Origin of the sequence: Acetobacterium sp. MES1 (genome assembly GCF_002237635.1) — a bacterium.
Classification (GTDB): Bacteria; Bacillota; Clostridia; order Eubacteriales; family Eubacteriaceae; genus Acetobacterium; species Acetobacterium wieringae.
The window spans coordinates 1-115,343 of sequence record NZ_MJUY01000036.1 but is presented as its reverse complement, the minus strand read 5'-3'; the positions used below and the strand labels follow the sequence as shown (position 1 = coordinate 115,343).

The following is a 115,343-nucleotide window of genomic DNA, read 5'->3' as shown; positions in this document are numbered from 1 at the left end:
CTATTACGAATCAAACGGGGAGCAGGTGATTAATCATTTAGAAAGTGCTTTTTCGTTTTAAAGAATAAACAGGACTGGTGACAGAAAATTGATCACCAGTCCTGTTGCTTTTTTGAAATACTATTGACCGTCATCTACCGAAATCAGAAAGACTTTTTCAGAATAGGTACCTTTGTTTTCTTTATTCTGAATTTTTAAATAGTCAATATGAAGCGGCTCAAAATCAAAGCTTTCCACAATTGCATCCAGCAATTCGTAGATATCCGAAAGTTCATCTTCAGAGGGTCTTTTCAAAAAAATCTGAGCTTTTTCAAGAAGCTTCTCTTGTAGCGCTTCTCTAACTTCTGATTCACCTAAGATTTTGTACTCACAGGTACGTCCGCTGTCTCGAATGATTTCAGGAATTTTATCCCGAACAATTTTGTTGTACTCAACTTTCATAATCTATCACCTCAAGCCTATTATACCCAATGGTTAGGGTTCATAACAAGAGGCAACGTTATTTATTTAGAAAAAAACCTGACTGATTCCGAATTGATAGTATAATATAATAAAAACAACTGAAAATGGGAAATAAAATTGTAATTATTCGGATCGAGATCCAATCGCAGTCAACCCCTGAGTTTTTTGGGGAATATTGGGTATGTATTTCACAATGGAGTGCAGACTTCTCGAATAAAAAACAAAATTTGCTAAGTAGCAAGAAATTTTTAACTTGTGCTTGCGTTTTGGTTGGAGTAATACTATCATAGTTAGAACAGTTCTATTTTAAGATAGGGTTCAAGCTTAAAGATGCATATTATTTAATGAGATCGGATGGGTGCAGAAATTTCTGAATAAACATCGGAAGGAAGGTTTTGTTATGAGGAAGCTAACAATCTCAGTGTTCATATTGGCAGTGATCGGTGCAATTGTTTTTGCACTTAACTTTATGAGTCCCGCAGAATCGGACTCATCGGAAAAACTTTCTTCGAATCCGAGTCAAATAAAAAAAGTAATCGTACCGAAAGACAAAACAGTTAATGCAAAAGATTACGGAGTAAAGGGTGATGGTTTAACTGATGATACCGTTGCCCTGCAAAATGCAATTGATGAAGCGAGTAATAAAAATGCGCTATTGATCTTACCAGAGTCGGAAAAACCGTATTTAATTACAAAACAATTGATCATTAGCGATAACACCCACATTAGTGGCTATGGAGCTGTACTATTCATGGCCCCGCAAGAAGATACAATCAAGAACATGCTTTGGTCTAATCCAGATGAGACTGTTTCGAATATTTCAATCGAAGGACTAACTTTAAAGTCAGAAAATACGATTAAGGGTGTTGATTATTATGAGAACAGTCGTGTCAGCAATGTTCAGGGGATCTACTTTCAAGGCGTTGAAGCAATGACAATCAATGATGTTTTCATGGATAATGTCTATGTAGGCCTAAAATTAGCCCAAACAGGGAAGTTCAAAAATAAGGATATAACGATAAGTAGACTAGAAATTGATCATTCGGGGATGCCGATACAGATTTCTGGTACGAATGGTTTTAGCATGGTTGACAGTATCCTGAATTCAAGCGACGGCGGAACGAAATGGTTGCATTCCGCATACCTCCGAGGTGACAACAGTAATTTTTATTTTGAAAATGTTGAATTCAATAATGCATCGGGAGGTGGAATAGCAATTGCGGGAAATCCACAATATAATAAACCGCCTGAAAACATGATTTTCAAAGATTGCCGCATCAAAGATAGTGTTGTTGGTGTTCATATCAACAGCGGTGCCAAAAATATAACAATATCAGGCTTAGTGATTGAAGGGTGTAGTTTGGGTTTTAAAATCAACGAAGCATCCGAATTAAGTATTGATAAGGTGAGTATCAGTGGAGCAAAAGCAAATGAGAATGACCATGGCGGCTTTAGTATTGAGAATGTCGAGCAAGCTACAATTTCTAATGTTTCAATTGATGCCAGCGAAATAACAGAATCCCTGTGTTTGTTGATTGGAAATATTGAAAATTTGAGGTTATCTTCATTTGAAGATAACGACGTTAAGGATATTCCTTTATACAGTGTTAACAGCACCGCAATAATAAAGAATTTGATTATTGAATGATTTTTGTGAAGAATGAAAACAAATCAATAATTTTTTAGATAATCACATCTTAGAAATACGATCAAATCATAATGCTAAGGTGACATCAAGTAACGATTTTTTAGGAGGACGACAACAATGGCTGAGAAAATCTATCTGTCATCACCACATATGAGTGATGAAGGATTTGAAATGGAATATATCAAGGAAGCATTTGCCACCAATTGGATTGCACCACTGGGTCCAAACGTCAATGAATTTGAAAAAGAATTTGCAGTAAAAGTTGGCGCTAAATATGCAGCTGCAGTCAATACTGGGACAGCTGCAATTCACTTGGCATTACGGGCAGTTGGTGTTAGCGAAGGAGATATTGTCTTTTGTCCATCGCTCACTTTTTCAGCAACCGTTAACCCGATTATTTATGAAAAGGCAATTCCGGTATTTATTGATAGTGATGAAGAAACCTGGAATATGTGTCCAATTGCATTAGAAGCGGCTTTTTTAAAATATCCTCAGGTAAAAGCGGTGATTGTCGTTCATCTTTACGGTTTGTCGGCAGATATGGATAAAATCATGGCAATCTGTAATCATCATGGCGTTACTGTCATCGAAGATGCTGCGGAGTCCCTGGGTACTTTGTACAAAGGCAGACAAACTGGCACCTTCGGTGAATATGGCGTATTTAGTTTTAATGGAAACAAGATTATCACTACGTCTGGCGGTGGAATGTTGGTTTCTGATAATCAGGAACGAATTGAAAAAGTGCGATTCTGGTCGACTCAATCGAGAGATTCGGCACGGCACTATCAGCATAGCGAATTGGGTTTTAATTATCGCATGAGTAATATATCAGCGGGTATCGGTCGTGGTCAATTAAAAGTACTGGATCAAAGGATTGCCAAAAAAAAATATATCTTTGAATTTTACAAGCAAGAGCTGGAAAAATTACCAGGGATTGAATTTATGCCGATCAATCATTGGAATGAGCCAAATTATTGGTTGAGTTGCATAACCTTAGATGGATCAATAAAACCACTGGAAATAATCGAGGCTCTGGAAGGCGAAAATATTGAATCACGACCGCTTTGGAAACCCATGCATCAGCAGCCTTTTTTTGAATGGTGTGACTTTATTGGGGGAATCGTTTCAGAAAAGCTGTTTAATTCAGGTCTTTGTCTGCCCTCTGATACAAAAATGACAGACTCAGATCAGAAACGAATTTGTCAGATTATTAAAGGGTTGTGACTGTGATGATCTATAAAAGATTTATAAAAAGACCAATGGATTTTTGTTTATCTTTGGCAGCAATCATTGTCCTCTCACCGGTATTTTTTATTTTGGCTTTGTTGATCAGAAAAAAACTGGGCCATCCAGTGCTATTCAAACAACAAAGGCCGGGTTTAAATGAAAAGGTGTTTACACTCTATAAATTTAGAACCATGACTGATCAGCGGGATGAACAAGGCGCACTGTTACCTGATGATCAGCGACTGACCAAATTTGGTAATTTTTTACGATCCACCAGTCTGGATGAATTGCCGGAACTTGTAAATGTGGTTAAAGGTGATATGGCTGTTATTGGCCCGAGACCATTACTGGTACAATATTTACCCCTTTACAATGAAAAACAAAAAAGAAGACACGAGGTAAGGCCAGGGTTATCTGGCTTGGCTCAGGTAAATGGACGAAATGCCATTAGCTGGGAAGAGAAATTCGATCTCGATGTTAAGTATGTTGATGCTGTCAGTTTTGTGGAAGATTGGAAGATTATCTTATTAACGTTAAAAAAGGTCTTTAAACGCGAAGGAATCAATGCAAATGATTCGACAACAATGGAGTTATTTCAGGGAACAAGTGGAGACGATAAAAAAAACTATAAAAAGTGCTAAAAAATACACGGTACTAATCGAAGGAGGCGCTGCGTTGTGAAAAAAAAGCTATTGATCATCGGAGCAAGTGGGCACGGAAAAGTTGTCGTTGATATTGCAATGAAAATGAATAAATGGAAAAACATCGCTTTTCTTGATGATGATCCATCAATTACCGAGTGTATGGGATTCAGTGTTGTCGGAAATACAGGGGATGCCTTTAAATTTGCAGATAAAGCAGATGTTTTTGTTGCTGTTGGAAACAATAAAATTAGAGAAGCGGTTCAAAATAAGCTTGAGTCAGCTGGAATAGAGCCACCACTCTTAATTCATCCGTCAGCGATTGTTGGGTCATCGGTGGAAGTAGGAATTGGAACCGTGATTATGGCTGGGGTTGTAGTCAACAGTGCCACGCGAATCGGCAAAGGCTGTATTATCAATACAGCAGCAACAGTAGACCACGATAATCGTATTGCCGATTTTGTTCATGTTTCGCCCGGGGCACATCTGGCCGGGATGGTGGTGATTGGTCAAAAAACCTGGATTGGGATTGGCAGTACCATCAGTAATAATCTAACCATTACTGGTGACTGTAAAATTGGTGCCGGTGCGGTTGTAGTAAAAGACATAACTGAATCGGGAACCTATGTGGGCGTTCCGGCAAGGAGTATCCGTTGATGAAAAAAACTGTCTGGATTTGGAACCACTATGCTACCAATATGTATAAGGATCGTGCTGGTCGACATTACTCGTTTGCTCATTATCTGCTAAAACAGGGTTATAACCCCATCATTTTCTGTGCTTCAACCGATCACTTTTCGAATGAAAACATTGAAGTTATGAATAAAAGATATCGAGTGGACACAATTGATGGAATTACCTTTGTGATTATAAAAACCCCTGATTACGCTGGAAATGCAAAAAAAAGACTGGTCAACATGCTGACCTTTTATAAAAACCTGTTCCCGGTTGCTAAAGAATATGCACGCATAAATGGAAAACCGGATCTCATTCTGGCATCAAGTGTACATCCTCTCACTCTGATTGCAGGTATTCAGATAGCAAAAAAGTTTAAGATCTCATGTATTTGTGAAGTCCGGGATCTCTGGCCAGAAAGTATTGTCGCTTATAGTGGTTTAAAACGAACCAGCTTGGTTGCAAAAATTCTTTATCGCGGTGAAAAGTGGATTTATAAACGGGCTAACAAACTTATCTTTACCATGGAAGGTGGGTCCGATTACATCATTGAACGCGGTTGGAACAAAGAGCAAGGTGGTACGATTGATCTAAAAAAAGTTTATCATATAAATAATGGTGTTGATCTCGATGTCTTCAAGGAAAACCAAACGGTTTATAAATTTGAAGATCTGGATTTAGACAATGAGAAAACCTTTAAGGTAATTTATACCGGATCAATTCGACTTGTAAATAACGTTAAATCCATTGTTGAAGCAGCCCAAGTTGTCAAAAAAGAATCGCCCAATGCGATCATTTTCCTTATTTATGGCGATGGCAGTGATCGAAAAAACCTGGAAGACTTCTGTAAAGAGAATAATATTAATAATGTGGTGTTCAAAGGCTATGTCAATAAAAATAGGATTCCATATGTTCTGAGCAAGTCAAATCTCAATATCATTCACTTTGAGGACAATCAGATAAAAAAATACGGGGCCAGTCTCAATAAACTATTTGAGTACTTTGCCAGCGGTAAACCGACGGTTTCTGATTGTGAATTTGGTTATGACCTTATAAAAAGATACAATTGCGGAATGGTGGTTGATCAGGCTGACCCAGAACAATTGGCCCAAGCCATTATCGAGTTCAGCAATATGCCAAAAAAGCAATATGAAGAATACTGTAAAAATGCCCTAGCGGCTGCGTATGATTATGATTATCAACGACTAACAGAAAAACTTATTGAATTAATTTAAAGGGAGTTATAAAAATGACGATCAAAGACAAATTAATTTCTAAAACAGCGATATTAGGTGTGGTCGGTCTTGGTTATGTAGGGCTTCCTCTGGCAGTGGAGAAAGCGAAAGCTGGTTTTAAAACGATTGGCTTTGATGTGCAAAAAGAAAAAGTCGACATGGTAAATTCTGGCATCAACTATATTGGGGATGTGGTCAATGAAGATCTGGAGACAATTGTCAAGTCAGGTCTGCTTTCGGCGACGACGGATTTTTCCAAGGTTGCCGCCGCTGATTGTGTCTGTATTTGCGTGCCAACCCCCCTCGATGAGCATCAACAGCCGGATATCAGTTATGTCAAGTCTTCAGCAGAAAGCATTGTTCCATACATGCACAAAGAAATGTTGATTGTCCTTGAATCGACTACCTATCCCGGAACGACCGAAGAACTGCTTAAACCAATTTTTGAGTCATCGGGATTAAAATGCGGTGAAGATTTTTTTCTGGCCTTTTCACCTGAACGGGTTGATCCCGGAAATTTGATTTACAAAACGAAAAACACCCCTAAGGTGACCGGTGGTATCACCCCGCAGTGTACCGAAGTGGCAGCGGCGATGTATGAGAGCATTTTACAAGCCCCCATTTATCGGGTTTCTTCACCGGCCGTAGCCGAAATGGAAAAGATTCTTGAAAATACTTATCGCAATATTAATATTGGGCTGGTGAATGAGCTGGCGATGTTGTGTCATAAAATGGGAATCAGCATTTGGGAGGTTATTGATGCTGCCAAATCAAAACCCTATGGCTTTCAGGCTTTTTATCCGGGACCAGGAGTCGGCGGCCATTGTATTCCGCTGGATCCTTACTATCTGTCCTGGAAAGCCCGAGAATATGGATTTCACACATCAATGATTGAATCCTCAATGATGGTAAACGACCGGATGCCTGAGTATTGCGCTGAACGGGCCAGTAAAATCTTAAATCACCACAACAAAACCCTAAAAGATTCAAAAATTCTTTTTCTAGGGGTCGCTTACAAGCAGGACATTGGCGATTATCGAGAAAGTCCTGCCATAAAATTAATGGACGAAATCGAGAAAGAAGGTGCAAAAGTCGTTTACCATGATTCATTTGTACCAGAATTTCAGGAACATGGAAAAACACGAACCGGTGAGGTGGAACTAACCTGCGAACTCATTGAGTCAGCCGACCTGGTCATCGTCACAACCGCTCACACGAATGTTGATTACAGTACCATTCAAAGACATGCGAAACTTATTTTTGATACAAAAAATGCCATGAAAAACATTAAAAATAGAGAAAATATTGAACTGCTTTAAGGAGGTGTCACCTTGGGTCTTAAATATGCATTAATCGGATGCGGAAAAATTTCGGCCAATCATATTGCTGCCGCCCGGGCCAATGATCTTGATATTGTTGCACTGTGTGATGTTTATCCGGAAAGTATGAATGCACTGATCAACAAATTTGACTTACCGGAAACAATCCATCAATATACCGATCATCAAGCGTTAATTCAACATGAAGAGCTGGATCTGGCAGCGATCTGTACAGAGAATGGGAAGCATGGGTCGATCGCACTGGATTTTATTGAGGCCGGTTGCAATTTAATCATCGAAAAACCAATTGCCCTATCGCTTGAAGAAGCAGATGAAATTATTCGGCGATCCAAAGAAAAAAACGTCAAAGTTAGTGCCTGTCATCAGAATCGTTTTAATCAGTCGGTCATTGAAATTAGAAAAGCCCTGGACCTAAAACGTTTTGGGAAACTATTTTATGGAACCGCCCATATCCGCTGGAATCGAGGGTGTGAATACTATGTAGGTTCGAAATGGCGGGGAACCTGGGAACACGATGGCGGCGCCCTGATGAATCAATGCATTCACAACATTGATCTGCTGAGATGGATGTTGGGCGATGATATTATTGAAGTGGTGGGGATGACAGACAATCTTAATCACCCCTATATTGAAGCGGAAGATTTTGGGATCGCTCTGATCCGTTTTGCTAATGGCAGCTATGGCATTGTTGAAGGAACGACAACCATTTACCCCAAAAATCTGGAAGAAACACTCTACCTGTTTGGTGAAAAGGGGACGGTCAAAGCTACTGGTCAGTCGGTTAACATTATTGAAGAATGGCAATTTTCTGATGCCCTGGATGACTCCGGGGAAATTAAAGAACGGTTTAGCAAAAATCCGCCCAATGTCGCTGGTTACGGACATACACCCTATTATACCGATGTTATTGATGCGATAAAAAATGACCGGGAACCATCTATTACGGCGGAAGACGGTCGCAGAGCAGTGGAGCTTATTCTGGCAATCTACAAATCGGCCGCAGAAGGACAACGGATCCGATTGCCATTGGAAAAATGCAGTACGTCAGATTTTAAAGGGAGATTTGAAAAATGAGCTATTTCGTCCATGAAAGCAGTTATATCGATGAAGACGTTAAAATTGGAGCAGGTACAAAGGTTTGGCATTTTTGTCATATACAAGAGGGGGCTGAGATTGGCGAAAACTGTTCACTGGGTCAAAACGTCAATATTGGCAGTCGTGTAATAATCGGGAAAGGGGTAAAAATTCAAAACAACGTTTCGGTATATGAAGGGGTCGAGCTGGAAGATTATGCTTTTTGTGGGCCGTCAATGGTGTTTACCAACGACTTGACCCCACGCAGTAAATACCCCAAAGGCCCGGGTGGCTTTAAAAAGACCCTGGTGAGATACGGGGCATCAATCGGCGCCAATGCAACCATCGTTTGTGGTAACACCATCGGCCGCTGGGCAATGATTGCTTCTGGGGCCGTGGTAACCAAAGACGTCAATGACTATGCACTGATGGCCGGGGTACCGGCAAAACAAATCGGCTGGGTTTGCGAATGTGGAACACCATTAAAAGAAGGCCTTTCCTGTGAAGCTTGTGGCAGAGCATATCGTCTTTTGAATGATCAATTAATTGAAAAGTAAAAATCATGCGAATGGAGAGTGATTTTGATGGAGTTCAGAGATTTAAAAACCCAGTATCAAAAATATAAAGACGAAATTGATGGTGCCATTCAAAAAGTTCTGTTAAAGGCTGACTTTATAAACGGATCAGAAATTCAAATTCTAGAAGAACGGCTGGCAAAATATGTTGGCGTCAAACATGCTATTTCCTGTGCCAATGGCACTGAAGCCATGACATTGGTGTTAATGGTCTGGGGAATTAAAGCCGATGATGCCGTATTTGTACCGGACTTTACCTTCTTTTCAACGGGTGAAGTCGTGTCTTTAAGTGGTGCAACCCCGATATTTGTTGACGTCGATCCTCATACTTTTAATATCGACACGGAAAAATTAGAAAACGCTATTCAACGGGTCATAAAAAAAGGTGAACTCAATCCAAAAGCAATTATTCCGGTGGATCTATTTGGTTTGCCGGCAGACCATCATGAAATCGGTCGGATTGCCGAAAAATACCATCTGCTAATTTTGGAAGATGCCGCCCAGGGATTTGGCGGTAGTATTAACGGTCAGAAGGCCGGTAGTTTTGGTCATGCTGCCACAACATCATTTTTCCCGGCCAAGCCACTCGGTTGTTATGGTGATGGTGGTGCGATTTTTACAAATGATGATCACTTAGCCAGTCTGCTCAATTCATTAAAAGTTCATGGTAAAGGAAAAAATAAATATGATAACGTAAGGATTGGTCTTAATTCCCGGTTGGACACAATCCAGGCAGCGATTTTAAATGTCAAACTGACCGCATTTATTGAGCATGAACTTGAGGATGTCAATAAAATCGATTGTCTGTATAACCAAAAATTGGCTGGAGCTGTTGAGATTCCGATGATACCGGCGGGTTATTATTCCAGCTTTGCCCAATACACCATTAAACTTAAGAACAAATCCGAACGAGACGCACTAAAAATCAGATTAAGCGAGCATAAGATACCAAGTATGATTTATTATTCAAAACCAATGCACCGACAGGAAGCTTTTAACGATCAGGAATTTGATGATGCTGATTATATGGTTACTAATAAGTTATGCGAGACAGTATTATCGCTGCCAATGCATCCTTATTTGACAGAGAAAGAAATCGATGAAATATGCAATGTGATTATCGATGTTTAGAGGATCGCTATGATGAATGTTTTACATGTGAATTCCTATTACGCTCAAGGAACTTTTTATAAACATTTGTATGATCAACAGATAGAAACAGGAATGGCTATCGATGTATTTGTACCGACGCCAATTGCGGTCAATCGTGATCTGGGAAACTATACAACCATCAGTATTAATCATAATAATTATGATCGTTATTTATTTCATCTGAAACACACAAAAATTTATCGGGATATAAAGAGAACATACCGTCTTGAGGATTATACAGTCGTTCATGCCCATTCATTATTTTCCAACGGATACATTGCGATGCGAATAAAAAAGGACTTTGGTGTTCCCTATATCGTTGCAGTGCGGGACACCGATGCCAATGTCTTTTTTAAACGGATGGTCTGGCTTAGAAAACTTGGGATTAGTATTTTAAAAGAGGCCTCACAGGTAATCTTTCTGTCAACAACCTATCGCGATGCGGTAATAAAAAAATATCTGCCAGAACACCTGCAAGATGAGATTCTCGCCAAATGTGCAGTTATTCCCAATGGCATTGATCAATTCTGGCTGGATCATTTGGGGACTCCTAAACTAAGTCGAGACAATAACACGCTAAATCTTTTATTTGTGGGAATGATCAACAAAAGAAAGAATATTCCCGCAACCATCAAGGCAATCAGGCACTTGATCCGCCAGGGATATGAGGTGACCTTTACGGTTGTTGGCACAGTCAATGATACGTCAATTTTTGAGCAAATAAAAAAAGAAGCCTTTATCCGATATCTTCCACACTGCTCAAAAGAAAAGTTGATTGAGATTTACCGAAACAGTGACATTTTTGTGATGCCGTCGATCACTGAGACCTTTGGTCTGGTTTATCCCGAGGCAATGAGTCAGGGACTTCCTGTGATTTACACTAAAGGGCAGGGCTTTGATGGTCAATTTTCCGATGGGGAAGTTGGCTTTGCGGTAAATTGTTTTGATGTAGAAGATATTGCCAATAAGATCATCAAAATCAAAAATAACTACAATAATTTGTCGCAAAATGCAATAACCGATGCCCGAAAATTTTGCTGGACTGATATTTGTGAGGAATACAAAAATATATATGAGGCGATCGGGCAAAAGTAAGAGTGAAGAAGGGGGGAGGCCATCATGCAAAAAAAACACATCTGCTTTGTTGTACCGAACTATCCGACACAGAATGATCCGGTTTATACCTTTGTCAGAGAGCTGGTCTGCTCAATTGCCGAGCAGGGATACCCATGTTCAGTCATTGCGCCTCAAAGTGTCACAAAAAAGCTGTTAAAGAATAAATCATCCCGGCCTCAATTCTGGCAGGATTTTGTGAATGAAGAGGTATGGGTGGATGTTTATCAGCCCAAGGTTCTGTCGTTCTCAAATCTTAAAATTTTTGGAATGAACCTTTCGGCATACGTGTCACAAAAAGCAGTGATTCGTGTTTTTAGAAAAATAAGACCGCGGCCGGACATTATTTATGCTCATTTTTGGCATTCTGGGGTAACCGCTGGTTTAATCAGTAAAATGTATAAAATTCCCTTTTTCGTTGCAACCGGTGAAAGTAAGATTTGGGTGGAAAGCCTTTTTCCCCGTAAAACGATTCAAAAAGCTCTGGCTGATATAAGCGGTGTGATCTGCGTTTCAACCAAAAATTTGGATGAAAGTATTGAGCTTAAGCTTGCACCACGCAACAAGATGATTGTGATTCCAAACGCCGTTGATCCGAAAAAATTCTACAAAATGGACAAACGTGAAATCAGAAGCAAACTGGGATTTGGTCAGGATGATTTTATTGTTTCATTCATGGGGTCATTCGATCAACGAAAAGGTGTTTTGCGTTTGGCGGAGGCAGTGAAACAAGTGGAGCAGACGAAAGTCATTTTTATTGGTTCAGGCAATCTCAGACCAACCGGTGAAGAAATTGTGTTTCTCGGAAAACTCCCGCATAATCAGATCTGTGAATATTTAAACTGTTCCGATGTGTTTGTTTTGCCAACTTTGGCAGAAGGATGCAGCAATGCGATTCTTGAAGCGATGGCCTGTGGATTACCGATTATCTCTTCGGATCTCAGTTTTAATGATGATATACTAACCGATCGCTGGGCCATCCGGGTGGATAGTATGGATGTCACCGCTATTGCCAAAGCAATTAGATCTTTAAAAAACGATGATATTTGGTGTAAGAAAATGGCGGCAAACGCCTTGGAGCAGTCACAAGAATACCATATCGATATTCGGGCTAAAAAAATAGTGCGGTTTATTAACAATTCGATTAATGACGAAAAAGAGGTTCAAAATGATAACCAGGAAATCAACTAATTCCATTGCGATATTAGGTTTGGCGCTGCTACTTATTATTCTTGGTCTTTCAAACACTGTATTTTTGATTATTGGAATTATGATTGCCAGTAGCTATATCTTTCTTAGTGGAGCAGAAGGAATTTATGGTCTGTATTTTATGTTGCCATTTTCTCCCATCATGAAGTTTGCACCAGGGGGAAATACTTTTTTTAATGTCCTTATTGCAGTGTACATCCTCAGAATGATTTTTTTAAATCCGAAAACGAAGATTTCACTCTATCAAATCCTATCAATTCTTGCACTTATTATTTTTTCCTTACTTAATACAATGGATTCAAGTTTAATAAAACTGGTGGAGCTGGTTATTTATTTCGTATTGGCTTTTTTAGTAATGAACAATAAGGATGATATCGAGGTGCGAAAATTACTTATGTATTTTATTGCGGGTATCATCATAGCGTCAATCTTAGGGTCTTTTAGCGATTTAATTCCTGGCCTAAGCGGTTTTATGCAAGAAACCCGGATTAAACTCGAAGATGGCGATGTATTTGGAAGATTTTCTGGAATCCAGACAAATCCCAACTTCTATACCATGGACATAACAATTGCGATTGCGGCGCTGTTATACATGATTGGCATGAAAAAACATCGTTGGTACGATTATGTTCTAGTGATAATTTTACTCGGATTTGGGATATTATCGTTGAGTTTATCTTTTATGTTGGCGGTGGGTGTGATATTTATACTCTATTTAGCTTTTAAGATCGTTCAGTTGACCAAATTATCCTTTGACGTCAATGTTGTTTTAAGAGGCATCTTTTTTATCGCATTGACATTATTAATTATTTCAGAAATTAGCAGTTTACCTTATATGAATATTTATTTTCAACGATTGGGCGTTGGTAGTTTTCTTGATCAGAGTCTATCGGATCTTACTACGGGTCGTTCAGACATCTGGTCGGATTATTTAAGCCTGTATCTCAGTGATTGGCGGATTTTCCTTGTTGGCGTCGGTTACTCGGTGGAGGCTTATCATTTAAGGCAGGCACATAATTACTTTCTTGAACTCTTAGTCCATTTAGGGATCATCGGAACAATTTTATATTTCAATGTCTTAAACTCAATTTTTAAGCCTTTTTCGATGAAAGTCAAAGGCCGAATGCTCTGTCTTTTACCGTTGGTGGCATTAATTTTTCGGGGATTTGGGATAAATTTATTTTTCAGAGAAAATTTCATCTTTTATTTAATAATCTGCGCATTGATCATGGCTGACGATGACCGCATAGATGATTTGAAAACGCCTCGAAAGGAAGTTTCAGATGAAAAATAAAACAATATTTCTGGAATTTAACGGGATTCCAGGTTCGGGGAAAACGACGTTGTCAAATCGAGTGATTACGGATATGAAAAGCAAGAATTATCTGATTGAATCCTATCATCAGGTTATTAAGAAACCAACCAGAAAAAACTCAAAACATCTGTTGTTATACCTTTTTAGGATAAAGCCAGGCAGTGTTAAAATAGGCTATCTGGCAACGATGTATTTGATTACAAACAAGAAACTTAACCATGAAAACTGGTTAAGGGTGATTTCTTTAGTGGTTCTTTTTGATTTTTATCAAAAAAAAGGCCAGGATTGTGGTGATGAAGTTATTTTGGTTGATCAGGGAATTGTTCAACAAATTATTTCGATGCTTTACGAGTCAGAATTGATTGCTGATAAATATGTTAAAAAACTAATCTGTTTTGCAAAAAAAAAGAATGTGGGATTATACATTGTCAACGTTGATCTTGATATTAATATTTCGTTTGAGCGTCTTGTTAAACGAAAAGGGAATATGTCACGGATACAGAAGTTAAACGAGGCGGATGCCATCCATACACTAACGATTCAGCAAAATAATTTTAATAAAATCAGAAAAATTATCAAAGAACTGGAGCTGGAGAGCCTTGATGTAAATACCAAAGCGTGTATTGATGAAACTGTGCAGGTGATCGTAAATTATATAATGAGAATTAAAGATCACTAGATTTATAACAGATCCAGATTGTTCAGGATAAGTGATAGAAATACAGCTGAATCGCTTAAAAGGGAGCTTATTATGAAGAATAAAACAATGGTCAGTGTGAATTGTATCACCTATAATCACGAGAATTATATCGCTGAAGCATTAAATAGTTTTATTATGCAAAAAACCAGCTTTAACTATGAAATATTGATCCATGACGATGCATCTACGGATAGAACTGCAGAAATCATTCGTGATTATGAACAAAAATATCCAGATTTAATTAAGCCGATCTACCAAAAGGAGAATCTGTATTCAAAAGACGTTGATATTGACGATCTGAATACCGAAAGAGCAACAGGAAAGTATATTGCAGTGTGTGAAGGTGATGATTATTGGCTTGATCCGCTTAAACTTCAAAAACAAGTTGATTATATGGAGGGTCATCCGGAGTGTACGCTTTGTGTTCATGCCGCTTACATTGTCAACGTGATCGGCAGGAAAATAAAACCGGTGAGACCGAGTGTTGGGAACAAAATATTCACCATTGAAGAAGTCATTGAAGGTGGGGGCGGATTATTTGCAACAAATACGATGATGTATCCTCGCTACTTAGATCCAAACAAACCAGATTTTTATAAAAAGGCACCGGTAACGGATTATCCCTTAGCTATTTATCTTGCCTTAAACGGACAAGTATATTATATCGATGAATACATGGCGGCATACCGTAAAGGTGTGAGTGGTTCCTGGACCAATACAGAACAGTCAAGTCTGGAAAAAATAATTAAACACGTCGATAATACTGAAAAAATGTTGGCACATCTCAATCAATACACAAATTATCAGTATGATGAGGCGATCACGAACAAAAATAATATCAATCAATTTAAAATTATGATTGCTCAGGAACGGTTTGAAGCATTGAAGGAAGACCGATTCAAAGCAATATTTAAAAAGCTGGGAAAAAAAGAAAAAACTAAAATATTGATTAAACAATACTTTCCGCAGTCAGTCAGAACCTATAAAAAGCTGCGTAAAAAGTATCGCTTGATGAAGTAAACGGAGTCGAAATAGGTAGGATTAACCGGTTGCAAATACCTGAGCATGGAAATGGAGGAGCGATTGTGACACTAAAAAAATTCAAATCGGGGTTGTTGAGGTTCGATGACTTGATTTTTAAGGGAAAGCTTAAAGCCTTCTATATACATCGCATTAAATATCGGGGGAAAGCCTATGAGCTAACGGAAGATTTATATTTCCCTCCTCACACAGCATCAAACAAAAGTATTCGGATGGGTCCTGAGGGAGAATTATTGGCTGTTGGGGGTGACTGGAAACCGGAACGCATTATTCTCGCCTATAAAAATGGCATCTATCCCGTTGCATTTAAGAATCAGCCCATTCTTTGGTGGACATCAGAACGACATTGTGTCATGTATCCTAAAGATGTACATATTCCCAAAAATATGCGGGCGCTAATTCGCCAGAATAAGTACAAACTGACCGTTGATCAAGCTTTTTATGAGGTCGTCAGTGCTTGCTCGGAAACAAGAAAAGACTACACCTGGTTAACGCATGAACAGGTCAAAGCTTTTCATCAACTGCATAACTTGGGATTTGCCCATTCAGTCGAAGTCTGGCAAGGCGAAGAACTGGTAGGGGGATTATTTGGGGTTTCATTCGGAACATATTTTCATGGTGAATCGATGTTTGCACGGGTGAGTCATACCTCAAAATTAGCATACATTGGATTATCGGTTCGACTTGCAGAAATGAATTTTACGATTATGGATTGTGGAATTTGGCCAACGGATCATATGAAAAGTTTGGGTGCTGTTGTTATTTCACGAGATGAGTTTCTTGAGATTCTGGATAGAAGTAAGGATGCTCCTGAAGTGATTGCTGATTGGGGTGCATTGTTCGAAAATTGGGATTTAAAACAAGCAGTACAAAATCATCTGGATGGTTTGAAAACGAAGAGCGAAGGAGCCTTGATATGAAAGACCAAATCAACGTTACACGGTCATCGATGCCAGAATTTGAAGAGTACATGGCAGAAATAAAAGAGCTATGGGACACCCATTGGTTAACCAACATGGGTGTAAAGCACAAGAAATTCGCAAAATGCTTAAGAAATTATTTGAATGTGGAAATGGTAACCCTCTTAGCAAATGGTCACCTTGCCCTTGAATGTGCGATTGCTGCCTTTGATCTTCAGGGAGAGGTGATTACGACACCATTTACCTTTGCCTCAACCACCCACGCAATTGTCAGAAATGGTCTGGATCCAGTATTTTGTGATATCAATGAGGACGATTATACTATTGATGTAGAAAAAATTGAAAGCTTGATAACCGAAAAAACTTGTGCAATTGTTCCAGTTCACCTGTACGGAAACGTATGTGATGTGGAAACGATTGAAAAGATTGCAAAAAAATACAAACTGAGGGTGATTTATGATGCAGCGCATGCTTTTGGAGTAACGGTTAACAATATCGGCATCGGTAACTTTGGTGACGCGTCAACTTTCAGTTTTCATGCGACAAAGGTCTTTAATACCATCGAAGGTGGTGCAGTAACCTATAATAATGAGCAACTGAAAAAAACACTCTATTTTCTCAAAAACTTTGGGATTACTGGCCCGGAGTCAGTGGAGTTTGTCGGTGGTAACGCAAAGATGAATGAGTTTCAGGCAGCGATGGGAATTTGTAATCTCCGCCATATCGATGCAGAAATTGCCAGACGTCAGATTGTGTTTAATCGTTATTGTGAAAACTTGGACGGAATCAATGGGATAAAACTTTTGCAACCGCAACCAGCGGTTAAAAGTAATTATGCTTACTTTCCAGTTATTTTTTGTGGGAAAGCGAATTTAAGAAATGATGTCTTTGACGAACTGGAGAGAAATCAAATTATTCCGAGAAAGTACTTCTATCCGTTAACAACGGACTACAAATGCTATGCCAATCGTTTTGATTCAAACGAAACACCGGTGGCGAAGAATATTGCCGAACGGGTTATAACTTTGCCGCTGTATCCTGATTTGATGCTTGACGAGGTCGATCGGATTTGTAAAATTATATTAAATTGCTCTAGGAATTTATGTTGAGGGATCAAAAGAATGAGGCAAATCGTCTTACAAAGCCGTTTAAGATAGTGTGGGGAAGGGAACTGACAATGATTGATGTAAAAAAACAACTATTGGAGGATTTAAATCAGCTTAAGCTAGATAATTCAGTCCTTCAACCGAACACCACATATGACAATAGAAAATATCAACAACCTGAAATGATAATCATTGGTTTGGAGAAAGATTGTACTATTTATAAAAGAACGTTCATAAAGTACCAATTTATTCAACTAAAAAAACGATCAATCTCGAAAAAATTTGAATCGTGGATAGGGTATGATGATTTTAACGGCGACTTAATTCAGGTTCACTTATGTTTGTGCGGGAGGAAAGCAGATCAGTGCGATGCAATGGAGAATTTTATGAACAACCGTGCAAAAAAAGTATCCTCTAAAAACAGATTTTCGTTCAGATGTCCTTCAATAGCAGTGATTGGTTCTGATGGGTCAGGCAAAAGCACCGTTACCACTGATTTGGAGAAGTGGTTTTCAAAAAAACTTGACTGCCGTCGGTATTATCTGGGAAGCGGTGATCATTATAACCCCATATACAAACAAGGTCTTAGAACAATAGTCAGATGGTTTGGACGTTCACGATCATCGAATGAACAGCAGGCAGTTAATACAGGAAAAAGCCAATTGAAAAAAACGCCAGATCGCGTTTTAAAAAAGGGACTTAAGAAAGGGTATTGTCATCTCAATGCCTTTTATTTGTATCGCATTTCGGTTCACTCATTAAAGCAGTTAAAAAAGTCAAATGACTTTTCTAAGAACGGCGGAATTTCCCTGTTCGACAGATTTCCGCAAAATCAGTTTATGGGAATCAATGATGGTCCGAAAATCAGAAAAGCATATGGAACCATCAATAGCCCGATCATCAACTGTTTAATGCAAATGGAGGAAAAGAACATTGGTCGATGCGTTAAAATGAGCCCGGGTTTAGTCATTAAGTTGATTGTATCACCTGAAATAGCAGTTACGAGAAAGCCAGACCATAGTATCCTGGAATTAGAAAGAAAAGCAGACATTATTCATACACTGAGTTTTAGAGATGCTGTAATTCATAACGTTGATGCCAGTCAGCAGTACGATATAGAATTAAAAGCGATAAAGAAATTGATATGGAACTATCTATTTCAATGTTCGAAAACGAATGGATAAAATTTGGGCTGATATTCTGACTCGAGATGAATCTGAGATAAGGGCGGTTAAGACTGATGAAAGTATCAAATAAAGATAAGGCATTTTTAGGTGTTTACTGGATGACAATTATGGGGTTAGCCAGTGTTGTGATCAAGTTGTTAATCACGATGAGTTTGTCCAGATTATTGCTACCCCAAGAGTTTGGTCAGGTTGCAACGATTCAGATCATCATCAGCTTTGCTGAAATATTCTGGATGATGGGTGTGGGAAGTGCCATTGTTCAAAAAAAGCAATTGTCAGACGACTACATTGCAACCGGAAATACCTTAAATTTAATACTGGGGCTCATTATTTATTTGACCATCTTTATTTTTGCATCCGCAATTGCCAGCCTGGTTGGATCAAATGATATCACGATGTTGCGGGTTCTTTCGATCGTATTCGTAATTCATAGTATCTCAGGCGTTTCTGAAGCATTACTTCAAAAAGAAATGCGCTTTAAAACCATCAGCATTATAAATACGGTGGCGGCGATTATCAATGGAGCCGTGGCAATTATGCTAGCCCTTAGTGGTTTTGGTGCGTGGTCGCTCGTATTTGCTCAAATTATCAGTGTTCTGTTTCAAACCGTCATGTCGATTATCAAAAAGCCGATTAAATTTAGGTTGATAATTGAAAAAGAATCAGCAAAAGAACTAATTAATTTTGGTACCGGATATGCACTCTCGAAGCTATTTAATAATATTGCCAATCAGGGAGATTATTTTGTTGTGAGTCAAACACTTGGAAGTGCAGCTTTAGGATTCTACAATCGAGCCTATCAATTGTTATTGGTACCCACAAACTTGATTGCCACAGTGATGGAGCGGGTCTTGTTTCCTTTATTGGCCATGTATCAGGATGAACATGAAAAAATCCGCTATGTCGTCATGAATTTAACAGCGCTGATCGCAATTTTGGCTTTTCCAATTACGATTGTGTCGCTGACACTGGGGGCAGACTTAGTTCAAGTGGTCTTGGGTCCGAAATGGGAAGAAACCATCCTTCCCTTCAAAATATTAATTGTCAGCTTATTTTTTAGAATGGCATATAAAATTGGTGATGCGCTGGTACGTTCGTTGGGAGCGGTCTATAAACGACTATGGGTACAAATTGCATACGCAACACTGGTCATTGGGGGGGCATATATTGGTAAAGAATGGGGGATCGTCGGAGTTGCAGTGACAACAACAATTGCGATCATTATCAACTATTTTATCATGACGTTTCTGATTGGACATTTAGTTGAACTTAAAATGCGAGAGTTATTGGGGTATTTAACGCCAATTATTCTTGTCAGTATTGTCATTGGGGGCGTCAGTTATCTGATTAGCACTCCCATAGCAACCTTACCATATGCGCTGATCAGACTGATTGTCATGACGTTTGCAGTGGGTTTTTTGTATCTTTTGGCTTTTAAATTTGTTATTATTAAATATATGCCCGAAGATTTCAGGGGGTTTATTGAAATTGTAAAAGATCAGACGACGAGAAAACTTGTACCGAAGAAAAAAAACATCAAATAATTTAACCTGGAAGAAGGATTATGGACGATAAGCAAATTAAATCTAAGGTGATTTCATCTTTGTTTTGGAAATTTATGGAGCGACTGGGAACGCAGGGAATACAGTTCGTTGTCCAAATTGTATTGGCGCGTCTCATATTGCCAGAAGAGTATGGGACAATTGCATTGATTACAATATTCATCTCGTTTGCCAATGTCTTTGTTCAGTATGGGTTTAATACCGCACTTATTCAGAAGCAGGATGCAAATGAAACTGATTTTTCATCTGTGTTTTTTTTAAGTTTAGTGGTTGCGGGGCTATGTTATGCAATCCTGTTCATTTCGGCGCCGCTGATTGCCGATTTTTTTGAGAATCCAATGCTTATACCACTGCTGCGAGTCTTGTCGACCACCTTGTTTCTAGGTGGTTTAAATTCGATTCAAAATGCTGTTGTTGCCAGAAATTTGGAATTTAAAAAATTGTTTTACAGTAGTTTAGGAGCTGTTGTTGGGTCAGGAACTATCGGCATCGTGATGGCTTACAATGGGTTTGGTGCCTGGGCATTGGTAGCCCAGCAACTTACGAATCAATTGATGGTGGCGGGGATTCTTTGGTTTACAGTAAAATGGCGACCGGGGTTTTTATTTTCTCTGGAAAGCTTGAAAGGCCTTTTTTCATTTGGATGGAAATTATTAGTTTCCGCACTTATTAATATGCTTTATAATAATGTTCAAAGCTTGTTCATCGCAAAAATCTATAATCCGGCGATGCTGGGTTATTTTAATCGGGGTCAGCAATTTCCATCATTGATTGTCTCAAATATAAATGGATCAATCCAATCGGTCATGTTTCCTGCCCTGGCCCTTAAACAGGATAATCGACAGCGAGTCAAGGAAATGGTCAGAAGAGCGATTGTGACCAGTGCCTTTTTTATCTTTCCGATGATGGTTGGATTGGCAGTGATTGCCGAACCACTGGTCACAATTCTCTTGACTGATAAATGGTTACCCTGTGTCCCATTCTTGCAGATTTCCTGTGCAGCATTTGCTTTGTTACCAATTCACACTGCTAATCTCCAGGCAATCAATGCCTTGGGCCGAAGTGATATATTTTTAAAACTGGAGATTATTAAAAATGTTGTCAGCTTAACGATTTTAGGAGTCTCACTCGCATATGGTATCTATGCGATTGCTGCCGGGATGTTTTTTAGCAGCGTTGCCTCATCGTTTATCAATGCCTATCCCAATAAGAAGCTATTGGATTACAGTTATGTACAACAATTGAAGGATGTTATGCCATCGCTGTTATTATCTTTGGCAATGGGTGGGATTATCTATTGTTTTTTATGGCTTAATATGAGTCCTTTAATAACCCTGACACTACAGGTAGGTGTCGGAATCTGTATTTATTTTGGAATAGCAAAATTACTTAAATTTGAATGTCTGATATATCTAATGGTCACCGCAAAGGAGATGTTGGACAATCGAAGGAAGCGTGAATAAGATGATCATTGGAATAATGCAACCCTATTTTTTTCCCTACCTGGGATATTTTAGTTTGTTAAAGCAGGTTGATCGGTTTATTTTGTTTGATACGGTTCAGTTTATTCGGCATGGGTGGATTGAAAGAAACCGAATTTTAAAACCGTGCGAAGGAGTCCAATATATTTGCGTACCGCTGGTAAAAGCTTCACACCTTGCAAAAATAAAAGATGTGTCAATCAGAAATAACGAAGACTGGCGAAATCATATCCTTTGCCAATTGAATCACTATAAAAAAAAAGCCCCCTTCTACAAGGAGACCATGGCGGTGGTCGAAAGAGCTTTGGCGATTAATACGGAAAGTATTACTTATTTAAATCATAATACAATGAACTGTGTTTGTGATTATCTGGGGATCAAAAAAAATATAGAGATTTTTTCACAAATGAACCTGGAAATTGAGCCAGCCAATGAACCGGATGAGTGGGCCCTTAATATCTGCAAAAAAATTGGGAAATGTGGAGGAATACTGGAATCCGATTGGAGGGCTTTCATTTTTTAATCCTGAAAAATACGAAAAGTCTGGGATAAAAATACATTTTCACTCGGTGAAGATAAAGCGCTATCCCCAACGCCGTCCGGTATTTGAAGAAAAACTTTCAATCATTGATGTGATGATGTTTAATTCACCAACAGAGATAAACAGAATGCTGGATGACTATTCGTTATTTTAGCTGAGAAATCTGAACCGGGTTTTGGCAATGGAGATCCCTTTGATGAGTGATTATCAACAACACATTTTTAATGAGTGCAAAATGAATGCAAGTCACGCAGGCGCAGAATTACATGATAATTCTTATCAAATTCTCCCAAATTTCCCGGAAAGTAAAAACGAGTCAAAGAAAAAAAAGCGAGGAATCAAAATGGATGTTTCAATCATGCAACCTTATTTATTTCCTTATATTGGATATTTTCAAATGATTAATTGTTCAGATTATTTTGTGATTGCAGATGATGTGCAGTTTATCAGGAAAGGCTGGATCAACAGAAACCGGATTTTATTAAATGGCGAACCTTTACTGATCACATTACCATTAAATCGAGACAGTTCTTTCCTCGACATCAATAAACGGAGCTTTGTAATGCAATCTGACCCAAGGGGAAGTCGTGCATTCCTGAATAAAATTGTGAATTCATACCGGAAAGCTCCGGAATTCAAATTGATTTATCCTTTAATTGAAGTGATTGTGAATTTTAGCAATAATAACGTTGCAGAGTTCCTGACGAATAGTATAAAAGAAATTTGTGTATTTCTGGACATTGAAACAGAAATATTAATTGAATCCTCCTTTTTATTATCACCGGAACTAGATTATCAGGATTCAGTTATTTATGTGTGCAAAGAATTGAAGGCAAAACGTTACATAAATTCGATCGGTGGAATGGATTTATATTCAAAACGTAAATTTGCAGAAAATGGTATTGAACTTAAATTTATTAAAACGAGGGAGACATTAGAATACCGACAATTTTATTATCAGTTTGTGCCAAACTTATCGATCATTGATGTGATGATGTTTAATCCCAGGGATCGAATTAAAGCGATGCTAACAGAATATGACCTGGTTGAAGGCCACAATTAGATCATTGCGACATTAAAAGAATTCAAGATATCGGATCGAGGTTATTTTTTACTAAGTGATTTTTGACGGCTTGGCAAAAGTCCCAGTTTTCAAAAAGCTCTTCCCAGTTATTGATAATTGCAGGAACATTGATGCTTTGGTCTAATCGCTTCAGAAACTCGTCACGCTCGATTGTGACGACGCCCATGCTTTTGAGATGATCGGTTGGCCAGGTTCCGCAATCGATCATCGTACAGTTCAATTCTTCCAGTCGAATGGTCAAGGCGATCATGGCAAATTTCGAAGCGTGGTTAACACGTGTAAACATTGAAGAGATATAAAAATATGAGCCGCATGAGAAGCCAAACAATCCGGCCACCAGATTGCCATCTTGCCAAACCTCGATGGAGTGTTTGTAACCTAAATCATGTAAAGTGCAACACGATTTTTTACGGTCAGGGGTGAGCCAGGTGTACGCTTCTCGGGATTCGGTACAGCCATTGATGACATCATCAAACGCTTTGTCCACGGTCAGGTGAAAATGGTTGTGCTTAATTAAACGCCACATGACTTTTGAAATATGAAGATGCTCAGGAAACAAAACACAACGGATCTCTGAAGTCCACCATAAAATTGGCTGATCAACAAGTGATGATGGGTAAATACCATTTTTGAAAGCAAAAATAATTCGTTCAGGGCTTAGATCGCCACCAACCGCTAATAATTCGCCAGCAGAACCCATCCGGACGCTCTTGTTCGCAGTTGTATGTGGTGGAAAATATAATTCTTTGGTTAAAAAATATGCTTTGCCTTTATACTGGATATGTTTTATATAAAATGCCTTGAGAGTACCATTGAACAATCGTGCATCCATTTTAATCAGTTGTGATTTAAAATTTTTAAACATAATTTAGCGCCTCCCGATACAAAGTTTCGTGTAAAAAAAGACTGATTGGGTACATTTATTTATTACCCAAAAATGTGATTTATCTGCGTTAAGTTAAAAAAATAAAATGAGTTGCATCACAAACTACCGATTTCTGAAATCAAAAATATCTGACAATTAAGCCATTTTGGCAAGGATAGCAATTGATCCGAAGAGATACCATATCTTGGAACAGAATATTTCTGGCATCAACATATAGCGCATGTGACGGTTTTGAAGCTCTGGCAAAAACAAATTTAAAAAAAGTTAAACAAGGCATTGACTAGTATCCAAAAATGTGATATAGTGAGCCCAAGAAAAGCAAATATTTTAATATTCGAATATTTGCTCAGTTAAGAGATTGTATGTAAGTGCGATTCAAAAAATGGAACGTATAAAACAATACTTAACAAATCAATTTGATTTGGGGAGTTGTTTAAGGTGCCGTTTATTTTCTACGATAAAAGCAAATTTGGTGAAAGTCAGAGACGCAAAGCTAAAGGGCCTGTAAAATGGCAGCCAGCTACCGAAAGGAAGGTAACATACTCAAAAAAAGCGATTACAAAATTTTAATATTGATCGTGGAATCACTTTCCAACGATAAAGGCAAACCTGTTGAAAAATAGGGACGCAAAGCTAAAGGGCCTGTAAAATGGCAGCCAGTTACCGAAAGGGAAGTTTTTTATTTGCAATTCATCGTTATTCAACGAAAAAGGCAAACCAACTGAAAAGTTGGGACGCAAAGCTAAGGGCCTGTAAAATGGCAGCCGGCTACCGAAAGGAATACCATCATGAAAAAAATATCTGTTTTTTTAGTCACATTATTTGTGTTATTTAGTGTTATGCCAATAAATTCGGCATTTGCAGCCAGAGTCAGACCTCCTAAAAAACCTGTCACAGTTACACAACCCGTGGTGACCGAACCCGTGGTGACCGAACCCGTAGTGACTGAACCCGTAGTGACTGAACCCGTAGTGACTGAACCCGTAGTGACTGAACCAGTTGTCACACCACCAACAACACCAGTGAATCAGGGAGTCAGTGTCAAAGATTTTGGCGCAAAAGGGGATGGCATCACCAATGATACGGCAGCGATTCAAAATGCCATTAATGATGCCAGCAGTAAAAACGTTACCTTGACAATTCCGGCAGGAACCTATGTGGTTACCAGTCAACTGGAAGTCAAGAACAATACCAGAATCAGCGGTTATGGGGCTACCTTGTACATGGCGCCACAGCCGTCAGCCGTAGCAAATATTTTGTGGTCAAATCCGGCTTCATACATTTCAAATGTTACCCTTGAAGGGTTGACACTAAAATCCCAGAACACCATCGCTGGAGCCGACTATTATGCCAACAGCATGATCAGTAACGTTCAGGGAATGTTTTTCCAGGGCATCAGCAATCTGACGATCAAAGATGTTTCGATGGACAGTATGTATGTGGGTCTGAAAATGGGACAATCCGGAAGCAGCCGCAACCAGGGAGTCACCGTCAGCAATCTTAAAATTGATAAAACCGGGATGCCCATTCAGATTTCCGGAACTAACAACTTAACCATGACCGACAGTATTCTTAACGCCAATGATGGCGGAACAAAATGGCTTCATGCAGCTTATATTCGCGGCGATAACAGCAATTTCCTGTTTCGAAACGTCGAGTTCAATAATGCCCCTGGTGGCGGTATTGCTGTAGCTGGTAATGAAAAATTCCCAACCCCACCGGATCACATCGTCTTTGAAAATTGTCGTGTCAAGAACAGCGTTGTCGGGATGCACATCAATACTGGTGCCAATAACGTCACAGTTAAAGGCTTAACCATCACTGGCAGCGGTCTGGGATTCAAAATTGCTGATGCCAACAGCTTAACCATCAGCGATGTCAACATCAGTGGTGCCAAGCCAACAACCACCGATATTGGCGCATTCAGCATCGGCAACAGCTATCAGGCAAGTATTAGCAATGTTACCGTTGACTCAACCGGGATGGCCGGTGCATTGTACTGGTTTATCGGAGAAGTGAAGGATACCACGATCTCTGGAATGAACGTTACAAATGTCAATAAAATTCCGTTAATCAGTGCCAGCAGCACTTCCAAGACAACCAATGTCGTGGTTGAAAACTCCAGCTTCCAGTACAGCAGTATCGACAAATACGGTATCGGATTCAGAGGTGTGGGATCACAGGCCGTGCTGCGAAACAATACCTTTACCAATAGCGGCGCATCCTACTCTTATCTGATTTATAATCCCGAAGGAACCCAGATTCAAGTGTCCAATAATTCTTACAGCGGATTCCAGCGACTGAATTCCAGCTCTGATTTTTCCGTGGCTACCAATAATTTTAATCTGCTGACAGCAAAGGTTGATTAAGAAAAAAGAATAATTGGAATTATTTCTGAAACAAAATAAAAGATCAAGAAAAAATAAGCCGTGCTTTTGCAGGGCTTATTTTTTTGCTGCAAAAGGATAAAAAAGAAAAACTGGTTTTTCGGAATGAATATTCATTAAAATAGTGGTAAGTTACGGCTGAAAGGGGTAAAATACATACAATGGAATATGAATAAGTTTTGAGAAAAAGGCGGAGTAAAAATGAAAATACTAATTACTGGTGTGGCAGGCTTCATTGGTTTTCATTTAGCTAGTTCATTGCTTGGCGAGAATCATCAAATAGTTGGAATTGACAATCTTAATGATTATTACGAACAATCCTTAAAAGAAGATCGTTTGGTTATCTTGAAAAATCATTGCAAGTTTAGTTTCTATCAAGTGGATTTAAAAAATGAAGCTGCAGTCGATCAAGTTTTCGAAACCCATCGACCCGACTATGTGGTTAATCTGGCTGCGCAAGCTGGCGTCCGTTATTCAATCACTAACCCTTATGCCTATCTGGATTCCAACCTTGTGGGATTTATGAATATCCTTGAAGCATGTCGCAATTATCCAGTGGAGCATCTTCTTTATGCCTCATCAAGCTCAGTGTATGGTGGAAATAAACAGGTGCCATTTTCGACCAATCACAATGTCGATCATCCGGTTTCTCTTTACGCTGCGACTAAAAAAGCGAACGAATTGATGGCCCATACCTACAGCCATCTGTTCAATATTCCAACAACCGGCTTACGGTTTTTCACGGTTTATGGACCATATGGAAGGCCTGATATGGCATACTTTTCTTTTGTTCAGGATATTCTAGCCGGAAAACCGATTAAGGTATTTAATCACGGAAAAATGAAACGTGATTTTACTTATATCGATGATATCGTCGCATGTATCAGCAAATTGATTGATAAAATTCCCATTGCCAATCAGAATTGGGATGAAAGGGAGAATGATTTAAGCTCAAGTTTTGCTCCATACAAGATTTATAATATCGGGAATAATAGCCCCGTAGAGTTAATGCGTTTCATTACGATTCTGGAAGATCAGCTGGGAATAAAAGCGGAAAAAATATACATGGATATGCAACCAGGTGATGTATTAATTACCTATGCCGATATCAGCGATCTTGAAAAAGATATCGGTTTTCGACCTGTTACGAGTATTGAAGAGGGTTTAGCTAAGTTTGTCAAATGGTTTAAAGAATATTATAAGATTGATCAATAAATCGATAACGACGGGGGAAAAGAAAATGAAGATAACAATCGCCGGTACCGGATATGTGGGTTTGTCGAACGCCATTTTATTGGCACAGAATAATGAGGTTATTGCACTTGATATTTTAAAAGAAAAAGTCGAGATGATCAATAATAAAAAATCGCCAATTATTGATGATGAAATTGAAGAATATTTAAAAACCAAACAACTGAACTTGCGGGCAACAACAGATAATTATGAAGCGTTCATAGATGCGGAGTATGTAATCATTTCGACACCGACAAACTATGATCCGGAAAAAAATCATTTTAATACCAGAACTGTGGAAGCGGTAATTGCCAATGTTTTGGCGATCAACCCTGACGCAGTAATGATCATAAAATCAACCATACCGGTCGGATATACAGAGGCTATAAAGGAAAAGTTTGAAGCGGAAAACATTATCTTTTCACCGGAATTTTTAAGAGAAGGACATGCGCTGTATGACAATCTTTACCCCTCAAGAATTGTTGTCGGTGAGCAGTCAGAACGGGCCCGCGTTTTTGCTGAATTGCTGGCCCAGGGGGCTTTAAAAAAGGATATTCAAATTCTTTATACAAATTCAACTGAGGCTGAAGCGATAAAACTTTTTGCAAATACCTATTTAGCATTACGGGTTGCATATTTTAATGAATTGGATTCGTATGCCGAGGTAAGAGGTCTTAATACGTATGATATTATCCAGGGAGTGTGCCTGGACCCGCGAATTGGCAATTATTATAACAATCCATCGTTTGGTTATGGTGGTTACTGTCTGCCAAAAGACACCAAGCAATTACTCGCAAATTATGCTGATATTCCCCAGAACATTATGTCGGCAATTGTGGACGCCAATCGCACCAGAAAAGACCATATCGCAGATATGATAATCAAAAGAAAACCGAAAATAGTGGGGATTTATCGGTTGACAATGAAGACAAACTCTGACAATTTTCGGGAATCGGCGATTCAAGGCGTGATGAAGCGTATTAAGGCAAAGGGGATTGAGGTGGTTGTCTATGAACCTTCCCTTGAAGAAAGTGACTTCTTCAATTCCAGAGTGATAAAAGATCTTAATGAGTTTAAAGAAATAGCTGATGTAATTGTGACGAATCGTCTGTCAGAAGAAATAAAAGATGTTGTTGATAAGGTATATACCAGGGATTTGTTCAGTCGGGATTAACAAAAAGGATCGCTTAACAGACTATCCAGCGAAAGGATTATAAAGAGTGTGATTATGATTGATACACATATACATATGGTGCCTGGGGTTGACGATGGGGCTACAGATCTGGAAATGGCAATTCAGATGATGCAGCTGGCAATAAATGACGGCGTTAATGAAATGATCGTGACCCCCCATTTTAATTTGCCAACTTACCATAATCAAAATGTGGATGAGCAGTACCAATTGCTGATAGATTATATCGAGCGAGAGAACATTGATTTTAAACTACATTTGGGTAATGAAATATATCTAAGCGAAGAAACCATGGCAGGGATCAAGCGGGGACTCGCCCATACGATGGGAAACAGCCGGTTTTTGCTTGTGGAATTACCCTTATACCATTACTACCCGTTTCATGAATCCATGCTTTTCGAATTACAGGAAAGTGGCTATAAGGTTGTCCTGGCCCATGTTGAGCGATATGAGGTTTTCGCAAGACGACCAGAAAAGCTGGCAGCTTTAAACGAACGGGGAATTTATTCCCAAATCACATCACAATATATTATGGATGGAAAAACAAGAAGAAAGGCCCTAAAATGGATTGAAAGTGGTTTGATTTATATTATAGCATCCGATGGACATGATTTAGTCAAGCGTCCACCGGTCATGAAACGGGCATATGAAATTGTCGTAAAAGTGTTTGGTGAAGAATGCGGACAAATGCTTTTTTATGAAAATCCCGGGATGATGATCAGAGATCGAGAACTGATGGTGCCTGTGCTGAAAAAGAAACGGTTTGGATTTCACCGTCAGTAGTATAATATTTCTGAATTCAGTAAAAAGCTTAGCAAAAATTGTCAAAATTATTCTGTCAAAAAGTGAGGTAGTCGATGGAAACGAAACTAAGCAGGCAGTTGTTTTTAATTGCAGCAGACATATTGGCAGTGAACGCTGCATTCTTGTTTACATTATTTTTGCATTTTGAAGGAGACATTCCTTCAGAAGTAATTAGTATTTATTTAAGCAGTGTTTTTATCTTAACGGTCGGAAAGCTGCTAATTTATCGATTCTTCGATTTATATAACAGTTTATGGTCTTATGCTTCGGTGGAAGAGTTGATTAAGATTTTGCTGGCGGTGATCGTCGCCAACGTGTTTGGAACGGCTTATCTTTTCTATATGGGCGAAAGACTATATTTTGGTATTTATCTAACCAGTATGCTTTTTGAAATTGCATTTGTCAGCAGTGGCCGTTTTAGCTATCGCTTGGTGCGAAGTTTAAAAAACCGAAAAATCTTTATGAAGCAGGATGTCCAGAAGAAAATATTGATCATTGGAAGTGGTGCGACGGCGACATTGATTGCCACAGAAATTAAGAATCATGCATTAAGCTACGGACAAGTTGTGGGATTTATTGATGAAGATGCCAAAAAATTAAATAAAACAATTGCTGGCGTTAAGGTTCTGGGTAATAACTATGATATTGGCAGTATTGTTCATAAGTTCAATATCAATGAAATTATTATTGCAACACCGACAGCAGATCCAACGACACTCCGAATGATCATCAGTGAATGTAAACGTACGCCTGCCAAGGTACGAATTGTTCCGGGAATTCGTGAAATGATTGATGGTCAGGTCTCGTTAAGTAAAATTCGAGATGTCGAGATTGAGGATTTGCTTGGCAGAGAAACGGTAAATCTTAATATCAGAGAAGTTGTCAGTTATCTTGAAGGCAAAATTATTATGGTAACGGGTGGTGGCGGTTCGATCGGTTCTGAATTATGCAGACAGATTGCCAGATTCAATCCGGGGAAATTGATTATTCTGGATAATTATGAGAATAATGCCTATGAAATACAAAATGAACTGATTAATGATTACGAAAATAAAATCAATCTGGATGTGATTATCGCTTCGGTAAGAGATCGGGATGATGTTTTTGCGATTATTGAAGCCTACCATCCCGATGTTATCTTTCATGCGGCAGCACACAAACATGTACCCTTAATGGAGCGTTCGCCCTGGGAAGCGATTAAAAATAATGTCTTTGGAACAAAAAATGTTGCGGAAGCGGCCCATGAGTTTGGGGTAGATCGCTTTGTTATGGTTTCGACAGACAAAGCCGTTAACCCGACCAATATAATGGGTGCCAGTAAACGGATCTGTGAAATGATTATTCAAGGTTTAGCCAGGCAAAGTAAAACAAAGTTTACGGCTGTTCGCTTTGGTAACGTCCTCGGTAGCAATGGTTCAGTAGTTCCCCTATTTAAGAAACAGATTAAAGAAGGCGGTCCGGTTACTGTAACGCATAAAGAAATTATCCGATACTTTATGACCATCCCGGAAGCGGCGCAACTCGTAATTCAATCGGGTGCGATTGCAAAAGGCGGAGAGATATTTGTGCTTGATATGGGGCAACCTGTAAAAATATTTGATCTGGCAGTCGACCTGATTAAACTCTCGGGATTAAAGCTGAATGAAGACATCGAAATAGAAATCATTGGATTGCGACCAGGAGAAAAACTCTATGAAGAACTATTAATGGATGAAGAGTGGCTGAAAGAGACCTGCTTCGAAAAAATTAGAGTGGGTAAGCCGGGAGATATTGACTACACATTACTTAAGAAGTCACTTGAAGAGTTAAGACCCTATCTAAAAGCATCGAATAAAAAAGCGCTGATCAGTATGGTGAAAAATATTGTTCCTACCTACAAAGACAGTGACGAGGTTAATAACAATGGTAATTATCTGAAATAGATAAAGCGTTGTTCGATCAGCGATTGCAAGCTATTTGGGTTCAGGCAAGTTTAACTGAGAAAGGAATCAAACGCCATGAAAAATAAAAAATTGGTTATAATTCTATTGAGTGTTCTATTTCTGGTAATTATGGCCAGCCTGCTCATATTTGCTCGTGCAAACAATGGATCCTTGTTTTCGGCCAATACTCAAAATGCAGACACAGATACTGAAGCGGATGCAGGATCGATTGAGGATGTTTTGAATCAGAACAACGAAGATTTGCTTGAACTGACAGATACGAGAAAAACGGTTATCTTTGCAATTTATGGAACTGATGAGCGATCTGATGAAACCGGACGAAGTGATATTATCATGGTTGTGATGTACGATCCAACACAACAAAAAATGGTCATGGCTTCGTTACCAAGAGATTTGCGGGTTAATATTCCCGGTTATGGTTTGGATAAAATTAATCATGCCTTTGCTTATGGTGGCAGAGAATTGAGCAATCAGACCATTGAGGAGTTGCTGGGCATAAAACTGGACTTTTCAGTGAAATTGGATTTTGATACATTTGCCAAAATCATCAACGATGCTGGGGGCGTCGAAGTCACCGCACAAAAGGATTTCTATAAAAATGAAAATCAATTAGTTATCAGTCAGGGTGAGCAAGTTTTAAACGGTAAAAATGCATTATTTTATGTCAGATTTCGCAGTGATAGCGACGGCGACTATGGCCGGATCGCCAGACAGCAGGAAGTGGTTAAGTCATTAATGAAGAAACTGTCAACGATGAGTCTGAAAAAAAAGCTGCAATTGATTGAAACCTACTATAATAATGGTGTTGAGACTGATGTTAATGTTTCGAAGCTTAAAGAGTATCTCAATATGAGCGGCGGGGACACAAATCTGAGTTTTGAAAATTATCGATTAAAAACATATTCCGAAATTATTGATGGGTTATGGTATGAATTGTACAGTCAGGAAGATCTGGATACAATCAAAAACCTGTTTAAAGTTAATGAAGATATTAATCAAGAAAACTGGAAATAGAAACTGTAAAACATACCTGGTCTTTAAGAAAGGAGAACAGCATGGAAACAACAAAGGAAGTCAATTTTAAAGAACTTTTAGAGATTATTATTAAAAAATGGTGGCTCATTCTGTTGCTGACCATTGTCGGTTTCGGGTCAGCTTATCTTTACACAGTAAAATATGTAACCCCGATCTATGAAGCAAATACAGTTTTGTACATTGGTCAGGAGGGCGGTAGTTTGGGGTCAATAGATGTATCATTAGGCCAATTAAATGCTAATAGTCAACTACTTGTTGATTACAAGCAAATTGCCTCCACCCGATTGGTAATAAATGAGGTAATAAAAAACTTGGGATTGACTATTTCTTACGATGAATTTAAAGATAACGTTATTATTCAGAGTGTTTCCGATTCCCGTCTTTTCACAGTTGGGTTTAGAAACTCGGATCCCCAAGTTGCCAAACAGATTGCCGATGAACTGGCTAAACAATTGACGGTGGCGGTATTACAAATTGTCGGCGTAGAGAATATCAGAATTCTGGATCAGGCGCTGGTACCGCAGGCACCTATTTCGCCTAATGTTCTTCTTAATGCCGTTATTGGCGGTTTATTGGGATTCTTCATTTCATTATTTGTAATTATTTTGATGTTTCTGATGAATGATACGATTAGAAATGATGAAGACATTGAAAATTTGATTGGCGTGTCAGTTTTAGGGGATATCCCAGAATTTAAAGGGGAGGCTCGATAATATGGATTCACAAAATTTAATCACACTAAGCGACCCCACATCATTTATAACTGAAAGTTATAAATTATTGCGGACAAATTTGAATTTTAAAAATTTGAATAATCGTTATCAGGTGATGCTGGTAACGAGTGCTGGTAAAGAAGAAGGGAAAAGTACCACCATTTCAAACCTGGCGGTAACATTTGCCCAGGCCGATAAACGGGTGTTACTAATCGACGCTGATTTACGGTTACCTCAGATCAGTACCATTTTTAATATTAATAAGAGAAAGAATGGTTTATCCAATATGTTGGTGGATGAATTACCGCTGGAGTCCCTTGTAAATAAAATAGAAAAACTTGAAAAATTGGAAATTTTAACCGCTGGAAACAAACATGTTTCACCGACCGAACTGCTGAATTCAGAAGCATTTGAAACATTCATTAAAAAATGTCGAGAAGAATACGATGTTATTCTTATTGATACCCCACCTGTGTTAAGTTTTGCCGACGCAAGTATTATTTCAAATGTTGTCGATGGGGTTTTGTTGGTAATTGCCGCCCACTCCACAAAAAAAGCAACAATTATTGAAGCAAAAAAAAATCTCGACAAGGTTGGGGCAGCTGTCATTGGTGTTATCCTGACTAAAGTGAAATTCAAGAAAAACGCAAATTACTACCGCTATAATGCTGACAAAGCGAAGTGAACACCGAATTTTAAATCATCGTTAACAAAAAATAATTCAGGAAGTTGGAACAATAAGGAGGTGTCATCTGACACCTCCTTATTGTTCCCGAAGAATTGATGTAAACAGGGTTTAAAGTTGACGATCACTCAAAATATAAGCGGAATTGATTGATCACCGGAGTGCTTTTTTATATGCTTAAAAAACTGCCGATACCCTTCGCATAAATAGTTTTTGCCTTTTTGATTGTCTCTTGATAAAAGAAACCGATCTTTCGGACAGCCCCCAAAACAAAGTCGGATATGATCACAATCCAGGCATTCGTCAGGCAGTCCTAAGGTTTTGTGCATACCAAAGGAGCGATTTTTCTCCATTAAGTCTGCTAGTGGCGTTTCAAGAATATTGCCAAGCTTATACGCTTCAAAAGCATAACGGTCGCAGCAAAAAAGATCCCCATTCATTTCCAGAACGCCAGCGTGGCCGCAAAGCGCTTCATGAACGCAGACACCAGCAGGGTGATTATTTAAATTAGCCAGCGTCGATTCAATAATCTGGACATATTTTTCCCCCAAATCCAATTTTCTCCACAAATCAAAAACTGTGCAGAGAAAGGTGCCATAGTCTTTGGCGGTGACCGAAAAATCTGTTACTGGATGCATCATGGAGGGGGAATGGAGTCCAGCGGGCATGGCAAACCGCTGTCCGGAGGCGTTTTCATAGCTGGCTGGCAAACATTCGACGACTGGCAAAAATTGCATATAGTCAGTGAGCTCTCGAAGAAACAGATAAACGTCCTCGGGATGGTGCGAATTAATGGTATTGACAGTTGTCAGTGTATTATAAGCGACACCGTGTTTTTGAAGCAGTTTGATACCAGCCATGGTCTGTTCAAACGTGTTGCCGAAACGATTTTTTCGATAACGGTTATGAAGATCAGCATGACCGTCGATACTGACACCAATCAGAAAATGATTGGCCGCAAAAAACGCGCACCAGGCATCCGTCAGCAAGGTAGCATTTGTTTGGAGGGTGTTGCGGATGATTCGGCCAGGGCCATATTGGTTTTGGTAATTCAATGCTTGTATGTAAAAATCAAGGGGAGCCAGGGTTGGTTCACCACCGTGCCAGGCAAACTCGACAACTGCGTTGTTCCCATGAATGGCGAAATTCTGACGGATATACGCCTTAAGCACTACATCTGACATAAGTTTTGTTTGTTGAGCCATCAGATCCTGCTTTTCCAGGTAATAACAATAGCGGCAGCTAAGATTACAGGATGCGCCAATGGGTTTGGCCATGATGGCATAAGTCCTGGAATCCGGGGGATATCGTTTTTTCATGACCATCAATTCGGAGTTTTGTTGATCTGAGCAATGACAGCGGTGGCTTCACTGCCATCATCAACACCGATCTCTGCTGTGATCAGGGTATTAAGCTGATTATTCAGTTCCATAATCAGAGCAGCATTAGTGTCTTGGTCTGCGGCCAGGTTGACTAATTCATCGGGGTCTTTTTCCAGATCAAACAGCTGAACATCATTATTGGCATACAATGCTTCCATGGTTGTTGGTAGATTGAAATTGAGTGGTGAAAAATAGCGGGCAAATTTGTATTTTTCAGTGGTTATTCCACGGACAAAGCCACGTTTGGAATAGTCAATCGTATAGCTGGTGACACCGGTTGTTGGGTCAGTGGTTTGCATCATATCGCTGTCGATCATTGAGATCATTTCGTAGGCAAATAAAGCTCCCGTTCTTATTTTTGTTTGGCTGCCATCAAGCAGATCCATCATACTGCTGCCGGGAAGCCCAGCAGAAAGCTCGGCTTTTTTAGTATCTGACAGATTGGTCATATCAATGAAGGTGGGTGCCAGGTCGAGGTGGCTGGTTACCGCATCAATGGTATTGCCTCCTTCATATTCAGGGTGCACGATAATCAGGGGAACGTGGATGTTGTTTTCGTATATAAAACCGCCTTTTCCCCGGAGTCCATTGGCTCCCTGCATATCACCGTGGTCGCTGGTAAAGACGATGATGGTATTATCCAGCATTTCCAGATTGGATAGTTCAGATAAAATATTATAGAGCTGGCCATCATTGTCCTGAATACAATTATAATAATAATCCTGGAAATTTTCCCAACGGCTGGCCTCGACGGGAATTTCGCCCACCCGACGGTTCCATAAATCAAAATATTCCAATTCAGCCGGGACTCTGCCAGGAGCATCAATAGCCTGAGACCAGCTAGACGGAATTTCCGCCTTGGGGTAACTGGTTTCATAAATTGTATTAACCGGAGCTCCGGCAATAGCAAAGGTTGTTTGGCCAGTGTCCTGTACGGCGACACCGTCTGAATCAGTGTTATAATACATAATATCGTGGGGATTCACGAGATTGACGGCCAGGAAGAAGGACTGTCCGGAGGCATTGGTAGCCGATCCTTTTGAGCGCAGCCAGCTGACCGTATCTCCAGCAATGTTGCTATCTTGCATATAGCCCTGCTGAAGCTGTCCAACAATATCACCCTGGGCATTCCAGTCAGAAAACCCGTAGCCCAGCAGCCCATTCTGCTCCTGCATGGCGGGTTGGCTGGTATCATCAAAAACACTGGTGTCGCCCATGTGCCACTTGCCTTTAAATGCCGAGTAGTATCCAGCTGAGAGCATCCGGTCACCGACCGTGGTGAGATTTTCAGAAATCGGCTCCTGCCAGGGTGATTCAGTATTGTCAATCATCAGCGTATCCGTGATGTGGGTGCCAGTGTAAATGACAGATCGGGATGAGGTGGAGACATTGCTGCAGGTATAATGTTTTTCAAAGGTAGTTCCCTTTTTTTTTAGCAGTTCCCGGGCTTTGTAATTGGTGCCAGCCGGGAATTCATCAAAATAATGCTCCTGATCGACTGTTACAAAGACAATGTTATAATTGCCATCGTTATTAGGCTGGGCATCGAGATGAGCGATTCTTTGATCAATGGGCTGGTTGCCCGTGTTTTGTGCGCAGCTTGAGACACCCAGCAACGAGGTTGCCAGTGTGAGACCTAATGCTGCTTTTTTAATGTTCATTTAAAGACCTCCTGATCTATAATTTTGAGTATCCGACTTAGCCAACAGTAAAAGGATAATTAATTTGTGTGTAGTGCCCAGTCAATGATTGCTGTTAACCCCAATATACCCAGACGAATCCGTGATAATCATCTCATCATGGAAAGCAAACAGCTTTGCTGATATTAAGAAAGAATATTCGGGTTTAGTGGGGAATGGTTGTTTTTTAAATCAAAAAGAACAATCACAGTGGCAACGTATCTGGATACATTTAAGAATATGATATTATTTTGCAAAAAGACTGGATAAAAAATGATAAAAAGGATATAATAAAGTGGCTTATGATAGAGGTTCTTTGTCAGTGATCTGATAAAGGCCTCTTCTTTACGGAACGGCAACAAAATGATGAAATACAAATTTGCAGATTAATGCGGCGATTGTACAAAAAACTGGCACCTGCTACTGGAAGCGAGTAAAATCAGGTAGTTTTAAAAAGTCACAATGAGATTATTTTACAGGGGTTGCCAATTAAATCAATGGAGGATTATAAAAAATGATAACAGTATCAGAACTAAGCTTAAATTTTAGCGGAACAAATCTTTTTTCCAATGTAAATATAAAGTTTACCCCGGGGAATTGTTATGGGGTCATTGGAGCGAACGGGGCTGGAAAAACCACTTTTTTGAAAATTTTATCAGGCGAAATTGAACCATCCACCGGGAATGTCTTTATCCCCGAGCACATGCGGATGTCGGTCTTAAAGCAGGATCATTATGCTTATGATGCGTATTCAGTTTTGGATACCATCATGATGGGGAATCAACGTTTGTATTCGGTTATGAAAGAAAAAGATGCCCTGTATATGAAAGAAGATTTTTCTGATGAGGACGGTATCCGGGCTGGCGAACTGGAAGGTGAATTTGCCGAAATGGGCGGTTGGGAAGCCGAATCCGATGCGTCCCGTATCATTCAGGGGCTTGGTCTGGGGGTCGAAATTCTTGATGCCAATATGGACAGCCTGACTGGTAACGAAAAGGTCAAGGTTTTACTGGCCCAGGCCTTGTTTGGCAAGCCGGAAATCATCTTACTGGATGAGCCCACTAACCATTTGGATATTCAGGCCGTCGAATGGCTGGAAGAATTTTTGATGGATTATGAGGGAACGGTTATTGTGGTATCCCATGACCGTTATTTCTTAAATAACGTCTGTACCCATATCGTCGATATCGACTTCGGTAAGATTAAGGTTTATGTCGGAAATTATGATTTCTGGTATGAGTCCAGTCAGTTGATTCAGCGCCTAATCAAAGATCAGAACAAGAAAAATGAAGATAAGGCCAAAGAGCTCCAGAACTTTATCGCCCGGTTCTCAGCCAATAAATCCAAATCCAAACAGGCCACATCCCGTAAGAAAATGTTGGATAAACTGAATATTGAAGACATGCCGTCTTCATCCCGAAAATATCCCTGGGTTGGCTTCCAGATTGATCGGGAACCCGGTAAAGAAATTTTAACGGTTGAGCATTTATCAAAAACCATCGATGGCGTCAAAGTTCTTAATAACGTCAGTTTTCGGGTTAACAAAGAAGATAAGATCGCTTTTGTTGCTGACAACGAGATTGCCATGACGACCTTGTTTAAAATTCTGATGGAAGAAATTGAACCAGATGAAGGCAGTTTTAAATGGGGGGTCAGTACCACCCAGTCGTATTTCCCGAAAGATAACAGCGATTATTTTAATGGATGCACATTAAATATTTGTCAATGGCTACAGCAGTATACCGAAGAAATTACGGAAACCTATATCCGGGGTTTTCTGGGACGGATGCTTTTTTCTGGCGATGATATTTATAAAGAGGTTCAGGTTCTGTCTGGGGGCGAAAAGGTACGTTGTATGCTGTCCAAAATGATGATGTTTGGTTCAAACGTTTTAGTCCTGGATCAACCGACCAATCACCTGGATCTGGAATCCATTACCGCCGTTAATAATGGTCTGATTGATTTTAAAGGGATCTTACTTTTTGCCAGCCATGACCATCAGTTTATGCAAACCGTAGCGAATCGCATTATTGAAATCAGAGAAGAAGGCATCATTGATCGTCTCTCGACGTATGATGAATTCATTGAATACAAAAAAAGTCTGGCCTAGTATCATATCAAGCGCACTGCCAATGGTAAATTTACCCTTGGCAGTGCGTTTTTCTGTTTTATAATGATGTCATCTGATCCGAAAAAATAAAAGATTCAAATGATGTGGCTGGTCAGACGTCCGTAAAAAGTTGTGTGGAATTGTTGATTATTTAACGATTTGTGTATTAACTCACAACATAAAAATTTACAAAGTCATAAGATTAGTTTATAATTAAATCGATATGATGAATCGAGAGAGGCTAAAATGGACAAAATAGAATTAATACAGCTAGCTGAAGACTTTATAGCAAATTCAGCTGATAATCGGATAAAAATGGACAGTAAAGCACCCATTGAATTAGTCGGTGAAAAAATATATGATCCGCCAATTTTTGGTTTTTGTGAAGCGAGTGATGAGGTGTTTGCAGTTCTCAAAAACCCCGAAGTGATTGGCTGCCATTTCCGGAATCCCCGGGAGTGGTTGCCGACAGCACAAACTGTGATCTCATTTTTTCTGCCCTATAGTGAAGCTGTCAAAGCCAGCAATCGGGAACAAAAAATCTGGCCCTCCTGGGGATGGTTAGTTGGTCGGGTTGAAGGCCACCGCTTGTTACGTACCCTGTTATCAAAAATGGAGTTACACTTAAGAAAGGCTGGTTATGCTTCAGTCATTCCGACTATGGATAAAAAGTTTTTCAGCATTACCGAACCCATTGAAGAACTTTGTGGTGAGCCGCTGGCCTTCACAAGTAACTGGTCAGAACGCCACATCGCTTACCTTGCCGGACTGGGAACTTTTGGTCTTTCAAAAGGATTAATCACGAAAAAGGGTATTGCTGGCAGATTTGGCAGCCTGGTGACTGAACTGCAGTTGGAACCCAATGGGCGACCATATGAAATTTATAACGCCTATTGTACGCAGTGCGGAGCGTGTGTTAAGCAATGCCCGGTGAAAGCCATTTCAATTGAAAAAGGAAAAGATCATCGTTTATGCAGCATTTTTTTGGATAAAACTGCAGAAAAATACAAACCTCGATATGGTTGTGGTAAATGCCAGGTCAATGTTCCCTGTGAAAATGGCATACCAGGTCAAAAAAATAATTAGTATCGTCAAACAAAATTTCGTTTGTGTTTGGACGATATGCGATGATTAGTAAGAATGAGAAAAGCGTAAAAAACGTCGTTGGCTGTAATCTCAGAAATCCAACCAGTTTAGCTTAAAAATATGGAGTTTAATCATGCTTGCAAAAAAGTATCAGAAGCTTGAAGAATTAGAAAAAGTGATCGAGTTTACCTATCCCGGAATTACCTTGCTGATTCGTGATTGCAATCTCGGTGAATTAGGGAAAAAATACCAGGTCGGGATGGTGTTAAAGGAACTGGGATTTACCGATGCCAGTTTGCGCCGGGGTGGTATGGTAACGACCCATCGTCTGGCAATTCTTTCAAATCATTATGCAAACATGCAATCTTATGAGCATGACACCCATTGGGGGCTTTGTGTGATGGAGGCAGGCTCGCATTTCAAAGTGTTGGATACCTTTACTCAGGGTGATAAAACCCAGATTATCCTACTTCATCTGCCCGAAAAAGGCTGGGAGGTTTTCGACACTGTGGCAACAAACATTGATCAGCAGGTTGTGGAAATTGTCCGGGAAGGATTTACACATTGTCTTGAACTTCCACCAATTCCTGAACTGACTACCCAGAGCTGGCTCAAACGTTGCCACTATCCCATTGGTATGTCTGAGAAAGGCGATTATTTTCCCCTCACTACCGACTGAATTATTTTTTTCTCGAATCCGAATCACAAGAATAATGGTGACATTATATCTTGTGATTTTTTTATCCTACTTATCACACAAAATGACCTGATGATTGAAACGGCTGTTTTGGGGTAAATAGAAGAATATAACACTGCGATTTGGAATTGGATAGAAAATGAAATCATGAATTTAAGGTAGATGAGGTGAGTAAATTGGATGATCATCGAACGGGTCAAATCAAAAAAAATGACGCTTTTTTTGAAGAACTATTTCGAAATAATACTGAAATAATGCTGTTGATTGATCCAGAGTCCCTCAAAATTGAAGACTGCAACATTTCTGCCTGTGAATTTTATGGAAAATCCCATGATAAGATGATCACATCTAAAATTACCCACTTTAATTGCCTCAGTGAAGAGCAACTGAAGAAAGAAATTACTCGGGCCAAAAATAAAGAACGGAAGCAGTTCTATTTTAAACAGCTTCGTGCGAATGGCGAAATCTGTGATGTTGAAGTGCGAACAAGTCCGGTAGCGCTAGAAGGCAGAAATTATTTACTTTCGATTGTGACAGATATTTCCGGATTGCAACTTGACAGTGATTTATTGCGACAGGAAAATACGCTCTTAGAAAAGCGGGTTGCGGAACGAATCGATGATCTGAATGAACTGAATAATCAGCTAATCGTTGCAAAAGCTGAATTAGAACGGGAAATGGTCTTCATTAACGCATTGTTTGAGAGCATTCCTGGTTATCTGTACGTTTATGATGAAACCGGAAAGCTGATTAAATGGAATAAAAAACATGAAGAAATGACTGGCTATTCAGCTGAAGAGCTGGCTCACATGACCCTGGATCAGTGGTTTGAAGGTGAGGATTTAATTAGAGTCATGGCAGCGGTTGAAGCGGTATATAAAACAGGTTATGGCGAGGTCGACGCTAACCTGATTACTAAGGGTGGTGTTGTCCGTCAAATTAAAAGCACCACCATCCGGCATTTTATTTTAACCGGAATAGCGGAAAAAAGATCTAATAAAGCATATTATAAACACCTGATTCGGCAGATTAAATAAACAGCGATATTAATGGAGCAAATTAAAAGATCTAAAAAAGCAGGTTTCCCTGCTTTTAATCAGATGGCGAGATGGGATTTAAGGGCTTTTAAAGCACAGATGATGCTGATGGCATCGGGTTCTGATAAATCCGGATTATTCATAGTAAGCCGTTCCAGATTCCAGAAGGTATCGTTTAAACTGGCAAGCGGGGTCGATACCCCCAGATCCGGGATGCATAAAAAGTGGCCGTGGGAATAGGTGCCGCAAATGATATGAAAAGAGCTGTTTCGGGCGGTCACGGTCAGCTCATAGGGGTTAACGGTTGTGATCAGACTAACCTGTCCTTTCCAGGACGCAATCCCTGACAGGTTTTTAGAACAACAGTAATCAAAAGTCATGCCTGCCCTCCTAAAGCTCGGTATCGTTAATGGCCTGCATCACGATATCGGCATTTATGGTGGCCGCTTTATGGCTTTCGCCGATCAGCAGACTGGCATTGCAGAACTTGTTGATCATCCGTGGCGTACCGTCAGCTGCGTTAAGAATGGCCTGCAGGGCATTTTCTTCAAATACGGGCTGATGGCAGCCGGCCCCTTTGAGTTTATCGATCACATAGATTCGGCCTTCCTCACCGGTTAAGCCGCCCAGATCATAATTCATGACAAGGCGCTGGCGGAGGGGTTCATGAATCCCCAGGCGCAGGGTTGAATTAAGGGCCGGCAGACCGGCAAGCAGGATGGCCGCCCGGTCTCTTGAATCCATCTCGAAGTTGAAGAGAATCTTCAGATCATTTAAGATGGCGCTGTTGATATGGTTGGCTTCATCAATGATGATGACCGGCGTTTTGCGCTTTTCAAGGGCAAGACGGGTGATTTCCTCCTGTATAATCCGGAAATTATCGGGTTTCCGGTAAGACGGCTGAGCCCCGAATTCGGTCGCCAGATGGCGATAGAAGTCATTAGGGGTCAGGGTGGAAAAACTGGAGTAGATGACCTTGAATAAGGAAGGATTGAGACCAGCGGCCCAGTTACGGATTGCCGTGGTTTTTCCCCGTCCGGGGCTGCCGGTGAGCAGACCAAAGCCTCTGGTTTTAACCAGATAATCGAGACGAAAACGGGTTTCCCGGTATTCGCTGGTATCGACCAGGATCTCTTTTGAATTCTTCAGAAAGGGGTTGAATTCGAGCCCATAGCGTGCGGTATAGTTCATGATGCATCACCCCGGCATAAATGGATTTTTTCCCGTTTGACAAAGGCATTTTCGTGTTTGTTGAGCAAGCGGATGGGCGTAAGAGTACCATCCGCTTCAGCGATAAAGATTTTTTCCATGTCCGGAGAATAGCGCAGACATATCCGCTGCCTGGCAAAACGGCAGTCCACTTCGTATTCCACCTGATCAATGGTGATGACGCTGTCGATGGAGACGCGGCGTTCGATCTCCAGCAGAAAATGCTTTTCGATTTCTTCATCGGAAAGACGACGGATGTGTTGGGGTTCTGAAAAGAAGCGATCCTGGGGCGACAGGCCTTTAAGCGATGAATGCGGGGTCTGATTATAGCGCAGGACATAAGCCCGCAGGTGGTCACGCAGTCCCGAAAGCGAGGTGAAATCGCGGATATCCAGACTGGCCAGCCACTGATCTTTCATGGTGCGAAACCACCGTTCAATTTTGGCCTTCTGGATCGGCGTATAAGGCTGGTTATAGTGAAGGACCGAACCGGTACGGGCTGCCAGCAGCTCCATCTGCTTGTTTTTAAAGGAGCTGCCGTTGTCAAAGTTGTAGATTTGCGGACGACCATACCGGGCGACCGCTGATTTCATGACCGACATCAGGTTCACGAAATTATCATTGAAAAAAACATCAATCCCGACAATCAGGCGGCTGGCGTCATCAATCAGGGCGATAATGAAAACCCGGTGCTTCTTTCCGTCCGGCGTTTTAAGATAGGGACCGACACTGCTGTCCCCGCACCAGACTTCATTGATGTGCGGGCGTTCATAGCGTCGCATGTCATGATTGGTGGTGGTTTTCATCTCCAGCGCCAGCTGTCTGATAAAACGGTTAACCGTCGATTCCGACAGTTGGCCGGCGGTAACGCTGCCGTTCTCACGAAGCTGGCGGAAAATGGCCGCCGCCGACATCCGCGGATAGTTTTCTTTCAGATACCGGATCTGGGCCTGAAGATCGTCATCCAGTTTGCGTGGCTGGCCACTGTCCGACCGGGACGAAGGGAGCAGGCCATCAAAGCCCTGATTCAGATAATTGCGGTACCAGTACTTGATCGTTTGTGGTGCAAAGTGCCGGGTTGATCCGTCGGCCAGCAGCACCCCTTTAAGGGAAGCGTCACGAAAGAAAGCCTCGTTGGACGGATAAGCATCAGAAAGGCCTGAAATAAGGGGAGCGATGACAGCATAGCGCATCAGCGCAACTGCCTGAGCTTTATTCTGGTTCATGGTTGAAACCTCCTTGGTTTTTTCATCCATTATATGAAAAAATGTCGGAGGGATCGTGTCAGCTTATGTGGGTTCTGGAAAGAAAACATTCGGTGTCGGTTTAATCTGCATAAACTGCCGGCCAAAGCCTTTAAAACACTGGCTGATGAAGTGACGGGTCATCGAAAGTGTCAGCCCGATGGCAAGCCGCCGCTGGCGCCAGTGGCAACGATACTGGCGAATCACATGCCGGATATTGCTTTCATCAATCGCCGGATGACTATTCATAATCGCAGCGAAGTCACCAGAAGCTTCATAACAGGAAAGGATTCGGATCTGCCCGGAAAGACTAATCTGAGAATAAGGGACGATCGATGACAGCAGTAGGGCATGGGTTCTTTTGCAAACGGCACATTTCACCCGACAGATCCGCAGTGGCACCAGGCAATCTCCAACCTTGATGCTGCGCCGGTAGTAGCCATGGACAGAAAGACCCCCTGAACAGCCACAGCTGCATGTAAGCTGGTGGAACTGAAGATCGTTAAGCGTCTGATCATATAAAATTTGCGAAATGGGATTGCAATTATCCGTAAAAATCGTTATCATATAAACTGTTATAGTGGGGCTACAACCTCTCTGTGATGTCATGAGTGGCAGATGGACTTTGTTAGGGTTATTTCTGCCACTCAATCAAAAGTAATGTTTTCATGATAACACAAGAAGGTACCGGATCAAACAATCTGACGCATTATGCTGCAGAATATTTTATCCGATACCTTCTTTTATTTTGACTGATAATGATGAAATTTAAAGCGAATAATTTGCTGAATAACAATATAGATGTTTTTGGCTTTTGGGGCTTGTTGAGTGGTTGATTTAGATGTTTTGTTAACAAGGCCTTATTTTAAATTTAGAGATAAGAAAGGCGAGGTATTTACATGAATTTAGAAGATCAATGTAGAACATCAGATATCGAAGGGCTGAAGAAATGGGCAAAAATACCCGTGGATATGCAGCAACGGCTCTTAAATAATGTCTTTTGCTCAAAATGTGGGGTGACGACAATTATCGATTATGGTATTCAAAATGATCAATTCGGTTTGGTTTTGCAAGGACATTGTAAGAAGTGCGGTGAGAGCGTAGCAAGATTTGTCGAAAATGACTAAAGGTAGCCAATGAAGTGATAGGGGGTGATTGAGATGAGCAAAATCTCCATTCGTTTTTTTGATGATAAAGAAGTGCGGGCTGTCTGGGACGATGAAAAAGCCAAGTGGTGGTTTTCTGTGCTGGATATCATCAGTGTTTTGCGTGGTGAGGACGACTACACAAAAAACAGAAATTATTGGAAATATTTAAAGACGAAACTTAAAAAAGAAAACAACGAGTTGGTTAGTGCCGCTAACCAACTGAAATTGATTGCTGCTGACGGGAAAAAATATCGAACCGATACATTTGATCATGACGGTATCATCGAACTTGCGAAAAATTTTCCAAGCAAACAAGCAAATCGTTTTATTGAATGGTTTAGTTATAGCGATGAAACGATTGATGGGAAGAGCAAATCAAAGGCATATGCTCTTTTCGACAGTTCCTTGTTTGATACAATCGAAGTCGGTACTGTCAAAGGCTTACAGCAGATTCACGGTTATTTATTCGGAGGGCTATATGACTTTGCCGGGCAAATCAGGACGCTTAATATTGCCAAGGGTGGTTTTCAATTTGCGATGGTGCGTTTTTTGCCTGAAACGCTGAATAAAATTGAAAAAATGCCAGAAAATTCTTTTGAAGAAATTGTCGATAAGTACGTAGAAATAAATGTTGCTCACCCCTTTATGGAGGGAAATGGCAGAAGTATGCGCATATGGCTTGACCTGATTCTGAAAAAGAACCTGAAATTGTGCGTGGACTGGAGCAAAATTAATAAAAAAGACTATCTTACTTCTATGGAAAAGAGTGTGTCAAATCCAACGCAAATAAAAGCACTTTTGCAGTTTTCCTTGACAGATAAGATAAACGACCGTGAAATGTTTATGAAGGGTGTCGATTATTCCTACTATTATGAGCAGGAAAATGAAATCACTGAAGGTGAAGGTGAATAAAAGTACATTGGAAACGTCGGATGCTTGGACGATGGCAAGCACGATTCGTACTATTTAATAGAGGTTTATTAATTCAATTTTATTAAAAAGGGGTGATGAGCGAATGGATTATAAAAAGCTATTGGATCACAGCAACAATTGGCTGAAATACGCGATTCTACTTCACTTGTTCCATGAACCAAAGGACAGTCTTGTAGAAATCAGAAATGTAGCATTAGTGGATGATCGTATTCAAAAACACCTTTCTAGTGTTGCGAATTTTCACGCGAGTCTGGTGACAAATCATAAAAATCCTGATTTGCCGATACACAAGCTCATGTTTCTTCTAGATCTCGGATTCGATATGGAAGTACCTGAAATAAAAACGGCAGTTGATGAAATTCTTAAGCATCAGGATGAGCACGGCATTTATCAGTCTCTGACCAACGTACCGAAGCATTTTGGCGGAGCGGGTGTGGATGTTTTTAGCTGGTGCCTGTGCGATGCCCCGCTGCTTTTGCTTGCGCTGATAAAAGCAGGCATGGATTATCATGAACATATTAAGCCTGGCGTTGACTATTTGGTTTCGTTGTGCCGTGATAATGGCTTCCCTTGCGCCGCTTCTTCAGAACTCGGTAAATTCCGTGGTCCCGGGAAAAAGGCCGATTGCTGCCCATATGCAACGATGATAATGGCCGATTTATTATCATACATACCAGAGTATCAGGATTCCCAGGTCGCTCATTGCTGCGTTAATGCGCTACTAAGTCTCTGGGAAAACAGCCTTGATCTGCATCCGTATGTGTTCTATATGGGGACGGACTTCCGTAAGTTGAAAGCGCCATCGTGCTGGTATGACATTGTCAGCATGGCAGGAGTTCTTAGTAAATACAAATTCGTGCATCAAGATCCGCGATTCAAGGAAATGATAACCCTGATAAGAAACAAACAGGATAAAGATAAATATTTTACGCCTGAATCGGTGTATATGAAATTGAAAGATTGGGATTTTGGGCAAAAAAAAATACCGTCTCCTTATTTGACCTACTTATGCTATCGTATTTTTGAGCGTCTGGAATAATGACAGTAAGAAACTGAAATGAATCTTAATTCTACTTTACCTATAGACATAACCACGAAAACAAGGCACCCTACGACCATTTTTTCGTAGAGTGCCTTAATTATTTTAATTTACTTCAATATCTACCGTCACACCGGATTTGAATTCCACAGTGAATTTATCCTCGTAGACTGTGACTTTTTCAATCAGTCGCCGGACAAGCGCCTCGTCATATTCGGTCAGGGCGGTTGACTGCTCCATCAAAAATGTACTCATATCGGAAATTCGTTTCTTAATGTCATCCCGTCCGGCACCTTCTAGTTGATGCTTTTGTTTTTCATCATGCAAACGGTGAATTTCAGCACCAACTTCTTCATAGTCGGCCTTAGAGCTGGCGAGTCTCAAAAGCTCCTGTTGTAGTTCCTGAAGTCGCAATTCAATATCAATCAGGGGTTGATTATTTTCACGGCTGAGGACGGTTTTGATGTTTCCCTGTAGGGTGGCAAGAAAGGTGTTTTTTTTGCCAAGCGTCTGATTGATAGCGTTGACTAGAATCAACTCGATTTGGCTTTCCGGAACCGTACGGGCATCGCAGAATAGCCCGGTGTTTTCCAAGCGACTGACGCAGCGCCAAACGACGGACTTTTTGCCGCGGTTGTTCCAATGGACCCTGCGAAAAACTTCACCGCAATTGCCACAAATGATCATGTTTGAAAAACAGTGCGTACAGCTAAAGGTTCGGTTTTTCCCATTCGGACTGGTGTGGACGATGCGGCGTTGGATCAGTTCCTCCTGCACCTGCATGTAAATTCCCCTGGGGATGATGGCCTCATGGTTATTTTCGACATAATACTGCGGAACGATGCCATGATTCTTAACTCGCGTCTTTGTGAGAAAGTCCGTGGTATAAGTTTTTTGTAGGAGGGCGTCGCCGATGTATTTTTCATTTCGCAAAATCTGGTTGATGTTGCTGGTGTACCATTTTTCTCTCCCGGCGCCATTTTTGATGCCGTCTGCCTCTAAACCGCGGGCAATTTTTAACAAACTGGCACCTTCAAGATATTCCCGGTAGATGCGTTTGACAACCTCCGCTTCCTCAGGAACAATAACCAGCTTTTTATTCTCGTCTTTGGTATAACCTAGGAACCATTTGCAGTTGACCTGGATTTCCCCTTGCTGGTAGCGGTATTGTAGGCCCATCTTCACGTTTTGGCTTAAGGATTGGCTTTCCTGCTGGGCGAGTGAAGCCATGATCGTGAGCATGACTTCACCTTTGGAATCCGTGGAGTTGATATTCTCTTTTTCGAAGAATACCGCGATGTTCTTTTCCTTTAGTTGACGGATATATTTCAGGCAATCCAGCGTGTTTCGGGCAAACCGACTGATGGACTTGGTGATGACCATATCAACATCACCAGCCATACACGCATCAATCATACGGTTGAATTCTTCACGCTTTTTGGTATTGGTACCAGATATACCGTCGTCCGCATAAATACCCGCCAGTGCCCAGTCCGGATGGTTATTAATGTAGGACGTGTAGTGTTCGATTTGCGCTTCATAGCTGGTGGCTTGCTCATCACTGTCAGTGGAAACCCGGCAATAGGCTGCTACCCGTAACCTCGCATTTTCCTCATCTTCATTTTTGGCTCTGGTTTGCTTTCTAGCTGGAAGTACGGTGACGCTTTTGCTTACATTCATAGCAACTGCAGGGAAGCACCGCAACAAACAGATAGGCTTCGGTGGTATCCCCGGTAAAGGGATCCTGAATCGGAATGGTATTACCGGCCCAGTCAACCTGCATCACATCACCCGGCTTATGCCGGATCCGCATGGTTGCCTTTGTCACTCTGGCCCAATGGCGGTACTTGTCACAGAACTGGGAGTACATATAGGGGGTATCGCCATTGGTGTAACAGGTTTCACAGTATTCGCTCCAGAGCAAAGAAAGATTCACTCCCGGCTTGGCCAGTTCTTTGTGGATGGCGCTGTAATCAGCCTCCTTTCGGTGATTATTTGCTGTCAGCCGATCGGGATAGAAGATGGCCATCAGTACTTCATTGGTTGTCGTTTCGTCCAGGGGCCATTCGATGCCCGATTTGGTTGCGGTTTCAAGCACTTCCCGGATCGTATTTCACGAGCTATGCACGCTTGCAGCAATCTGTCGCTGGGTGTAATTGAGACTGTTCAGTCTCAAAATTTCTCGATAATTCACCATGATTATCGACCTCCTGTAATGATAGTCACACATTTGTGTGCCAACTTCATTATAGGATCAATTTATATGAATGGCTCACCTTTCGTTAAGGTGGGTCAGTTCAATCGTGACGCTGGGACGGTTTGACCGTGCAGATGGGATTTCACGGTCGGAATATACAGGCGGCCGTTAAAAACTCCAGGAAGGCTACATCATCAAGCTTATCATTTTGAATCTTGAGTTTTTCTTTGGTGCCGCCCTGGTAGTCGACATTATAAGGGGGGTCCGTTAGAACAAGATCAGCCAGTCGGCCATCCATCAGGGTGTCCATATCTGCTTTGACTGTGGAATCGCCACAGATTAACCGGTGCTTTCCCAATAACCAAACATCACCGGTTTGGGTCATCGGGGTAGTGATCTCATCCAAAGCCTGCTCTGGATCAAAGTCATCCTCTTGGGCATCGGGTTCGCCAAAAAGTTCATTGATTTCAGCCAGATCAAAGCCGCTATCATCAAGATCCTTTAGCAGATCCGTTAACAGCGGCACATCCCAATCTCCGGAGACCTTATTTAGAGCAATATTCAATGTTTCTCTTTTTCTTCATTAATATCCACTATAACGCAATCCACTTCTTTTTCGCTCAGCTGGGTCAGTACCTTAAAGCGCTGATGACCACCGACGACGTTGCCGGTGCGCTGGTTCCAGATAACAGGTTCGACGTAGCCGAATTCCTTAATGGACCGCTTGAGCTTCTCATATTCCGCATCGCCAGGCTTGAGGTTCTTGCATTGTTAATCTAAAGATATTCTGGTATAATATCTTTAGATTAACAAAGGGGGACAATCAAATGCCTAATATCAAATCCAGTACGGATCTAAGAAATAATTACAACGAAATCTCTAAATTCTGTCACGAACACGAGGAACCCATCTTCATCACTAAGAATGGTCAGGGAGACTTGGCTGTCATGAGCATCGAGGCATACGAAATGTTAAACGGCAAGGTTGAACTTTATCGTGCCCTTGATGAGGGTCGAGCTGCCATTAAAGCCGGAAAAAAACGTCCACTGACTGATGTCATAAAGGACCTGCGACAAGAGATAACCGATGGCAACGTATAGCATTGAGATCTCAGAGCCAGCCGAAAACGACCTACGAGACATTGTCCTGTACATCTCGTCACAATTGTCATCACCAATGACGGCCATAAATATGATGGATACGATTGAAGAAGCACTGCTTGGTTTAACCGAAATGCCACAGAAATGTCCGGCTGTTCGTGATGACCGGCTGGCTTCAATGGGGTACCGGAAACTTTTGGTTAAGAACTATGTCGCTTTCTTTACCATCGATGAACAATCCAAAGTTATCAACGTTGAACGAATCCTTTATGCTCGTCGTGATTGGCTTCGTATTTTGTAGTCTTTCACTTCCACCGGCCACCTTCCTGAGCCGTGATAGTGGAGTGACAGCTGCTGCACAACGCCATCAGGTTTTCTTCATCATGGTTGCCGCCTTTGGATAGGGGAGTGATGTGATGAATTTCATGGGCTGGGGTTAGTTTGCCATTCTTTTGGCATAACATACAAAGTGGGTGGGCTTTGATGTAACAATCGCGGATACGCTTCCATGCCCAGCCATAGCGTTTCCGGGTCTCAGGATCGCACTGATACTTATTGTAGTGTTGCTCCGATAATTTCTGATGCTCCTCGCAGAACCGGCCAGCGGTTAATTCTTTACAACTAGGATAGCTGCAAGGGCGTTTAGGCTTTCTAGGCATGGTGTTCGCCTCCTTCAGGGCATAAGAAAAGCCACCATCAGATTTCTCCCGTGGTGGCCTGCGCCTACTTTTTTCACAATACTATTATAACACATTGGGTATTAACATCAACTCTCATTTACTCTCCACTTGCTTCAAATGTGATTTTTTAAAGGTCGTTGAAAAGCATTGACAACCTCACAAGAAAGCGGTAATATAACGCTAACAAATCCCACGGGCCTCTGTCATTGACACGCACACTCGGTGGGCTTTTTATTTTTAAAGAGATTTTTATGAGTAATAAACTCAGAACAACGTTGAGTGACTTCCGATACGATAAAGCATTAATACCAGAACATCGTCCATCACCTCATAGACCAAAAGCCAATCGGGTTCGACATGACATTCACGGCATCCTTTATAATTACCACTTAAATCATGATCACGATATTTTTGTTCCAGAGGTTCATCATCGGCAAGTTTTTCAATAACAGCATAAAGTCGGTCAATATCTCTGCCTTGTTTTTTGGCAAGCTTAAGATCTTTTTTAAACTGATTTGTGAATTTAACTTCGTATTTCATTCTTCCAGTGCAGCTCGCAAATCATCCATATTGGAATAACCTTTGACACTGCTATCTTTGGCCAGTTTTCGACCTTCGGTAATGGCAGCAACTGTTTCCTGATTTGGAACAGACAATTTCATTTCAAAAGGTATCCCATTTTCCCGGATTGCTTGTCTGAGAAAAATATTGATTGCTGTTGTCATGTTAAGACCAAGCTCTCCAAAAATTTTCTCTGCAGCTTCTTTGATATCTTTATCGGTACGAATATTCAAATTTGTACTAGTAGCCATTATAAGCACCTCCTTATCTACCATCATTATAGTTCGAAATGATCATATTGTCAATTCAATGTACGCATCATATACGAACTTATGATGAGCATTAAGGTTTATTTTAAGCTTGAGCTCGTTCATATTTTTCTGCATAAGAAAAGCCACCATAAGATTTCTCCCGTGGTGGCCTGCGCCTATTTTTTCACAATTTGTTTTTAGGACTTGTTGAGTGGTTGATTTAGATGTTTTGTTAACAAGGCCTTTTAAAGAATTTCGAGATCAGAAAGGCAAGTGCTACATGAATTTAGTAGATCGATGTAACTCATCAGATATGGATGAGCTGAGAAAATGGGCAAAAATTCCCGTGGAGATGCAGCAAAGGCTCTTACAAAATGTGTTTTGCTCAAAATGTGGGGTGCCGACAATTGTCGACTATGGTATTCAAAATGATCAATTCGGTTTGGTTCTGCAAGGTCGCTGTAAGTAGTGCGGTGAGAGCGTAGTAAGATTTATCGAAAATGATTAAAGGTAGCCAATAAACTGATAGGGGGTGATTGAAATGAGCAAAATCTCCATTCGTTTTTTTGATGATAAGGAAGTGCAGGCTGTTTGGGACGATCAAAAAGCCAAGTGGTGGTTTTCTGTTCTGGATATCATCGGTGTTTTGTGTGGCGAGGACGACTACACAAAACACAGAAATTATTGGAAATATTTAAAGACGAAACTTAAAAAAGAAAACAACGAGTTGGTTAGTGCTGCTAACCAACTAAAACTGACAGCGGCTGACGGGAAAAAATATCGAACGGATACATTTGATTATGACGGTATCATCGAACTTGCGAAAAATTTTCCGAGCAAACAGGCAAATCGTTTTATTGAATGGTTTAGCTATAGCGATGAAACGATTGATGGGAAGAGCAAATCAAAGGCATATGCTCTTTTTGATAGTTCCCTGTTTAATACAATCAAAGAATATATCGCAAGAAACGACTAAACGGTGCACAAATTGTCGGATGAACGAAGTCATCTTTTGATAATATGCTATTGGAAGGGGGGATCAAATGGATTCGTTAAGCAGTATGAATAATGCCTTGACCTATATTGAAAGTCACTTGACAGAGGTGATTGATTTTAAAGTATTGTCAAAAATTGCACTCTGTTCGGAGTATCATTTTAAACGTATGTTTTCTTTTTTATCTGGCATCAGCTTATCTGAGTATATTCGAAGAAGACGGCTGACTTTGGCGGCGTTGGAATTAAAGGATTCAAATTTAAGAATCATCGATATTGCTATGAAATATGAGTATGGATCAGCCGATTCATTTTCTAGAGCCTTTTATTCTGTCCATGGTATTTTGCCGTCTGAAGCAAGAAACGAAAGTGCCCAAATTAAAGCATTTCCCAGAATGACCTTCCAATTATCAATTCAAGGAGGATGTGAAATGAATTATCGGATTGTTGAAAAAGAACCATTTAGACTGGTGGGGTACAAAAAGAGAGTACCGATGGTTTTTAGTGGGGTTAATCCAGAGATTACTAAAATGTATGAACTGCTAACTTCGGAAGTAATTGTTCAATTAAAAAGCTTATCCAATATTGAACCAACTGGAATGATTAGTGCATCGACAAATTTTTCCGAAGGAAGAATGGACGAAAAGGGAGAACTGGATCACTATATTGGTGTTGCTACCCCAAGCAGTGATGTCGGAGATTTTGATGAACTGGAAGTTGAGTCGAATACCTGGGCCGTATTTGAATCAATTGGACCATTTCCTGAAACATTACAAATAATTTGGGGCAGAATATATTCTGAATGGTTTCCGTCATCAGGTTATGAATCCGTAAACGGCCCTGAAATACTCTGGAATGAAAGTACAGATTTGCATAATCCTAAATACAGAAGTGAAATCTGGATTCCCGTAAAAAAAAGCAGCAACTAATATTTGAATGTTAATCTGTTTGTTCAATCAAATTATGATAAGAATGCTTATATCGACTTGCTTATGTTGGCCGCCGAGCAGGAAATCATAATCGATAACAACCAGGTTTTATATCCACTGGCCACGTTGCTGGGCTGTGATGACGGTCTGACAGTTGTTGTACGATACTAATAGGTGCTGGTTAAAGATAAACTCAACTAGTCGAGACGATACTAATCTCGATTAGTTGAGTTTTGTTTTTTTGAAAAACTTTACAAAAGTTAGCTTGAATTAATATTTTTAGTGGTGTAGTATTGTCCCTATGACTTGGAAATCGACAGTTTAGTTATGTGAAAGGGAGTAACAATGAATTATAAGATAGGAAAAAGCTCTAAAGCCAATCCCGATGCCGCCGTCACCGAGGCGACCAGTCAGCTGAAAAAGCCTCAGCTGCTTCTATTTTTTTCAGAGGTGGACGATTTTACCGCCTATGCCAGAGAAATAAAGACCCGATTTCCGGATGCTATTTCGATGGGCGCTACCACCTTTGCGGCCTTTTGTAAAGATGGGGCGTATAAAGACAGCCTGTTAGTCATCGGTTTTGAAGATGGGATCGTCTGTGAAGCGGGTCTTTTAAAAGATGCAGATAAATATCCGCTAAAATATGTGGAGCAGGTTGAAAAAGCGGCAGCCCGGTTCAATAAACCGCAGAATACCATCTGCCTGGAGTTTTCCAGCGCCCTGATCAGCTGTGAGGAATTGGTTTTGTCAACCCTCAATGCGGTGCTGTCAAAAAAGAAGATCCCGGTTTTTGGCGGTTCTTCAGGTGACCGGGGACGGGCCGAAAAAACCATCATCGCTTTAAACGGTCAGGTCTACCAAGATGCCTGCGTCTTTGTGATGATTGAAAACCTCGGTGGAAAAATCCGTTTATACCGGGAGAATATCTATAAACCGACCCGTCATTATTTTAAATCCACCAAGGTAGATGTGCGCAAACGGATTGTCTACGAATATGATCACAAACCGGCTGCTTCCGTAATGGCTGCCGCCTTAGGTGTCAAGGTCAGTGAATTGCCCAAATATCTGGATAGTTATCCATTGGGCCGGATTATTGGCAATGAAATGTTTATTGTCGCGAACAATCAGGTTGTCAATGGCAGCGGCATGGAATATCATGCCCGCATCTACAACAATTCCCAGATGGTGCTACTGGAGCCTGATGATTATCAAACGGTTCTTCAAAAAACACTTGACAAGGCCCGGCAGGAATGCAGCCGCCCCAGTTTGACACTAATGGTCAATTGTCTGGCCCGTTCGATTCTTTTTGAATCCAATGGTGAGTTAAATCAGTTTGCCACCACAGTCGGAAACGCCCTGGGCAATTATGTCGGTTTTGCAGGCTATGGCGAGCAGCTGAATGAACAGCACTTCAACCAGACTATGGTGCTGGCAGTATTTGAATAGAGTGGGAGAGATGAACTTGTTAGAAAATAATTGTGTGAACAGCAGCATGATAAATGAAACCGGTTTTATGATAAAAAAGCGTGATAAAACAATGGAAAAGAGCATCCAGTTTGGCGTTAAGCATATTGAAGAAAAAATCGAACTGCTGATGCAGGAAGAGGTGGAAGTTTCAAACTATTTGGATGATGTGGCAAAAACCTATTCGCAAATCACCAACATCAGTGAAATGACAACCAATATTAATGACGATTTTAAGAGTTTCAGTTCCTATGCCAATCAGATTAATACGGTTATCGATAACTCGGATACGATGATTAATCAAACCGGCACAAATGTAACCGAACTGGCAAACAATATTTTACATACCAATGATCAACTTGATAACATTGCCGAGGTTTTTTTACAGTTGGAAAAAGACTTTGCCAACATTAAGAATATGTCCAACGGTATTAATGGTATAGCGATGCAATCCAACCTGCTGGCTTTTAATGCCTCCATTGAAGCCGAACGGGCTGGTGAGGCGGGCCGGGCTTTTGCCGTGGTCGCCCAGCAAATGCGGGTCTTATCGACATCGACCAAGGAACTGGTTGATGGTATTGATGACAGCGTCAAAGCGCTTTATAAGAGCATCAAAGATGTCAATATTGAAATTCAGGCGTCAAAGTCTGCAAGTATGGCAAATCTGCATAAAGTTAATGCGGTAAAAAGTAATATTACCCAAGTTAGCGAGTGTACCGATGAGGTTAAGAATTTCAGCAAACAGATCATCAAAGGCATTGATGCCACCAGCGAGCGGATCAATGGTGCAGCAGAAGGGTTTGGGGCCATTTCAGAGGTTGTCGATTCGTTTGGTGAAAAAATTGATACGCTTAATCAAAAAATGAGCAAAAAATCCACCATTATCTGCAGTGTCATTGATTTTCTGCAACAAATGGAGAACATGCTGGCTGAACTGGTCACAGATTAACCCGTTTCTGCAGGTGCCGATAGAATAAAAAATGGTGCGTTTTGATGCGAGGGGTGGGTTGCTATGGTATGATCACCTATTTGCTTTAAAATAGAAAAAATTTCGTGTTAAAGACGTTGCACGACCGGATTGTTTGGATCTGGTTGGACAACGTCTTTTTTTCCCCAGCTAGCCGTCTAAGGTTCAGTCAACGATGAATAAGCCTCAGGATTTATGCAAAAATAGATAAAAAAAACTGAACTGTTCGAAATATTAACGTCTAAATCATTTTTTTGTTTAAATTCCCTAAATCGGTGTATAAATGACAGGGAATAAGCATTAATTGGGTAATCTGTAATGATATTGCAACAGATTATTAAATAAGTGGATGCTTTAGCCGATCAGGGCGAAATAATTCAGTTTGTGGTAGACAAAAGATAGTTCAAGAAAAATCGAAGTACGTGAGGTGACAAATGTGACAAGAAATTTCGAAAACGAACCAATGGTGGAAGTCTACATTTTTGAAACGATCCAAAATCTGGAGCAGCTGGAGCAGGTGATCATCTGCAGTGAAAAAAACGGTGGTTTCACCCCGGATGATGTCAGTGAGATCTTTCGGTTTATGCATACCATCAAGGGCTCATCGGCAATGATGCTATTTGATAACATCGAAAAGGTGGCCCATGCAATGGAGGATGTTTTTTACTATATCCGTGAGCAAAAACCCTCCGGACTGGATTTTTCGGCAGTTTCTGATCTGGTGTTGTCATGTGTAGATTTTATTAAAGCGGAGATCGAAAAAATTACCAAACGCTATGACGCCGACGGTGACCCTGCTTTTCTAATTGAATCTTTAAAAGTATTTCTGGACGAATTGCGGCAGATCTTTGGCGAGGAAGACAGCCAAAACCGGAGCCAGCAAAAAAAGCAGCAGTATTACATCCCTCAAGAAAAAAAAACAGAGCCCACTGCTGCGTCACCAAATCAGGACAGCGACGGGAAAGCTGCGGGTTCCTGCTATCAGGTGATTATTCAATATGAAGACGACTGCACAATGGAAAATATCCGGGCTTATACGCTGGTCTTCGGGTTGGCCGAGCTGGCCGAAGAGGTTTATTATTTACCGGCCGACATTGCTGAGAATCCCGACACAGCGGCCTATATTCGGGAAAATGGTTTTGAAATCTATTTTAGAACCGAGCTGGGCTATGAAGAAATCAAATCTCATTTTGAAAATATTATCTATGTGGAGCAGCTGCTGTTCCGGGAAATTGAGGATGAACGGCTGGATCTATTCAGGCAACCGCAGGAGCCGACAGCCCCCCCTGAAAGCTTTGTTTTGCCGGAACCGGAGCTGGCGAAACCGATATCGCCCACTAACCTTTCGGCTGCTTCTGAGGAACTCCCCAAAAGCAGCGGTGGGGCCACCCAGAAAATGATCAGCGTCAATGTGGATAAACTGGATAATATGATGAATCTGGTGGGGGAACTGATGATCACCGAATCGATGGTCACCTAATGCCCGGAAGTGGAAATTATTCAGTCCGAGAACTTTCATAAAGCAGCCATTGAGCTTCATAAAATCACGGTGGAACTTCAGGACATGGTCATGTCGATTCGGATGGTGCCGCTATCGACCACCTTTGTCAAAATGAACCGGATTGTCCGGGACATGTGTAAAAAACTGAGCCGGGAAGTGGTACTCGATCTCTATGGCGAAGAAACCGAAGTCGATAAGAATATCATCGAACACATTTCCGACCCGCTGATGCACATCATCCGCAATGCCATTGATCATGGTATTGAAAGCGAGCAGGAACGGTTGTCAAAAGGCAAGGAAAAAGCCGGGCGGATCATTCTCGAAGCCAAAAACGTTGGCAGTGATGTGATGATTATTATTAAGGATGATGGCCGGGGTCTGGACAAGGAACGAATTCTTAAAAAAGCCCGGGAAAACGACCTCTTGACCAAACCCGAAGCGGAAATGAGCGACCGGGAGATTTTTAAACTGATTCTACTGCCAGGCTTTTCCACCAAAGAAAGCATTACCGAATTTTCCGGCCGGGGAGTGGGTATGGATGTGGTCACCAAAAATCTCGAAGAGGTTGGTGGCACGGTACTGGTGGACAGTGAAATAGACCGGGGCACCACCATCACCCTGAAAATTCCCCTGACCCTGGCGATTGTTGAGGGGATGAACATCCGGGTCGGAAAGTCCCGCTACACCATCCCGATAACGACGATTTCTGAATCCTTCCGGCCCAATCTAAAGGACTGTATGATGGATCCGGACAACAACGAAATGGTGATGGTGCGGGGGCAATGCTTCCCGATCCTGCGGCTCCACAAGCATTATCAGATAAAAAATGCCGAAACTGATCTGACCAAGGGGATTCTGATTATGGTGGAGCAGGACGAAAAGGTGATCTGCGTATTTGCCGATGAACTCCTGGGGCAGCAACAGGTGGTGGTTAAAGCACTCCCCAACTATGTCAATGCCATGAAAAAAGTTCTGGGATTGGCTGGTTGCACCCTGCTGCCTGATGGCAGTATCAGTCTTATTATGGATATCAGCGGCCTGACTGGTTTACGGGTTCAATAACCGCCATGGATCAAATCAACTTATAAATTGGAGCTCACGTCAGTTTCGCGATGACCTAATATTTGTATGGATAGGAGTGGTACGATGATAAAAGAAGCGACCGAAGAATTTGATCAGGACGATGATCAACAGGGGATGTATTTAACCTTTGAGCTGGCTAATGAGTACTACGGGATATGGATTGGTTATGTGACCGAGATTATTGGCATCCTGCCTTTTACCGAAGTGCCGGAGCTTCCGGCCTATGTCCGGGGGATCTTCAACCTCCGGGGTCGGATTATTCCCTTAATGGATATGCGTCTACGGTTTCAGAAAAAATTTGTTGCGTATGATGAACGATCCTGTGTGATTGTCATCGATGTCGGAAAAAATACCGTTGGTCTGATCGTAGACAGTGTTTCAGAGGTAATTTCGTTTGAAGCAGCAGACATTATTGAACAACCAATGCTCAGTTCAGGCATTTCCAACCAGTTTATTAAGAGCATCGGCAAGGTGGGAAATGAGGTCAAACAACTGCTGGACTGTGACAAGTTATTATCCAACCAGGAAGTGGAAATTCTAATCAATCAGAAAGATGAGAGGTACAAGGATGAGATGGTTTTATAATCTGAAAATTGGCACAAAGTTGATTCTCGGTTTTGTTGTGGTTGCATTGATTGCTGGCGGTATTGGGGTGATGGGCGTTATCAACATCCAGACGGTGGATCGTCAGGACACCTATCTCTATCAGAAAATGACAGTACCTCTGGGTGAACTGATTTATATCACCGATGCTTACAAAGGCATTACCAACGATGTCAACGGGATTATTTTATCCGGAAATGCTGATGAAATCGCCCGGTTGGAAGCCAGTATTCAAGAACAGAATACGGTGTTTGATGGTAAAATGCAGAGTTTTCAGACGACACTGATTTCCGAAGAAGGTAAAAAGCTGGTGGAAAGCGCCATTGCTCAAAAAGAAAAGATGAATCAGGCCAGTGCCGCAATCATTGCCCTGGTACGATAGGGAAAACAGGCCGAAGCCATTGCGCTGATGAAGAATGGTGACTATGCCAGTGCCGCCGCCCAGATGGAAAGTTATTGCCCGGATGATTGAAATAAAACTTCAGGTGGCTGGCGAAACGGCGATGGCAATAGTGCCATTGCCAGTTCCTCAACCTTTATGACCATTATCTTGATCGTTATCGGGATGGTTCTTTCGATTCTGCTGGGGATCTTTATTGCCTCCACCATCAAAAAACCGGTCCATCAAATGGTTGATGCTTCCAAACGGATGGCCGATGGCGATCTGGATGTCGCCATTGACATCACGACCAAAGATGAAATGGGCGATCTGGCCAGCGCCTTTAATCGGATGGCCACCAATATCAATGAGGTGATGGTCAATATTAACGAAGCCACTGAACAGGTCGCTTCAGGTTCCCGGCAGGTTTCGGATTCCAGCATCTCCCTGTCTCAGGGTGCCACCGAGCAGGCCTCTTCGATTGAAGAACTGACAGCCTCGATTGAAGAGATCGCTGCTCAGACCCGGCTCAACGCCGAAAACGCCGAGCAGGCCAATCAGCTGGCTGAAGATACCAAAGAAAATGCCAACCAGGGCAACAGCCGGATGCAACAAATGCTGGGCTCCATGGAAGACATCAGCGAATCCTCCAATAATATTTCCAAGATTATCAAGGTAATTGATGAAATCGCCTTCCAGACCAATATTCTGGCGCTGAATGCCGCAGTTGAAGCGGCCAAAGCCGGACAAAATGGCAAAGGCTTTGCCGTTGTCGCCGTAGAAGTTAGAAATCTGGCGGCCCGATCGGCCAGCGCCGCCAAGGAAACCACGGCCCTGATTGAAGGTTCAATCAAAAAAGTCGAAGGTGGCACTAAAATTGCCAATGAAACGGCGGCTGCACTGGTTTCGATTGTGGACTCGATTGAACAGGTCTACGGGCTGATTAATAATATTTCGGTGGCCTCCAATGAACAGGCGATTGGTGTGGAACAGATCAATCAGGGCATTACCCAAATTGCCAATGTTGTTCAAGGAACCTCGGCGACCTCTCAAGAAACGGCCGCCGCCAGCGAAGAATTGGCCAGTCAGGCAGAACTCCTTAAAGAACAGGTGTCCCGCTTTAAACTAAAACGGAGCGGTTTCATGGGTGCGACCGGTTATGAAAACGTCAACCCCGATATGATGCGGATGTTTGAAACCATGAAAGAACAAAACCGCCAGTCGGTTAAAAAGCGATCCGGTCAGAACACCCATGCGCCAGTCCCAAAAACCATCATCCTCAGTGACGATGAGTATGGTAAATACTGACAGCCAGTCATCGGGATAGGGCTATGACTTCAGAAAAAACGTGACGGGAGTAATCAGATGGATGAAATGAGACTGCATCTCAAAAACAAAGATAAAGCCTGGCTGGTGTCAACTTTAAATAGCGCTGGCGATGCGATCATTACCTGTGATTTGGATAATCAGCTGGACTTTGCCAATGCTGAAGCCCTAAGAATACTGGGGCGGCGACTGTCAGATGTTTTGGGTAAACCCCTTAATGACGTATTGCGTCTGTATCGGGATGGTCAACAGGAACCGATTCAATTTTGGGAATATGGCGAAAACAATCAAGTCACAACAGCCGTGGGACTGCCCCGACGCAGCTATTATCTCCGACCGGACGGCCATAAAAGCTATTTGTCAGCGCATTTGTCGCCACTGCCCTTTAAAGCCTTTATGAACATTGCCCGCGAGTCTTTTCTGGAAGATATCCAGAGTCATATGAAAAAAGCGGATCAGACCCGCTTTATCGATATTCTCAAAGATTCGCTGGAAGAACAATCCAACTTTAATATGGAGCTGGAACTATTGGCCCCCAACAATACCTATCGCACCTTCCGGGGAATGGGTCGACCCTTCTATGATAAAAACCGGGAATATGCTGGCATGATTGGGATGTTTCTGGATATCCATGACGAACGCTTTGCTGAAGAGTTGTTTATAAAAAGTCAGAAGAAATACTACTCGCTGTTTAAATACATGGACAGCAGTATTTCCTATTTCAAAGCCCTTTATGATGAAGGCCGAAATCTGGTTGATGCCGAACTGGTGGAAATGAATCTGCTACGGAAAGACTCTTTGGCATCAAGCGGGATGAGGTTATTGGGCACAAATTATCGGAAATGGGGTTTTTGGAAACCGAAGAAAGTCAGGGTTTGTTCAATCGCTTTCAGGAGGTCTTTAGTTGCGGAGAAAACATCCAACTGGAAGAATATTATATGATTCGCCTGAAAAAGTGGGTGGAGGCTTCAATATATAGCCCTGAAGCTGGATATATTGCGGTGCTGTCATCTGACATCGACAGCAAGAAAAAAACCGAGATTAAATTAAAACAGGCCATTGCCCGATCGGAGGAGGCCAATCGGGCCAAAAGCGAGTTTCTGGCCAATATGAGCCACGAAATAAGAACGCCACTCAATGGCATTGTCGGGATGATTGATCTGACCGCCCTGGAACCACTGACCGAGGAGCAGCAGGATAATCTGCGGACTGCCAAGGTCTGTGTCAGCTCGCTGATTGGGATCATCAACGACATTCTCGATTTTGCCAAAATGGAAGCCGGAAAATTGATGATTAATCCGATGAGTTTTAATCTCATGGATCTGATCGAATCGACGGTTAAAGCCCATAAAAAACATGCACTGGAAAAGGGTCTTGACTTATCGGTCGACTATCGTAGCATCATTTCAAACTTTGTCATCGGTGACAGCATGCGCCTTAAACAGATTATCAATAATTTGCTCAGTAATGCCATCAAGTTTACCAATACCGGTTCGGTTAAAATTATAGTCAGTCAGGAACCCGTTCCTGAAAAGAATTACGAAATTATTCAAAAAATTGCCATCACCGACACTGGGATCGGCATTGATGTAAAAGACTATTCCATGCTTTTCAAGAGCTTTACCCAGATCGACGGTTCCTATACCCGGGAATACGGGGGGACCGGTTTGGGGCTGGTGATCACCAAGCAGCTCTTGGAAATGATGGGTGGTGGTGTGACCTTCAGCAGTCAACTGGGGGTCGGAAGCACTTTTTCCGTTTTTCTGCCAATGCTTGTTACTAAAAAACCTGGGCAAACTGCTATGGATACCCGGGACGACAGCAGTTTTTCAGAATGTCAGATCCTATTGGTGGAAGACGATCCGGTCAATCAGATTGTTGTAGCAAAATTGCTTAAAAGCATGGGTGCCGTTGTCGATGTGGCGGAAAATGGCGTAGCGGGTATTGATGCAGCGACCCAAAAAAAGTATGATCTCATTCTAATGGATATCCAGATGCCAAAGATGGACGGCCTTGAAGCAAGCCGGATCATCCGAGGGGGCCAACATTACAATCCTTCAGATGGGTATCTATATAAACAGGAAAACCATCTTAATCAGAAGACACCCATTATTGCCCTGACTGCCTTTGCCTTGAAGGGAGATGAAGCGTCATTTAAAACCAGCGGGATGGATGGTTATCTGTCTAAACCGGTGGATCGCTTTGAGATGCAGAGCCTGCTAAAAAAATATCTGGATAATAAGCAGTAAGCAAAAAATCAATTTGTGCCACTCGCAACCAATCGCTTTGATGTGCACGTGCAGCTGATGTCGGAAGCTGCTTTAATAAAACCACCCAAGCCAAATGGGCAGGATCCGAATGCGGTTACACAAAAAATTGATCAGTTGCAGCAACTGTTGGATCAGGAAAATCTGGAACTAATGGAAGTGATTGCCCATCAGCTAAAAGGAATATTTGAAGGAATGAATGCGGAAGAATTAAAAAATCTGGTTTTTAAAATGGAACTTGCAATCCGCAAAAGCCGGATCGGAGCAGTCAGTGAATACCTGGAACAAATCGCAGCAATCTGGTATGCGCAAAAGGCCGGAGCTGCCCGGGAGAATTGAAATGAAACGAATTTTAATTGTGGAAGACGACATGGTCAGTCGCAAATTCTTGGCCAAATTTTTAAGCCGCTATGGCGACTGCGATATGGTGGTGGATGGACTGGAAGCCATCGATGCCTATCTCCTGGCCAGTCAGGATGGCCAGCCCTATGATCTGATCTGTCTGGATGTGATGATACCAAAAATTGATGGCATCCAGGTTTTAAAAACCATCAGGGATCTGGAACGTCAGCAAGGCATCCCGCAAAACGAAGCCTGCAAAATAATCATGACCACCGTTCTGGGAGAAACCCCGGTGGTTCAGTCAGCCTTTGATTATAATTGCAATGCCTATGCATCAAAACCCCTTGACATGAAAAAACTGACAGCAGTATTGGGGAAAATCGGATTTATTTAAATGGGCTTATCCCGTTGGAGAACTGTTTGCACTACTTAATCAGAAAAAAACCGCAATCGCCAGCGACTGCGGTTTGATGATTTATAGAGTTTTGGCGTAGGTGCCAATTTTTTTATCAACGTTCGATATATGCTTGGTCAGCCAATTTACAATCATCTGATTGGCGTTAATAATCAGGGTGATATTTCCGCCGGATTCCTGATAATCTTTTTTTAGTTTGGCCAGCTCTTCAATAAACGCCTTGTGTAATTTTTTTTGTTCTTCAATTTCGGGATAGTTTATTTTGGCCATGTAAGCTTCTTCATCTTTAAAATGCTGCTTGGTATAATCGTCAAGAAAATCAAACATTTGCGCAATAACTTCCTTGGATTTTCCGGTCTTGCCGGCTTCAAAAAGTTGATCTGCTTTTTCAAACCAGATTTTATGCTGTGAATCAATGTTGTCTACGCCCACTGACAGAGCTGGTGTCCATACGATTGCCATATTCATTCTCCATTCTAAATTAGATTTATTCCAGTATAGCCTTTTTTAATCGGATTGACAAGAAAATTATTTACTGAAGAAGATGATAAATTCCGAAAAAACATCAGCAACACCGGCAAAATTCAGTATTTACAAGAGCCCCGGTCTGAGTTAAACTAGTCTAAGTATTTGCCGTTGTTGGGCATTGTCAGACGACGGGTGAATGCGGATAACAGGATTGAGGATGTGGAAAAATGATTCAAATCACCGAAAAAGAATTTGCCATGTTAACGGAATATATTCACAGTGAGTATGGTATTGAGTTAAAAAAAGAAAAACAACTTCTACTGATGGGGCGGCTTCACAAGCTACTGGTGGAGTTGGGCTTTGATAGCTTTACCGACTATTATCATTATTTAATCTCTGATAAAACCGGAGAAGCCAGTTCGGTGCTCATTGATAAGGTTTCCACCAACCATACATTTTTTATGCGGGAGCCGGAGCACTTTGAGTTCTTTAAGAATACCGTGTTACCTTATCTCAAGAAAAAAAAAGAAGCCGAAAATAACCGTGATATCCGGCTGTGGTGCGCCGCCAGTTCCACTGGCGAGGAGCCGTATACGCTGGCGATGATCATGGCCGAATTTTTCGGAACTGAGGCCCATCTTTGGGACAAAAAACTGTTGGCAACCGATATCTCCAACAAGGTTCTGGATACCGCTAAAAAAGGCATTTATGAAAAAGATCGGGTACAGGTACTCCCGCCTAACTGGAAATTAAAATATTTTCAGAGTTATGACAGCAACCACATGATGATTGTGGATGCGATCAAGAATGAAGTGATTTACCGTCGTTTCAATCTGATGACGCCTACTTTTGTTTTTAAGAAAAAGTTTGATGTTATCTTCTGTCGTAATGTGATGATTTACTTTGATCAGGCAACCAAAGACCGTTTAGTCGAAAAGATGTACAATTATATGGAGCCCGGAGGCTATCTCTTTATTGGTCATGCCGAGTCACTTAATCTGAAACAGACCAATTTTAAATTCATTATGCCAGCGGTGTATCGCAAGCCCTGTTAATTTTGCCATCACCACCTGGAACAAACGCAAAAAGTAGAGGAGGATCGGTTATGGAACAACTAAATAAAGTAACTGCAGGAATGCAGGCGAAAAAAAAATACCGGATTAAAGATCGTGTTTTATCTGAAATAGGAGCCCTGGAATGGCCGTGCTTTTTCACCATTACCCGCAGAGTTCGGTCAGCCGAGCAAACCGTTATGGAACTGACCAGAGAAGCACTTTTAAAAACCTATGCCCCGGTGGCGGTGCTGGTGGATCAGTTGGGAACGATTCGCTATGTTCACGGTCATACCGGGTTATTTTTAGAGCCGACGCAGGGTTATGCCGGGGTCAATAACATTTTAAAAATGGCCCGTAAAAAATTCCGTCGTGATTTGAATAAAACGCTCTACCAGGCTATCACCCGTCGCTTAGCGGTTGATTCTCCGATCATTGCAGTCAGACGGAAAAAGGCTACCGAGGGGCTTATCATTCGGGTGTTGCCGCTCTTAAAAGAAAGCTCCCCGGCCCAGAAAGAAGATTTTTATCTGGTCATCTTTGAACAGAATCCGGCAGTAGAAACTGTTAACAGTATTGAATTGGGCAATAACGCAGCAGTTGATCAGGAACTGATGGCGATTAACAGTGAAATTTCGTTAAAAAAAGCCGCCCTGACGCAGATCACAGCGGAGTTGGAGACTAGCCGTCAGGATCTCGATTTATCCCGCAGCAAACTCCATACCGTGAAGGCGCATCTTTTTGATGCCGAAACCGAATTTCAAACACTGACAGAGAAAATCCGCCAATCCCAGAAAGAACTGGAAATTCTCCAGAACGAATTGTTTGCCTCCCAAAATGAACTGGAAGCAAACCAAGCAGTAAAACCACCCCTCGCTGAAAAACGACTGCCGCTACGGGCAGAATTGGATAACCTCAAAAATGAGATGCTTATGGCAGACCTGGCCCTCAAAGAAAAAGAAAATGTGCTAAAACAATTTAATGGCTCCGATCAGCCCATAGCAGATACGCCTACCAGCTTCAAACAGGAAACAGCCGAACCAGAACCCATTGTCAAAGCGTTTGAGCCGGAGAGTGTGCCAGATATAACAATTGCTGAGTACTTATCAATAGACGCCGATTATCACTCCAAGCCAAATCCCTTTAACGACCAAGCCGCCTCCCAGGCAACAATTGAAAAGGGTATGGGGTTTTTCTCAAAAACTGAACCGAAGCCAATTTTTCCCGAAAATCCAGGTCTCAGCTTTGACAATGAAGCCGATACCGTTGATCCGGCGGATGATACAAAAGAACTTGTTTTTAAAGATTTTGCAGACTTTCAAACAGCAGCAAGTCATGGCTATCGCCATGATTCTGAGCTAAAATCAGTGGTTATTCCCGAGGGTGTTGAGGTCATCAAACGCAGTATGTTTTATCAATGTACTCAGTTGGAACGGGTGACCATCCCCAGCACCCTGAAAGTTATTGAAGATTTTGCCTTCTACGGCTGCGAATCGTTAAATAGCATTAATTTAGACAGTGCCAGAGTTCTGGAAAAGATTGGCACCTCTGCGTTTGAAGGCTGCCGCTCATTAATACAACTGGTCATTCCTGATGCCGTAATTGAAATTGAAGAAGCGGTATTTCTTGGCTGCCAGCGCCTTCAATCCGTTGCATTTCTTGAAAATAGTCAACTGGAAACATTGGGCAGTCATGTCTTTAAAGATTGCGTCTTAATCAGTGAAATGATCCTACCAAATCAGTTAAAGCATATTGGCATCAGTTGTTTTTATGGCTGCGACAATCTGAATGTAATTCATCTGCCTGATGAATTGGAAACCCTCGGGGAATATGCCTTTTATGGCTGTAACGCACTGGAGAAAATTGACGTCTCTAATCAGAAAATTCTTAAACAACCCGGCTTTTCAGTCGGATTTCCAGACGGGGTTAAACTTTAGTCTAAGGTCTTGACAATGTTAAAAAATTACAGGATACCCTCAGTCAGGTTGCGTTACAAATAATAATGATGCAAAAATTATAGTCAAAAAAAGTAGAATCTTAACGTTGGAAATGTTACAATATATAAATATTCCTGAATAATACAGGAATATTTTAATTAAATCTAAGATTTAAATAATTTTGGAGGTTGAGGCTTAGTGAGTAAAAATATGAGTGTCGTAAATATTGAGACCATCAATGAAGATAACCGAAAAAAACTTGAAGAGCAGTCATTTGAAGAAGCCGTACTAGCTTTGACTGAGAAGTTGGAGTTGGCAAATAGCCTGCTAAAAACCATGCTTGAAACCACCCATGAGTTTCTTGTTTTCGGTCTGGATCGGGACTATCGGTATTTAAGCTTTAATAATCGACATAAAGAAATGGCAAAAGATCAATGGGGGGCCGACATTGCAATTGGAACCCGTATTTTGGATATCATTAACAGTAATGAGGAACGGGATAATCTACGGGGATTTTTTGATCGAGTGCTGGCTGGTGAACAGTTTTCGTCCCTTGAAGAGTATGAGGGTGATAGTGGGAATGTCATTGTTGGTAAAAATCATTGGGCACCAATCAAAAATAGCAATGGTGAGATTATCGGGATCCTCTGCTTTATGCAGGATGTCACCGAGCACCGGAGTTTCATCAAGGAGATGCTTAAAGAAAAAAACAGTCTTGACCAGAACATGGAATCCTTGTCCTTTTATGATCAATTAACCGGTGTATACAACCGCAAGTTCTATGAAAAAGAGCTGCAACGAATGGATGAAGAGCAATACTACCCACTATCGATCATTTTTATGAACATCAATGGCATGTCCAAGATCAATAGTGAGTATGGTCACGCTGTTGGCGATATTCTCATGCGAAAAGCAGTTCAGGTTCTTAAGTATGGCGTTCGGGGCGATGATGTGGTGGCCCGCTACGAAGGTGACGAATTTGTTGTTCTGATGCCCAGAACCGAAGGTGCCAAGGTTGAGCGGGCTTTGGAGCGCTTTAAAAAGAGTCTTGACGAAGTTAAGGTTCAAACCATTAAACTCTCGGTTTCTTTTGGTTTTTATACCAAGTACGATGAGTCAGATAATACGGAGTCGGTCATTAAAGCCGCACAAAGACAATTGGAACGACAGAAAGAACTCGATTATATCTAGTAAACTTCAGACACACTTACAGAAAGCGTTACCTTTAAACCATTTTGAACCAATTTTTATCATGCGTACGCAGCATCTGGCTGACGTGCGCTTTTTTGCGCTCAAAAAACATCTGATAGAAGCGAGCGCATGTCAATCATTATATGAATATTAGCTCTTTGTTATTGATTATTTTGCATCTTAATGTTAAAATAAAAGCATCAATCTACAAACGTTATGATCGCAAAATAATAATTAAATTAAACTTACCCCAAAATCACCAAAATGCACAACTGAAGGAGGAGACGAAGGAAAGAATGAGCAAGGAAATCGGTAATGTGTTAAAAGAAATGATAAAAGAAAAAAATATGACAATTTTTTCACTTGCTAAAGAAGTGGGAGTCGATCGCTCCACCCTTCAGCATTTCTTGTCAGGCAAGCGCCGTCTTAATCTAGAGGATCTTCAGAAAATTATGGTGGCTTTAAACCTGAGCAAAGATAAAAAGAAGTTATTATACGCCCTTTATGAGAATGAGTATGACGATTGCGAAGTTCTCAAAAACAGTCATGATATCTTTGCTCTTTATAACGAAATCAGTACTCAAACCAATCAGAAGAAAATGTGGATTGAAACGGAAGAGTATCTGGTAAAAACCCAGTTAGCTTCAGAAAAAGTTCGGATTATCAACGGACAGGTAAAAATTGAGGGAATTATCCGAAGTTGTTTTATGGAAGAAATGGGGCGGAATGAAGATGCCCATGTCATCATGTCAATCAATTTCAAACACTATTTTCTGTATGAGTTAATTATGCGGATCAGTTGTCATAATCATCACTGCGGAAAAATTCAGAATATTATTCCCTTAGTCAATAAGAAAAAACTGGGAAATAACCTCGACATCCTCAAAACCGTTCTATTACTAAAAAGTCTCACAAATATTGATTATGAGCCGTACTATTTCTACTCAGGAACCAAAATATATGATGATATCAGTATTATTGTTCCCAATTATTTTATCACATCAAAGCAGGTAATCACCATTGACCGGGATTTTGAAAGTGCGATTATTTATGAAGATCCTGAAATTTTAGACTATTACCAGAAAAAATCCCAGATGATTCTGGGAAAATGCATACCTTTTGTTGAAAAAGAATCAGCACAATGGGTCGATCACACCCTGCCAGCATTTGAAAAAATAAAAAAAAGCTCCATCTCAGAAAAGTTCATTTCATTTGATCAGCTTGAAACGATCCTGGATCAAAGCGCCAATCCGCAAAAGAAGGGTGTTGCTACTACGATCTCACCTCAGGAAACAGGTGGCATTCTTCGATCTAGTATTTCGGTACTGCGAGACGGCGTAGTTGGTAGTGCAAAAAACCTGTGCATCCGCTATCATGTCAATGAAGAAGTCGTTGAATTTATCATACTCAATCGGATGAACCAGAGCATCCAAAAACTGATTGTCAGAGAAATTGGAATAGTAATTGTATTTAGGGATTTTTTAAATTATCTGCCCCAGAGTGTCCATGTCTGTTCTCCTGAAGAAGTAAAAAACAGTCTCCGAAATATCCGCAGTGTGGTTAACGGAATAAATCCAGTTTGAGCAGGTTTTATTCTGTAACGGTTCCATTTATTTGAGTTATGCATTCAATGTTTAAATCGTACTAAATCTTCGCAAAAAACACTTGACGACATTAAATTGTGATGTATAATAATTGCATACAATGTAATAACGCAAAGGAGAACGATCATGAACATATATGATTTTACCGTAAAAGACGCCACTGGCCAGGATGTTTCCATGAAAGAATATCAGGGTAAGGTGTTATTGATTGTCAATACCGCCACTGGTTGTGGTCTAACCCCACAATACGCCGGACTTCAGGAGCTATACGATACTTATAAGGATCAGGGCTTTGAGATTCTTGATTTTCCCTGTAATCAGTTTGCCAATCAGGCCCCCGGTTCTGATGACGAAATAAAGAGTTTTTGCGAAACCCGATTTGGTGTCACGTTTAAAATTTTTCATAAAATTGATGTTAATGGCGATAACGCCGATCCGCTGTTCAATTTCCTGAAAAATGAGCAGGGAGGAATGTTGGGTTCCAATATAAAATGGAATTTCACAAAATTTCTGGTAAATAAACATGGCCAGGTCGTTAAACGATTTGCGCCAACCGATGTGCCCGAAAAAATTGAGAATGATATCAAAAAATTATTAGCCGAATAATCCCCTGCGAAAAATTGCCTGCAACAGAATTGTGATGTATAATGATTGGTATACTATTTCAAAGGAGTGATTGACTTGAACAATGATCAACTGAAACTGGAAAACCAATTGTGTTTTCCGCTTTATGCCAGTGCCAAAGAGGTGGTTAAACGTTATAAACCCTCTCTGGATGAAATCGGACTGACCTATACCCAATATCTGGCCATGATGGTGCTGTGGGAACATAAAACCATCAATGTGAAAAAAATGGGCGAATATCTCTATCTGGATTCGGGAACCCTGACTCCGTTATTGAAGCGTCTGGAATCAATCGAATTAATTGAACGAAACCGTGATCCCAATGACGAGCGAAACGTGATTATTAAACTCACCCCAAAAGGCGAATCCCTCAAGAAACCTGCCAGTCAGATTCCAGATAAAGTTAAAGAATGCTTACCCATCACCCAAGAGGAAATAATTACCCTATACCATATATTATATAAGTTATTAGGAACTAAATAAGGAATACCATATTTATTCATTATGCTAAGGCTTTAGCCCCGTTTATTTGGTTTAAAAAAATACTAACAAATGCTCAGTAAATTAAACTGAGCATTTTTTGTACAATGAATCACAAAATTCATAACTTTATTTAAAATAGACGACAAAACAATCCCCTTGATTAAAGTATTAGAATGTGGTAATGTGTAGGTAATTAGCAATTAAAAACCAGTTAAAGGAGTAACATTCCTGACTGTTCGCAGAGCAGGTACAACTGTTCATTTTTCGTCATTCAAAATAATTAAGCGTTAATCGAATTTTTGACGATAGAATTTCGATTTAAGACGTTGGAAGCAAAACAAAATAAAAAAGAGTTGACATATTAGAAAAGTCTAATATAATAATGATAGGCTGATTTATTATGTTGATGCAAGGAGAGTTTTTCATGGAAATGGATTTGAAAGATCACGAGGTTACGGCAGACATTCTTAAAGCACTGGGACACCCAGTCCGGTTGTGTATTACAAAGGGACTGATCGCCAATGGCAGATGCAATGTTTCCTATATGGAAGAGTGCCTTGAAGTTTCCCAATCTGGGGTTTCCCAACACTTATCAAAGCTGAAAAATGCCGGCATTGTCAAGGGCTACCGGACAGGAAATGAGATTTATTACGAAGTCATCAGTAAACCAGCTCAAAATATTATTAAGGCATTGTACGGAGAGGATTTATCATGAAAAAAATATTAATTATTGGCGGCGTCGCCGGTGGTGCGACTGCTGCTGCCCGTTTACGTCGTTTAAGTGAAGATGACGAGATTATTTTGTTTGAGCGGGATGAGTACATCTCTTTTGCTAATTGTGGGTTGCCCTATTATATTGGCAATGTGATTAAAGATCGTCAAAAATTACTGGTACAAACTGTTGATGGCATGTCAAAACGTTTTAATCTGGATATCCGAAATTTCAGTGAGGTTATCAGCATTGATCCAATCGCCAAAACCGTGGCAGTTAAAAACCACCAGACCGATGAAGTGTATACTGAAAGCTTCGATAAGCTGATCTTATCTCCCGGTGCCAAACCAATTTCTCCTCCGATTCCTGGTTTGTCAGAAGCCCAAAATGTCTTAACCCTCCGAAATATTCCTGATACCGATAAAATCAAAGCCATTGTCGATGGCGGCAAGGTCGGACGGGCGGTCGTCATCGGAGGCGGATTTATCGGCGTTGAAATGGCTGAAAACCTCCAGGAGCTTGGAATCAACGTGACTCTGGTTGAAAAAATGAATCAGGTCTTAAAACCCCTGGATTTTGAAATGGCTCAACTGGTTCATCAGGAAATCAATGCCAATTGTGTTAATCTGATTCTGGAAGATGGGGTGAATCATTTCCAAAAGCAGGGAGCCGAGGTAGTTCTGGAGAGCGGTATGGTATTACAGGCCGATCTGGTTATTTTAGCCATCGGTGTTGTTCCGGAAAACGCACTTGCAAAAAATGCCAATCTCAAATGCGGTCCCCGGGGTCATATCGTCACAACTGAAAACTATGAAGTCATCAATGCCGATACCGAAGCCGTTAATCCCGATATTTTTGCCATTGGTGATGCCATTGAAGTAAAGGATTTTGTAACTAAAAAGCAAACCGCCATTCCCTTGGCCTGGCCAGCAAACCGTCAGGGTCGGGTTGTTGCTGATTATATTAATGGAATTAAAACAAAAAACCTGGGAATTCAGGGCACGGCTGTCGCCAAAGTCTTTGGCAAAACAATTGCTTCCACCGGCAATAATGCCGCCCAGCTGGATATAAAAAAAATAAATTATCAGGTGGTCATTGCACATCGGGCCAATCATGCCGGTTACTATCCCAATTCCACCAATATTGCCTTGAAACTGCTTTATGATCCAAAGAGCCTCCAAATTTTAGGGGCCCAGGCGGTTGGCCAGGATGGCACTGAAAAACGAATTGATGTTATTGCCACCGCCATGAAAACCGGTGCGACGGTGTTGGATCTTCAGGATTTCGAATTATGCTATGCACCGCCTTTTTCATCAGCCAAAGATCCGGTCAATGTTTTGGGTTATATCGCCAGCAACATTGAAACCGGCGTTTATAAAACAGTAGAATGGTTTGAGATTGACGAGATCATTAGAAAAGGCGGCTTTCTATTGGATGTCCGGACACCAATTGAATTTAGCGCCGGTGCCATAAAAGGTGCTGTCAATATTGAACTCGATACCTTAAGAGATCGCATTGATGAAATACCGATTGCCAAGGACACCCCAATTTATGTCAGTTGCCAGGTCGGCCAACGGGCGTATCTGGGTATACGAATCCTAAAAGGTCATGGCTTCACCAATGTCTATAACTTATCGGGTGGCTACAGCACCTACAAAACAGCCCACTATCAGCTGGCTCAGCCGGATTTCACTATTGGTGAATGCATCCCCAAGAAAGACGAAGCCGATGGCGGCAATGTCGATCACGGCGGTGATGGGAACCAGGTGATCAAAAAAAAGGTGGATGTCACCGGATTGCAATGTCCAGGGCCGTTGATGGCTACGTATGAGGCGATTCAAGGTGTTGAAGCCGGTGATCTGGTGCAGATTATTGCTACCGATTTTGGCTTTGTCAGTGATATCAAAAGCTGGTGCGAAACCAACGGCCATACGCTGGTATCGCAGATAACCCAAGGCAAAAGCTTTGTCAGTGTGATTCGAAAAGGTGATGCTGGCGAAACCTGTAGCCTGATGCCTGCTGTTTCAACTCAGAAGAATGCCACCCTGGTGGTTTTTAGTGGCGAACTAGATAAGGTTCTGGCCTCGATGATCATTGCTCAGGGGGCTGCTGCCCAAGGGAAAAACGTCACCCTCTTTTTTACATTCTGGGGGCTCAATGCATTGCGACGAAGAGACGGCAAAGGTCACAATAAAACCTTTATCGAAAAAATGTTTGGAGCGATGATGCCAAAGGGAGCTGCCCGACTGCCACTGTCAATGATGAATATGTTGGGAGCCGGCCCGGCGATGATTAAGGGCATCATGAAAAAGAAACACGTCGATGACCTCGATACAATGATTAAAAAAGCGCAAAATGCCGGGGTTCGTTTCATTGCCTGTACCATGAGTATGGATCTGATGGGGATAAAGGAAGAAGAATTGATTGACGGGATTGAATTTGCCGGCGTCGGAACCTATATCGCCAGCAATGAGAATGCCGGAACCACCTTATTTGTATAAACACGAATTGCATTCGTACAACCATTTTATAGATAAAACCAAACAGGCTGTTGCAGAATAGAAATTTCTGTATCAGCCTGTTTACATTGCTTAACCAAAGCTTTATTTCAGGATTTACAAGATAAATAGATTTCTTTCATTTGTAAAAATACTGAACCTATGATAAAATACAGTTGGAAGGAAGTGAGTAAAATGCCGAAGTATTGTCCACGATGTACTTACATTTTGAGTATTGACGATACAAAATGCAGTTTTTGCGGCATGGTAATAACAACGGGAATCGTTGTTGATAAGAAGATCGCTGATGAATTCCTTGAAGAGGAAATGATGGAACGTGGAAGTTTTTCACGGGAATTTCTCGATGGTGGCAGGGAAATGACCCCGGCTAAAGAAGCAAAGCCACTACAAACGGATGATGTCGTCTTGACAGACGAGTTAATTGCTGACGAGATCATTGGCGACAAATGGTTCAGTGATGAAACGGAAAAAGCTTTTGAAGTTATGAGTCTTTCAAGAGGATTATTGGATCAGGGACGGGAAATGATGCCTGCCGTTGAAAGGCGAATCCTGACGAGCAATGATGAGCTTTTCGCAGAGGAAATGATTGGAGATGAAATCACAGCTGATGGATTTTTGGCTAATAAAAATCGACCAAATCTTCCAAAATCAATGCAGATGTGAATGTGAGAGATGACTAAATGAGGATTGATCAAAAACAATTTGTGAGAATGAGGAAGTGTCCGATGACACACTGATAGAATTACGAAGATTGTCTCTGACAAGCCATGTAATTTAAAATCGTGTGGAATCGGACACTTTTTTAATAGAAAAGCTAAAAGAAGTTTGACAATATCAGTGAATCATACTATAATTAAAACAGAAATTATTAGTTAGGAGTTATTCTTAATCATGAAAAGTAAAAAGATCCAAATGTATACAGATATGATCCGTAGTGTCGGATTAAAAGCCACGCCCCAGCGTATCAGCGTTTTAAAGGTATTGTCAGAAATGACCTCGCACCCCAGTGCTGATATGTTAATGGATGCCCTCGAAAATCAGGGATATGTGATGTCGGTAGGGACGATTTATAATATTCTTGAAACCTTCTCTGAAAAAGGTCTGATTTTAAAGTTAAAGGACAATCAGGAAGTAATGCGTTTTGATGCCAATACTCAGTTTCATGTACATATCTATAATAAAGAAAACAACGGTATTTGTGACTACTTTGATCCGGAACTGGAAATCTTACTTTCCGATTATTTTAAGAATAAACTACCGGATGATGTGTCGCTAAACCGTATGGAAGTCTCTCTTTTTGCCTGATCATTATTAAGAAACTTACTACTTTTACAAAAATAAATTTTAACATCAAAAGCCTGATGCCGTGGTATCAGGCTTTTGAATTTTTTGGACTTAAATGTTATGATAAATATTTATCTTGAATCATTCTTGACAAATACTTGTTCCAGAAATATAATTTAAACATGATTTTAATCGGAACAGTTCTTTAAAGAAAACAGGTAAGATTAATATCGAAAACAGCTACAAATATAAATTACTGGAGGGTATCATATGAATTCAAATTTTAGTTGTAAAACCTGTGCAAGTGCGGATCAAAAACTGGAAAACTTTATTTCCAATCTCAGCGTGGATACATCGCATCATCGGATGGAGGGGCAAAGTGTCAAATGTGGTTTCGGGCTACAGGGGATCTGTTGCCGGCTTTGTTCAAATGGGCCATGTCGAATCACACCAGACGGACCCAAAGGGGTTTGTGGCGCAACGGCTGACACCATCGTGGCCCGAAATTTCCTGCGTGCGGTTTCTGCCGGGTCGGGATGTTATATACATATCGTTGAAAACACGGCTCTATTGCTTAAAAAGACCGCTGCCAGCAAAGGGATATTAAAAGGTAAGGTTGCTCTGGCCAAACTGGCAGAAATTTTTGAAGTGGATGAAACCGATGAGTATATTTGTGCGGAAAAGATAGCCGATCTGGTCTTATCTGATTTATATAAACCGGACTATATCAAAATGGAACTGGTCGAAAAAATGGCTTATAAACCCCGGTTTGATCGTTGGAAAGAATTGGGCATCTTGCCAGGCGGGGCAAAATCGGAAGTGTTTGCCGGGGTTGTCAAAACGTCTACCAATCTCAATTCAGATCCCGTCGATATGTATCTTAACTGCTTGAAGCTGGGTATTTCTACCGGTCTCTATGGTTTAACACTGACGAATCTGCTAAATGATGTGATGCTCGGAGAACCTTCCATCCGTTTGGCGCCAGTGGGCTTACGGGTTATTGATACCGACTATATCAATATCATGATCACGGGTCATCAGCACTCAATGTTTGCCTATTTACAGGAGCGGTTGATTCAGGGGGATGTCATTGAAAAGGCCAAAGCTGTTGGGGCCAAAGGGTTCAAACTGGTTGGTTGTACCTGTGTCGGTCAAGATCTACAATTGCGCGGCGAACATTATAAAGAAGTCTTCAACGGTCATGCCGGTAACAATTTTACCAGTGAAGCGATTCTTGCTACTGGCGCTATTGATGCGGTGTTATCCGAATTCAACTGTACCTTACCGGGGATTGAACCGATCTGTGACGAATTAAAAATCAAACAAATCTGCTTAGACGATGTTTCCAAAAAAGCTAACGCTGAAATGAAACCCTTTGTTTTTGAAGAAAAAGAAAGCCAGAGTAATGAAATTATCGATTCCGTAATCGAAGCGTATCAGGCCAGACGGGGAGTGGTTGCCTTGAATCTGGATGCCGAACACGGCAATGATGATACGTTAACCGGCGTCAGTGAAGGCTCCTTGAAATCATTCCTGGGGGGAACCTGGAAACCGTTGATTGACTTAATTGTCAAAGGTGAAATTAAAGGGATTGCCGGGGTGGTCGGATGTTCCAGTTTAACGGCTGGCGGTCATGACGTGCTGACGGTCAATCTGGTTAAAGAATTGATTGCCAAAGATATTCTGGTTTTATCGGCAGGATGTTCATCCGGCGGGTTGGAAAATGTCGGTTTAATGTCCCCTTCAGCGGCATCTCTGGCCGGACCAAAGCTGCGGGCCGTCTGTGAGAGCCTGGGAATTCCGCCGGTTTTAAACTTTGGTCCCTGTCTGGCGATTGGCCGACTGGAACTGGTTGCCACTGAACTGGCCGAAGCCATCGGCGTTGATCTGCCACAATTGCCGTTGGTTTTATCAGCGCCGCAATGGCTGGAAGAACAAGCACTGGCTGACGGTGCCTTTGGTTTAGCCCTTGGTCTGCCACTGCATTTGGGTTTACCACCGTTTGTAACCGGCAGCCCGGTGGCGGTACAGGTATTTACTCAGGACATGTTAAGCCTCACTGGTGGACAATTGATCATTGATGAAAATGCCCAGTCAGCCGCCCAAACTTTGGATGCCATCATTGAAAAGAAACGTCAGGAATTAAACATCTAAGGAGGTGTAATCATGAAACGAATCATCATTGATCGTGAAAAATGCGATGGCTGCCTGAACTGCAATATTGCCTGTATCAGCGCCCATGAAGAAGGTAGTAATTTTTACACCGTCAACCTGCAAAGTCCTGATGCCGAAACCCGAAATTTCATCAAGTTCGATGCCGGGAAGGGTTATCTGCCAATTTTCTGTCGTCACTGTGACGAGCCGGAATGTGTGCTCTCCTGTATGAGTGGAGCGCTGGAAAAGGATCCGGTTAGCGGCCATGTGCAGTATGATGAAAACAAATGTGCTGCCTGTTATATGTGTGTGATGAACTGCCCTTTTGGGGTGTTAAAGCCAGATAAAAAAACCCGGACGAAGGTCATAAAATGTGATTTCTGCGATGATAAACCGGATGGACCCAGTTGTGTCAAAGCCTGTCCCAAACAAGCCATCGTTGTGAAAGAGGTAAACCTATGAAAATTGTAATCATCGGAGCCAGTGCAGCTGGCATCAGTGCAGCCAAAACCATTAAAGTCTCAGAGCCAAAAACAGAAGTCGTCATTATTTCCAGGGAAGACAGCGTTCATTCCCGTTGTATGCTCCATAAATTTCTGGGGCATCAGCGGGATGCCAAAGGAATCAGCTTTATTGCCGATGATTTCTTTGAGACAGCAGGAATAACCTGGCTTAATAATACCACGGTAATCAGCCTGGATCCTGATTATAAGACCGTAACAACCCATAACAATCAGACAATCAGCTATGACAAATTACTGATTGCCACCGGAGCGGGCTACTTTATTCCGCCGATCCCGGGACTGCGGGAATCAAAAAATGTCTATGGCTTCCGTGACTTAAAAGATGCAAAACTTTTAGACCGGGAATGTCAAACAGCAAAGAATGCTGTGGTTATCGGTGCCGGTCTGGTGGGGATGGACGCTGCTGTGGCTTTATTGGAACGGGGATTAAATGTCACCATCATTGAAATGACTAAGGACGTAATGAGTTTGCAGCTTGATCATCAGGCTGCTGTGGCCTATCAGCAGCTGTTTGAAGAGGCTGGCGCAGAGTTTATCCTGGAAGACAAGGTTGTTTCGGTGGATGTCAATGATGTCGGTCGTGGCACAACAATCCATTTAGCCAGTGGTAAAGCGGTTCCTGCCGATGTCATTGTGATTGCAGCTGGAGTGCGCCCTGCCTTTAATTTTACGCAGGGATCCGGGATAAAAACCAACCAGGCGATTCTCGTTGGTGATGATCTTAAGACGAATATCGACGATATTTATGCCGCTGGAGATGTTACCGGGATTGCCGGGATCTGGCCGAATGCCATGAAACAGGGCCGTATCGCAGCGATCAACATGCTGGGCGAAAAATTATTATACGAAGACCGCTATGCCCTTAAAAACACCGTTAATTTCTATGGGCTGACAACCTTATCGTTGGGGAATATCAACCCGGAACCGGAAGAAAACTGTGAGATCCTCATCCGTGAAGACCGCCACAATTATCAGAAAGTGGTGCTAAAAAATGGCGTCGTCCAGGGCGTAATCATGCAGGGCGATATTGGCGGAACGGGTTTCTGGCAATATCTGATCAAAAATAAAATTGATGTTTCCGATAAAAACAAAGATGTCTTTGGTTTAAGCTTTGCTGATTTTTACGATCTCGATCAACAAACCGGTGAATACAAATATGCGGTCTAAAAACCATCGCATGCAAAATACTTAAGACAGCCGATCGCCTCTTTTCATTTTATTTCATTTGGTGTATACTACATTGAAATGAAAATTATCAGAAATATTTTGAGGAAATAATGTCAGAAACAGTAAATCCAATTGTAAAAATTGAAATGGAAAATGGCCAGACCATGGAAGTGGAACTATATCCCGAAGTTGCCCCGATCACCGTTGAAAACTTTTTAACCCTGGTCAATGATGGGTTCTATAATGGCTTAATTTTTCATCGAGTCATTCCCGGTTTTATGATTCAGGGCGGATGCCCCCAGGGTACTGGCATGGGCGGCCCGGGACACACTATATTAGGTGAGTTTTCCGGCAATGGCGTTGTCAATGACCTAAAACACGTCAAGGGTGTCATTTCAATGGCCCGTTCCGGCATGCCAAATTCGGCTGGTTCGCAATTCTTTATCATGGTTGATGATGCACCATTCTTAGATGGCCAGTATGCCGCTTTTGGTAAGGTGATCTCTGGTATCGAAACAGCGGATGCCATTGTAGCGGTAGATCGGGATCGATCAGATAAACCCTACACCGATCAGGTTATCAAAAAAATTGAAGTTGTGTCCTGAATTATATTTTGAAATCATCCTGCTTTTATGATAAAATAAAATAAAAAGGATGTGAGCGCAATGGCAAAGTATTGTCCCAAATGTTACGCCGGGATCAGTTCCGAAGATGTAGTTTGTGGTAACTGTGGTAATGTTTTGAAGGAAAATCCTGGTGAAGTTGAAGATTTCACGGCAGGCGTTTTCGACAATGAAAATCTTTCTCATGATGTTTCCGGAAAAGAGATTCCTGGGGATACCCCGGATGAAGAGAGCTTATCGCAAGAAATTGTTGCCGATGAAATCATTGCTGATGGTATTGTCGAGGAAACGGTTATTATCTCAGAAACCATCACAACGACACCCCCAGAATCGACGCAAAGTGGATCATCCTATCAGGCTCCACCAAGATCCCAGGCAGTTCCGGATAATGCCGAAGCCCCGATGACACTTGGTGACTGGATGCTGACCCTGCTGCTCTTGTATATTCCGATTGTCAATATCGTGATGTTGATTATCTGGAGCGTTGATTCAAAAACTGCAGCCACGAAAAAACACTTTGCCTGGGCAACCTTGATCTTTATGGGCATCGGGATTGTCCTCTCGATTATCTTCTCCAGCATCGTAATGGCCATTGTCGCATCGATGATGCAGTCGATGTATTATTACTAAAATTCACACCGAAAAAGAAAAGAACCGTCAGCTGACGGTTCTTTTTACGTTCATGATACTTTTAATAATCAACCGGGTCTTCGACACAACTGATAATGGCGTTTTTAAAGGCTTCACAGGCAGTTCGGCAATTAGCCTGGGTACCCGTCAGGATGGCGCCACTGAGGTTTGAATTGGTCGGTGGTCCGAAAAATTTTACCACTTCCACATCGGCAACTGTCAAAGCTTCATCGATACCTACAACCCCTTCTAGGGCCGGAGCAAACAGAAAAGCAATCGAGGAACCCATCGGCAAACCATAGGTTTTCGAAAAATATTTACCGATCTTGGGAACCAACTGGGCATAAATCAGGTTACTGTCATCTTCATTAACGCTGTAAACACTGGCTTTATTCTCGGCGTAGTCACGAATATAGCGCAGTCCATTTTCAACGTCTGAGATGGTTGGGCCAGTAATGACGCCAAATACCTGACCGTCATTGAGACCGGCGCCAGCTCCGTAAAGGGTTTTTACGTAGGCAACCTCAACATTGGAGTTTTTAGTGGCTTCGTCAGCTGCGCAGTAGCCAACACCATCATATTGGGTGGTAAAAATCCCGATGTCAATACAACCTTCCGGCAATTCAAATTCCTCCAACATGATGTCTTCAACAGCGGTAAGCAATTTACTATAAACAAGTTCGCATTTAATTCGATCTCCAGTCATGGTATCATCTCCTTTTGTGAATTCTGTGAAAATTTACTTATTAACTATAATAGCATTTATTTTGTTCTGGAACAATAAAAAAAAAGCAGCACTACGGGTAGTTATCTGCTTTTTGAGGCTGCTTGGATGATCAGGCATTAATCATTTGGTCATACTATCAATGGCACCGTATTTGCGGAACCGTTGATAGCGGTTGTTGATCAATTGGTCGTGATCGAGAGCCTGGTTTTTTTGAAAACATTTATATAATCCGATTTTTAATTCCCGATAGACGTTTTTGAAATCACGATGGTTCTCCGATATAATCTTATCGATGATCTGGAGCTCCAATAAGTCTTGAGCGGTCAGCTTTAGGCAATTAGCCGCATCTTTGGTTTTGGAAGCGTCTTTCCAGAGAATACTGGCACAGCCTTCCGGTGAGATCACCGAATAGATGGCATTTTCCAGCATCCAGACCTCGTCGGCCACTCCCAGGGCCAAAGCGCCACCACTACCACCTTCGCCAATCACAACCGACAGAATCGGAACCTTTAGGCTCATCATCTCCATCAGATTATTGGCAATGGCTAGTCCCTGGCCCCGTTCTTCGGCACCGATTCCACAAAAGGCACCGGAGGTGTCAATCAGACAAACAATCGGGCGATTGAATTTTTCGGCCAGTTTCATCTGCCGTAGGGCCTTGCGGTAACCTTCCGGATGAGCGGAGCCAAAGTTACGTTTGACCCGGGATTTGGTATTCTGACCTCGTTCCTGGGCAATGACGGTCACTGGCATGTCCATCAGGTGACCCAGACCGGAAATTACTGCCGGGTCGTCACCAAAACAGCGGTCGCCATGCAGTTCAATAAAATCGGTAAAGAGATTATCAATAAAATCCTGTCCGGTCGGACGGGTCTTTTTACGGGCCAGGGCAACCCGTTTATATGCTTCCATTTTGATCACCACCTTTGGGAATCCCGTGAAGGGTTAATAATTGTGTCAGGGTTTCTTTTTGGGTGCTACGGGGAACAATCGCATCGACAAAGCCTTTTTCCAGTAAAAACTCGGCCCGTTGAAAGCCTTTGGGTAAACGCTGACGAATGGTCTGCTCAATCACCCGGGGGCCAGCAAAGGCAATTAAGGCTTCCGGTTCAGCCAGAATAATATCGCCTTCCATGGCGAAGCTGGCAGTGACACCGCCAGTGGTTGGGTCGGTGAGGATGGTCAGGTAAAGCAGACCGGCATCACTGTGTCGTTTGACGGCACCGCTGGTTTTAGCCATTTGCATCAGTGCCAGCATCCCTTCCTGCATCCGGGCGCCACCGGAAACGGTGTAGCCAATCACCGGGAGCTGGTGTTTTAGGGCGTATTCAAAGATTAACGTGATCTTCTCTCCGACAACCTGTCCCATACTGCCCATCATAAAGGTGGCTTCCATAACGAATAGAGCTACCTTCCGATTGTCAATTTTTCCGGTGCCAATAATGACTCCTTCGTTTTCGTGGCTGAAAAGGGCGGCCTGCTCCAGTTTTTCATCGTATCCGGGAAAACCCAGACGATTGGTTGAGGACATCTCATGATACTGCTCCACAAAGGTATCCTGATCAATAATCATATTCAGGCGTTGGCGGGCATTGATCCGAAAATGATGTCCGCACTTGGGGCAGACGTGGAAGTTGCTTTCTAAATCGGAGGTGAAGCTCAACTGCTTGCAGGATGGACAGCTTCGGCATAATTCCGAGGGAATCGCCGGATCGGTTTTACGCTTGATTCGGTGCTGGGCTTCCAGTTCATTTTTCGGTTTTTTAAATAGACCTTTACTAAGCATTTAAACCCTCCATTTTTATTCCGGCAAAGTCTTGCCAAATTCATTTTCCATAAAATCAGTAAAGTAATCGCCCGCAATAAATAAGGGGTGACTAAGAATATCCAACTGCACCTGGCTGGTGTGGTCAATTCCTTCAATCACCAGCTCACACAGGGCGGCTTTCATTTTGCGGATCGTCAGCTCCCTGGTTTTAGAGTGGACAATCAGTTTACCAACCATCGAATCATAATAGGGCGGAATCGCATAGCCCTGATAGAGCAGGGTGTCGAAACGCACCCAGGGGCCACCGGGTACATGAAGAAAGTTGATGGTGCCGCAGTTGGGCCTGAAATCGAGCAGGGGATTTTCGGCATTGATTCGGCATTCGATGGCGTGGCCCTGAATATGGACATCCTCCTGACCAAAGGTCAGAGGTAATCCAGCCGCAATCCGGATCTGCCATTTGACAATATCCACCCCGGTCACCATTTCGGTAATTGGATGTTCGACCTGCAACCGGGTGTTCATTTCCATAAAGTAAAAATGACCCTGCGCATCCATTAAAAATTCGATGGTACCGGCATTTTCATAGCCAATGGCCAGCGCCGCCTGGCGGGAAACTTCCATCATTGCCATGCGGATTTCTGGGGTCAGGGAAGGGGAAGGGCTTTCTTCCAGCAACTTCTGATTCTTGCGTTGCACCGAGCACTCCCGTTCACCCAGTGCCACCACATGCTGATGCTGATCGCAAAGTAATTGAATTTCGATGTGCTTGACTCGGGTTAAAAACTTTTCCAGATAAACCCCATCGTCATAAAAAGCATTTTGGGCTTCCTGCCGGGCCAGCGAATATTCGTTTAAGAAATCCTCGGATCGTTCCACCAGTCGGATGCCTTTGCCACCACCGCCAGACCGGGCCTTGACTAATAATGGATAGCCAATTTCATCGGCTTTGCGATGGGCTTGATCGGGATCACTTATAATATCGGTACCAGGGACAATGGGAACGCCAGCGGCCGCCATGGTGGCCCGGGCCTGATCCTTATCGCCCATTTTTGAAATGATTTCCCAGCTCGGTCCAATAAAGGCAATCCCGCATTGGGCGCAGAGCCGGGCGAACTTGGGATTTTCCGATAACAGTCCGTAACCGGGGTGGATGGCTTCCGCCCCGGTTAATACGGCCGCCGATAAAATTGCCGAAATATTCAGATAGGAGTCTGTCACAGCTGCCGGGCCAATACAAATACTTTCATCGGCTAGGCTGACGTGAAGGCTGTTTTCATCTGCGGTGGAAAAGACGGCCACAGTTGCAACGCCCATTTCCTTACAGGCACGGATAATCCGCAACGCAATTTCGCCCCGATTGGCAATCAGTATCTTTGAAAACATCGGAAGCCTCCTTACTCAATCAGGGCAAACGAAAATTCTCCGACTACCGCCACCTTGCCGTTTACTGATCCCGAACCGCTGGCAAAATAAAACGGCGGTTTGGATTTTGTCAAACTGCAGGTAATTTCAATGGTATCGCCAACGCGAACTTTTTCTTTGAATTTTACTTTATTCAGACCAGTAAAGTAGGGGGTTTTGTTGGCACCTTCTAACTCAGCCAATAAGACACAGCTGGTCTGAGCCATAATTTCGCAGAGGATGACCCCTGGTACGACCGGGTTACCGGGAAAATGGCCCTGTAAAAAAAACTCATCGCCGGTAACCGTGTAGCGACCGGTGGCGGTGGTGTCATCTATTTTTTTAGCCTCGTCAATCAGCAGCATCGGCTCACGGTGAGGCAGGATCTTCTTTAATTCATCACGTTTCATTCTGATTTCCTTCTGAATTTTTCTAAAATTCGCTTTTGTAATTGCTTAATCACAACAAGATTTAACCGTACCGAATGGGATCAGTACGGTATCGATTTTACGTTAAAATATTAGTCCTCTACAATGCGATAGAGTACCTGGCCGAATTCCACAACCTGGCCGTTGCTGACGCATACTTCCATAATGGTACCGGCGGTTTCGGCGGTAATTTCGTTCATCAGCTTCATCGCTTCAATGATACATAGGGTATCACCGTCAGCAAAGTGTTGTCCCTTGGTCACATAGGGCGGCTTCCCGGGTTGACTACTTTGGTAAAAAACACCCACCATCGGGGATTTAATTTCTTTCCACTCGGCATTGTTAGAGACTTCAGGAGTTTCGGCTATCACAGGCAGATCTTGTGGGGGCTGTGGCGCAGTGATCGTTATTTGTGGTTCACAAGAAGTTGCTTCTCCTGTGAAAGTCAAACCGCTTTCCCGTTTCATTTCGATTTTCAGGTTGCCCTGATCAAGAGCCAGACTGGTCAGTTTTTCGGCCGACATGATTTTCGCCAGGGCTTGAATGGTTTCAGTCGTTAATTCCATTACTTATTCTCCTCTACTTAACAAATGCCAGACACGCATTGTGACCACCAAATCCAAGGGAAATCGACAGGGCGATATCACTTTCGACTGCCCGTTTCTGATTGGGAACATAATCCAGGTCACAGTCCGGGTCAGCTTCCTGATAGCCAATGGTGGGGGGAATAATGCCGTCTTTTAAAGCCAACACTGAGGCAATCGCTTCGATGGCACCGGCAGCGCCTAACATATGTCCAGTCATTGATTTGGTCGAGCTGACCAGGGTGCGGCTGATATGCTCACCCAGGGCATTTTTAATGGCAATGGTTTCTGATTTATCGTTAAGGGGGGTACTGGTACCGTGGGCATTGACATAGATCTGAACTTCTTCGAAACTGACACCGCTCCGGGTTGCTTCGTCCATCGCCAGATGGATGGCCCGGGTTCCGCCGATGGCGTCAGGGTGGGGGGCTGTAATATGGTAGGCGTCACAGGTATTGCCGTAGCCGACAATTTCGCCATAAATTTTAGCGCCCCGGTTCAGGGCCGATTCCCTTTCTTCCAGCACCAGGGCACCAGCGCCTTCGCTCATGACAAAACCGCTGCGATTCTTATCAAAGGGAATCGAGGCCCGGGCCGGGTCGTTAACGGTTGTTAACGCCGTTAAATTTGTGAAACCGGCCACTGATAGTGGCGAAATACTGGCTTCGGTACCGCCAGCAATAATCGCATCAGCATAACCGTGTTTGATACTGCGAAAGGCTTCACCGATTGAATGGGTGCCAGTGGCGCAGGCCGTAACAATTGGCAAGCAGGGTCCCTGCGCATTATAGCGAATGGCAATGGTGCCAGCAGCGATGTTTGAAATCATCATCGGGATAAAGAAGGGTGAAATCCGACTGGGACCTTTTTCATCCATTTTGTGGCATTCATCAATAAAGGTATGAATACCACCGATGCCGGAACCGATAAAAACACCCAGTCGGCTGGGATCGACATGAGCCTGGACACCGCTGTCTTCCATCGCCTGAACAGCCGCACCAATGCCGTATTGGGTAAATAGATCGGTTTTGCGGATTTCACTTTTTTTAATATAATCAAGGGGTTCAAAATCATGAACCTCACCTGCAATTTTCACTTTTAAGTCGGTGGTATCAAACTTTTTAATAAAGTCGATGCCGCATTTTCCGTTTGTCAGGTTTTCCCAAAAACGTTCTATAGTGCTACCCACTGGAGAAACGGCACCGCATCCTGTTATAACAACTCGTCGATTCATAAATTACTCCTAAATATAGAGACCGCCATCAACTTTAATGACTTCTCCTGTAATATAGCCGGATAAATCGCTACTTAAATAAACGCAGAGATTGGCAATGTCATCAGCCTGTCCCAAACGTTTTAAGGGAATTTGTTTGAGTATTTCTGTCTTTATTTCGGGTTTTAATGCCTTAGTCATATCGGTATCAATAAAACCGGGGGCAATGGCATTACAGGTAACTCCCCGCAGCGCCATTTCTTTGGCAGCTGACTTGGTCAGGCCGATCAGTCCAGCTTTGGCAGCGGCGTAATTACATTGGCCGACGTTACCCATCAGACCGGAAACTGAAGAAATATTGATAATTCGCCCTTTACGCTGCTTAAGCAGGTAGGCCCCGACGTGTTTGGTCATGTTAAAAGCGCCTTTTAAGTTGGTGTTGATGACGCTGTCAAAATCTTCTTCTTTCATGGCGATTAATAACTTATCATTCGTAATACCGGCATTGTTCACCAGGATGTCCAAGCCGCCAAAATCGTTAATAATTTGAGCAACCAGTTCTTTAGTGGCACTGAAGTCAGCGACATCACATTGATAGCTTCTGGCCTGAACACCAAAAGCCAGCAATTCCGCAATGGTAGCTTCAGCATTTATTTGACTACCGCGGTAGATAATGGCGACATTTCCATGGGCTTCAGCAATTTTCAGGGCGATCGCCCGGCCAATTCCTTTGGCACCACCAGTGATGAGTGCAGTTTTTCCTGTTAGCATGTAAAAGTCCATTCCTTTCCAGCGTTTTTAGCTTCCAGATAATCGGTCAACAGGGTTTCAACGTGATGACAGGTTACTGATTTGTCAATTTTTTTTAAGAATCCGCCCAGGGTTTTGCCGGGGCCACATTCAATAAAGGTAGTAAATCCATCGGCGATCATATTGCGCATGGTTTGTTCCCATAATACGGGATGATTGATCTGGTGCAGAATGTAGGACCGGATATCCACCGGCGCATCAGGGTAGGGCTTGGCATAGGCGTTGGAATAGAGGGGAATTGACGCTTCAGTGAAGGTCAATTCATAGATCCGCTTTTCAAGCAGTTTAGTGGCATAGGTCATAAAAGGCGAGTGAAAACCGCCAGACAGGGTCAGGGGAATACCCCGGCCGCCCAGCTCTTTAACCCGGGTTAAAAACAATTCCTGATCGGCTTTTAAAAGTGCGACAACCAGCTGCCCGGGACAATTATAGTTAACCGGGTAACACTGGTTGAATTCCTTGCAGAGTGCTTCCACTTTGGGATTTTCAAGTTTTAAAACCGCTACCATGGTTGCAGGCGTCATCTGTGCGGCCTCTTCCATCGCCCGGCCACGCTTTTTAACAAACTTTAAACCATCGTCCATTGACAGAACTCCGGCGGCTACCAATCCGGTTACTTCCCCCAGCGAGAATCCAGCGATTCCCTGGGCTTCAACGCCAACACATTGCAAAGCAGCCAGGGCTGCCAATTCGACAGCAAAAATACAGGGTTGGGTGTTTTCGGTTTGATTGAGGGCTTCGGAAGGCCCTTCAAAACAGAGGGCAGTGGTGCCCTGATGAACGGCATTAACTTGGTCAAAAATCGTTCGCGAAGACACGCAGTGTTCGTAGAGGGGTTTGCCCATACCAACATACTGAGATCCCTGACCCGGGAAAAGCAGTGCTATTTTACCCATTGTAAGCCTCCTTTTAATACTGTTTCGGTTTCTTTGGCCAGTGTTAAGATGATTTCCTTCACGCTTTGTTTTTCTTTTATCATGCCGGCAATCTGGCCAGCCATGAAGCAACCTTTTTGAGAATCACCTTCCTGAGCGGCAATGCGAAGGGCACCCCGACCGTATTCTTCCAGAGCTTCTGGTGGCGCAGTTGGGTCATTTTCCAATTTTATGAAATCTTTTGAGAAGGTTGTTTTCAGAGATCGGACCGGATGACCCAATGTTCGTCCACTGAGGATGGTGTCAATATCTTTGGCTTTAATAATTTTATCTTTATAATTTTCATGGATGTTGGTTTCGTGGGCGACTAAGAATCGGGTGCCCAGTTGAACGCCCACAGCCCCCAGCATCAGCGCTGCGGCGATCCCCCGGCCATCACCGATACCACCAGCAGCGATGACCTGAATTGAAACTGCGTCACAGACCTGGGGAATCAATGGCATGGTGGCCATTTCGCCGACATGTCCGCCGGATTCACCACCTTCGGCAATTACGGCGGTGGCGCCAGCCCGCTCAGAAAACCGTGCCAACCCGGTGGAAGGCACGACCGGAATCACTTTAATACCGGCTTCAATCCACATTTTCATAAATTTTCCGGGATTGCCAGCTCCGGTAGTAACCACCGGAACCTTTTCATCAATCAGTACCTGGGCAATTTTATCGACATGGGGGTTCATCAGCATGACATTGACCCCAAACGGTTTATCCGTCAAGCTTTTTACTTTGATAATTTCGGTGCGGAGCCAATTTTCATCGGCGTTCATTGACGAAATAATCCCTAAACCACCTGCATTTGACACGGCAGCCGCAAGCTGAGCATCGGATATCCACGCCATTCCTCCTTGAAGAATGGGAAATTCAATGTTTAATAGATCGCAGAGTGGTGTTTTAATCATCCTATTTCACCTAAGCGATTGCTTTTTCGATCAGCTCTACCACATCACCAATCGTTGTCAGTTCGCCATCCATTTCAATGCTGGTATCAAAGGCTTCTTCGATTTCCATAACCAGTTCTACCGTATCCAGTGAGTCCAGTTCCAGTTCTTCGAAGGTTGAATCCATTGTTACTTCCAGATCCTGTTCGTCTTTGTAATTCCGTAAAATTTCCACTACTTTTTCTAATACCATTTGATTAATCCTCCTAAGATTATAAAATAAATTTTTACTTGAGATCGGTTTAGTTGCTTTAGTAATTATAATTGTTAGCAGACCCTATCAGGCCCATTCAATCACACAGGCGCCAGTTGTCAGTCCGCCACCAAAAGCGGTTAAGGCAATTCGGGTACCGGATTTGAATAAACCATTGCGGTTTAGTTCATCCAGTACCAGAGGAATACTGGCTGCAGAAGTATTGCCGCAGCCGTCGACCCGCAGAACAAATTTGTCGATTGATAACTTCAGTCGTTTGGCAGCCCCTTCGATAATCCGCAGGTTGGCCTGATGGGGAATAATATAATCAAGATCAGCAAGAGCAATACCGGCTTTTTGTGTCACCGAGCGTAAATCACTGCAGATGGCAGCTACTGCAAAGCGATAAACCTCCGGCCCATCCATCAGCAGATAGGGAGCTGGATGGGGCTGTCCTGTGGTCAGGGGATGGTTACCCTTGGGCCAGGGAATGCTTAAGGCATGCTGATTTCCGACGGCAGTCAGTTGGATCGCTTTGAGGCTGTCGCCGCTGGTCAGCACCGTCGCACCGGCACCATCGCCAAAAAGAACGGCGGTGGCCCGATCCTGCCAGTCCACCAGTTTGGACATTGCATCCACCGCAATGACTAAAATTTTCATATCACCATTGCGGGAAAAATAGGCATCAGCCACGTCCAGCCCATAGACAAAGCCAGAACAGGCCGCATTAAGGTCAAAACTGGGACAGGTCGCACCAAGTTGTTCCTGAATCAGGCAGGCCAGAGAAGGGGTGACAGTATCACCGCCAAGAGTGGGGCAGATAATCAGATCGAGCTCAGTTGGTTTGATTTGGGCGTTTGCCAGAGCGTTCACACTGGCTTCCAGGGCGATATCCAAAATGGACTCATCGACACAAATATGCCTGGCTTCAATGCCAGTTCGAGAAACGATCCACTCATGGGACGTATCCAGAAACTGGGCGAGGTCTTCATTGGTCTGGATTGTTTTGGGCAACGCAGAACCGGTTCCGATAATTGTAAAGGACATTTGTTCCTCCAAACATCAAGGCTCGGACGACTCATTTTCGTCAGCGAGTCTTGATAATTTTTTTCTGAAAAAACCATTTAATTTTTCCATGCCATGAATTAAAACTTCTTTTTCTTCATCAGTCATTTCTTTAGCAATATCTTTCACCATTTTTACATGAAAATACTGGTGAATTTTATCGATCCGCAAGCCCTTGTCGGTAAGGCGGACGTACACAACTCGTCCATCGGTATTGCTTTTCTCTTTTTTTACATACCCCTTCTTGACCAGTTTATTAATGGCCACTGTTACTGAGGGGAGGGTAATGTTTAGACTTTGGGCAAGATCACTTATGGTTCTTCCATCATTTGTATTTTTTCCCACATGCTCAATTAGATGCATTTCATTGATTGATAAATCAATATTTGTCGATTGCTTGAGTAAATCCTCTTCAAATTTTAAAATATTATTGAATGTATCAACCAGAACGGCGTTGAGTTGGGAAGAAAAAGAGTCCAAAGGGTCACCTCCATATTTATTAGATTGTCTAACTAATTATAGCGCTAAAAAAATATTTGTCAAGAAAAGCTCTGGTTCTGGATAGTTTCTTAGGCGGTCTTAAGATTTAATAGCTCTCTAAAAAAAATTTTTAACCAAGCTCACTGGTTAATTCATTCATTAAGGCTTCCACGGTGGTAATTTCAGAGATCTTATAGGCGTTGGCCCCGGAAAAAACATAGCCGTTATCGAGATCACCTTTTCTACCGGCAATCAGTGCCAAACCAATACAGTAGGGTGCCGTTTTATAGTCACAACTCTTGATGCAGTTAATGGGACAGTTTTTGGGGTGCCGCAATCCAGATTTGACTTCTTCCAGAAAGCGGTTGTGAATGGCCCGGCCTGGCAAACCAGCGGGACTGACAATAATCTCTATATCGGCTTTGGTTGCTTTAACCATGGCTTCTTTAAAGGCCAGTGAGGCATCACATTCGTTGGTGGTAACGAAGCGGGAACCAATCTGAACGGCATCGGCACCAGCTGCCAGCGTTTCCCGGACATCGGCTGCTGTAGTAATTCCGCCACCGGCGATTAGGGGGATGTGTCGTCCAACCAGATCCTCATAGGGTTTGATTTCTTCCAATACGCCGGGAATTAATGTTGGTAGCGCCTGTTCAGCCAACCGTTCGGGAGTCAGATCTTCATTTTTAAAACCTAAATGACCGCCCGCCAGGGGACCTTCCAGAACGATGGCATCGGGAGCAACTTCGTAGTGACGCCACCAGTGTTTTAAGATCAGCTTGGCTACCCGCTTGGATGAAATAATGGGAGCAATCCTGGTTAAGGAATTGCGGGTCAGTTCCGGCAGGGTTAAGGGCAGGCCTGCTCCGGCAAAAATGATATCATATCCGGTTTGCACAGCATCTTTAACCAGTTGTTCGTATTGGGTCAAGGCCACCATAATATTAATTCCAATGGGCCGATTGCCGGATATCGCTTTGGCCCGTTTAAAGTGATCCGTCATTGCTTGTCGATTGGCCAGCTTGGGATTTTTTTTATAGTCAGGGTAATCACTACCCATTTCCACTGCCGATAAAACACCGAGTCCGCCAAGTTTTGAGACATGACCGGCCAGATTAGAAAGCGAAACACCGATCCCCATGCCTCCCTGGACAATCGGTTTGGAAAATTCCAGATTTCCAATATTAAATTGAGTTTTCAAAAAAAAACCTCCTTTGCAATTATTCTTGCGATTGGAGGTAATCATAGCATATTGCGAATTAATCTGTAAAGAAAAAGCTAAATCTCGGTGATTTTTTCCGGGTTATCCCGTTTTGTTTTAAGAAATGCTATTTTTAAAAAGGACCACTTGGTTTCAGCGGTGAGGATGCCCATAAAAATAACCAGACAGCCCAAAAACATCATCAACGTAAAATCCTCGCCAAGGATCATGATCGATAAGAGACTGCCAAAGACCGCTTCAAGACTAAGGATAATGGCGGCATGGGTGGAATTGGTATATTTTTGGGCCATCGTCTGTCCCAAAAATGCCAGGAAGGTACAGAATATCCCCAGATACAAGCCATTGATAAGTCCGGGTATCGGGATTGCCAGGGTAAATTCGCCAGTTAGTATAACATAGGCTAAGGATACGATTGCCGCAAAACCCAGTTGAATCACTGTCAGGGCAATGGGATCATGTTCTTTTGAGTAAATCCCCACCACGACAATATGACAGGCGTATAATAAGGCGCACAACAGGGTAAGGGCATCCCCGGGATTAAAGGAAAATCCAACCGAAAAATCGATGGTCAACAGGGCCAGCCCCAGCAGCATAATAAAAGCTGCTACAAAATTATACTGATCCGGCCGATGTTTTTTGACGGCCCAGTAAATAAAGGGCACCATAATCACATTGGTCGCCGTTAAAAAGGCCTGTTTTCCGGCCAGCATATATTGCAGACCAATCATCTGGGCGGCAAAAGCAGTGAACAGAAAAAAGCCAATCACACAACCGGCCTTAATTGTATCTTTTGAGAGGTTCTTTAAATTTTTCCGGAAAATAAATCCGGATAACAGGGAGGCAACGGCGAATCGGACTGTCATCAACATCATCGGTGACATGGAGTCCAGGGCGTTTTTTGACGCAACAAAACCGCTGCCCCAGACAAAAGCCACTGCTACCAGCCCCAGATCAGCAAAGAGTGCTTGTTTTTTTATTTTTTCCATGGTGATATCCTTTCTCAGGTTCTGGTTTAATTATAACTAAAATAATCAGGGATGGCAAAAATATTTTGGTTTCCCCGATTAAAATGAGTTATAATAGAGAAGAAGTATATCAATCACATAAGGACGAATAAATGAAACTTGTATTGGTTAGACATGTAGAAACTTTTGGAAATGTAGAACATCGCCTCAATGGCCATACCGAATCCGACTATACGCCCCGGGGCGAGGCTATGAAAGAAATTCTGGTGGAAGAACTGATTGCCTTGGATAAGAAACTGGCATTTGATAAAATCTTTGCCAGTCCAACGACCCGGGCTTACAAAATTGCCCAGGCTGTAGGGGCAGAAACCGGGAAAGAAATTTTGGTCGACCACCGCCTGCGGGAATTTAACTTCGGGATCTTTGAAGGAAAAACCCGGGACGAATGCATCGAAATTTTCCAGTCAGAATGGGATCAATGGATGGCAAATTATATAGATTACAGAGTCCCCCAGGGTCAGAGTCAACGGGAATATCATGACCTTTGCGCCGAATTTTTAACCGAACTAACCGAAGGCGAAACGGTTCTGATGGTAGCTCACGGTGGTACAATCCACGGTATGTTGACCAATATGCTGAATCTGCCACTGGACTGTAAATGGCATTTTGACATTAAATTGGGAAGTATCACGATGATTGATTATAACCATGGCTTTGGAATGCTATCCTATATGACCACCCCACCCTATGATGAACTGATTTCACACCCAACTCCCTTGACGGATGCCAAAAAATCCGCCATGCGGGCGGCTGCACGAGCCGAAGCGAAAACCAAAGCCGCCCATAAAAAAAAGAAATGATAAAATTAGAGAGGAACTAAAATGCTTGTAGTCGCTTATGATAACCGTAGTGATTTTGAAATAGATGAAACGGTATTGGAAGAGGTCGAAGACGCAATGGTGCGAACGCTGCTTCACCAGGAAATTGAGGTGGAGTGTGAAGTAAGTTTTTCATTTGTCAGTACCTCCGAAATAAAAGATCTGAACCGGGAGTACCGGGATAAAGATTCTGTCACCGATGTCCTGTCCTTTCCGATGTATGAAGATTTCATAAATAATCGGGAGTCAATTATCAAAGACAATCCGTTTTTGCCCTTGTTACTCGGTGATATTGTGATCTGCATCCAGCAGGCAAAAGCCCAGGCCAAAGAATACGGGAATACCCTGACCCGGGAGCTTTCCTATCTGTCGGTGCACAGTGTATTGCACCTGTTGGGTTATGACCATCTGGAAGATGATGAAAAATCGGTGATGCGTCGTATTGAAAAAGAAATTATGGGTGACGACTAACGCCTCGCCCCAGTCGCATCCTTCTATCAAGCAAATGAATCAGGAGGTGGGAACGATCAGACGAAAGCTACAAAAGAGTTTTTCTTTTGCCATTGAAGGTATTTTACACACCCTCAAAACCCAGCCGAATATGCGCATTCACTTTGGCATCGGTTTATTGGCGGTGGCCTGCGGTTTTATCTTTAAAATCGAAAACTATGAATGGCTGGCGTTGGTGATTGTAATTGGCTTTGTTTTTATCCTCGAAATTATCAATACCGCCATTGAAACCCTGGTGGACCTTTATACCGAAGAATACCATCATCTGGCCAAGGTTGCCAAAGACACCGCCGCCGGAGCCGTAATGGTAGCAGCCATCATGTCAATATGCGTGGGGCTGATTATCTTTTTACCAAAAATTATCAATTGGTTTTTTTAACCAGAGAAAGAATGTGAATCATGAACAAAAACTTTAAATCCGGCTTTATCAGTATCGTCGGTCGTCCGAATGTCGGAAAATCGACCTTGCTTAATAATATTATGGGGGAGAAACTGGTGATTACTTCGGCCAAACCCCAAACCACCCGCAATGCAATTCGTTGTATTTATACCGATGAGCAGGCCCAGATGGTTTTTATTGACACTCCGGGAATGCACCGTCCCAAAAACCGGTTAGGTGACTACATGCAAAAAGCGGCGGAAAATACCGTTGCTGATGTGGATGTGGTTTTATACCTGGTTGAGCCCGAAACAAAAATTGGGCCCGGCGATCAATATATTCTGGAGAAGCTGGGAGCCAGCAAGACCCCGGTTGTTTTAGTCATCAACAAAATTGATTTGTTGCCCAAAGAAGAACTTCTAATCACCATTGCGGCATATCAAAAATACGATTTCCTTAAAGCCATTATTCCGATTTCGGCGGTTACCGGAGATGGTGTTAAAGAACTGCTGGATCTGATAACCGACCTGCTCAGTCCGGGTCCGATGTTTTTCCCCGCTGATATGATTATTGATCAATCCGAACGCTGGATTGTCCAGGAGCTGATCCGAGAAAAGATCCTTAACCTATTAAATGATGAGGTTCCCCACGGTATTGCTGTCGAAGTGACAGCCATGAAACCCCGAAAAGGGAAGGATATCATTGACATTGAAGCAACCATTTTCTGTGAGCGCAAAACGCACAAGGGCATCCTGATCGGCAAGGGTGGCTCGATGCTGACCAAGATTGGCTCACAAGCCCGTAAAGATATTGAATTTTTCCTCAAAACCCAAATCAATCTGCAGCTTTGGGTGAAGGTTCGCACGGATTGGCGGGATAAGAATTTTGATCTGAAAGATTTAGGCTATTTTGAATAAATCTTTCCGTTTGGAGCAATATGGCACTGATTAAAACAAAAGGCCTGGTCATCAGGGAACAGCCCTACAAAGAACAGGATAAGATTCTGACCATTTTTACCGAAGATGAGGGCAAGATCCAATGCATCGCCCGAGGCGTTCGCCGCCAGAAAAGCGGCCATTTAGCCAGCACTCAAATTTTTGCTTATAGTGAATTTGTCTATTATCCCGGCAAGAATTTTGGCATTATCAATCAGTCGAACTTAATTGAAGCCTTTTATCCCTTGCGGAATGATCTGACCAAAATGGCCCTGGCTTCATATTTACTGGACTTGATGTATAACGCCTACGAATTTTATCAGAAAAGTCCAGAGATATTAAAATTACTGCTCCATGTGTTGTACTACATTTCTGGTGGCAAAGCCAGAAACGACCTGGTTCTGGTTGGGGCCTTTCAAATGAAGCTGGTCAGCTACTTAGGCTATCGTCCCGTTCTGGAAAGGTGCATGGTTTGTCAGCATGATCAGGATTTAACCCACTTCAGCATTGAACAAAATGGCCTGGTCTGCCGGGACTGCCGGGAACAAAGCCCCGGCTATCTCTATAAGCTAAACCCAGCCATGCTGGAACTGCTCCGGGACTTTTTAAAACAACCGATTAAACAGCTCAAAGACCGGGAGATCGACCCAGCTGAAGCCCTAAAACTTAGTGATCTGCTGGATCATTATATCAGCTGTTGCATCGGTAAATCTTCCAAAGCCTATGCTTTTTACAAAACCATGCTCAACCCCTAGATCTGTTGGGAAAAATATGAAAAATTTAAATTAAAAAGGAGATTATGATGGGAAACTACAAAATGGCACATACAATGATTCGGGTATTGGATTTAAACCGCTCTCTGGCGTTTTACAAAGAAGCTCTGGGATTTGAGGAAGTACGACGACGGGACGAACCAACCTATGAGTTTACGCTGGTGTTTTTAGGCGATGGCAGTCCCAACGGTCATCAGTTGGAACTGACCTACAACTATGGTCAGGTGGCTCCCTATGATTTGGGCACTGCCTACGGTCATTTAGCCGTCGTGGTTGATGATCTTGAAGCATCCTGGGCCGCGCACGACGCAAAGGGCTACCAACCCACTGAGCCAAAAGGTTTAAGTGGTGATGGTAAACCCCGTTATTATTTTATTACTGACCCGGACGGCTATAAAATTGAAATCATCCGGAAGTAAAAGTTTGCCATGATAAGAGAGGGAGTACCTCTCTTTTTTTTAACTAATTTCTGGTTAAGTGAAAGGGGGCTATGAAAAACGATTGTCATCATCCGAAATGAAAAGCATTATCAGGCTAGAACCTTCGAATATTTGATCCTATCGGGGGTAAGAATTATATTAAAATACTATTCTAATTTGTACTGAGATATGGAGTCGCAATTGGAGAAAAAACGAATCAAACTGGCTATTTTATCAGTTGCATCACTTTTAATGATATCAATGACCGCTTCTGCCATTCTTGCCGATATCGAACAGCATTACCCCAATGTGTCAGAAACCATGATTCAAATGGTTTTGACCCTACCGGCGTTATTGGGGGTGATTTTTGCATTTGCTGCAGGTCCACTCTCAATGCGGATCTCAAAAAAGAGTCTTGTGATTTTTAGTCTAACTTGCGGGCTCTCTGGTGGATTGATGGGATTGATACTGGGGCCGCTGGCGATTGAATATTTATGGCTTTCCAGTGTTTTGATTGGTGTCGGTCAAGGAATTAATGCAACAATAACTCTGGCCTTAATCACCGTTTATTTTTCTGGCGAAGAAAGCGGGGCGATGATGGGACTCCAATCGGCTTTTCTTAATGGCGGTAGTATGGTGCTGTTGTTTACTTCCGGTTTGCTGGCTAATATAAAATGGAATGGAGCTTATCTGGTTTATCTGGCTTTTCTACCGGTTCTTGTGATTGTCATAAAATATTTGCCCCATGATCAGCCGCTTCCAGCGACCCAACTAAAAGCAAGAAATCGTACTGAAAAACTAAATGGTACCGTCTATTTTATTGCCCTGATCATCTTTTTATTTGGCAGCTGCTTTTTTGTTTTTCAGACTAACATAGCGCTGCTGGTGGTGAGCAAGGGCTATGGGGATGCGACGCTTAGCGGTATCATCAACACCCTGATATCAGCAGCCGGAATGATCACCGGTTTTCGTTACAGCCATATCATCTACCGCCTAAAAACAATGACAATAACCGTCGGAATCGCAGTTGTGGGACTGGGGATGAGCCTAATATTTTTTCTGGGATCGTTAGTCAGTATCTGTGTTGCCGCTCTTTTTATCGGATTTGGAATTGGTGTTGTTATGCCAACAGGAATTTATCTGGCCGCCAACGCAGTAAGAAAAGAGAATCAATCCACTGCCATTGCATTGGTAACGGCAGCGGTCAATTTAGGAATGTTTGTCTCACCCTTAATCTTTGATTGGATATCGCTCCAGATCCCTGACAGTGATATAAGTATCAAGTTTATGATCGCATCACTTTGCTTGCTGCTATTGGCAGTAGTATTTGCAATGAGTCGTCGATTTGTTTTAAATAAGCCGCAATAGAATTATGCATCGTATCGAAGTTTAGAAATTATCAAATCCTTATCTGTACCGGATTCGTACGAATTGATCGAAGTAAAGGAGAGCTCACCATGAGAAATCATTTAAAAAAAATCACCATTACAGCAATATGGGGAGTTGTTTTTACGAGCCTGGTTTTATTGTTCTGTTTTCCAATGATTGGCCATGCCCTTAATGAGAATAAGCGGGTGTTGTTTATCAGTTCATACAGTGAGAATTTTCCAACGGTTCCGCTGCAAATTAAGGGGATTCAGTCTGCGCTTGATGAGAAAGTTAGTCTGGATATTGAATATATGGATACTAAGCGGCTGGATACTGTGGAGAATAAACAACTGTTTTATGAAAATCTTGCTTATAAATTAAAAAATCTGCCGCCCTATGACGCCGTGCTCGTTGGGGATGATAATGCCCTGCAGTTTATGATCGATTATCACGACACGCTGTTTCCCCAAATACCAGTGGTGTTTTTCGGAATCAATGACTTCGACCGGGGAAAGTCAGCAGCCGAAAGCCCTTACTTTACCGGAATGTTCGAAAAATTTTCAATGGTCGAAACGATTAAAATCGCCCATAAATTCAATCCTAAAGCTTCCCAAGTTATTGGTATTGTGGACTCATCACTGACCGGTCAAGGTGATCAGGGGCAATTTCTGGCCACTCAAAGTGAATTCGATAATCTTGATTTTCGGGTCTTAAACGTATCAGACTATACCTTTGCTGAGTTTGGGGAAATTCTTAAAAATTTGGATAACGATGCAATTCTTTTATACCTGAGTATGAATCAGGACAAAAACGGTGTTGTCAAGGACTTAAGCGATCAGTATCAATTTTTAAAAGATAATACCAGCATACCGGTCTATCGAACCAGTATCGGCGGAATTGGTGACGGCATATTGGGCGGAAAACTGATTGATTATGAGGCCTTTGGACGGATCTCCGGTAATTTGATCATGGATATATTGAATGGCAAGTCCGTGGAATCAATGGGTCTTATTGAGGATACGCCCTATTACTATATATTTGATTATGATCTCATTAAAAAATTCAATATTCCCGAGTCGCTAATTCCCCAAAATGCTGTTTTAATTAACAAAGAACCCTCACCACTGGAAAAATATCGAGAAATTTTTGTTAGTATTGGGGTTCTAATACTCTTTCTTTTGATTGTTTCATTAATTCTTATCGTCGATAATTTAAAACGGCGTACCATTCAAAAACAATTACAAGAAAGTTATGAGCGACTGAAAATAAGCAATGATCATCTAGAAAAAACAGAAGACAAATTGAGAACACAGTATGAGGTCATTGAAAAAAGTCTCAAAGAGGTCGGTATCCTGAATCAGAAATATGCCATTGCTACAGAAATTACAAATAGTGCAGTTTGGGAATTGGATTTAGATACCAACGAAATTCTAATATCTGATAACTTTTCTAATGTCAGTCGAATCCTTAATGAAAACGAAAAATTTGAAGATTTATTGAGTCGATTAACCGATCCGGAACACAAAAACAGATTATTATACGAAATACAGTCGTATTGCACTGGGCGTAAAAATGAGATTGATATTCAGATCCCCATTAACGATGAGGATAATAAAGTAAAATGGATACTATTCCGGGGCAGAGGAATAGCCCAGGGAAATGGTGTTATTAAACAAATTCATGGAATTCTTATGGATACGACACGAATGAAGGAACAGGAAGATTATATTGAATACCTTGCGACCCATGATTTTTTAACCGATTTGCCAAATCGAATGAGTTTTTTAGAAAAACTCTCGGATGCACTGGACTCTGGTAAACCTGGAGCCGTTTTATTGTTTGATATCGATAACTTTAAAGCGATCAATGATACCCAGGGACACGTTTATGGTGATGAGATCTTAAAAATGATTGCCCATCGACTCAGTAACATTTCCAATGAAAAGACGTTTATTTCCCGTTTCGGCGGTGATGAATTCCTGATTTTAATGAAAAATATTAATGGAACCCAGGAAGTTGAAAAATTCGCTCAAACTACAAAAGCAGCCTTTGATAAAGCATTTGTACTCAACGGCAAAGCCAATAATATCAATATCAGTATGGGCTTAACCTGTTTTCCGGAAGACAGTTGTGACATCAATCAAATTATAATGAATGCCGATACAGCGATGTATCATGTTAAACATAGCGGTAAAAACAACTACATCTTTTATTACTCTGAAATGAAAGACATTATAAATACCCGAATCGAAATAGAAGCGATTATTCGAGAAGCCTTAGAAACAGATGGCTTCAAACTTCTCTATCAGCCGCAAGTCGACTTGTGCTCAGCTCAAATCCATGGGTTCGAAGCATTATTGCGATTAAAAGATCATAATATCCAACCAGATCAATTTATCCCAGTTGCAGAAGATACTGGGCTGATTATTAATATTGGGCGTTGGGTAGCTAAATCTGCGATTGAACAATTTGCGAAGTGGCGAGATATGGGGTTCGGAGAAAAAATAATTGCGATTAATTATTCCAGTAAACAATTGAAGGATAAAAATTTTATCGCATATCTGGGGCAACTCATAACGACTCATGCAGTTAAACCAGAAATGATTGAAATCGAAATTACAGAAAGCATTCTGCTGGAGAATGATACTGAAACGATGTCTTTTTTGCAGGGATTAAAAGATGCTGGTTTCAAAATCGCCCTGGATGACTTTGGTACCGGCTATTCGTCTCTGAATTACCTGACATATATACCAGTGGATAAGGTTAAATTGGATAAATCCATCAATGAAAAGTTTCTAAACCTCAAAAACAATCAGGTCATGGATAGTCTAATTTCATTGGCACATAGTCTAAAACTGGAAATCACCGCAGAGGGAATCGAGGATTGGAATCAATATTGGCAATTAAAGCGTGGCGGTTGTGACTATATTCAGGGATATCTTTTTAGCAAACCACTGGATTCAGCCGCGGCAGAAAATATTTTTAATCATTTCTTTGAAATAGACGATGAAAATAAACCCGTAAACGACCTAATTAACCCATTTTTTTAAAAAGTCCATCCATTTTTGCAATATCAGATGGATGGACTTTTAAAAAACAATCACAATAGTTCAATTTTTAGTTATGCAGCAACAGTCAATCTCATCAGGGATGATCCACTGAGCAATCGTTGATAGTAAGCTTGCGTACATTTTTTATATTTGTTGAAAAGTTTGATTGTTTCGTTTTCATTGCAATACACTTTCCAGCAACCACAATATTTACAGTTTTTTCCTTCATGCTCGATAAATCCCTGAACATCTTCAAACGGATAACTTAAAAACAAGCCAATCTCGTGAGGGAATTCACTGGAATTTTGAATCCGTTTAGATAAAAATTCCAGGCAAGACTTCAAATCATCGGTATGATAGCCAATATTCTGAAGAAAGCTGTCCACCCGGGGACATGAAAAATCTTTAAGCAGTCGACTTTCACGATAAACATAAATTAAAACCCGACTGGCATTTATCCTCAGTACCTCCAGATAGACACCACGAGCATTCAACATATCATTACACTGATCCAGCTGCTCTGCGAGTTGGCAATAGCTGGTAAATGGATAACTGAATAAATTACCAGTTTTCATTCCGGCCAATGTAGGCGAGCAGTGGCGTATCATTTCTCTCTCGAATTTACTCATGACTACATCTTCCGGGTCTGCGATTTTAAAACACACCCATCGCAATTCTTACATTGAGCACAATGCTCTTCCAGAATGTTTCGTAATGCAGCCAAACTGCTGCTATGTGACCGTGCCAGGGGTAAATTAAGTCTTTTTGCCTCATCGGTCGCACAGTTTACCATTTTATGAGAAACCGTCCCAGTAAATAATACAATCAAATCTGGGACGCCGATTTTCTTTTTCATCGCACCCTGCATTTGGGTGAAAACCTTAGCCCGGCAATCATATTCTTTGCATAAATCTTTATATTGATAAATCATGCGATCATTTCCGCCAATAATAACAATGCTCATTAGGTGCCCTCCATCCCCTTGTGTTAGTTATAACTAACTGATTATAACTTATCACAATTCGGAGCAGCTGTCAATTATTTTTAAATATTTATTAAGGAATTATTATTGGTTTTTATGGCTGACTACAAAGCTCATATTTAAATATTATACCGCATAAATCAACATACAGTATTTTAAGCATTGACTTTATATTGATTAACAGTTTTCGCGAAATAACATTGATCATCAAAAAAACGGCTGCAACATTAGATTATTATAATACAATTGATGATTGATAATAATATCACAAAATTGCACAACAATATTAATCAAAAGTCGAGTGATGCACAAGAAACATCGGCGCATATAATGAATATCTTATATTTAATGTCAGTAGTAATCTAAAGTATTTTGAGCAAAATATTACTGCTGCAAATATAATAAAAAAAATAATTCGCAAAATATTCACTTGACAATTGATAATATATGCCTTATCATGATGCCAATAGAATATTTAGCAAACTTATCGAAAGGTAAGGACGCAAAGCTTTAGGGTCTAAGTAATTATTTATATGACAGCCAGTTGCACAACCACATTTTTTAATGATGATTATAATGCAACGTGTCAATGCGTTGTTTTTTTATTCTATACGATTCAGTTATTGGTCAATTTAATATTTGGCAAACTTATCGAAAGGTAAGGACGCAAAGCTATAGGGTCTAAATAAGTATTTATATGACAGCCAGTTGCAGATTATAGGTGTATTTAATTCGCCTTAATTGCAACGAGTAAATCGTTGCTTTTTTATTGCAAAAAACGAATGGAGGATACTGATGGATCAATTACTGATAACTGCAGAAGTTTTTATGATTGGAGCAGTGACTGGCGTATTAATGAAAGAAGCGACTGATTATTTAGTCAGACAGCGAGTCAAGACCTTGACTAACCATCAGTTGTCCGGCAATGTTACAAAAACAATCTTTTGGGCGATGCTTAACGCAACCATCTGGTTGATCTTTGTAAAGCTCAACGGACTTGAACCAAAAACATTGGAATGTATGTTGCTCTTTTCAATCTGTGTCATTCTTTCTGCTGTAGACATCAGCATTAAAAAAATCCCCAATGAGCTGGTATTAATGACGATATTCGTGGGCGGTGCCTTCATCATTACCGGGCAACCGATTGCCAGTATTGGAATGAATATCTTTGGTTTAGTAATTGGTTTTATTATATTCTTTTTACCAGCAATAATTGGAAAGGGCGCTGGTTGGGGAGACGTAAAATATGCCGCTGCGGTTGGTTTTTGTTTGGGTGTTTATGGAATAATTTCTGCGATTATGATAATGACTTTCTTTCTGATGATCTATACAGCATACCTGATCATTAGACGAAAAGGTAATTTGAAATCAAAGGTTGCCCTGGGACCGTTTATGGCTTCCAGTTTTGTATCCGTATTAATTTTAAATTTTAACAACACAAATTATCTGATAGATTTTGGAATGTTGTTTTAAACCAAGGCAAACTTGGTATCGATTACGTAAAATTTATTAAAAAGGGAGAAGAAAAAATGAAAAACGGATTATCACGCATGATCAGAGAAGAAGATGGACAGGGCATGGTTGAATATGGCTTAATTATCGCCGGGATTGCATTGGCTGCCATTGCCGCCATTTGGTTATTGGGACCCCAAATCGGGCAAATGTTTACAGATATCGGCACTCAGTTAGCAGCATAATGATTCTAATTAGTTTGACTAACAAATATAAAATATTGAAGGAGAAACTGAAATGAAAAATCAATTGATGCACATGATCAGAGAAGAAGACGGACAGGGTATGGTTGAGTATGGTTTGATTATTGCCGGGATTGCATTGGCTGCCATTGCTGCCATCTGGTTACTGGGTCCACAAATTGGTCAGTTCTTTACCGATATCGGTACTCAATTAGCGGCTTAAACGATAATAGATCAATAGAAATTTATCGAAGATACTAATTAAAAGGAGTAAATAAAATGAAAAACGTATTATCACGCATGATTAGAGAAGAAGATGGACAGGGTATGGTTGAGTATGGTTTGATTATTGCCGGGATTGCATTGGCTGCCATTGCTGCCATCTGGTTACTGGGCCCTCAAATCGGTCAATTCTTTACGGATATCGGAACCCAATTAGCAGCATAAAGCCTATAGGTAGTTATTGTGTTTACTGTGAAGAAACCAGTGGCATATTGGCAACGTCAAAGTGGAGATTTCTGCCGGACGTAATCAATATGCCTTTTTTAATCGGCTAAACGATCTGCTCCAGTTACAGTTAAATAAATCAGATCTTCAGGATGAATGATCAGGGAGGAAACATGTTTGCAAACATAATCAAACGGATAAAAAAAGAAGACGGGCAAGCAATTGTTGAGCTTGCTATCACCCTGCCAATTTTGATTATGATTTTGTGCGCAATTATCGATTTTGGTTGGCTGTTTATGAATCAGAACAGTATTGATTATGCCGCAAGAGAAGGCGCACGCTATGCAATCGTTCATTCAACCAGTAAGACAGCAATTGAAGAGCATATTCGGACAATTGCTCCTGAGAACATTGCCGACACTGTAGACATCAGCATCACGTTTACAAATACATCAAACCCCCGTCTTGGTGATGTAATCATCGTTATCAGCGATGATGTGAATATATTGACTCCAATTGTTGGTGTTTTTGTTCAGGGTGAAACCATGAATCTTTCTTCATCCTGTACCATGAAGGTGGAGTAAATGAGACAGATAATGAACTTATTAAAAAAATTTCCCTATAGACAGATAAAAAAATCCGAACAAGGTGATGCGTTGATTATTGTGGCCGTTTCGATGGTATTTATTATGGGAATGCTGGCATTGGTAATCGATCTGGGGTTGGCGTTTTTAAGTACTGGAGAACAGCAAAAAGCTGCGGATGCAGCCGTATATTCATCCGGGCGGTTACTACCCATCGAAACGGGAAACACCACCAAGGTCAATCAGATTAAAGAGAGTGCCATTAATTATGCCGATCTTAATGGTTTTCCGGATTTAACGCCTGAGGATGTCATTCTGGGGAAAATCAGTAATGGTCAATATACTGAAATTCGTGTTACTGTTGATAATACGGTACCGATGTATTTTGCCAAAATATTTGGAGTCGATTATTTGGACCTTACCCGAACGGCTGTGGCAAAACTGTCGCCAGTTATCAGAACCACTGGGGTGGCACCAATTGGCTTGACGAAAGAGGAAATGGAATTAAGGTTGGCCAGCAATAACCTGACGCACGTAACTTTGAAATACGGGGAAAAAAATGTTTGGAGCGATTCCCCATCCTTTTTTGGAGCACTTGATCTCGATGGCCAAGGAGGGGGGGCCAGCGATTATCGGATTTGGATTACCCAGGGTTATGCCGGTGAAATCAGTGTTGGTGATGTTCTCTTAAAAGAAATGGGAAACATGGAAGGACCTACTTTTCAGGGCTTTGATGAACGTTACAACGGTTGTACCCATTTTGGTGCGCTCAGCGGCGGTGTTGGCTGCACTACTGATAATTTCGAACCGACATGCCCGAGAATTGTCAAGGTGCCCATTTACTCGTATACGGTTGATAAACAAACCGTTGTAGTGGAGGGATTTGCCGCGTTTCTTCTGGAAAATCAAACTGATAAAGGTGAAATCACTGGTTCATTCTTAAATATGGTGTCAAATGGCGCTTCTTCTGGAAGTAACGTCGGGGAAGGAACCGATGGGGATTTTGGATTATATAATTTGATCCTTTCCGAATAATTAATAATTACCGGTATTTTGGGTAAATACCATTTATAAACCCATTAATCAGTTGAATGGAGAAATCGATGAAAAAACTCGTAATAATTGCATTGATCGTATCGGTGATCACCGGATTTGCAGTTTTTCAATTTGCAATCTCTCTGCAAAAAGGCAAAGACCAGGCGACACAGCCCGTTGTTTTGGCAACTCAAGCCATTCCCAAAGGAACCGTCATTGAAAAAGAGATGCTAACAACCGAAGAAGTACCAATTGAGATGGTTCACCAACTGTCAATTGCCAATCCGGAGGATGTTCTGGGGCGTATCACCAAGGAGAACATTGAGGCCAATGAACAGATCCTGACCAGTCGTTTAAGTGATACCAATCAGGAAAATAATAATTTATCCTACGCCATTGAACCAAATTATCGGGCCCTGACCATTCTGGTCGATGAAGAAAAAGGGGTAGGTGGATATTTAGTCAAGGGAGATCGTGTTGATCTTGTCACTATTTGGATCACAAAAGAAAATGGTGTCGTTTCACAATATGTTGTCGAGAATATCGAAATCCTGGAAATTGGCCCAATAAGCACTGGCGACAAAGGCGGGGAATACACCTCAGTAACGGTATCGGTACCAGCAACTGAGGTCGAGAAAGTTACCTATGCGCTGTCAATCGATCAAACACCGAAGTATCGTCTGGTACTCCGCTCACCAGTTGACAAGGCCATTTTGGGTCCAAAGCCGTTCATGCCTTAATCTAATTCGGCAATAAATAATAATTCATATATTATAGAAAAAAATGGGGTAAACGCCATAGAAAAGATAAAGGTAATGATTGTCGGAAATAATGACAATCGGATCTATGAAATTAAAAGCCTGCTTCGCAGTGACAGCGTGGCATTTATCGGTTTCTCAAAACAGGATGAAAATGTTCTGGAGAAAGCCATCAGTTTGAAACCCCATGTGCTGATTATTCAATGTGAAGATGACTACAAAGCAGCCATCGATTTGGCTGAAAAAATATATATCCGAATTCCCGGATGTGCAGTAATTCTTATCTGTGACAGTTTTGATGTAAGCATGATCGAAAAAGTCATGTTGGCCGGGATCCGCAAAGTACTACAGTTCCCCATTGATGCTGAAACGTTACAGGAAAACATCGAATTGGCTCATTACATGGAAAAATCCCGTTTGGAAAATGCGGATATCACGGCATCCAATAATATGCAATCCCGGATTATCACGGTATTTGGTGCCAAAGGCGGGATTGGCAAGACAACCATTGCCATAAATTTAGCGGTATCGCTGGCAAAAATGGGTAAAAAGGTCGCGGTAATCGATGCTGATCTCCAATTTGGCGATGTCAATGTTTACTTTGATATTGACCCTAAGGATACAATTTCCGAATTATCCCAGGGCAACGATGCTGGTGATATTGACGCCATCAAACGGATGATGGCCTTGCATTTTTCTGGGGTCAGCATTGTCTGTGCCCCCAAAAGCCCCGAATATGCCGAATATGTAACCCCTAAAAACATCGAAACCATGATTAATACCATGCGGCCCTTTTATGACTATATTCTGATTGATACCGCACCGGTGTTTAGTGACATTACCATGGCAGCCATCGAGAATTCAAACTTGGTGCTGCTGGTTACTGTTCAGGATATCTCAACCTTGCGCAATACCAAAATTACTCTTAATATTCTAGAGTCCCTGCAACAGAAAGAAAAAACAGAACTGGTGATCAATCGGTTAACAAAGGGATTGATCAGCTTAAAAGATATGCAGCGGGTGTTAAATGAACCAGTTAAGAACACCATCGTTTTTGATTTCAAGACAGCAACGACTGCTCATAATAAGGGAATCCCCATTGTCTTGGACGCACCGAAGTCGGAAATTAGCAAAAACCTAAAAAAGCTGGCGCAATATATCGTCAATACCATTGACCATCGAGTTAGTTAAAAAGAAAGAATCGATAAAAGAGGTAAAAAAATGGGACTGCTGGAAAGAATGGAACAACAACGGCTGGGACAAAAAGACAAGGCCCAGGAAGAAGGGAAAAAAGACATTATCCATGTTGATATTCATCAGGATCTGAAAAATCGGGTTCATCAGGAAGTAATTAATGAAATCAATAGCAGTAAGGTTGACACGGTCGGCAAAGAAAATCCCATCGAAATCCTGCGAATCCTGGAAAATGTCATGGCGGTTGAAGCGGAAAATGTCAACCGCCTGGATCGCAGCCGTATTACCGAAGAATTACTCAATGAGATTATCGGCTATGGACCGCTGGAAGTGCTTTTAAATGATCCGGATATTTCCGAGATCATGGTTAACGGTTATAACCGGGTCTATATTGAAAAAAAAGGGAAGATTCAATTATCGCCGGTGGTTTTCAAGGACAATCAGCATGTGATGAACGTGATTGACCGGATTGTATCTTCGGTAGGCCGTCACATCGATGAGTCCAGTCCGATGGTCGATGCCCGGTTAAAAGATGGTTCCCGGGTCAACGTGGTGATTCCACCGCTTTCTCTGGTCGGGCCGGTTATTACCATTCGAAAATTCTCCAAAAAACCAATTACCACTGATCAATTATTGGGTTTTGGATCAATATCAAAAAAAATGCTGTCGTTTTTGGAAGCCTGTGTTAAGGGCAAACTGAATATTATTGTATCCGGTGGAACCGGCAGCGGGAAAACAACCATGCTCAATGTGCTTTCCAGCTTTATTCCGGATAACGAACGGATTATCACCATTGAGGATTCGGCCGAACTGCGGCTGTTACAGGATCATGTGATTACCCTGGAAAGTCGGCCATCCAATCTGGAAGGACGAGGAAAGGTCTCAATTCGGGAACTGGTCGTCAATGCCCTGCGAATGCGGCCGGATCGGATCATTGTCGGAGAGGTTCGTTCGGCAGAAACCATCGATATGCTTCAGGCTATGAACACCGGCCATGACGGTTCATTGACCACCATTCATGCCAATTCACCAAGAGACTCCCTGTCCCGTATCGAGACGATGGTTTTGATGTCCGGGATGGATTTACCCTTGCGGGCAATCCGGGATCAGACGACCTCAGCCATTGATATCATCATCCAGCAATCCCGACTCCGGGATGGAACCCGAAAGGTTGTTAATATTACGGAGGTTACGGGGCTTGAAGGGGATGTCATTGTTATGCAGGATATTTTCAGCTATGAAATGACCGGACAATTGGACACCGATGGAAAATTCAAAGGGCGCTTTAAAAGCATGGGGATCAAACCCCGTTGTTTAGAGAAAATTGCTCATAATGGTGTGATGATTAATGATGATTGGTTCATCGAGTAAATGAGTTTATATGGAGTAATGCAATGAATGCGATCATCGTCACCTTTTTAATCATGCTGACCGTATTTTTTCTGGTATTGCTGTTGCTTTACGCCATTTCGGCGGATCAACGCCAGATGCAAAAGCGGTTTAACGGCCTGACTAGCCTGAGTGCCACCGACTTGACAAATTTTAAAAAAACCCGAAAAAGTCGGGAAAAGTCCAAACACAAGGTGCTTAAAAAATTGGAAAATGATTTGTCAATGTCTGGTATTCTGATCAGACCTTCCGAATTTCTGCTGCTTTGGATTGGTTTGGCGATGATTCCCTCAACCCTAGTGTTTATGCTGGGCGGGAATATTATCTTTTCAATTATCTTACTGCTATTTGGGCTATTGGTTCCGCCGCTTTATGTGAATAAAAAACGGGTAACTCGAGTCGAACTGTTTGAACAGCAACTAATTGATGCCATCAGCATCATGAGCAGTTGTTTGAAAGCTGGTCTCACCTTTCAGCAGGCGTTAGTCAGCATTTCAACTGAAATGCCAAACCCCATTTCGGAAGAATTTGGCCGGGTTGTTAAGGAATTAAAATTAGGTAGTTCCATTGAAACGTCCTTAACCCGGCTATCAGATAAAATCGGCAGTCAGAATTTCATGATGATTGTGTCAGCAATTCTGATACAGCGCCAGACCGGCGGGAATCTCTCAGAAATTCTAACCAATATTTCGGGTACCATCAAAGAACGGTTTAAAATAAAAAATGAGATCAAAGTATTGACAGCAACTGCCAGAACCTCAGGTCTTGTGGTGGGTTTAATGCCCTTGGTAATTATTCTTGTGTTTTTGTTATTTAATCCCGATTATGTAACCATATTCTTTGAATCCAATCTCGGTATTGCCATGGTAGTCATTGCCATTGTCATGGAAGTAATTGGCTACTTGATTATCCGAAGAATCGTCAACATAAAATTTTGACGATTAAATGCGTAAAGAAATGAGGTGACGCAGATGTTTTTTTTGGTGATCAGTGTTTCAGCACTGATTTTTATCCTGATTCTAATCATCTTTTACAATCAGGCAAGCATTGCCGATACCAAAAGGAAAAGACTCGGTTCGATTAAGAAAAGAAATAAAAACGATCTTGATGATGAGTTTGAGAAACCTTTTTTTCAACGGGTCATTCTGCCCATTTACCAATCGTTAATTAAAAAAATATCATCGCTGTTTCCTAAAAAAGGGAGTGCCACAAATAAAAAAACCGAGACAAATCTCAGACTCGCCGGACTTCAACTTGCCGTCAATGAATACAATGCGATCCGGATTATTGTTTTTGGTGGCTTTTTTATTGGCGCGTTTTTTGTAACTTTGTTCACCCGCTGGAATATTTTAAATGAATTATTATTCGTTTTCGTCTGTATGTTATTGGGGATTATCGCACCGGTTGTTTTTTTGAAACTCAAAATAAATAAACGTCAGGGGGCTATTTCCAATGAATTGCCGGATATTATGGATATCCTTTGTGTCACCATGGAAGCAGGACTGGGTTTTGATTCGGCGCTTATTAAAATTGGCGAGCGTTTAAGTGGCGTTCTGGTTACCGAACTGAATATTGTTCATTCTGAAATTAACTATGGAAAGCCCCGTAAAGATGCCCTCAAGAGCTTAGCTGATCGTAATTCGGTTGAAGAATTAAAAACCTTTGTTGGTTCAATTATTCAGGCTGAACAATTGGGAATTCCCATCAATCATGTCTTAAAAGCGCAATCCGAAGAATTGCGGATAAAAAGAAGACAACGAGCCGAAGAAAAAGCCATGAAAGCACCAGTCAAAATGATGATCCCTCTGGTATTTTTCGTTCTTCCGGTACTGTTTATCGTTCTTTTGGGGCCAACAATTTTACAACTTGTTAAACAGTTTGGTTAAGGGGTATAATAGATGAAAACATGTCGTATTTTAAAGAATGATACACTCCTGTTTAGTGAAATGCTAGTCGCAGATCGCTTCATCACCCGATTGGTCGGTTTATTAAGAACCCCCGGATTAGCTGATAACCAGGGACTCTTACTGAAAAATTGCAATCAGGTTCATACCTTTGGGATGAAATTTCCGATTGATGTGATCTTTATCTCAAAAGATGGCGAGATCCTGCATCTGGAAGACGACATGGGGCCAGGAAAAGTCAGTCCCCATGTTAAAAATGCATACTGGGTACTGGAGCTTAAATCGGGCTCCTGTCAAAAATATCACTTAGAAATCCATCAGCGTCTTATCGTCAGTCAATAATTTAGAAAGGTATGATTAATCATGGCAAAAAAATCCGAACAACTAACCTTAGATGAGCTCAGAGATAAGTCAGTAAAATCAAAAACAAAATTATCTTTTGGAAAAGAAATGGGCGGATACAACAAAAAACAGGTCACCAAGTATATTGACAATCTAACCGATAGCTTAAGCAGTGCTGAGGAGTCCTTTAATAATCGACTTGAAGAATACGCTGCCATGATAACGATGTTAAAACAGGAACGGGATCAATACGGCGAAATGTATAATCTCTGTAAAAGTTCAAAAGGTGAAATGGCAAATCAAATTGATGCATTAAAAAGAGAAAACGAAGAATTGAATCGCCTGGTTAATGAACTAAGTATTAACCCGGTGCCGCAACCGGTTGAAGTTATTGATACGCATCCTGGCGACGCCGCCATCAACTCACAAACTAAACTCGAAGAATACTTGAGTTATGAGCAGGAAAGCCAAGAAATGAAAGCGCAACTGGATCAGCTTAAGGCGATGGTTCGGGAGTTAAGTACTGAACTTGAAGCCTATGCCAGCACCAATCTGAGCGAGATAACACCAGCAAGCGGTTCGGCTGATCAACAGCTGCCGGAAAAGGATGTCCTAAAATATCAGTATGAGGACATTCTTAAAGAACGTCGTGCGTTAATCACTGAAAATAATCAGTTAATCAAAACGAATGAACAACTATCCGATGAAGTGATGCTCCTCAAAGCGCAAATAGCAACACTGTGGAGGAAACTGCCAATCAGAAGATTCAGCAAGCAATTTCTACGTATCAGTCAAAAACGGATGCGTTCATAAAGAATCATCAGATAACCCTGGCTAAGCTCTCAGAAAACATGATCAATTCGTTGCATCTGATCGAGACAGAGGGTGACGACTTCATAACACTAAAAAACATGTTACTGATCGATACGATTCAAAGCCAGTAAAAAATAGACACAATTTTTGATTATGCGTTTAATCAATTCGCAAAAGGTTATAAATAAAATAGTAACTTTATTTTATAATTATGGAGGATTGATATGTTTGAAAAGATAATCGTTGTTTCCGAGGTTTCCAACGCATCGAATGAGATGGTGAAATGTATCAGAAGTCTTCGTGCTCTGGGTGCGACGGAATGTTTACTGCTTCAATGTTTTAATCCCCATGACGTTGACTCTGGTGTTTCCTCCTATTTAACATCCATATTTAATGAGAACCTGAAAAATCAGTCTGAGATCCTAACTGAGCAGGGATTTACCGTAAAAACTCAAATCATTTCCGGCAATTTAAAAAGTGAAATTAATCAGATTGCCCAAGACGGTGATTACGCAGTAATTGTTGTCGGAGCTGAAAAGCACTCCATGGTAGGTGCCCTTTTTTTAGGTGGGGTTGCTTACGATATAATCTATGGTTCGACAAAACCCATCATGCTCGTTAAGGACAATCATCAGGATCAAACGGTCAGAAATTCAAATGATCAAATTGATCATATCTTGTTTCCCACCGATTTTTCGGAAAATGCCGATATTGCCTTTGAATATGTTAAAGAAATGGTCAAACAAGGTGTCAATAAGGTGACGATTTTTCATATTCAGGATGAATCCAAAATAAATCCATATCTGCTCCATCGACTGGTTGAGTTCAATGAAATAGACAATAGTCGCCTCCAGAAGCTTAAAGATGAATTGCAACTTCTCAACACAGTTGAAGTAGAAATAAAGATCCGTTACGGAGCACCCACTTCAGAGATTATTAAGTTGGTTGATGAGGAACGAATTCCCATGATTGTGATGGGCACCCAGGGGCGAGGCTTTATTAAAGAAATTTTCTTGGGCAGTGTCAGCCATAATATTGTCCGTCATGCTTCTGCATCGGTTCTTTTGATTCCTGGCAATCGGGCAGATTAGAAAATTTTAGTAAAAATCGGGTAGGAGGCTGACCATTAATTGATCAGCCGACCTCCCACACCACCGTACGTACCGTTCGGTATACGGCGGTTCCAGAGTTTACACGGTTACTTGCAGATAATAATCATAAAAATTGGGATATCCTGCCCGCTTAAGGCGATCATTCGACAGGGTTCTCAGTAGGATTGGGCTATGGGCGGTTCGCCAATAGCCTTTTCTTGTGTTTGCCCACATCCAGGCCCGTTCTTCATCCCGTCCCAATTTCTTGAGCTTGCTAAATCGGGTTTTCACTTTCTTCCAGCGTTTCCC

General features: G+C 41.8%; 121 protein-coding genes, 2 pseudogenes and 5 riboswitches (1 of these 128 running past the window's edge). Of the genes and pseudogenes, 89 read left to right on the top strand and 34 right to left on the bottom strand.

Annotation, left to right across the window (positions count from 1 at the left end):
- Positions 1–61, top strand: partial view of a YraN family protein gene (locus tag BI182_RS11160; RefSeq protein WP_148636468.1) — the final stretch only. It extends 305 nt beyond the left edge of the window; the window shows 61 of its 366 coding nt (coding positions 306–366); its start codon lies off the left edge, out of view; the stop codon is at positions 59–61.
- Positions 62–120: 59 nt separating this feature from the next.
- On the opposite strand, the gene BI182_RS11155 is transcribed toward BI182_RS11160, so the two are convergent.
- Positions 121–441, bottom strand: a complete 321-nt coding sequence (locus BI182_RS11155; protein WP_148636469.1) for a nucleoside triphosphate pyrophosphohydrolase — start codon at positions 439–441, stop codon at positions 121–123.
- Positions 442–862: 421 nt separating this feature from the next.
- On the opposite strand from BI182_RS11155, the gene BI182_RS11150 reads away from it, so the two are divergent.
- From BI182_RS11150 to BI182_RS11050, 22 genes are all read left to right on the top strand, one after another.
- On the top strand, positions 863–2,110 hold the full coding sequence (locus BI182_RS11150) for a glycosyl hydrolase family 28-related protein (RefSeq protein ID WP_286807965.1): 1,248 nt from the start codon (positions 863–865) through the stop codon (positions 2,108–2,110).
- A gap of 117 nt (positions 2,111–2,227) precedes the next feature.
- Positions 2,228–3,334 carry a DegT/DnrJ/EryC1/StrS family aminotransferase gene (locus BI182_RS11145; protein WP_286807962.1) on the top strand — a complete coding sequence of 369 codons (1,107 nt, stop codon included), beginning with the start codon at positions 2,228–2,230 and terminating at the stop codon, positions 3,332–3,334.
- A gap of 8 nt (positions 3,335–3,342) precedes the next feature.
- Positions 3,343–3,978, top strand: a complete 636-nt coding sequence (locus BI182_RS11140) for a sugar transferase (RefSeq protein ID WP_187389165.1) — start codon at positions 3,343–3,345, stop codon at positions 3,976–3,978.
- A gap of 36 nt (positions 3,979–4,014) precedes the next feature.
- Positions 4,015–4,635, top strand: coding sequence for an acetyltransferase (locus tag BI182_RS11135; RefSeq protein ID WP_286807953.1), 621 nt, complete (start codon positions 4,015–4,017; stop codon positions 4,633–4,635).
- Positions 4,635–5,888: a glycosyltransferase family 4 protein gene (locus BI182_RS11130; RefSeq protein ID WP_286807952.1), complete on the top strand. Its 1,254-nt coding sequence runs from the start codon at positions 4,635–4,637 to the stop codon at positions 5,886–5,888. The genes BI182_RS11135 and BI182_RS11130 overlap by 1 nt, the downstream gene beginning before the upstream one ends.
- Before the next feature lie 14 nt (positions 5,889–5,902).
- Complete coding sequence (locus BI182_RS11125) at positions 5,903–7,207, top strand: nucleotide sugar dehydrogenase (protein ID WP_286807950.1); 1,305 nt, start codon at positions 5,903–5,905, stop codon at positions 7,205–7,207.
- Between the two features lie 12 nt (positions 7,208–7,219).
- Complete coding sequence (locus BI182_RS11120; protein ID WP_286807946.1) at positions 7,220–8,302, top strand: Gfo/Idh/MocA family protein; 1,083 nt, start codon at positions 7,220–7,222, stop codon at positions 8,300–8,302.
- Complete coding sequence (locus BI182_RS11115; protein ID WP_286807943.1) at positions 8,299–8,859, top strand: N-acetyltransferase; 561 nt, start codon at positions 8,299–8,301, stop codon at positions 8,857–8,859. The genes BI182_RS11120 and BI182_RS11115 overlap by 4 nt, the downstream gene beginning before the upstream one ends.
- A 27-nt stretch (positions 8,860–8,886) precedes the next feature.
- Complete coding sequence (locus BI182_RS11110) at positions 8,887–10,008, top strand: DegT/DnrJ/EryC1/StrS family aminotransferase (RefSeq protein WP_286807940.1); 1,122 nt, start codon at positions 8,887–8,889, stop codon at positions 10,006–10,008.
- Positions 10,009–10,017: 9 nt separating this feature from the next.
- Positions 10,018–11,124 carry a glycosyltransferase family 4 protein gene (locus tag BI182_RS11105; protein ID WP_353744770.1) on the top strand — a complete coding sequence of 369 codons (1,107 nt, stop codon included), beginning with the start codon at positions 10,018–10,020 and terminating at the stop codon, positions 11,122–11,124.
- Between the two features lie 24 nt (positions 11,125–11,148).
- Positions 11,149–12,333 (top strand): glycosyltransferase family 4 protein, encoded by a 1,185-nt coding sequence (locus BI182_RS11100; protein ID WP_286807934.1) that lies wholly within the window; start codon positions 11,149–11,151, stop codon positions 12,331–12,333.
- Positions 12,311–13,645 carry an O-antigen ligase family protein gene (locus BI182_RS11095; protein ID WP_228883468.1) on the top strand — a complete coding sequence of 445 codons (1,335 nt, stop codon included), beginning with the start codon at positions 12,311–12,313 and terminating at the stop codon, positions 13,643–13,645. The genes BI182_RS11100 and BI182_RS11095 overlap by 23 nt, the downstream gene beginning before the upstream one ends.
- The gene (locus BI182_RS11090; RefSeq protein ID WP_228883470.1) at positions 13,635–14,345 is read left to right on the top strand and encodes a hypothetical protein; all 711 of its coding nucleotides are present in this window, start codon (positions 13,635–13,637) and stop codon (positions 14,343–14,345) included. Before BI182_RS11095 ends, BI182_RS11090 begins: the two co-directional genes overlap by 11 nt.
- A gap of 18 nt (positions 14,346–14,363) precedes the next feature.
- On the top strand, positions 14,364–15,386 hold the full coding sequence (locus tag BI182_RS11085; protein ID WP_286807922.1) for a glycosyltransferase family 2 protein: 1,023 nt from the start codon (positions 14,364–14,366) through the stop codon (positions 15,384–15,386).
- A gap of 65 nt (positions 15,387–15,451) precedes the next feature.
- Positions 15,452–16,327, top strand: a complete 876-nt coding sequence (gene aat, locus BI182_RS11080; RefSeq protein ID WP_228883473.1) for a leucyl/phenylalanyl-tRNA--protein transferase — start codon at positions 15,452–15,454, stop codon at positions 16,325–16,327.
- On the top strand, positions 16,324–17,436 hold the full coding sequence (locus tag BI182_RS11075) for a DegT/DnrJ/EryC1/StrS family aminotransferase (protein ID WP_286807910.1): 1,113 nt from the start codon (positions 16,324–16,326) through the stop codon (positions 17,434–17,436). Before aat (BI182_RS11080) ends, BI182_RS11075 begins: the two co-directional genes overlap by 4 nt.
- 68 nt (positions 17,437–17,504) lie before the next feature.
- On the top strand, positions 17,505–18,617 hold the full coding sequence (locus tag BI182_RS11070) for a hypothetical protein (RefSeq protein ID WP_286807907.1): 1,113 nt from the start codon (positions 17,505–17,507) through the stop codon (positions 18,615–18,617).
- 56 nt (positions 18,618–18,673) lie between these two features.
- Positions 18,674–20,164 carry a lipopolysaccharide biosynthesis protein gene (locus BI182_RS11065; protein ID WP_286807906.1) on the top strand — a complete coding sequence of 497 codons (1,491 nt, stop codon included), beginning with the start codon at positions 18,674–18,676 and terminating at the stop codon, positions 20,162–20,164.
- A gap of 20 nt (positions 20,165–20,184) precedes the next feature.
- The gene (locus BI182_RS11060) at positions 20,185–21,645 is read left to right on the top strand and encodes a lipopolysaccharide biosynthesis protein (protein WP_286807904.1); all 1,461 of its coding nucleotides are present in this window, start codon (positions 20,185–20,187) and stop codon (positions 21,643–21,645) included.
- Position 21,646: 1 nt separating this feature from the next.
- Entirely contained in the window at positions 21,647–22,186 is a 540-nt protein-coding gene (locus BI182_RS11055; RefSeq protein ID WP_286807899.1) for a WbqC family protein, read from the top strand.
- Positions 22,095–22,358 (top strand): WbqC family protein, encoded by a 264-nt coding sequence (locus BI182_RS17295; RefSeq protein ID WP_353744769.1) that lies wholly within the window; start codon positions 22,095–22,097, stop codon positions 22,356–22,358. Before BI182_RS11055 ends, BI182_RS17295 begins: the two co-directional genes overlap by 92 nt.
- A 42-nt stretch (positions 22,359–22,400) precedes the next feature.
- Positions 22,401–23,267, top strand: a complete 867-nt coding sequence (locus tag BI182_RS11050) for a WbqC family protein (RefSeq protein WP_286807897.1) — start codon at positions 22,401–22,403, stop codon at positions 23,265–23,267.
- Positions 23,268–23,289: 22 nt separating this feature from the next.
- On the opposite strand, the gene aat (BI182_RS11045) is transcribed toward BI182_RS11050, so the two are convergent.
- Positions 23,290–24,153 carry a leucyl/phenylalanyl-tRNA--protein transferase gene (gene aat, locus BI182_RS11045; protein ID WP_228883479.1) on the bottom strand — a complete coding sequence of 288 codons (864 nt, stop codon included), beginning with the start codon at positions 24,151–24,153 and terminating at the stop codon, positions 23,290–23,292.
- Between the two features lie 473 nt (positions 24,154–24,626).
- Positions 24,627–24,702: riboswitch (cyclic di-GMP riboswitch) on the top strand.
- Between the two features lie 64 nt (positions 24,703–24,766).
- A riboswitch (cyclic di-GMP riboswitch) is annotated at positions 24,767–24,842 on the top strand.
- A 33-nt stretch (positions 24,843–24,875) separates the two neighbouring features.
- Positions 24,876–24,950: riboswitch (cyclic di-GMP riboswitch) on the top strand.
- 12 nt (positions 24,951–24,962) lie between these two features.
- Between aat (BI182_RS11045) and BI182_RS11040 the strand changes: the two genes are divergently transcribed.
- From BI182_RS11040 to BI182_RS11005, 8 genes are all read left to right on the top strand, one after another.
- Positions 24,963–26,543, top strand: a complete 1,581-nt coding sequence (locus tag BI182_RS11040) for a glycosyl hydrolase family 28-related protein (RefSeq protein ID WP_286807886.1) — start codon at positions 24,963–24,965, stop codon at positions 26,541–26,543.
- A 219-nt stretch (positions 26,544–26,762) separates the two neighbouring features.
- Positions 26,763–27,776, top strand: coding sequence for an NAD-dependent epimerase (locus BI182_RS11035; RefSeq protein ID WP_286807880.1), 1,014 nt, complete (start codon positions 26,763–26,765; stop codon positions 27,774–27,776).
- Between the two features lie 25 nt (positions 27,777–27,801).
- On the top strand, positions 27,802–28,968 hold the full coding sequence (locus tag BI182_RS11030) for a nucleotide sugar dehydrogenase (RefSeq protein WP_228882546.1): 1,167 nt from the start codon (positions 27,802–27,804) through the stop codon (positions 28,966–28,968).
- 54 nt (positions 28,969–29,022) lie between these two features.
- On the top strand, positions 29,023–29,769 hold the full coding sequence (locus BI182_RS11025; RefSeq protein WP_228882544.1) for a tyrosine-protein phosphatase: 747 nt from the start codon (positions 29,023–29,025) through the stop codon (positions 29,767–29,769).
- A gap of 74 nt (positions 29,770–29,843) precedes the next feature.
- Positions 29,844–31,712 (top strand): polysaccharide biosynthesis protein, encoded by a 1,869-nt coding sequence (locus BI182_RS11020; protein WP_286807868.1) that lies wholly within the window; start codon positions 29,844–29,846, stop codon positions 31,710–31,712.
- A gap of 75 nt (positions 31,713–31,787) precedes the next feature.
- Positions 31,788–32,747, top strand: a complete 960-nt coding sequence (locus tag BI182_RS11015) for an LCP family protein (protein WP_070369453.1) — start codon at positions 31,788–31,790, stop codon at positions 32,745–32,747.
- A gap of 41 nt (positions 32,748–32,788) precedes the next feature.
- A complete protein-coding gene (locus BI182_RS11010; RefSeq protein WP_070369454.1) occupies positions 32,789–33,481 on the top strand; it encodes a YveK family protein in 693 nt (230 codons plus the stop codon).
- Between the two features lies 1 nt (position 33,482).
- Positions 33,483–34,166, top strand: a complete 684-nt coding sequence (locus tag BI182_RS11005) for a CpsD/CapB family tyrosine-protein kinase (protein WP_228882542.1) — start codon at positions 33,483–33,485, stop codon at positions 34,164–34,166.
- Between the two features lie 128 nt (positions 34,167–34,294).
- Here the strand turns inward: BI182_RS11005 and BI182_RS11000 are convergent, their stop codons facing one another.
- Together BI182_RS11000 and BI182_RS10995 are read right to left on the bottom strand one after the other, a co-directional pair.
- Complete coding sequence (locus tag BI182_RS11000; RefSeq protein ID WP_286807851.1) at positions 34,295–35,485, bottom strand: anaerobic sulfatase maturase; 1,191 nt, start codon at positions 35,483–35,485, stop codon at positions 34,295–34,297.
- 5 nt (positions 35,486–35,490) lie between these two features.
- Positions 35,491–37,209: a sulfatase family protein gene (locus tag BI182_RS10995; protein ID WP_286807847.1), complete on the bottom strand. Its 1,719-nt coding sequence runs from the start codon at positions 37,207–37,209 to the stop codon at positions 35,491–35,493.
- Between the two features lie 532 nt (positions 37,210–37,741).
- On the opposite strand from BI182_RS10995, the gene BI182_RS10990 reads away from it, so the two are divergent.
- The 4 genes from BI182_RS10990 (at position 37,742) to BI182_RS10975 (ending at position 42,157) form a co-directional block, all read left to right on the top strand.
- The gene (locus BI182_RS10990) at positions 37,742–39,337 is read left to right on the top strand and encodes an ABC-F family ATP-binding cassette domain-containing protein (RefSeq protein WP_070369457.1); all 1,596 of its coding nucleotides are present in this window, start codon (positions 37,742–37,744) and stop codon (positions 39,335–39,337) included.
- Positions 39,338–39,583: 246 nt separating this feature from the next.
- The gene (locus BI182_RS10985) at positions 39,584–40,423 is read left to right on the top strand and encodes a 4Fe-4S binding protein (protein WP_286807842.1); all 840 of its coding nucleotides are present in this window, start codon (positions 39,584–39,586) and stop codon (positions 40,421–40,423) included.
- Positions 40,424–40,556: 133 nt separating this feature from the next.
- Positions 40,557–41,102 (top strand): hypothetical protein, encoded by a 546-nt coding sequence (locus tag BI182_RS10980; protein ID WP_148636480.1) that lies wholly within the window; start codon positions 40,557–40,559, stop codon positions 41,100–41,102.
- 185 nt (positions 41,103–41,287) lie between these two features.
- Positions 41,288–42,157: a PAS domain-containing protein gene (locus BI182_RS10975; protein WP_286807838.1), complete on the top strand. Its 870-nt coding sequence runs from the start codon at positions 41,288–41,290 to the stop codon at positions 42,155–42,157.
- 59 nt (positions 42,158–42,216) lie between these two features.
- Here BI182_RS10975 and BI182_RS10970 read toward each other — a convergent pair whose 3' ends face one another.
- From BI182_RS10970 to BI182_RS10955, 4 genes are all read right to left on the bottom strand, one after another.
- Positions 42,217–42,537 (bottom strand): DUF6618 family protein, encoded by a 321-nt coding sequence (locus BI182_RS10970; protein ID WP_148638774.1) that lies wholly within the window; start codon positions 42,535–42,537, stop codon positions 42,217–42,219.
- A 10-nt stretch (positions 42,538–42,547) separates the two neighbouring features.
- Entirely contained in the window at positions 42,548–43,348 is an 801-nt protein-coding gene (locus tag BI182_RS10965) for an ExeA family protein (protein WP_148638775.1), read from the bottom strand.
- Entirely contained in the window at positions 43,345–44,592 is a 1,248-nt protein-coding gene (locus BI182_RS10960) for a helix-turn-helix domain-containing protein (RefSeq protein ID WP_286807837.1), read from the bottom strand. Before BI182_RS10960 ends, BI182_RS10965 begins: the two co-directional genes overlap by 4 nt.
- Before the next feature lie 63 nt (positions 44,593–44,655).
- Positions 44,656–45,177, bottom strand: coding sequence for a DUF6431 domain-containing protein (locus tag BI182_RS10955; RefSeq protein ID WP_243134871.1), 522 nt, complete (start codon positions 45,175–45,177; stop codon positions 44,656–44,658).
- A 332-nt stretch (positions 45,178–45,509) separates the two neighbouring features.
- Between BI182_RS10955 and BI182_RS10950 the strand changes: the two genes are divergently transcribed.
- The 3 genes from BI182_RS10950 (at position 45,510) to BI182_RS10935 (ending at position 47,730) form a co-directional block, all read left to right on the top strand.
- Positions 45,510–45,737 carry a hypothetical protein gene (locus tag BI182_RS10950; RefSeq protein WP_070372280.1) on the top strand — a complete coding sequence of 76 codons (228 nt, stop codon included), beginning with the start codon at positions 45,510–45,512 and terminating at the stop codon, positions 45,735–45,737.
- A gap of 33 nt (positions 45,738–45,770) precedes the next feature.
- Entirely contained in the window at positions 45,771–46,670 is a 900-nt protein-coding gene (gene fic / locus BI182_RS10940) for a protein adenylyltransferase Fic (protein ID WP_070372279.1), read from the top strand.
- Positions 46,671–46,773: 103 nt separating this feature from the next.
- Positions 46,774–47,730: a hypothetical protein gene (locus BI182_RS10935; RefSeq protein WP_286807836.1), complete on the top strand. Its 957-nt coding sequence runs from the start codon at positions 46,774–46,776 to the stop codon at positions 47,728–47,730.
- Positions 47,731–47,835: 105 nt separating this feature from the next.
- Here BI182_RS10935 and BI182_RS10930 read toward each other — a convergent pair whose 3' ends face one another.
- The 4 genes from BI182_RS10930 to BI182_RS17335 all read right to left on the bottom strand — a co-directional run bounded on the left by BI182_RS10930 (position 47,836) and on the right by BI182_RS17335 (position 50,614).
- Positions 47,836–49,410 (bottom strand): recombinase family protein, encoded by a 1,575-nt coding sequence (locus BI182_RS10930; protein WP_286807835.1) that lies wholly within the window; start codon positions 49,408–49,410, stop codon positions 47,836–47,838.
- Positions 49,373–49,828 (bottom strand): transposase, encoded by a 456-nt coding sequence (locus BI182_RS10925; protein WP_070372276.1) that lies wholly within the window; start codon positions 49,826–49,828, stop codon positions 49,373–49,375. The genes BI182_RS10930 and BI182_RS10925 overlap by 38 nt, the downstream gene beginning before the upstream one ends.
- Before the next feature lie 241 nt (positions 49,829–50,069).
- Complete coding sequence (locus BI182_RS17340; protein ID WP_502691637.1) at positions 50,070–50,492, bottom strand: hypothetical protein; 423 nt, start codon at positions 50,490–50,492, stop codon at positions 50,070–50,072.
- Positions 50,489–50,614 carry a ParB N-terminal domain-containing protein gene (locus BI182_RS17335; RefSeq protein ID WP_476723735.1) on the bottom strand — a complete coding sequence of 42 codons (126 nt, stop codon included), beginning with the start codon at positions 50,612–50,614 and terminating at the stop codon, positions 50,489–50,491. Before BI182_RS17335 ends, BI182_RS17340 begins: the two co-directional genes overlap by 4 nt.
- Before the next feature lie 140 nt (positions 50,615–50,754).
- Between BI182_RS17335 and BI182_RS10915 the strand changes: the two genes are divergently transcribed.
- Positions 50,755–51,027 carry a type II toxin-antitoxin system prevent-host-death family antitoxin gene (locus tag BI182_RS10915; protein ID WP_070372273.1) on the top strand — a complete coding sequence of 91 codons (273 nt, stop codon included), beginning with the start codon at positions 50,755–50,757 and terminating at the stop codon, positions 51,025–51,027.
- A complete protein-coding gene (locus tag BI182_RS10910; RefSeq protein ID WP_070372272.1) occupies positions 51,014–51,328 on the top strand; it encodes a type II toxin-antitoxin system RelE/ParE family toxin in 315 nt (104 codons plus the stop codon). Before BI182_RS10915 ends, BI182_RS10910 begins: the two co-directional genes overlap by 14 nt.
- A 4-nt stretch (positions 51,329–51,332) precedes the next feature.
- Here the strand turns inward: BI182_RS10910 and BI182_RS10905 are convergent, their stop codons facing one another.
- From BI182_RS10905 to BI182_RS10895, 3 genes are all read right to left on the bottom strand, one after another.
- Positions 51,333–51,686 (bottom strand): HNH endonuclease, encoded by a 354-nt coding sequence (locus tag BI182_RS10905; protein WP_148637101.1) that lies wholly within the window; start codon positions 51,684–51,686, stop codon positions 51,333–51,335.
- Between the two features lie 285 nt (positions 51,687–51,971).
- Positions 51,972–52,247, bottom strand: coding sequence for a type II toxin-antitoxin system YafQ family toxin (locus tag BI182_RS10900; RefSeq protein ID WP_070372270.1), 276 nt, complete (start codon positions 52,245–52,247; stop codon positions 51,972–51,974).
- A complete protein-coding gene (locus BI182_RS10895; RefSeq protein WP_070372269.1) occupies positions 52,244–52,519 on the bottom strand; it encodes a type II toxin-antitoxin system RelB/DinJ family antitoxin in 276 nt (91 codons plus the stop codon). Before BI182_RS10895 ends, BI182_RS10900 begins: the two co-directional genes overlap by 4 nt.
- Before the next feature lie 541 nt (positions 52,520–53,060).
- Between BI182_RS10895 and BI182_RS10890 the strand changes: the two genes are divergently transcribed.
- From BI182_RS10890 to BI182_RS10835, 12 genes and pseudogenes are all read left to right on the top strand, one after another.
- A complete protein-coding gene (locus BI182_RS10890; RefSeq protein ID WP_286807834.1) occupies positions 53,061–53,495 on the top strand; it encodes a BRO family protein in 435 nt (144 codons plus the stop codon).
- A 67-nt stretch (positions 53,496–53,562) separates the two neighbouring features.
- Positions 53,563–54,441, top strand: coding sequence for an AraC family transcriptional regulator (locus BI182_RS10885; RefSeq protein ID WP_286807833.1), 879 nt, complete (start codon positions 53,563–53,565; stop codon positions 54,439–54,441).
- A gap of 345 nt (positions 54,442–54,786) precedes the next feature.
- On the top strand, positions 54,787–55,887 hold the full coding sequence (locus BI182_RS10880; RefSeq protein ID WP_286807832.1) for an FIST signal transduction protein: 1,101 nt from the start codon (positions 54,787–54,789) through the stop codon (positions 55,885–55,887).
- A 16-nt stretch (positions 55,888–55,903) separates the two neighbouring features.
- A complete protein-coding gene (locus BI182_RS10875) occupies positions 55,904–56,854 on the top strand; it encodes a methyl-accepting chemotaxis protein (protein WP_187389199.1) in 951 nt (316 codons plus the stop codon).
- Between the two features lie 481 nt (positions 56,855–57,335).
- A pseudogene (locus BI182_RS17330) lies at positions 57,336–59,435 on the top strand (chemotaxis protein CheW).
- A gap of 84 nt (positions 59,436–59,519) precedes the next feature.
- On the top strand, positions 59,520–60,041 hold the full coding sequence (locus BI182_RS10865) for a chemotaxis protein CheW (protein ID WP_148637107.1): 522 nt from the start codon (positions 59,520–59,522) through the stop codon (positions 60,039–60,041).
- Positions 60,025–60,441 carry an MCP four helix bundle domain-containing protein gene (locus BI182_RS10860; protein WP_286807831.1) on the top strand — a complete coding sequence of 139 codons (417 nt, stop codon included), beginning with the start codon at positions 60,025–60,027 and terminating at the stop codon, positions 60,439–60,441. The genes BI182_RS10865 and BI182_RS10860 overlap by 17 nt, the downstream gene beginning before the upstream one ends.
- Positions 60,442–60,597: 156 nt before the next feature.
- Entirely contained in the window at positions 60,598–61,746 is a 1,149-nt protein-coding gene (locus BI182_RS10855) for a methyl-accepting chemotaxis protein (RefSeq protein ID WP_286807830.1), read from the top strand.
- Positions 61,747–61,803: 57 nt separating this feature from the next.
- On the top strand, positions 61,804–62,706 hold the full coding sequence (locus BI182_RS10850) for a PAS domain-containing protein (protein ID WP_286807829.1): 903 nt from the start codon (positions 61,804–61,806) through the stop codon (positions 62,704–62,706).
- Complete coding sequence (locus tag BI182_RS10845; protein ID WP_286807828.1) at positions 62,616–64,013, top strand: ATP-binding protein; 1,398 nt, start codon at positions 62,616–62,618, stop codon at positions 64,011–64,013. The genes BI182_RS10850 and BI182_RS10845 overlap by 91 nt, the downstream gene beginning before the upstream one ends.
- 15 nt (positions 64,014–64,028) lie before the next feature.
- The gene (locus BI182_RS10840; protein WP_286807827.1) at positions 64,029–64,370 is read left to right on the top strand and encodes an Hpt domain-containing protein; all 342 of its coding nucleotides are present in this window, start codon (positions 64,029–64,031) and stop codon (positions 64,368–64,370) included.
- Between the two features lies 1 nt (position 64,371).
- On the top strand, positions 64,372–64,767 hold the full coding sequence (locus tag BI182_RS10835; RefSeq protein ID WP_286807826.1) for a response regulator: 396 nt from the start codon (positions 64,372–64,374) through the stop codon (positions 64,765–64,767).
- Between the two features lie 81 nt (positions 64,768–64,848).
- Here BI182_RS10835 and BI182_RS10830 read toward each other — a convergent pair whose 3' ends face one another.
- Positions 64,849–65,250, bottom strand: coding sequence for a bacteriohemerythrin (locus BI182_RS10830; protein ID WP_070372263.1), 402 nt, complete (start codon positions 65,248–65,250; stop codon positions 64,849–64,851).
- 233 nt (positions 65,251–65,483) lie between these two features.
- Here BI182_RS10830 and BI182_RS10825 point away from each other — a divergent pair, with 233 nt between their 5' ends.
- The 15 genes from BI182_RS10825 to BI182_RS10755 all read left to right on the top strand — a co-directional run bounded on the left by BI182_RS10825 (position 65,484) and on the right by BI182_RS10755 (position 81,760).
- Entirely contained in the window at positions 65,484–66,311 is an 828-nt protein-coding gene (locus BI182_RS10825) for a CheR family methyltransferase (protein WP_070372262.1), read from the top strand.
- A gap of 50 nt (positions 66,312–66,361) precedes the next feature.
- Positions 66,362–68,245: a leucine-rich repeat protein gene (locus BI182_RS10820; RefSeq protein ID WP_286807825.1), complete on the top strand. Its 1,884-nt coding sequence runs from the start codon at positions 66,362–66,364 to the stop codon at positions 68,243–68,245.
- A gap of 198 nt (positions 68,246–68,443) precedes the next feature.
- Entirely contained in the window at positions 68,444–69,436 is a 993-nt protein-coding gene (locus BI182_RS10815) for a sensor domain-containing diguanylate cyclase (RefSeq protein WP_286807824.1), read from the top strand.
- A 296-nt stretch (positions 69,437–69,732) separates the two neighbouring features.
- Positions 69,733–71,019 (top strand): helix-turn-helix transcriptional regulator, encoded by a 1,287-nt coding sequence (locus BI182_RS10810; RefSeq protein ID WP_286807823.1) that lies wholly within the window; start codon positions 69,733–69,735, stop codon positions 71,017–71,019.
- Positions 71,020–71,166: 147 nt separating this feature from the next.
- Positions 71,167–71,646 carry a glutathione peroxidase gene (locus BI182_RS10805; RefSeq protein WP_286807822.1) on the top strand — a complete coding sequence of 160 codons (480 nt, stop codon included), beginning with the start codon at positions 71,167–71,169 and terminating at the stop codon, positions 71,644–71,646.
- A 75-nt stretch (positions 71,647–71,721) separates the two neighbouring features.
- Positions 71,722–72,147: a MarR family winged helix-turn-helix transcriptional regulator gene (locus BI182_RS10800; protein WP_286807821.1), complete on the top strand. Its 426-nt coding sequence runs from the start codon at positions 71,722–71,724 to the stop codon at positions 72,145–72,147.
- 424 nt (positions 72,148–72,571) lie between these two features.
- Entirely contained in the window at positions 72,572–72,862 is a 291-nt protein-coding gene (locus BI182_RS10795) for an ArsR/SmtB family transcription factor (protein ID WP_286807820.1), read from the top strand.
- Entirely contained in the window at positions 72,859–75,360 is a 2,502-nt protein-coding gene (locus BI182_RS10790; protein WP_286807819.1) for an FAD-dependent oxidoreductase, read from the top strand. The genes BI182_RS10795 and BI182_RS10790 overlap by 4 nt, the downstream gene beginning before the upstream one ends.
- Before the next feature lie 192 nt (positions 75,361–75,552).
- Positions 75,553–76,041 (top strand): zinc ribbon domain-containing protein, encoded by a 489-nt coding sequence (locus tag BI182_RS10785; RefSeq protein WP_286807818.1) that lies wholly within the window; start codon positions 75,553–75,555, stop codon positions 76,039–76,041.
- 228 nt (positions 76,042–76,269) lie between these two features.
- Entirely contained in the window at positions 76,270–76,683 is a 414-nt protein-coding gene (locus BI182_RS10780; RefSeq protein WP_286807817.1) for a Fur family transcriptional regulator, read from the top strand.
- A gap of 249 nt (positions 76,684–76,932) precedes the next feature.
- Positions 76,933–78,816, top strand: a complete 1,884-nt coding sequence (cooS, locus tag BI182_RS10775) for an anaerobic carbon-monoxide dehydrogenase catalytic subunit (RefSeq protein ID WP_286807816.1) — start codon at positions 76,933–76,935, stop codon at positions 78,814–78,816.
- 12 nt (positions 78,817–78,828) lie between these two features.
- Positions 78,829–79,278 (top strand): 4Fe-4S dicluster domain-containing protein, encoded by a 450-nt coding sequence (locus BI182_RS10770; protein ID WP_070372252.1) that lies wholly within the window; start codon positions 78,829–78,831, stop codon positions 79,276–79,278.
- The gene (locus BI182_RS10765) at positions 79,275–80,507 is read left to right on the top strand and encodes an NAD(P)/FAD-dependent oxidoreductase (protein ID WP_286807815.1); all 1,233 of its coding nucleotides are present in this window, start codon (positions 79,275–79,277) and stop codon (positions 80,505–80,507) included. Before BI182_RS10770 ends, BI182_RS10765 begins: the two co-directional genes overlap by 4 nt.
- A 110-nt stretch (positions 80,508–80,617) precedes the next feature.
- Entirely contained in the window at positions 80,618–81,112 is a 495-nt protein-coding gene (locus tag BI182_RS10760) for a peptidylprolyl isomerase (protein ID WP_148637119.1), read from the top strand.
- 60 nt (positions 81,113–81,172) lie between these two features.
- A complete protein-coding gene (locus BI182_RS10755; RefSeq protein ID WP_084633734.1) occupies positions 81,173–81,760 on the top strand; it encodes a zinc ribbon domain-containing protein in 588 nt (195 codons plus the stop codon).
- A 61-nt stretch (positions 81,761–81,821) separates the two neighbouring features.
- Here BI182_RS10755 and eutL read toward each other — a convergent pair whose 3' ends face one another.
- From eutL to BI182_RS10680, 15 genes are all read right to left on the bottom strand, one after another.
- On the bottom strand, positions 81,822–82,466 hold the full coding sequence (gene eutL, locus BI182_RS10750; protein WP_070372249.1) for an ethanolamine utilization microcompartment protein EutL: 645 nt from the start codon (positions 82,464–82,466) through the stop codon (positions 81,822–81,824).
- 141 nt (positions 82,467–82,607) lie between these two features.
- Positions 82,608–83,399 (bottom strand): acetyl-CoA carboxylase carboxyltransferase subunit alpha, encoded by a 792-nt coding sequence (locus BI182_RS10745; RefSeq protein WP_286807814.1) that lies wholly within the window; start codon positions 83,397–83,399, stop codon positions 82,608–82,610.
- Positions 83,386–84,273, bottom strand: coding sequence for an acetyl-CoA carboxylase, carboxyltransferase subunit beta (gene accD, locus BI182_RS10740; protein WP_286807813.1), 888 nt, complete (start codon positions 84,271–84,273; stop codon positions 83,386–83,388). The genes BI182_RS10745 and accD overlap by 14 nt, the downstream gene beginning before the upstream one ends.
- A 15-nt stretch (positions 84,274–84,288) precedes the next feature.
- Positions 84,289–85,641, bottom strand: coding sequence for an acetyl-CoA carboxylase biotin carboxylase subunit (gene accC / locus BI182_RS10735; protein WP_286807812.1), 1,353 nt, complete (start codon positions 85,639–85,641; stop codon positions 84,289–84,291).
- 11 nt (positions 85,642–85,652) lie between these two features.
- Positions 85,653–86,069 carry a 3-hydroxyacyl-ACP dehydratase FabZ gene (gene fabZ, locus BI182_RS10730; RefSeq protein ID WP_070372245.1) on the bottom strand — a complete coding sequence of 139 codons (417 nt, stop codon included), beginning with the start codon at positions 86,067–86,069 and terminating at the stop codon, positions 85,653–85,655.
- A gap of 110 nt (positions 86,070–86,179) precedes the next feature.
- Complete coding sequence (gene accB, locus BI182_RS10725) at positions 86,180–86,653, bottom strand: acetyl-CoA carboxylase biotin carboxyl carrier protein (protein ID WP_070372244.1); 474 nt, start codon at positions 86,651–86,653, stop codon at positions 86,180–86,182.
- A 13-nt stretch (positions 86,654–86,666) separates the two neighbouring features.
- The gene (gene fabF, locus BI182_RS10720) at positions 86,667–87,905 is read right to left on the bottom strand and encodes a beta-ketoacyl-ACP synthase II (protein ID WP_286807811.1); all 1,239 of its coding nucleotides are present in this window, start codon (positions 87,903–87,905) and stop codon (positions 86,667–86,669) included.
- A 9-nt stretch (positions 87,906–87,914) separates the two neighbouring features.
- Positions 87,915–88,655: a 3-oxoacyl-[acyl-carrier-protein] reductase gene (fabG, locus tag BI182_RS10715; RefSeq protein ID WP_148637127.1), complete on the bottom strand. Its 741-nt coding sequence runs from the start codon at positions 88,653–88,655 to the stop codon at positions 87,915–87,917.
- Entirely contained in the window at positions 88,649–89,590 is a 942-nt protein-coding gene (locus tag BI182_RS10710; protein WP_070372241.1) for an ACP S-malonyltransferase, read from the bottom strand. Before BI182_RS10710 ends, fabG begins: the two co-directional genes overlap by 7 nt.
- Entirely contained in the window at positions 89,578–90,525 is a 948-nt protein-coding gene (fabK, locus tag BI182_RS10705) for an enoyl-[acyl-carrier-protein] reductase FabK (RefSeq protein ID WP_286807810.1), read from the bottom strand. Before fabK ends, BI182_RS10710 begins: the two co-directional genes overlap by 13 nt.
- Positions 90,526–90,535: 10 nt before the next feature.
- Positions 90,536–90,757: an acyl carrier protein gene (locus tag BI182_RS10700; protein WP_070372239.1), complete on the bottom strand. Its 222-nt coding sequence runs from the start codon at positions 90,755–90,757 to the stop codon at positions 90,536–90,538.
- A gap of 87 nt (positions 90,758–90,844) precedes the next feature.
- The gene (locus BI182_RS10695; protein ID WP_286807809.1) at positions 90,845–91,804 is read right to left on the bottom strand and encodes a beta-ketoacyl-ACP synthase III; all 960 of its coding nucleotides are present in this window, start codon (positions 91,802–91,804) and stop codon (positions 90,845–90,847) included.
- 15 nt (positions 91,805–91,819) lie between these two features.
- Positions 91,820–92,302: a MarR family winged helix-turn-helix transcriptional regulator gene (locus BI182_RS10690; RefSeq protein ID WP_148637129.1), complete on the bottom strand. Its 483-nt coding sequence runs from the start codon at positions 92,300–92,302 to the stop codon at positions 91,820–91,822.
- A 130-nt stretch (positions 92,303–92,432) separates the two neighbouring features.
- Positions 92,433–93,503 carry an NAD(P)H-dependent flavin oxidoreductase gene (locus BI182_RS10685; protein ID WP_286807808.1) on the bottom strand — a complete coding sequence of 357 codons (1,071 nt, stop codon included), beginning with the start codon at positions 93,501–93,503 and terminating at the stop codon, positions 92,433–92,435.
- 77 nt (positions 93,504–93,580) lie between these two features.
- Entirely contained in the window at positions 93,581–94,510 is a 930-nt protein-coding gene (locus BI182_RS10680; RefSeq protein WP_286807807.1) for a DMT family transporter, read from the bottom strand.
- Positions 94,511–94,641: 131 nt separating this feature from the next.
- Between BI182_RS10680 and BI182_RS10675 the strand changes: the two genes are divergently transcribed.
- From BI182_RS10675 to BI182_RS10640, 8 genes are all read left to right on the top strand, one after another.
- Positions 94,642–95,349, top strand: coding sequence for a histidine phosphatase family protein (locus tag BI182_RS10675; RefSeq protein ID WP_286807806.1), 708 nt, complete (start codon positions 94,642–94,644; stop codon positions 95,347–95,349).
- Positions 95,350–95,370: 21 nt separating this feature from the next.
- The gene (gene ybeY, locus BI182_RS10670; RefSeq protein WP_286807805.1) at positions 95,371–95,838 is read left to right on the top strand and encodes an rRNA maturation RNase YbeY; all 468 of its coding nucleotides are present in this window, start codon (positions 95,371–95,373) and stop codon (positions 95,836–95,838) included.
- Entirely contained in the window at positions 95,810–96,256 is a 447-nt protein-coding gene (locus tag BI182_RS10665; protein ID WP_353744766.1) for a diacylglycerol kinase family protein, read from the top strand. The genes ybeY and BI182_RS10665 overlap by 29 nt, the downstream gene beginning before the upstream one ends.
- A gap of 20 nt (positions 96,257–96,276) precedes the next feature.
- Positions 96,277–97,173 carry a GTPase Era gene (gene era / locus BI182_RS10660; protein WP_070372231.1) on the top strand — a complete coding sequence of 299 codons (897 nt, stop codon included), beginning with the start codon at positions 96,277–96,279 and terminating at the stop codon, positions 97,171–97,173.
- A gap of 20 nt (positions 97,174–97,193) precedes the next feature.
- Positions 97,194–97,946 carry a DNA repair protein RecO gene (recO, locus tag BI182_RS10655; protein ID WP_286807804.1) on the top strand — a complete coding sequence of 251 codons (753 nt, stop codon included), beginning with the start codon at positions 97,194–97,196 and terminating at the stop codon, positions 97,944–97,946.
- 47 nt (positions 97,947–97,993) lie between these two features.
- Complete coding sequence (locus BI182_RS10650) at positions 97,994–98,383, top strand: VOC family protein (protein ID WP_286807803.1); 390 nt, start codon at positions 97,994–97,996, stop codon at positions 98,381–98,383.
- A 201-nt stretch (positions 98,384–98,584) separates the two neighbouring features.
- A complete protein-coding gene (locus BI182_RS10645) occupies positions 98,585–99,751 on the top strand; it encodes an MFS transporter (protein ID WP_286807802.1) in 1,167 nt (388 codons plus the stop codon).
- An 89-nt stretch (positions 99,752–99,840) separates the two neighbouring features.
- Positions 99,841–102,801, top strand: coding sequence for an EAL domain-containing protein (locus BI182_RS10640; RefSeq protein ID WP_286807801.1), 2,961 nt, complete (start codon positions 99,841–99,843; stop codon positions 102,799–102,801).
- A gap of 71 nt (positions 102,802–102,872) precedes the next feature.
- Here BI182_RS10640 and BI182_RS10635 read toward each other — a convergent pair whose 3' ends face one another.
- On the bottom strand, positions 102,873–103,430 hold the full coding sequence (locus BI182_RS10635; RefSeq protein ID WP_286807800.1) for a DUF3793 family protein: 558 nt from the start codon (positions 103,428–103,430) through the stop codon (positions 102,873–102,875).
- A gap of 2 nt (positions 103,431–103,432) precedes the next feature.
- A complete protein-coding gene (locus BI182_RS10630) occupies positions 103,433–103,765 on the bottom strand; it encodes a DUF2325 domain-containing protein (protein ID WP_148637140.1) in 333 nt (110 codons plus the stop codon).
- A gap of 485 nt (positions 103,766–104,250) precedes the next feature.
- A riboswitch (cyclic di-GMP riboswitch) is annotated at positions 104,251–104,335 on the top strand.
- A gap of 79 nt (positions 104,336–104,414) precedes the next feature.
- Positions 104,415–104,499, top strand: a riboswitch (cyclic di-GMP riboswitch).
- Positions 104,500–104,578: 79 nt separating this feature from the next.
- Here BI182_RS10630 and BI182_RS10625 point away from each other — a divergent pair.
- From BI182_RS10625 to BI182_RS10560, 14 genes are all read left to right on the top strand, one after another.
- A complete protein-coding gene (locus tag BI182_RS10625; protein ID WP_286807799.1) occupies positions 104,579–105,256 on the top strand; it encodes a prepilin peptidase in 678 nt (225 codons plus the stop codon).
- A gap of 56 nt (positions 105,257–105,312) precedes the next feature.
- Positions 105,313–105,480 carry a Flp family type IVb pilin gene (locus tag BI182_RS10620; protein WP_084633732.1) on the top strand — a complete coding sequence of 56 codons (168 nt, stop codon included), beginning with the start codon at positions 105,313–105,315 and terminating at the stop codon, positions 105,478–105,480.
- A gap of 52 nt (positions 105,481–105,532) precedes the next feature.
- The gene (locus tag BI182_RS10615; RefSeq protein WP_148637142.1) at positions 105,533–105,700 is read left to right on the top strand and encodes a Flp family type IVb pilin; all 168 of its coding nucleotides are present in this window, start codon (positions 105,533–105,535) and stop codon (positions 105,698–105,700) included.
- A 56-nt stretch (positions 105,701–105,756) separates the two neighbouring features.
- Positions 105,757–105,924: a Flp family type IVb pilin gene (locus BI182_RS10610; protein ID WP_148637096.1), complete on the top strand. Its 168-nt coding sequence runs from the start codon at positions 105,757–105,759 to the stop codon at positions 105,922–105,924.
- A 173-nt stretch (positions 105,925–106,097) separates the two neighbouring features.
- Complete coding sequence (locus BI182_RS10605) at positions 106,098–106,508, top strand: TadE/TadG family type IV pilus assembly protein (RefSeq protein WP_187389198.1); 411 nt, start codon at positions 106,098–106,100, stop codon at positions 106,506–106,508.
- Positions 106,509–107,543, top strand: a complete 1,035-nt coding sequence (locus BI182_RS10600; RefSeq protein ID WP_070372222.1) for a pilus assembly protein TadG-related protein — start codon at positions 106,509–106,511, stop codon at positions 107,541–107,543. It begins immediately after the preceding gene.
- A gap of 68 nt (positions 107,544–107,611) precedes the next feature.
- Positions 107,612–108,283 carry a Flp pilus assembly protein CpaB gene (gene cpaB, locus BI182_RS10595; protein WP_228879719.1) on the top strand — a complete coding sequence of 224 codons (672 nt, stop codon included), beginning with the start codon at positions 107,612–107,614 and terminating at the stop codon, positions 108,281–108,283.
- Positions 108,284–108,358: 75 nt separating this feature from the next.
- The gene (locus BI182_RS10590; RefSeq protein ID WP_286807798.1) at positions 108,359–109,492 is read left to right on the top strand and encodes a CpaE/TadZ family protein; all 1,134 of its coding nucleotides are present in this window, start codon (positions 108,359–108,361) and stop codon (positions 109,490–109,492) included.
- A gap of 30 nt (positions 109,493–109,522) precedes the next feature.
- On the top strand, positions 109,523–110,866 hold the full coding sequence (locus BI182_RS10585; RefSeq protein WP_070372219.1) for a TadA family conjugal transfer-associated ATPase: 1,344 nt from the start codon (positions 109,523–109,525) through the stop codon (positions 110,864–110,866).
- A 23-nt stretch (positions 110,867–110,889) separates the two neighbouring features.
- On the top strand, positions 110,890–111,822 hold the full coding sequence (locus BI182_RS10580) for a type II secretion system F family protein (protein ID WP_286807797.1): 933 nt from the start codon (positions 110,890–110,892) through the stop codon (positions 111,820–111,822).
- 33 nt (positions 111,823–111,855) lie between these two features.
- A complete protein-coding gene (locus tag BI182_RS10575; protein ID WP_286807796.1) occupies positions 111,856–112,770 on the top strand; it encodes a type II secretion system F family protein in 915 nt (304 codons plus the stop codon).
- Between the two features lie 12 nt (positions 112,771–112,782).
- Positions 112,783–113,130 carry a DUF192 domain-containing protein gene (locus BI182_RS10570; RefSeq protein WP_286807795.1) on the top strand — a complete coding sequence of 116 codons (348 nt, stop codon included), beginning with the start codon at positions 112,783–112,785 and terminating at the stop codon, positions 113,128–113,130.
- Between the two features lie 21 nt (positions 113,131–113,151).
- On the top strand, positions 113,152–113,943 hold the full coding sequence (locus BI182_RS10565) for a hypothetical protein (RefSeq protein WP_286807794.1): 792 nt from the start codon (positions 113,152–113,154) through the stop codon (positions 113,941–113,943).
- Between the two features lie 224 nt (positions 113,944–114,167).
- Positions 114,168–115,034: a universal stress protein gene (locus BI182_RS10560; protein WP_148637088.1), complete on the top strand. Its 867-nt coding sequence runs from the start codon at positions 114,168–114,170 to the stop codon at positions 115,032–115,034.
- Positions 115,035–115,133: 99 nt separating this feature from the next.
- On the opposite strand, the pseudogene BI182_RS10555 reads toward BI182_RS10560, so the two are convergent.
- A pseudogene (locus BI182_RS10555) lies at positions 115,134–115,343 on the bottom strand (group II intron reverse transcriptase/maturase); the annotation flags it as partial.

What these genes read in the sequence shown, in the direction of transcription:
- BI182_RS10700 (WP_070372239.1), bottom strand. Translation starts at nt 90,757, where the DNA reads ATGGTATTAGAAAAAGTAGTGGAAATTTTACGGAATTACAAAGACGAA.
- BI182_RS10995 (WP_286807847.1), bottom strand. Translation starts at nt 37,209, where the DNA reads ATGAACATTAAAAAAGCAGCATTAGGTCTCACACTGGCAACCTCGTTG.
- accC (WP_286807812.1), bottom strand. Translation starts at nt 85,641, where the DNA reads ATGTTTTCAAAGATACTGATTGCCAATCGGGGCGAAATTGCGTTGCGG.
- fabZ (WP_070372245.1), bottom strand. Translation starts at nt 86,069, where the DNA reads ATGAAACGTGATGAATTAAAGAAGATCCTGCCTCACCGTGAGCCGATG.
- BI182_RS10990 (WP_070369457.1), top strand. Translation starts at nt 37,742, where the DNA reads ATGATAACAGTATCAGAACTAAGCTTAAATTTTAGCGGAACAAATCTT.
- BI182_RS17295 (WP_353744769.1), top strand. Translation starts at nt 22,095, where the DNA reads ATGAACCGGATGAGTGGGCCCTTAATATCTGCAAAAAAATTGGGAAAT.
- BI182_RS11105 (WP_353744770.1), top strand. Translation starts at nt 10,018, where the DNA reads ATGATGAATGTTTTACATGTGAATTCCTATTACGCTCAAGGAACTTTT.
- ybeY (WP_286807805.1), top strand. Translation starts at nt 95,371, where the DNA reads ATGCTTGTAGTCGCTTATGATAACCGTAGTGATTTTGAAATAGATGAA.
- BI182_RS10605 (WP_187389198.1), top strand. Translation starts at nt 106,098, where the DNA reads ATGTTTGCAAACATAATCAAACGGATAAAAAAAGAAGACGGGCAAGCA.
- BI182_RS11010 (WP_070369454.1), top strand. Translation starts at nt 32,789, where the DNA reads ATGGAAACAACAAAGGAAGTCAATTTTAAAGAACTTTTAGAGATTATT.
- BI182_RS10575 (WP_286807796.1), top strand. Translation starts at nt 111,856, where the DNA reads ATGTTTTTTTTGGTGATCAGTGTTTCAGCACTGATTTTTATCCTGATT.
- cooS (WP_286807816.1), top strand. Translation starts at nt 76,933, where the DNA reads ATGAATTCAAATTTTAGTTGTAAAACCTGTGCAAGTGCGGATCAAAAA.
- BI182_RS10930 (WP_286807835.1), bottom strand. Translation starts at nt 49,410, where the DNA reads ATGAATGTAAGCAAAAGCGTCACCGTACTTCCAGCTAGAAAGCAAACC.
- BI182_RS10955 (WP_243134871.1), bottom strand. Translation starts at nt 45,177, where the DNA reads ATGATAACGATTTTTACGGATAATTGCAATCCCATTTCGCAAATTTTA.
- BI182_RS10795 (WP_286807820.1), top strand. Translation starts at nt 72,572, where the DNA reads ATGGAAATGGATTTGAAAGATCACGAGGTTACGGCAGACATTCTTAAA.
- BI182_RS10900 (WP_070372270.1), bottom strand. Translation starts at nt 52,247, where the DNA reads ATGAAATACGAAGTTAAATTCACAAATCAGTTTAAAAAAGATCTTAAG.
- BI182_RS11155 (WP_148636469.1), bottom strand. Translation starts at nt 441, where the DNA reads ATGAAAGTTGAGTACAACAAAATTGTTCGGGATAAAATTCCTGAAATC.
- era (WP_070372231.1), top strand. Translation starts at nt 96,277, where the DNA reads ATGAACAAAAACTTTAAATCCGGCTTTATCAGTATCGTCGGTCGTCCG.
- BI182_RS11040 (WP_286807886.1), top strand. Translation starts at nt 24,963, where the DNA reads ATGAAAAAAATATCTGTTTTTTTAGTCACATTATTTGTGTTATTTAGT.
- BI182_RS10980 (WP_148636480.1), top strand. Translation starts at nt 40,557, where the DNA reads ATGCTTGCAAAAAAGTATCAGAAGCTTGAAGAATTAGAAAAAGTGATC.
- BI182_RS11065 (WP_286807906.1), top strand. Translation starts at nt 18,674, where the DNA reads ATGAAAGTATCAAATAAAGATAAGGCATTTTTAGGTGTTTACTGGATG.
- accD (WP_286807813.1), bottom strand. Translation starts at nt 84,273, where the DNA reads ATGCTTAGTAAAGGTCTATTTAAAAAACCGAAAAATGAACTGGAAGCC.
- BI182_RS11030 (WP_228882546.1), top strand. Translation starts at nt 27,802, where the DNA reads ATGAAGATAACAATCGCCGGTACCGGATATGTGGGTTTGTCGAACGCC.
- BI182_RS10905 (WP_148637101.1), bottom strand. Translation starts at nt 51,686, where the DNA reads ATGCCTAGAAAGCCTAAACGCCCTTGCAGCTATCCTAGTTGTAAAGAA.
- fabG (WP_148637127.1), bottom strand. Translation starts at nt 88,655, where the DNA reads ATGCTAACAGGAAAAACTGCACTCATCACTGGTGGTGCCAAAGGAATT.
- BI182_RS10560 (WP_148637088.1), top strand. Translation starts at nt 114,168, where the DNA reads ATGTTTGAAAAGATAATCGTTGTTTCCGAGGTTTCCAACGCATCGAAT.
- BI182_RS10610 (WP_148637096.1), top strand. Translation starts at nt 105,757, where the DNA reads ATGAAAAACGTATTATCACGCATGATTAGAGAAGAAGATGGACAGGGT.
- BI182_RS10565 (WP_286807794.1), top strand. Translation starts at nt 113,152, where the DNA reads ATGGCAAAAAAATCCGAACAACTAACCTTAGATGAGCTCAGAGATAAG.
- BI182_RS11150 (WP_286807965.1), top strand. Translation starts at nt 863, where the DNA reads ATGAGGAAGCTAACAATCTCAGTGTTCATATTGGCAGTGATCGGTGCA.
- BI182_RS10935 (WP_286807836.1), top strand. Translation starts at nt 46,774, where the DNA reads ATGGATTATAAAAAGCTATTGGATCACAGCAACAATTGGCTGAAATAC.
- cpaB (WP_228879719.1), top strand. Translation starts at nt 107,612, where the DNA reads ATGAAAAAACTCGTAATAATTGCATTGATCGTATCGGTGATCACCGGA.
- BI182_RS10960 (WP_286807837.1), bottom strand. Translation starts at nt 44,592, where the DNA reads ATGAACCAGAATAAAGCTCAGGCAGTTGCGCTGATGCGCTATGCTGTC.
- BI182_RS10640 (WP_286807801.1), top strand. Translation starts at nt 99,841, where the DNA reads ATGAGAAATCATTTAAAAAAAATCACCATTACAGCAATATGGGGAGTT.
- BI182_RS11060 (WP_286807904.1), top strand. Translation starts at nt 20,185, where the DNA reads ATGGACGATAAGCAAATTAAATCTAAGGTGATTTCATCTTTGTTTTGG.
- BI182_RS10755 (WP_084633734.1), top strand. Translation starts at nt 81,173, where the DNA reads ATGGCAAAGTATTGTCCCAAATGTTACGCCGGGATCAGTTCCGAAGAT.
- BI182_RS10820 (WP_286807825.1), top strand. Translation starts at nt 66,362, where the DNA reads ATGGAACAACTAAATAAAGTAACTGCAGGAATGCAGGCGAAAAAAAAA.
- BI182_RS10650 (WP_286807803.1), top strand. Translation starts at nt 97,994, where the DNA reads ATGGGAAACTACAAAATGGCACATACAATGATTCGGGTATTGGATTTA.
- BI182_RS11005 (WP_228882542.1), top strand. Translation starts at nt 33,483, where the DNA reads ATGGATTCACAAAATTTAATCACACTAAGCGACCCCACATCATTTATA.
- BI182_RS10590 (WP_286807798.1), top strand. Translation starts at nt 108,359, where the DNA reads ATGATTGTCGGAAATAATGACAATCGGATCTATGAAATTAAAAGCCTG.
- BI182_RS10695 (WP_286807809.1), bottom strand. Translation starts at nt 91,804, where the DNA reads ATGTCCTTTACAATTATCGGAACCGGTTCTGCGTTGCCCAAAACAATC.
- BI182_RS10855 (WP_286807830.1), top strand. Translation starts at nt 60,598, where the DNA reads ATGACCATTATCTTGATCGTTATCGGGATGGTTCTTTCGATTCTGCTG.
- BI182_RS10785 (WP_286807818.1), top strand. Translation starts at nt 75,553, where the DNA reads ATGCCGAAGTATTGTCCACGATGTACTTACATTTTGAGTATTGACGAT.
- BI182_RS10765 (WP_286807815.1), top strand. Translation starts at nt 79,275, where the DNA reads ATGAAAATTGTAATCATCGGAGCCAGTGCAGCTGGCATCAGTGCAGCC.
- BI182_RS10895 (WP_070372269.1), bottom strand. Translation starts at nt 52,519, where the DNA reads ATGGCTACTAGTACAAATTTGAATATTCGTACCGATAAAGATATCAAA.
- BI182_RS10880 (WP_286807832.1), top strand. Translation starts at nt 54,787, where the DNA reads ATGAATTATAAGATAGGAAAAAGCTCTAAAGCCAATCCCGATGCCGCC.
- BI182_RS10600 (WP_070372222.1), top strand. Translation starts at nt 106,509, where the DNA reads ATGAGACAGATAATGAACTTATTAAAAAAATTTCCCTATAGACAGATA.
- BI182_RS10910 (WP_070372272.1), top strand. Translation starts at nt 51,014, where the DNA reads ATGGCAACGTATAGCATTGAGATCTCAGAGCCAGCCGAAAACGACCTA.
- BI182_RS10680 (WP_286807807.1), bottom strand. Translation starts at nt 94,510, where the DNA reads ATGGAAAAAATAAAAAAACAAGCACTCTTTGCTGATCTGGGGCTGGTA.
- BI182_RS10890 (WP_286807834.1), top strand. Translation starts at nt 53,061, where the DNA reads ATGAGCAAAATCTCCATTCGTTTTTTTGATGATAAGGAAGTGCAGGCT.
- BI182_RS10710 (WP_070372241.1), bottom strand. Translation starts at nt 89,590, where the DNA reads ATGGGTAAAATAGCACTGCTTTTCCCGGGTCAGGGATCTCAGTATGTT.
- aat (WP_228883479.1), bottom strand. Translation starts at nt 24,153, where the DNA reads ATGTTTAAAAATTTTAAATCACAACTGATTAAAATGGATGCACGATTG.
- BI182_RS11095 (WP_228883468.1), top strand. Translation starts at nt 12,311, where the DNA reads ATGATAACCAGGAAATCAACTAATTCCATTGCGATATTAGGTTTGGCG.
- BI182_RS10830 (WP_070372263.1), bottom strand. Translation starts at nt 65,250, where the DNA reads ATGGCAATCGTATGGACACCAGCTCTGTCAGTGGGCGTAGACAACATT.
- BI182_RS10860 (WP_286807831.1), top strand. Translation starts at nt 60,025, where the DNA reads ATGAGATGGTTTTATAATCTGAAAATTGGCACAAAGTTGATTCTCGGT.
- fabF (WP_286807811.1), bottom strand. Translation starts at nt 87,905, where the DNA reads ATGAATCGACGAGTTGTTATAACAGGATGCGGTGCCGTTTCTCCAGTG.
- BI182_RS11025 (WP_228882544.1), top strand. Translation starts at nt 29,023, where the DNA reads ATGATTGATACACATATACATATGGTGCCTGGGGTTGACGATGGGGCT.
- BI182_RS11035 (WP_286807880.1), top strand. Translation starts at nt 26,763, where the DNA reads ATGAAAATACTAATTACTGGTGTGGCAGGCTTCATTGGTTTTCATTTA.
- eutL (WP_070372249.1), bottom strand. Translation starts at nt 82,466, where the DNA reads ATGACTGGAGATCGAATTAAATGCGAACTTGTTTATAGTAAATTGCTT.
- BI182_RS11115 (WP_286807943.1), top strand. Translation starts at nt 8,299, where the DNA reads ATGAGCTATTTCGTCCATGAAAGCAGTTATATCGATGAAGACGTTAAA.
- BI182_RS10675 (WP_286807806.1), top strand. Translation starts at nt 94,642, where the DNA reads ATGAAACTTGTATTGGTTAGACATGTAGAAACTTTTGGAAATGTAGAA.
- BI182_RS11100 (WP_286807934.1), top strand. Translation starts at nt 11,149, where the DNA reads ATGCAAAAAAAACACATCTGCTTTGTTGTACCGAACTATCCGACACAG.
- BI182_RS11020 (WP_286807868.1), top strand. Translation starts at nt 29,844, where the DNA reads ATGGAAACGAAACTAAGCAGGCAGTTGTTTTTAATTGCAGCAGACATA.
- BI182_RS10825 (WP_070372262.1), top strand. Translation starts at nt 65,484, where the DNA reads ATGATTCAAATCACCGAAAAAGAATTTGCCATGTTAACGGAATATATT.
- BI182_RS10580 (WP_286807797.1), top strand. Translation starts at nt 110,890, where the DNA reads ATGAATGCGATCATCGTCACCTTTTTAATCATGCTGACCGTATTTTTT.
- BI182_RS11090 (WP_228883470.1), top strand. Translation starts at nt 13,635, where the DNA reads ATGAAAAATAAAACAATATTTCTGGAATTTAACGGGATTCCAGGTTCG.
- BI182_RS10985 (WP_286807842.1), top strand. Translation starts at nt 39,584, where the DNA reads ATGGACAAAATAGAATTAATACAGCTAGCTGAAGACTTTATAGCAAAT.
- BI182_RS10630 (WP_148637140.1), bottom strand. Translation starts at nt 103,765, where the DNA reads ATGAGCATTGTTATTATTGGCGGAAATGATCGCATGATTTATCAATAT.
- BI182_RS10770 (WP_070372252.1), top strand. Translation starts at nt 78,829, where the DNA reads ATGAAACGAATCATCATTGATCGTGAAAAATGCGATGGCTGCCTGAAC.
- BI182_RS11130 (WP_286807952.1), top strand. Translation starts at nt 4,635, where the DNA reads ATGAAAAAAACTGTCTGGATTTGGAACCACTATGCTACCAATATGTAT.
- BI182_RS10965 (WP_148638775.1), bottom strand. Translation starts at nt 43,348, where the DNA reads ATGAACTATACCGCACGCTATGGGCTCGAATTCAACCCCTTTCTGAAG.
- BI182_RS10570 (WP_286807795.1), top strand. Translation starts at nt 112,783, where the DNA reads ATGAAAACATGTCGTATTTTAAAGAATGATACACTCCTGTTTAGTGAA.
- BI182_RS10970 (WP_148638774.1), bottom strand. Translation starts at nt 42,537, where the DNA reads ATGACTTTTGATTACTGTTGTTCTAAAAACCTGTCAGGGATTGCGTCC.
- BI182_RS10760 (WP_148637119.1), top strand. Translation starts at nt 80,618, where the DNA reads ATGTCAGAAACAGTAAATCCAATTGTAAAAATTGAAATGGAAAATGGC.
- BI182_RS11110 (WP_286807940.1), top strand. Translation starts at nt 8,887, where the DNA reads ATGGAGTTCAGAGATTTAAAAACCCAGTATCAAAAATATAAAGACGAA.
- BI182_RS10635 (WP_286807800.1), bottom strand. Translation starts at nt 103,430, where the DNA reads ATGAGTAAATTCGAGAGAGAAATGATACGCCACTGCTCGCCTACATTG.
- BI182_RS10745 (WP_286807814.1), bottom strand. Translation starts at nt 83,399, where the DNA reads ATGGAAGCATATAAACGGGTTGCCCTGGCCCGTAAAAAGACCCGTCCG.
- accB (WP_070372244.1), bottom strand. Translation starts at nt 86,653, where the DNA reads ATGGAATTAACGACTGAAACCATTCAAGCCCTGGCGAAAATCATGTCG.
- BI182_RS11125 (WP_286807950.1), top strand. Translation starts at nt 5,903, where the DNA reads ATGACGATCAAAGACAAATTAATTTCTAAAACAGCGATATTAGGTGTG.
- BI182_RS10950 (WP_070372280.1), top strand. Translation starts at nt 45,510, where the DNA reads ATGAATTTAGAAGATCAATGTAGAACATCAGATATCGAAGGGCTGAAG.
- fabK (WP_286807810.1), bottom strand. Translation starts at nt 90,525, where the DNA reads ATGATTAAAACACCACTCTGCGATCTATTAAACATTGAATTTCCCATT.
- BI182_RS10885 (WP_286807833.1), top strand. Translation starts at nt 53,563, where the DNA reads ATGGATTCGTTAAGCAGTATGAATAATGCCTTGACCTATATTGAAAGT.
- BI182_RS10625 (WP_286807799.1), top strand. Translation starts at nt 104,579, where the DNA reads ATGGATCAATTACTGATAACTGCAGAAGTTTTTATGATTGGAGCAGTG.
- BI182_RS11070 (WP_286807907.1), top strand. Translation starts at nt 17,505, where the DNA reads ATGATTGATGTAAAAAAACAACTATTGGAGGATTTAAATCAGCTTAAG.
- BI182_RS11055 (WP_286807899.1), top strand. Translation starts at nt 21,647, where the DNA reads ATGATCATTGGAATAATGCAACCCTATTTTTTTCCCTACCTGGGATAT.
- BI182_RS11075 (WP_286807910.1), top strand. Translation starts at nt 16,324, where the DNA reads ATGAAAGACCAAATCAACGTTACACGGTCATCGATGCCAGAATTTGAA.
- BI182_RS10615 (WP_148637142.1), top strand. Translation starts at nt 105,533, where the DNA reads ATGAAAAATCAATTGATGCACATGATCAGAGAAGAAGACGGACAGGGT.
- BI182_RS11015 (WP_070369453.1), top strand. Translation starts at nt 31,788, where the DNA reads ATGAAAAATAAAAAATTGGTTATAATTCTATTGAGTGTTCTATTTCTG.
- BI182_RS10850 (WP_286807829.1), top strand. Translation starts at nt 61,804, where the DNA reads ATGGATGAAATGAGACTGCATCTCAAAAACAAAGATAAAGCCTGGCTG.
- BI182_RS10780 (WP_286807817.1), top strand. Translation starts at nt 76,270, where the DNA reads ATGAAAAGTAAAAAGATCCAAATGTATACAGATATGATCCGTAGTGTC.
- BI182_RS10915 (WP_070372273.1), top strand. Translation starts at nt 50,755, where the DNA reads ATGCCTAATATCAAATCCAGTACGGATCTAAGAAATAATTACAACGAA.
- BI182_RS10585 (WP_070372219.1), top strand. Translation starts at nt 109,523, where the DNA reads ATGGGACTGCTGGAAAGAATGGAACAACAACGGCTGGGACAAAAAGAC.
- BI182_RS10620 (WP_084633732.1), top strand. Translation starts at nt 105,313, where the DNA reads ATGAAAAACGGATTATCACGCATGATCAGAGAAGAAGATGGACAGGGC.
- BI182_RS10865 (WP_148637107.1), top strand. Translation starts at nt 59,520, where the DNA reads ATGATAAAAGAAGCGACCGAAGAATTTGATCAGGACGATGATCAACAG.
- recO (WP_286807804.1), top strand. Translation starts at nt 97,194, where the DNA reads ATGGCACTGATTAAAACAAAAGGCCTGGTCATCAGGGAACAGCCCTAC.
- BI182_RS11050 (WP_286807897.1), top strand. Translation starts at nt 22,401, where the DNA reads ATGAGTGATTATCAACAACACATTTTTAATGAGTGCAAAATGAATGCA.
- BI182_RS10835 (WP_286807826.1), top strand. Translation starts at nt 64,372, where the DNA reads ATGAAACGAATTTTAATTGTGGAAGACGACATGGTCAGTCGCAAATTC.
- BI182_RS10805 (WP_286807822.1), top strand. Translation starts at nt 71,167, where the DNA reads ATGAACATATATGATTTTACCGTAAAAGACGCCACTGGCCAGGATGTT.
- BI182_RS10790 (WP_286807819.1), top strand. Translation starts at nt 72,859, where the DNA reads ATGAAAAAAATATTAATTATTGGCGGCGTCGCCGGTGGTGCGACTGCT.
- BI182_RS11145 (WP_286807962.1), top strand. Translation starts at nt 2,228, where the DNA reads ATGGCTGAGAAAATCTATCTGTCATCACCACATATGAGTGATGAAGGA.
- BI182_RS10810 (WP_286807823.1), top strand. Translation starts at nt 69,733, where the DNA reads ATGAGCAAGGAAATCGGTAATGTGTTAAAAGAAATGATAAAAGAAAAA.
- BI182_RS11000 (WP_286807851.1), bottom strand. Translation starts at nt 35,485, where the DNA reads ATGAAAAAACGATATCCCCCGGATTCCAGGACTTATGCCATCATGGCC.
- fic (WP_070372279.1), top strand. Translation starts at nt 45,771, where the DNA reads ATGAGCAAAATCTCCATTCGTTTTTTTGATGATAAAGAAGTGCGGGCT.